107 protein-coding genes and 1 other annotated feature (1 of these 108 running past the window's edge) are annotated in these 115,343 nt (G+C 43.1%); of the genes, 98 read left to right on the top strand and 9 right to left on the bottom strand.

Features of this window, described 5'->3' with window-relative positions; genetic code table 11:
- From EDD59_RS03600 to EDD59_RS03545, 12 genes are all read left to right on the top strand, one after another.
- Positions 1-691 carry the final stretch of a phospho-sugar mutase gene (locus EDD59_RS03600; RefSeq protein ID WP_132378989.1) on the top strand. The gene continues 1,004 nt to the left of window position 1, outside the view, so the window shows 691 of its 1,695 coding nt (coding positions 1,005-1,695); the start codon falls outside the window, past its left edge; the stop codon is at positions 689-691.
- A 246-nt stretch (positions 692-937) separates the two neighbouring features.
- The gene (locus EDD59_RS03595) at positions 938-2,023 is read left to right on the top strand and encodes a galactose ABC transporter substrate-binding protein (RefSeq protein ID WP_207670369.1); all 1,086 of its coding nucleotides are present in this window, start codon (positions 938-940) and stop codon (positions 2,021-2,023) included.
- A gap of 71 nt (positions 2,024-2,094) precedes the next feature.
- Positions 2,095-3,594: a sugar ABC transporter ATP-binding protein gene (locus EDD59_RS03590; protein ID WP_132378987.1), complete on the top strand. Its 1,500-nt coding sequence runs from the start codon at positions 2,095-2,097 to the stop codon at positions 3,592-3,594.
- 27 nt (positions 3,595-3,621) lie between these two features.
- Positions 3,622-4,854 (top strand): galactose/methyl galactoside ABC transporter permease MglC, encoded by a 1,233-nt coding sequence (mglC, locus tag EDD59_RS03585; RefSeq protein ID WP_132378985.1) that lies wholly within the window; start codon positions 3,622-3,624, stop codon positions 4,852-4,854.
- 67 nt (positions 4,855-4,921) lie between these two features.
- Entirely contained in the window at positions 4,922-6,550 is a 1,629-nt protein-coding gene (locus EDD59_RS03580) for a response regulator (RefSeq protein ID WP_132378983.1), read from the top strand.
- A 19-nt stretch (positions 6,551-6,569) separates the two neighbouring features.
- Positions 6,570-8,378: a sensor histidine kinase gene (locus EDD59_RS03575; RefSeq protein ID WP_132378981.1), complete on the top strand. Its 1,809-nt coding sequence runs from the start codon at positions 6,570-6,572 to the stop codon at positions 8,376-8,378.
- Positions 8,375-9,346, top strand: coding sequence for a substrate-binding domain-containing protein (locus tag EDD59_RS03570; protein WP_132378979.1), 972 nt, complete (start codon positions 8,375-8,377; stop codon positions 9,344-9,346). The genes EDD59_RS03575 and EDD59_RS03570 overlap by 4 nt, the downstream gene beginning before the upstream one ends.
- Positions 9,347-9,399: 53 nt before the next feature.
- Entirely contained in the window at positions 9,400-10,464 is a 1,065-nt protein-coding gene (locus EDD59_RS03565; RefSeq protein WP_132378977.1) for a galactose ABC transporter substrate-binding protein, read from the top strand.
- A 115-nt stretch (positions 10,465-10,579) separates the two neighbouring features.
- Positions 10,580-11,203, top strand: coding sequence for a superoxide dismutase (locus tag EDD59_RS03560; protein WP_132378975.1), 624 nt, complete (start codon positions 10,580-10,582; stop codon positions 11,201-11,203).
- 440 nt (positions 11,204-11,643) lie between these two features.
- Positions 11,644-13,059, top strand: a complete 1,416-nt coding sequence (rhaB, locus tag EDD59_RS03555) for a rhamnulokinase (RefSeq protein ID WP_132378973.1) — start codon at positions 11,644-11,646, stop codon at positions 13,057-13,059.
- A gap of 50 nt (positions 13,060-13,109) precedes the next feature.
- Positions 13,110-14,363 (top strand): L-rhamnose isomerase, encoded by a 1,254-nt coding sequence (locus EDD59_RS03550; protein WP_132378971.1) that lies wholly within the window; start codon positions 13,110-13,112, stop codon positions 14,361-14,363.
- 223 nt (positions 14,364-14,586) lie between these two features.
- Complete coding sequence (locus EDD59_RS03545; protein ID WP_132378969.1) at positions 14,587-14,904, top strand: helix-turn-helix domain-containing protein; 318 nt, start codon at positions 14,587-14,589, stop codon at positions 14,902-14,904.
- A gap of 27 nt (positions 14,905-14,931) precedes the next feature.
- On the opposite strand, the gene EDD59_RS03540 is transcribed toward EDD59_RS03545, so the two are convergent.
- Positions 14,932-15,651, bottom strand: coding sequence for a phosphatase (locus tag EDD59_RS03540; RefSeq protein ID WP_132378967.1), 720 nt, complete (start codon positions 15,649-15,651; stop codon positions 14,932-14,934).
- Positions 15,652-15,940: 289 nt separating this feature from the next.
- Here EDD59_RS03540 and EDD59_RS03535 point away from each other — a divergent pair, with 289 nt between their 5' ends.
- The 17 genes from EDD59_RS03535 (at position 15,941) to EDD59_RS03455 (ending at position 29,455) form a co-directional block, all read left to right on the top strand.
- Positions 15,941-18,472, top strand: a complete 2,532-nt coding sequence (locus tag EDD59_RS03535) for a glycyl radical protein (RefSeq protein ID WP_132378965.1) — start codon at positions 15,941-15,943, stop codon at positions 18,470-18,472.
- A 49-nt stretch (positions 18,473-18,521) separates the two neighbouring features.
- Positions 18,522-19,316: a glycyl-radical enzyme activating protein gene (locus EDD59_RS03530; RefSeq protein WP_132378963.1), complete on the top strand. Its 795-nt coding sequence runs from the start codon at positions 18,522-18,524 to the stop codon at positions 19,314-19,316.
- A 5-nt stretch (positions 19,317-19,321) separates the two neighbouring features.
- Positions 19,322-19,684, top strand: a complete 363-nt coding sequence (locus EDD59_RS03525) for a BMC domain-containing protein (protein ID WP_132378961.1) — start codon at positions 19,322-19,324, stop codon at positions 19,682-19,684.
- Positions 19,685-19,691: 7 nt separating this feature from the next.
- On the top strand, positions 19,692-20,165 hold the full coding sequence (locus EDD59_RS03520) for a EutP/PduV family microcompartment system protein (RefSeq protein ID WP_132378959.1): 474 nt from the start codon (positions 19,692-19,694) through the stop codon (positions 20,163-20,165).
- 144 nt (positions 20,166-20,309) lie between these two features.
- A complete protein-coding gene (locus EDD59_RS03515) occupies positions 20,310-21,125 on the top strand; it encodes a class II aldolase/adducin family protein (protein ID WP_132378957.1) in 816 nt (271 codons plus the stop codon).
- Between the two features lie 22 nt (positions 21,126-21,147).
- Entirely contained in the window at positions 21,148-21,666 is a 519-nt protein-coding gene (locus tag EDD59_RS03510) for a GlcG/HbpS family heme-binding protein (RefSeq protein ID WP_132378955.1), read from the top strand.
- Positions 21,657-23,045: an aldehyde dehydrogenase family protein gene (locus EDD59_RS03505; protein ID WP_132378953.1), complete on the top strand. Its 1,389-nt coding sequence runs from the start codon at positions 21,657-21,659 to the stop codon at positions 23,043-23,045. The genes EDD59_RS03510 and EDD59_RS03505 overlap by 10 nt, the downstream gene beginning before the upstream one ends.
- A 16-nt stretch (positions 23,046-23,061) precedes the next feature.
- Positions 23,062-24,273 (top strand): zinc-dependent alcohol dehydrogenase, encoded by a 1,212-nt coding sequence (locus tag EDD59_RS03500; protein ID WP_132378951.1) that lies wholly within the window; start codon positions 23,062-23,064, stop codon positions 24,271-24,273.
- A 26-nt stretch (positions 24,274-24,299) separates the two neighbouring features.
- Complete coding sequence (locus EDD59_RS03495) at positions 24,300-24,644, top strand: BMC domain-containing protein (RefSeq protein WP_132378949.1); 345 nt, start codon at positions 24,300-24,302, stop codon at positions 24,642-24,644.
- A 12-nt stretch (positions 24,645-24,656) separates the two neighbouring features.
- A complete protein-coding gene (locus EDD59_RS03490; RefSeq protein WP_009003872.1) occupies positions 24,657-24,932 on the top strand; it encodes a BMC domain-containing protein in 276 nt (91 codons plus the stop codon).
- Positions 24,933-24,962: 30 nt separating this feature from the next.
- Positions 24,963-25,247, top strand: a complete 285-nt coding sequence (locus EDD59_RS03485; protein WP_132378947.1) for a BMC domain-containing protein — start codon at positions 24,963-24,965, stop codon at positions 25,245-25,247.
- A 179-nt stretch (positions 25,248-25,426) separates the two neighbouring features.
- On the top strand, positions 25,427-25,705 hold the full coding sequence (locus EDD59_RS03480; RefSeq protein WP_132379137.1) for a BMC domain-containing protein: 279 nt from the start codon (positions 25,427-25,429) through the stop codon (positions 25,703-25,705).
- A gap of 93 nt (positions 25,706-25,798) precedes the next feature.
- Entirely contained in the window at positions 25,799-26,446 is a 648-nt protein-coding gene (gene pduL / locus EDD59_RS03475) for a phosphate propanoyltransferase (protein ID WP_132378945.1), read from the top strand.
- Between the two features lie 32 nt (positions 26,447-26,478).
- Positions 26,479-26,748, top strand: a complete 270-nt coding sequence (locus tag EDD59_RS03470; RefSeq protein ID WP_132378943.1) for a EutN/CcmL family microcompartment protein — start codon at positions 26,479-26,481, stop codon at positions 26,746-26,748.
- Positions 26,749-26,752: 4 nt separating this feature from the next.
- The gene (locus EDD59_RS03465; RefSeq protein WP_132379135.1) at positions 26,753-28,102 is read left to right on the top strand and encodes a 4Fe-4S dicluster domain-containing protein; all 1,350 of its coding nucleotides are present in this window, start codon (positions 26,753-26,755) and stop codon (positions 28,100-28,102) included.
- A complete protein-coding gene (locus EDD59_RS03460) occupies positions 28,095-28,643 on the top strand; it encodes a BMC domain-containing protein (RefSeq protein WP_132378941.1) in 549 nt (182 codons plus the stop codon). Before EDD59_RS03465 ends, EDD59_RS03460 begins: the two co-directional genes overlap by 8 nt.
- 47 nt (positions 28,644-28,690) lie before the next feature.
- Positions 28,691-29,455 carry a DeoR/GlpR family DNA-binding transcription regulator gene (locus tag EDD59_RS03455; RefSeq protein ID WP_132378939.1) on the top strand — a complete coding sequence of 255 codons (765 nt, stop codon included), beginning with the start codon at positions 28,691-28,693 and terminating at the stop codon, positions 29,453-29,455.
- Positions 29,456-30,034: 579 nt separating this feature from the next.
- Here the strand turns inward: EDD59_RS03455 and EDD59_RS03450 are convergent.
- A complete protein-coding gene (locus tag EDD59_RS03450) occupies positions 30,035-30,247 on the bottom strand; it encodes a hypothetical protein (protein WP_330571868.1) in 213 nt (70 codons plus the stop codon).
- 234 nt (positions 30,248-30,481) lie between these two features.
- Between EDD59_RS03450 and EDD59_RS03445 the strand changes: the two genes are divergently transcribed.
- From EDD59_RS03445 to EDD59_RS03435, 3 genes are all read left to right on the top strand, one after another.
- Positions 30,482-31,090: a type IV toxin-antitoxin system AbiEi family antitoxin domain-containing protein gene (locus EDD59_RS03445; protein ID WP_132378937.1), complete on the top strand. Its 609-nt coding sequence runs from the start codon at positions 30,482-30,484 to the stop codon at positions 31,088-31,090.
- Positions 31,090-31,986, top strand: coding sequence for a nucleotidyl transferase AbiEii/AbiGii toxin family protein (locus tag EDD59_RS03440; RefSeq protein ID WP_132378935.1), 897 nt, complete (start codon positions 31,090-31,092; stop codon positions 31,984-31,986). The genes EDD59_RS03445 and EDD59_RS03440 overlap by 1 nt, the downstream gene beginning before the upstream one ends.
- 273 nt (positions 31,987-32,259) lie before the next feature.
- Positions 32,260-33,759, top strand: a complete 1,500-nt coding sequence (locus tag EDD59_RS03435) for an L-fucose/L-arabinose isomerase family protein (protein ID WP_243117339.1) — start codon at positions 32,260-32,262, stop codon at positions 33,757-33,759.
- Positions 33,760-33,827: 68 nt separating this feature from the next.
- Here EDD59_RS03435 and EDD59_RS03430 read toward each other — a convergent pair whose 3' ends face one another.
- Together EDD59_RS03430 and EDD59_RS03425 are read right to left on the bottom strand one after the other, a co-directional pair.
- Complete coding sequence (locus tag EDD59_RS03430) at positions 33,828-35,858, bottom strand: histidine kinase (protein ID WP_132378933.1); 2,031 nt, start codon at positions 35,856-35,858, stop codon at positions 33,828-33,830.
- On the bottom strand, positions 35,855-37,423 hold the full coding sequence (locus EDD59_RS03425; RefSeq protein ID WP_132378931.1) for a response regulator transcription factor: 1,569 nt from the start codon (positions 37,421-37,423) through the stop codon (positions 35,855-35,857). Before EDD59_RS03425 ends, EDD59_RS03430 begins: the two co-directional genes overlap by 4 nt.
- A 322-nt stretch (positions 37,424-37,745) precedes the next feature.
- Between EDD59_RS03425 and EDD59_RS03420 the strand changes: the two genes are divergently transcribed.
- From EDD59_RS03420 to rhaM, 5 genes are all read left to right on the top strand, one after another.
- Positions 37,746-39,236, top strand: a complete 1,491-nt coding sequence (locus tag EDD59_RS03420) for a sugar ABC transporter ATP-binding protein (protein ID WP_132378929.1) — start codon at positions 37,746-37,748, stop codon at positions 39,234-39,236.
- Between the two features lie 16 nt (positions 39,237-39,252).
- Complete coding sequence (locus tag EDD59_RS03415; protein WP_132378927.1) at positions 39,253-40,245, top strand: ABC transporter permease; 993 nt, start codon at positions 39,253-39,255, stop codon at positions 40,243-40,245.
- Between the two features lie 2 nt (positions 40,246-40,247).
- Positions 40,248-41,258, top strand: coding sequence for an ABC transporter permease (locus EDD59_RS03410; RefSeq protein WP_132378925.1), 1,011 nt, complete (start codon positions 40,248-40,250; stop codon positions 41,256-41,258).
- A 119-nt stretch (positions 41,259-41,377) separates the two neighbouring features.
- Entirely contained in the window at positions 41,378-42,445 is a 1,068-nt protein-coding gene (locus EDD59_RS03405; RefSeq protein WP_132378923.1) for a rhamnose ABC transporter substrate-binding protein, read from the top strand.
- Between the two features lie 86 nt (positions 42,446-42,531).
- Positions 42,532-42,846, top strand: coding sequence for an L-rhamnose mutarotase (gene rhaM / locus EDD59_RS03400; RefSeq protein WP_132378921.1), 315 nt, complete (start codon positions 42,532-42,534; stop codon positions 42,844-42,846).
- Positions 42,847-42,970: 124 nt separating this feature from the next.
- Here rhaM and EDD59_RS18040 read toward each other — a convergent pair whose 3' ends face one another.
- The gene (locus EDD59_RS18040) at positions 42,971-43,339 is read right to left on the bottom strand and encodes a helix-turn-helix domain-containing protein (protein ID WP_243117338.1); all 369 of its coding nucleotides are present in this window, start codon (positions 43,337-43,339) and stop codon (positions 42,971-42,973) included.
- 175 nt (positions 43,340-43,514) lie between these two features.
- Here EDD59_RS18040 and EDD59_RS03390 point away from each other — a divergent pair, with 175 nt between their 5' ends.
- The 11 genes from EDD59_RS03390 to EDD59_RS03340 all read left to right on the top strand — a co-directional run bounded on the left by EDD59_RS03390 (position 43,515) and on the right by EDD59_RS03340 (position 55,723).
- Positions 43,515-43,982 carry a type 1 periplasmic-binding domain-containing protein gene (locus EDD59_RS03390; protein WP_243117337.1) on the top strand — a complete coding sequence of 156 codons (468 nt, stop codon included), beginning with the start codon at positions 43,515-43,517 and terminating at the stop codon, positions 43,980-43,982.
- Between the two features lie 181 nt (positions 43,983-44,163).
- Positions 44,164-45,678 carry an FGGY-family carbohydrate kinase gene (locus EDD59_RS03385; protein WP_132378917.1) on the top strand — a complete coding sequence of 505 codons (1,515 nt, stop codon included), beginning with the start codon at positions 44,164-44,166 and terminating at the stop codon, positions 45,676-45,678.
- Positions 45,679-45,734: 56 nt separating this feature from the next.
- On the top strand, positions 45,735-46,574 hold the full coding sequence (locus EDD59_RS03380) for an L-ribulose-5-phosphate 3-epimerase (RefSeq protein ID WP_132378915.1): 840 nt from the start codon (positions 45,735-45,737) through the stop codon (positions 46,572-46,574).
- A gap of 19 nt (positions 46,575-46,593) precedes the next feature.
- Entirely contained in the window at positions 46,594-47,679 is a 1,086-nt protein-coding gene (locus EDD59_RS03375) for a LacI family DNA-binding transcriptional regulator (RefSeq protein WP_132378913.1), read from the top strand.
- 348 nt (positions 47,680-48,027) lie between these two features.
- Entirely contained in the window at positions 48,028-49,239 is a 1,212-nt protein-coding gene (locus EDD59_RS03370; protein ID WP_132378911.1) for a cupin domain-containing protein, read from the top strand.
- Positions 49,240-49,264: 25 nt separating this feature from the next.
- Complete coding sequence (locus EDD59_RS03365) at positions 49,265-50,782, top strand: sugar ABC transporter ATP-binding protein (protein WP_132378909.1); 1,518 nt, start codon at positions 49,265-49,267, stop codon at positions 50,780-50,782.
- Positions 50,779-51,726, top strand: a complete 948-nt coding sequence (locus EDD59_RS03360; RefSeq protein ID WP_132378907.1) for an ABC transporter permease — start codon at positions 50,779-50,781, stop codon at positions 51,724-51,726. The genes EDD59_RS03365 and EDD59_RS03360 overlap by 4 nt, the downstream gene beginning before the upstream one ends.
- Before the next feature lie 74 nt (positions 51,727-51,800).
- Positions 51,801-52,772, top strand: a complete 972-nt coding sequence (locus tag EDD59_RS03355; RefSeq protein WP_132378905.1) for a substrate-binding domain-containing protein — start codon at positions 51,801-51,803, stop codon at positions 52,770-52,772.
- 169 nt (positions 52,773-52,941) lie between these two features.
- Entirely contained in the window at positions 52,942-53,370 is a 429-nt protein-coding gene (locus tag EDD59_RS03350) for an RbsD/FucU family protein (RefSeq protein WP_132378903.1), read from the top strand.
- A gap of 5 nt (positions 53,371-53,375) precedes the next feature.
- Positions 53,376-54,419, top strand: coding sequence for an aldose 1-epimerase family protein (locus EDD59_RS03345; RefSeq protein WP_132378901.1), 1,044 nt, complete (start codon positions 53,376-53,378; stop codon positions 54,417-54,419).
- Complete coding sequence (locus tag EDD59_RS03340) at positions 54,416-55,723, top strand: cupin domain-containing protein (RefSeq protein WP_243117336.1); 1,308 nt, start codon at positions 54,416-54,418, stop codon at positions 55,721-55,723. The genes EDD59_RS03345 and EDD59_RS03340 overlap by 4 nt, the downstream gene beginning before the upstream one ends.
- Before the next feature lie 93 nt (positions 55,724-55,816).
- Here EDD59_RS03340 and EDD59_RS03335 read toward each other — a convergent pair whose 3' ends face one another.
- Positions 55,817-56,596 carry a DeoR/GlpR family DNA-binding transcription regulator gene (locus EDD59_RS03335; protein ID WP_132378899.1) on the bottom strand — a complete coding sequence of 260 codons (780 nt, stop codon included), beginning with the start codon at positions 56,594-56,596 and terminating at the stop codon, positions 55,817-55,819.
- Positions 56,597-56,772: 176 nt separating this feature from the next.
- On the opposite strand from EDD59_RS03335, the gene EDD59_RS03330 reads away from it, so the two are divergent.
- From EDD59_RS03330 to EDD59_RS03240, 19 genes are all read left to right on the top strand, one after another.
- A complete protein-coding gene (locus EDD59_RS03330) occupies positions 56,773-57,789 on the top strand; it encodes a substrate-binding domain-containing protein (protein ID WP_132378897.1) in 1,017 nt (338 codons plus the stop codon).
- 72 nt (positions 57,790-57,861) lie between these two features.
- Positions 57,862-59,451, top strand: coding sequence for a sugar ABC transporter ATP-binding protein (locus EDD59_RS03325; RefSeq protein WP_207670368.1), 1,590 nt, complete (start codon positions 57,862-57,864; stop codon positions 59,449-59,451).
- Between the two features lie 101 nt (positions 59,452-59,552).
- A complete protein-coding gene (locus EDD59_RS03320; RefSeq protein ID WP_132378895.1) occupies positions 59,553-60,533 on the top strand; it encodes an ABC transporter permease in 981 nt (326 codons plus the stop codon).
- A gap of 2 nt (positions 60,534-60,535) precedes the next feature.
- A complete protein-coding gene (locus tag EDD59_RS03315; protein ID WP_132378893.1) occupies positions 60,536-61,498 on the top strand; it encodes a dihydroxyacetone kinase subunit DhaK in 963 nt (320 codons plus the stop codon).
- Positions 61,499-61,530: 32 nt separating this feature from the next.
- Positions 61,531-62,154 carry a dihydroxyacetone kinase subunit DhaL gene (dhaL, locus tag EDD59_RS03310; RefSeq protein ID WP_165920851.1) on the top strand — a complete coding sequence of 208 codons (624 nt, stop codon included), beginning with the start codon at positions 61,531-61,533 and terminating at the stop codon, positions 62,152-62,154.
- A 40-nt stretch (positions 62,155-62,194) separates the two neighbouring features.
- Positions 62,195-63,049, top strand: coding sequence for a class II fructose-bisphosphate aldolase (locus tag EDD59_RS03305; protein WP_132378889.1), 855 nt, complete (start codon positions 62,195-62,197; stop codon positions 63,047-63,049).
- Between the two features lie 179 nt (positions 63,050-63,228).
- On the top strand, positions 63,229-64,080 hold the full coding sequence (locus EDD59_RS03300; protein WP_132378887.1) for a class II fructose-bisphosphate aldolase: 852 nt from the start codon (positions 63,229-63,231) through the stop codon (positions 64,078-64,080).
- 45 nt (positions 64,081-64,125) lie between these two features.
- Positions 64,126-65,160, top strand: a complete 1,035-nt coding sequence (locus tag EDD59_RS03295) for a LacI family DNA-binding transcriptional regulator (RefSeq protein WP_330571864.1) — start codon at positions 64,126-64,128, stop codon at positions 65,158-65,160.
- Positions 65,142-66,662 (top strand): xylulokinase, encoded by a 1,521-nt coding sequence (xylB, locus tag EDD59_RS03290; protein WP_132378885.1) that lies wholly within the window; start codon positions 65,142-65,144, stop codon positions 66,660-66,662. Before EDD59_RS03295 ends, xylB begins: the two co-directional genes overlap by 19 nt.
- 1 nt (position 66,663) lies before the next feature.
- The gene (locus EDD59_RS03285) at positions 66,664-67,725 is read left to right on the top strand and encodes a galactitol-1-phosphate 5-dehydrogenase (protein WP_132378883.1); all 1,062 of its coding nucleotides are present in this window, start codon (positions 66,664-66,666) and stop codon (positions 67,723-67,725) included.
- Between the two features lie 2 nt (positions 67,726-67,727).
- Positions 67,728-68,660, top strand: coding sequence for a 1-phosphofructokinase (pfkB, locus tag EDD59_RS03280; RefSeq protein WP_132378881.1), 933 nt, complete (start codon positions 67,728-67,730; stop codon positions 68,658-68,660).
- A 15-nt stretch (positions 68,661-68,675) separates the two neighbouring features.
- Positions 68,676-69,686 (top strand): aldo/keto reductase, encoded by a 1,011-nt coding sequence (locus tag EDD59_RS03275; RefSeq protein ID WP_132378879.1) that lies wholly within the window; start codon positions 68,676-68,678, stop codon positions 69,684-69,686.
- 155 nt (positions 69,687-69,841) lie between these two features.
- Positions 69,842-71,446 carry a helix-turn-helix domain-containing protein gene (locus EDD59_RS03270; protein WP_132378877.1) on the top strand — a complete coding sequence of 535 codons (1,605 nt, stop codon included), beginning with the start codon at positions 69,842-69,844 and terminating at the stop codon, positions 71,444-71,446.
- 3 nt (positions 71,447-71,449) lie between these two features.
- A complete protein-coding gene (locus EDD59_RS03265) occupies positions 71,450-73,255 on the top strand; it encodes a sensor histidine kinase (RefSeq protein ID WP_132378875.1) in 1,806 nt (601 codons plus the stop codon).
- Positions 73,248-74,234: a substrate-binding domain-containing protein gene (locus tag EDD59_RS03260; RefSeq protein ID WP_243117335.1), complete on the top strand. Its 987-nt coding sequence runs from the start codon at positions 73,248-73,250 to the stop codon at positions 74,232-74,234. Before EDD59_RS03265 ends, EDD59_RS03260 begins: the two co-directional genes overlap by 8 nt.
- A 126-nt stretch (positions 74,235-74,360) precedes the next feature.
- On the top strand, positions 74,361-75,347 hold the full coding sequence (locus tag EDD59_RS03255; RefSeq protein ID WP_132378871.1) for an ABC transporter permease: 987 nt from the start codon (positions 74,361-74,363) through the stop codon (positions 75,345-75,347).
- 36 nt (positions 75,348-75,383) lie between these two features.
- A complete protein-coding gene (locus EDD59_RS03250; RefSeq protein WP_132378869.1) occupies positions 75,384-76,877 on the top strand; it encodes a sugar ABC transporter ATP-binding protein in 1,494 nt (497 codons plus the stop codon).
- A gap of 14 nt (positions 76,878-76,891) precedes the next feature.
- Positions 76,892-77,896 (top strand): ABC transporter permease, encoded by a 1,005-nt coding sequence (locus EDD59_RS03245; RefSeq protein WP_132378867.1) that lies wholly within the window; start codon positions 76,892-76,894, stop codon positions 77,894-77,896.
- 97 nt (positions 77,897-77,993) lie between these two features.
- A complete protein-coding gene (locus EDD59_RS03240; protein ID WP_132378865.1) occupies positions 77,994-79,112 on the top strand; it encodes a substrate-binding domain-containing protein in 1,119 nt (372 codons plus the stop codon).
- Positions 79,113-79,190: 78 nt separating this feature from the next.
- Here the strand turns inward: EDD59_RS03240 and EDD59_RS03235 are convergent, their stop codons facing one another.
- On the bottom strand, positions 79,191-80,039 hold the full coding sequence (locus EDD59_RS03235; RefSeq protein ID WP_132378863.1) for an AraC family transcriptional regulator: 849 nt from the start codon (positions 80,037-80,039) through the stop codon (positions 79,191-79,193).
- A 96-nt stretch (positions 80,040-80,135) separates the two neighbouring features.
- Between EDD59_RS03235 and EDD59_RS03230 the strand changes: the two genes are divergently transcribed.
- The 20 genes from EDD59_RS03230 to EDD59_RS03145 all read left to right on the top strand — a co-directional run bounded on the left by EDD59_RS03230 (position 80,136) and on the right by EDD59_RS03145 (position 101,868).
- Entirely contained in the window at positions 80,136-81,635 is a 1,500-nt protein-coding gene (locus EDD59_RS03230) for a rhamnulokinase (protein ID WP_207670367.1), read from the top strand.
- Positions 81,636-81,649: 14 nt separating this feature from the next.
- Positions 81,650-83,452, top strand: a complete 1,803-nt coding sequence (locus tag EDD59_RS03225; protein WP_132378859.1) for an L-fucose isomerase — start codon at positions 81,650-81,652, stop codon at positions 83,450-83,452.
- A gap of 13 nt (positions 83,453-83,465) precedes the next feature.
- Positions 83,466-83,906 (top strand): RbsD/FucU family protein, encoded by a 441-nt coding sequence (locus EDD59_RS03220; protein ID WP_132378857.1) that lies wholly within the window; start codon positions 83,466-83,468, stop codon positions 83,904-83,906.
- Positions 83,907-84,264: 358 nt separating this feature from the next.
- Positions 84,265-85,056, top strand: coding sequence for a glucosaminidase domain-containing protein (locus tag EDD59_RS03215; protein ID WP_132378855.1), 792 nt, complete (start codon positions 84,265-84,267; stop codon positions 85,054-85,056).
- 64 nt (positions 85,057-85,120) lie between these two features.
- Complete coding sequence (locus EDD59_RS03210) at positions 85,121-85,477, top strand: hypothetical protein (protein ID WP_132378853.1); 357 nt, start codon at positions 85,121-85,123, stop codon at positions 85,475-85,477.
- Between the two features lie 137 nt (positions 85,478-85,614).
- Positions 85,615-85,942, top strand: a binding site (T-box leader).
- A gap of 73 nt (positions 85,943-86,015) precedes the next feature.
- Positions 86,016-88,667 (top strand): valine--tRNA ligase, encoded by a 2,652-nt coding sequence (locus tag EDD59_RS03205; RefSeq protein WP_132378851.1) that lies wholly within the window; start codon positions 86,016-86,018, stop codon positions 88,665-88,667.
- Between the two features lie 12 nt (positions 88,668-88,679).
- On the top strand, positions 88,680-90,899 hold the full coding sequence (locus EDD59_RS03200) for an LTA synthase family protein (protein ID WP_132378849.1): 2,220 nt from the start codon (positions 88,680-88,682) through the stop codon (positions 90,897-90,899).
- Entirely contained in the window at positions 90,896-92,206 is a 1,311-nt protein-coding gene (locus EDD59_RS03195) for a bifunctional folylpolyglutamate synthase/dihydrofolate synthase (protein WP_132378848.1), read from the top strand. Before EDD59_RS03200 ends, EDD59_RS03195 begins: the two co-directional genes overlap by 4 nt.
- A gap of 72 nt (positions 92,207-92,278) precedes the next feature.
- On the top strand, positions 92,279-92,413 hold the full coding sequence (locus EDD59_RS18270) for a hypothetical protein (RefSeq protein WP_279233324.1): 135 nt from the start codon (positions 92,279-92,281) through the stop codon (positions 92,411-92,413).
- 22 nt (positions 92,414-92,435) lie between these two features.
- On the top strand, positions 92,436-93,869 hold the full coding sequence (locus EDD59_RS03190; protein WP_132378846.1) for a tetratricopeptide repeat protein: 1,434 nt from the start codon (positions 92,436-92,438) through the stop codon (positions 93,867-93,869).
- A 153-nt stretch (positions 93,870-94,022) separates the two neighbouring features.
- A complete protein-coding gene (locus EDD59_RS03185; protein WP_132378844.1) occupies positions 94,023-94,337 on the top strand; it encodes an STAS domain-containing protein in 315 nt (104 codons plus the stop codon).
- The gene (gene spoIIAB / locus EDD59_RS03180) at positions 94,334-94,789 is read left to right on the top strand and encodes an anti-sigma F factor (protein WP_132378842.1); all 456 of its coding nucleotides are present in this window, start codon (positions 94,334-94,336) and stop codon (positions 94,787-94,789) included. The genes EDD59_RS03185 and spoIIAB overlap by 4 nt, the downstream gene beginning before the upstream one ends.
- Positions 94,768-95,487, top strand: a complete 720-nt coding sequence (gene sigF / locus EDD59_RS03175; RefSeq protein ID WP_132378840.1) for an RNA polymerase sporulation sigma factor SigF — start codon at positions 94,768-94,770, stop codon at positions 95,485-95,487. The genes spoIIAB and sigF overlap by 22 nt, the downstream gene beginning before the upstream one ends.
- A gap of 123 nt (positions 95,488-95,610) precedes the next feature.
- Entirely contained in the window at positions 95,611-95,772 is a 162-nt protein-coding gene (locus EDD59_RS17680) for a hypothetical protein (protein ID WP_165920850.1), read from the top strand.
- Positions 95,762-96,427, top strand: a complete 666-nt coding sequence (locus EDD59_RS03170) for a stage V sporulation protein AA (protein WP_132378838.1) — start codon at positions 95,762-95,764, stop codon at positions 96,425-96,427. The genes EDD59_RS17680 and EDD59_RS03170 overlap by 11 nt, the downstream gene beginning before the upstream one ends.
- A complete protein-coding gene (locus EDD59_RS03165; protein WP_132378836.1) occupies positions 96,387-96,803 on the top strand; it encodes a stage V sporulation protein AB in 417 nt (138 codons plus the stop codon). Before EDD59_RS03170 ends, EDD59_RS03165 begins: the two co-directional genes overlap by 41 nt.
- A 159-nt stretch (positions 96,804-96,962) precedes the next feature.
- A complete protein-coding gene (locus EDD59_RS03160) occupies positions 96,963-98,135 on the top strand; it encodes a BMP family ABC transporter substrate-binding protein (protein WP_132378834.1) in 1,173 nt (390 codons plus the stop codon).
- A gap of 130 nt (positions 98,136-98,265) precedes the next feature.
- Positions 98,266-99,795: an ABC transporter ATP-binding protein gene (locus EDD59_RS03155; RefSeq protein WP_207670371.1), complete on the top strand. Its 1,530-nt coding sequence runs from the start codon at positions 98,266-98,268 to the stop codon at positions 99,793-99,795.
- On the top strand, positions 99,786-100,883 hold the full coding sequence (locus tag EDD59_RS03150; protein WP_132378832.1) for an ABC transporter permease: 1,098 nt from the start codon (positions 99,786-99,788) through the stop codon (positions 100,881-100,883). Before EDD59_RS03155 ends, EDD59_RS03150 begins: the two co-directional genes overlap by 10 nt.
- Positions 100,876-101,868 carry an ABC transporter permease gene (locus EDD59_RS03145; protein WP_132378830.1) on the top strand — a complete coding sequence of 331 codons (993 nt, stop codon included), beginning with the start codon at positions 100,876-100,878 and terminating at the stop codon, positions 101,866-101,868. The genes EDD59_RS03150 and EDD59_RS03145 overlap by 8 nt, the downstream gene beginning before the upstream one ends.
- Positions 101,869-101,969: 101 nt before the next feature.
- On the opposite strand, the gene EDD59_RS03140 is transcribed toward EDD59_RS03145, so the two are convergent.
- Both EDD59_RS03140 and EDD59_RS03135 read right to left on the bottom strand, forming a co-directional pair.
- Positions 101,970-102,428, bottom strand: coding sequence for a SpoVA/SpoVAEb family sporulation membrane protein (locus tag EDD59_RS03140; RefSeq protein ID WP_132378828.1), 459 nt, complete (start codon positions 102,426-102,428; stop codon positions 101,970-101,972).
- 116 nt (positions 102,429-102,544) lie between these two features.
- A complete protein-coding gene (locus tag EDD59_RS03135) occupies positions 102,545-103,726 on the bottom strand; it encodes an iron-containing alcohol dehydrogenase (RefSeq protein ID WP_132378826.1) in 1,182 nt (393 codons plus the stop codon).
- Positions 103,727-104,095: 369 nt separating this feature from the next.
- Here EDD59_RS03135 and EDD59_RS03130 point away from each other — a divergent pair, with 369 nt between their 5' ends.
- The 11 genes from EDD59_RS03130 to EDD59_RS03080 all read left to right on the top strand — a co-directional run.
- On the top strand, positions 104,096-106,042 hold the full coding sequence (locus EDD59_RS03130; protein ID WP_132378824.1) for a BglG family transcription antiterminator: 1,947 nt from the start codon (positions 104,096-104,098) through the stop codon (positions 106,040-106,042).
- Between the two features lie 29 nt (positions 106,043-106,071).
- Positions 106,072-106,533: a PTS sugar transporter subunit IIA gene (locus tag EDD59_RS03125; protein WP_132378822.1), complete on the top strand. Its 462-nt coding sequence runs from the start codon at positions 106,072-106,074 to the stop codon at positions 106,531-106,533.
- A 1-nt stretch (position 106,534) separates the two neighbouring features.
- Complete coding sequence (locus tag EDD59_RS03120) at positions 106,535-106,843, top strand: PTS fructose transporter subunit IIB (protein ID WP_132378820.1); 309 nt, start codon at positions 106,535-106,537, stop codon at positions 106,841-106,843.
- 1 nt (position 106,844) lies between these two features.
- Entirely contained in the window at positions 106,845-107,930 is a 1,086-nt protein-coding gene (locus tag EDD59_RS03115) for a PTS fructose transporter subunit IIC (RefSeq protein ID WP_132378818.1), read from the top strand.
- A 25-nt stretch (positions 107,931-107,955) separates the two neighbouring features.
- Positions 107,956-108,840 (top strand): class II fructose-bisphosphate aldolase, encoded by an 885-nt coding sequence (locus EDD59_RS03110; protein WP_132378816.1) that lies wholly within the window; start codon positions 107,956-107,958, stop codon positions 108,838-108,840.
- 25 nt (positions 108,841-108,865) lie between these two features.
- The gene (locus EDD59_RS03105; RefSeq protein WP_132378814.1) at positions 108,866-110,479 is read left to right on the top strand and encodes a class I adenylate-forming enzyme family protein; all 1,614 of its coding nucleotides are present in this window, start codon (positions 108,866-108,868) and stop codon (positions 110,477-110,479) included.
- Between the two features lie 2 nt (positions 110,480-110,481).
- Positions 110,482-112,071, top strand: coding sequence for an acyl CoA:acetate/3-ketoacid CoA transferase (locus tag EDD59_RS03100; RefSeq protein WP_132378812.1), 1,590 nt, complete (start codon positions 110,482-110,484; stop codon positions 112,069-112,071).
- Between the two features lie 75 nt (positions 112,072-112,146).
- Positions 112,147-112,989: a 3-hydroxyacyl-CoA dehydrogenase family protein gene (locus EDD59_RS03095; RefSeq protein ID WP_132378810.1), complete on the top strand. Its 843-nt coding sequence runs from the start codon at positions 112,147-112,149 to the stop codon at positions 112,987-112,989.
- A gap of 102 nt (positions 112,990-113,091) precedes the next feature.
- The gene (locus EDD59_RS03090) at positions 113,092-114,270 is read left to right on the top strand and encodes a thiolase family protein (RefSeq protein WP_132378808.1); all 1,179 of its coding nucleotides are present in this window, start codon (positions 113,092-113,094) and stop codon (positions 114,268-114,270) included.
- A gap of 59 nt (positions 114,271-114,329) precedes the next feature.
- Complete coding sequence (locus tag EDD59_RS03085; protein WP_132378806.1) at positions 114,330-114,587, top strand: HPr family phosphocarrier protein; 258 nt, start codon at positions 114,330-114,332, stop codon at positions 114,585-114,587.
- 24 nt (positions 114,588-114,611) lie between these two features.
- On the top strand, positions 114,612-115,343 hold a 732-nt coding region (locus EDD59_RS03080), incomplete at its 3' end, for a phosphoenolpyruvate-utilizing N-terminal domain-containing protein (RefSeq protein ID WP_132378804.1).

Below are 115,343 nucleotides of genomic sequence, written 5' to 3'. Positions count from 1 at the left end.
TATACTGGAGGGGCTGGAAGCAGTCGGGAAGCTGCCGGAAAAGGGGGCTATGATTAAATCCATTGTGACTGGGGATATGGGAGCGGCAATAGGTAAGGCATATGGTGTCGAGATGTTTGAAACATTAACCGGCTTTAAAAATATCTGTGGAAAGATACCGGAAATTAAGAAAAATGGCTATCAATATGTATTTGGCTACGAAGAAAGCATAGGTTATGCAGTCAGTGAAGAAGTCAGAGACAAGGATGGGATTAGTGCGGCCATGTTTGTATGTGAGGCGGCGGCATTCTATAGGAAGCAGGGTAAGACCCTTCTTCAGGTGCTTCAAGAGCTGTACGAAAAGTATGGCTATTATAAAGAAGAGCAGGTTTCTATCGTATTAGAAGGGATTGCGGGCGCAAAGCGTATCGGGCGCATGTTGGAAGCATTCCGTACAGCCCCCTTGGCTGAATTTGGAGGCATGAAAGTAGAGGAAGTGATAGATTATCAGAACGGATATAAAGATATCAGCAAATCTAATGTCTTGAAGTTTGTGTTAGAAAATGAGACATGGTTTTCAGTACGTCCGTCGGGAACAGAGCCAAAAGTGAAATTGTATTTTTATACAAAGGGCGAAAGCGAAGGCACAGCATTGGCAGCAATCGAGAGAGTTAAAGAGGATGTTTTAAAGCAGTTAAATCACGTGCAGTAAAGTGGAAGTGAGAAAAAAAGGAAAAAGGGTCAGACCACATTTAAGAAGGGTCTGACCCTTTTGTGTACAAGGATAATATGCACAAAATATAAGACTACAATATGTGAAAAATATACAACAAGCCAAAAAAATCAAAGCAACACCAAAGAATTTCGTATGTACTTTGTAAAAGATTTTTTTTACACTGAATTCATGATAAGCAAATGAGTGCTTACGAAACAAGAAAAAAATCAGGAGGATTGTAGTATGAAGAGTAAAAAAGCAGCAAGAGTACTGGCATTTAGCTTGGCAGCGGTTATGACAGCGGGGATGGCAACCGGGTGCAGAAGGGGCGGCGGCAGTGCAGATACAAAAGAAGGCGGAGAGGGCTCAGCGAAAGAGAGTGTTATGATTGGCTCCGCAATCTACAAGTTTGATGATACTTTTATGACCGGTGTGCGTACAGCTATGACGGATCAGGCAAAGGCAGAAGAGGCTGAACTGGAGCTGGTGGATTCCCAGAACAAACAGGCTACTCAGAATGAGCAGGTGGACACATTTATCACAAAAGGTGTAAATGCCCTGGCAATTAATCCAGTAGACCGCACAGCGGCAGCGCCTATTATTGAAAAGGCGAAAGCGGCTGATCTGCCTATCGTATTTCTTAACCGTGAGCCTGAGGAAAATGATATGAAGAGTTACGATAAGGTTTGGTATGTAGGTGCGAAGGCAGAACAGTCAGGAACTCTTTCCGGAGAGATTATTGTTGACTTCTTTACAGAGCATCCGGAAGCTGACAAGAATGGAGACGGCGTGATTCAGTACATCATGATTCAGGGAGAACCGGGACATCAGGATGCAACACTTCGTACGGAATATTCCGTTAAAGCACTGGAAGAAGCCGGCTTCAAGACAGAGAAGCTTGCGGCAGATACGGCAATGTGGGATAAGGCGAAGGCTACAGACCTGATGAAAGCTTTCATTACAGCACAGGGACTGGATAAGATTGAAGCAGTGCTCTGCAATAATGATGATATGGCACTGGGTGCAATAGAGGCACTGAAAACAGAAGGATATAATACCAACAAAGATGACCTCACAAAATATATCCCTGTAGTAGGTGTTGATGCTACAGCACCGGCTCTGGAAGCTATGAAAGAGGGCTCTTTACTGGGGACAGTTCTTAACGATGCGGACAATCAGGGAAAAGCAACAATCAATGTGGCAGCTGCCGCAGTGGCAGGAAAAGAAATCAATGAAGAAAATGTCGGTTATCCGGTAACCGACGGCAAATATATCTGGATTGACTACGTAAAAGTAACAGACGAGAATTATCAGGATTATATGAAATAAAAACGCCGTAACAAAAAGCAGGCCGGAGGCAGGAGTACATTTGCCTCCGGCTGTGAAGGAGGAGCGATGATATGGGCGAATATATACTGGAAATGAACCATATAACCAAAGTTTTTCCAGGTGTAAAAGCACTCGATGATGTCAGTCTGAAAGTCAGGGCGGGTACTGTTCATGCGCTGATGGGCGAAAATGGAGCCGGAAAGTCTACTTTAATGAAATGTCTGTTTGGCATCTATCACGAGGACGGCGGAGAAATTATTCTGGATGGAAAAGAAGAAAAAATAATGACGTCAAAGCAGGCTCTTGACCTTGGTGTTTCCATGATCCATCAAGAGCTTCACCCTATTCGTTTCAGGCCTGTCATGGAAAATATCTGGCTTGGCAGGTTCCCTATGAAAGGTGTGGCGGTTGACAAAAAGGCAATGATACAAAAAACAAAGGAATTGTTTCAGGAAGTGGACTTGGATATAGATCCGGAAGTACTTGCCGGAGCGCTGTCTGCGTCCAATCTTCAGCTTGTAGAGATTGCAAGGGCGGTCAGCTACAACTCTAAGATTATTATTATGGATGAGCCAACCTCATCTTTGACTGAGAATGAAACGCAGCATCTGTTCAAGATTATAAAACAGCTGCAGGCAAAAGGATGCGCGATTATCTACATATCACACAAAATGGAAGAAATTCTGAAGATAGCGGACGAGGTCACGATCATGCGGGACGGGCAGTATGTAGGAACTTGGGATTCAAAGGATCTTACGACTGATTTAATCATAAGCAGGATGGTAGGGCGGGATATGACAAACCGCTTCCCACCAAAGGAATACGTCCCAGCAGAAGAGGTTGTACTGAAAGTAGAGGGACTTACGTCACCCCTTGAAAAGTCTTTTAAGGATGTCAGCTTTGAGCTGAAAAGGGGAGAAATACTCGGCATAGGCGGACTGGTAGGAACTCAGAGGACGGAACTGGTGGAAGCAATTTTTGGACTGCGTGAGATTGTGTCGGGGACGATTTTTAAAGAAGGAAAGCCGTTTCAGATAAAGTCACCGCGGGATGCCATAGGGGAAAACATTGCACTGCTCACGGAAGAGCGGCGTGCAACCGGAATTTTTGGCATTCTTTCGGTCCTCGACAATACGGTAATAGCAAGCCAGAAAAAATATGCCAAAAGTGGTGTACTGAATAATAAAAAGCGAATAGATGCGGCGGGAAAGTCCAATGCAGAACTAAGAACCAGAACACCAAATTTGGATGAACTGATGGAAAACCTTTCAGGAGGAAACCAGCAGAAGGTGCTTCTGGCAAGATGGCTTCTGACGGACCCCGACATATTAATCCTGGATGAGCCAACCCGGGGAATTGATGTCGGCGCCAAATATGAAATATACACAATTATGCATAGACTGGCAGCACAAGGCAAATCCATTATTATGATTTCCTCTGAGATGCCGGAACTTCTGGGAATGTCAGACAGAATCATGGTAATGTGCGAAGGACGTGTTACAGGATTTTTAAAGGGCGAAGAAGCAGATTCCGTGAAGGTTATGAACTATGCCACAAAGTTTATGCGATAGGAAATAAGTGAAAGTGAGGTAATACTTATGCAAAAAAAAGGAAAAATAATTGCCCGCCGGAAGTATGGTATGTCCTTTGCAATAGCCGGAGCTGCAATATTTGTGCTGGGATGGATTTTCTACTATTTTCTGGATCCAACGGTTTTTTATGATATGGGACTGTATGTTGCGCTGGTAGGAGCAGCCTTTGGGATTTATGGTCTTCGTCAGCTCAAAGGGAGGCAGTATCAGGGTGTCCCCGTAGAAATTTCATCTGCAACCGGAAAGCAATTTCTGACAAACAATGCGATTATGCTGGCTCTTTTGGTTATGGTGGTGGTTATCATGATTATGGAGCCGCGTTTTATGAAGCTTCAGGTTATGCTGGATATTCTGACACAGTCTTCTACAAAAATGATCGTAGCTCTTGGAATCAGCTTTACCCTGCTAATTGCAGGAACAGATCTCTCGGCAGGGCGTATGGTAGGCCTTGCAGCGGTTATTTCTACATCCATGCTGCAGACAGCGGATTATGCCAACAGATTTTTCCCGGACCTTCCGCATATGGCACTGATTGTTCCGATTGTACTTGCTGTACTGGCCTGTGCCGCTTTCGGTCTGCTCAATGGTTTTCTTGTAGCAAAATATGAGATGCACCCGTTTATTGCAACACTGGCTGTACAGGTAATGGTTTATGGCGTCACTTCGTTGTATTTTGATATGGAGCCAAATAAATCTCAGCCTATCGGGGGAGTCCGTCCGGATTTTGTTGCACTAGGACAGAAAAGAATCCTTACAATAGAAGGTGTGTTTCCGGGGATTTCTATTCTTGTACCTATTGCTATTTTCTTTGTGATACTGATATGGTTTATTCTTAACAAAACCGTGTTCGGAAAAAATGTATATGCTATCGGCGGCAATAGAGAGGCAGCAGTCGTGTCCGGTGTAAATGTATTTAAAACAATTATGGGAATCTTTGTTCTCGCATCTGTGCTCTACGGTATTGCCGGTGTGCTTGAAGCAGCGAGAACTGCCGGGGCAACGAACAATTACGGTAACGGTTATGAGTTGGATGCTATTGCGGCCTGCGTTGTGGGAGGGGTTTCCTTAAACGGAGGAATCGGAAAAGTCGGAGGTATTGTCAGCGGTGTACTTATTTTCACTGTCATTCAATATGGCCTCCAGTTTATAGCAGTCAGTCCAATGTGGCAGCAGGTAATTAAAGGCATCATCATTGCAGTGGCAGTTGCCATTGATTTGTCAAAATACAGGAAGAAATAGATAACAATAAATGCTATAATAGAGAGGTACATATCTATTATAGCATTTATTATAAACGGAGGTTTTTATGGGGATTTATAAGGTTTTGATAGCGGATGACGAGGCTGAAATCCGGGATGGTATGATACAAAGGCTGGATTGGGGATCCCTAGGATTTACTGTGGCGGCTTCTGCCGAGAATGGCGTGGAGGCACTGGAGCTGCTGGAACAGACCAAGCCCGATGTTATCATGACAGACATCAAGATGCCTTTTATGGATGGACTTGAATTTATAGAAAAAGCTGTGGAGATGCTCCCTACAGTGAAAATCATTGTGTTTTCAGGATTTGATGACTTTGAATATGCGCAGAAGGCAATCCGTCTGAACGTGGAAGAATATCTGCTGAAACCTATTTCATCCGTCCAGATGTCGCAGTCCCTTATAAAATTAAAAAAGAAAATGGATAAGGAACTGGAAGAACGCAGGGACATTGACTTATTGCGGAAAAACTATACAGAGAGTTATCCAATTATGAGGGAGCAGTTTCTTTCCGGAATTCTGGAGAGAGTGATACCTCAGCCGCAGATTTTCCAAAAGGCAGAGCAATATCAGATTGATTCGGAAAAAAGATTGCGGGCAGTAGTGCTGATAGCGGCAGACAGAGAGCCTATTGTAGAAGTAAAAGAACAGGCTTCCTTATTTTCGGGGCGGGAGGAACTTGTTCCTCTTGCCATACGGCAGATAACGGAGTCGGTGCTGGACAGATTTCACAAAGCAGATTATCTGCTGCACGGAGATTATGTAGTCGGAATTGTACAGCTGACCGTGGAAAGTCAAATATCTATATTAATAAATGAAGTCAATGAAATATGCCGGGAGAGCAGGTCGGTGACAGGAATGGATGTCGCTGCAGGCATCGGCAGTCCGGTGCAGAGTCTGGAGGAAATAAGCTATTCTTACCGGGAGGCGGAAAATGCAGTGGAGTATAGCATGCTGCGGGGGCGCCCGGAAGGTGGAAAAAGCGTTTACATCAAGGATGTGGAGCCGGAGGATTTATCCGGAAGGCTGCAGTTCAGTGAAGTGGAGGAACGGGCTTTTTTCAGGGCAGTGAAGTCGGGAGATGAAGAGAAAATACGGCAGCAGACAGAAAGCTTTTTTAATAAGCTGGAACAGTCTAGACTCCCTTATCACCGTTATCAGACACATGTTTTTGAACTTTTTACTCTTGTGATGCGTCTTGCAGATATGTATCAGCTGGATTTAAAGAAAGTATTCGGCGGGGAGACAAACTATATTTCTAAATTGTTCGGATTACATTCCCTCGGACAGATTAAAGAGTGGTTTATGAGGGGATGCTTAAAGCTGGGACATATGATACAAAAAGAGCAGGCAGACGCAGGTGAGACCCTGACATCCAGGGCAAAGGAGTTTGTGGAAGAGCACTTTCATGATACTTCCCTGTCAGTAGAGCGCCTGTGTGAAGAACTTCATGTAAGCCCGGCATATTTTTCCACTGTATTTAAAAGGCAAACGGGAAAAAGTTTTGTTTCTTATCTCACGGATGTCCGGTTGAACGAGGCAGTTCATCTGCTGGATACAACGGCCGATAAGACATATATAATCGCCGCCAAAGTCGGATATGCCGAGCCGAACTATTTCAGCTATGTGTTTAAGAAAAAATATGGTGTGGCTCCGTCCAGGTATAGAAAACAGTAGCGGGAGGTGAGAGAGGGGCATGAGGCTCTGGAAGAAAATCAAGAAATCCCTGCAGAGAAGAAGCCTGCAGTTTACGCTGTCACTTACATTTACTGCTGTGTCTGTTGTCGTTCTGATTGTGGTAGCTATGGGATATTCCGGGCGTTTTATAAATTCTGCGGAAAAAATGGCAATCAATAACAACAAAAATGTTCTAAATCAGATGAACCAGAACCTGGACAACTACCTGCACAATATGATGAACATTTCAAATGCTATGTATTATAGTATTATAAAGAATACAGATTTTGAAAAGGATGGAGCTTCAAAGGTTACAGAGCAGATGAAACTTCTGTATGATGAAAATGCCTCCTCTCTGGTAAGTATTTCTATTTTCAGCGATGATGGGAAAATTATTGCAGCCCAGCCCTTAAGCCGACTCAAACCCAGTGTGGAGCCGGCTGAAGAAGAGTGGTTCATCCGGGCAAATGAAAAGATTGAGAACCTGCATTTTTCCACCCCGCATGTGGAGAATCTATTTGTAAATTCGGATAATATTTATCATTGGGTAGTATCCTTAAGCCGTTCGGTAGAAATGACTAGGGCTGGGACGATTGTCCATGGTGTTGTACTGGTTGACATGAATTTCACGGGCATTGAACAGATATGTAAGAATGTGGATCTGGGAGAGTCGGGATATGTATATATTGTGGATTCCAATGGAGAACTGATCTATCACCCAAACCAGCAGTTAATATATGCGGGAGTATTCCATGAAAATCATAAGAAGGCAGCAGTCTATTCCGAAGGGAGCCATATGGAAACGTTTGAGGGACAGGAGCGCCAGATCACCGTAAAAACGGTAGGTTATACGGGCTGGAAACTGATTGGGGTATCTCCTACTTCGGATATTACTTCCGCATACACCCAGAACAGCCAATTCCTGTGGCTTGTTGCAATTTTTGCGATATTGACGCTAGTAACAGTGAATATGTTTGTATCCTCCAGAGTCGCGAATCCGATTAAACAGCTGGAGAGGTCTGTGAGAGAACTGGAGCGCAATAATCTTGATGCCAGGATTCCACAGAGCGGCACATATGAGATCCGTCATCTTGCAAAAACGCTGCAGTCAATGGCGGATAATATGCGCCAATTGATGGATGATATTGTCATAGAGCAGGAGAGTAAAAGAAAAAGTGAGATGGATGCTCTGCAATCTCAGATTAACCCCCATTTTTTGTACAACACCCTTGATTCCATTGTGTGGATGATTGAAAATGAACGTTATGACGGTGCAATCACAATGGTCACCGCCCTTGCGAGATTATTTAGAATCAGCCTGAGCAAAGGGAAAAATATTATTACAGTCGAACAGGAACTGCAACATGTAGAAAATTACCTGATCATTCAGAAGGTAAGATATAAGAACAAGTTCATTTATAATATAGAGGCAGAGAAATCTGTGCTGCACTGTGCGGTAATTAAGCTGAGTGTACAGCCACTGGTTGAAAATTCGATTTACCACGGTCTGGAGTTTATGGATGGGGACGGAGAAATTTCTATCCGTGCATATCAAAGAGATACTAATCTGGTGATTGAGGTGGAGGACAACGGACCCGGCATGACAAAGGAACAGATTAAGGCACTTGTAAACGGGAGCGGGGAACCGAAGCGTACACGAGGGTCGGGCATCGGCTTTCACAATGTGGAAGAGCGGATTCAGCTTTATTTTGGAAATGCCTATGGTCTTGAAGTAGAAAGTGAGCCGGATGAGGGCACGCTTGTGCGCGCCAGACTGCCGTTGATTTCTGTGGAAGAAGCAGAAAAGAAAGGAGAGGGCAGACTGTGACACGAAAAAGAAAGAGTATCATTCTTGCACTGGGAGTTTGTGCGGCGGCGGGGGTCATTGCCTTTACTGCTCTCCCGCACCGTCCGGAAACGGAGGAAGTGTATCAGATATCATATATCTACAGAGGGGAGATGCCGGAAGGTGTTCAACAGATCATTCTCCAGGGGATGGAACAGGCAGCAACATCATTCAATGTAGAACTAACGACAGTCAGTTCCGGGACCCCGGCGGATGCAAAGAAACAAGAAACACTTCTGAAAAAGGAAGTAGATAACGGGGCGGATGCGATTCTCATAGAAAGCGTAAACAGTGATGATGTGAGAAAAGAAATAGAGAAAATTAATTCGGAAATACCTGTGATCGAAGTAAATTCATGGACGCAGAAGGAGAAGACAGGCGAAATTCATAAGGTTCATGCAGATAATTATGCGTTGGGCCAAAAACTGGGAGAAAAAATTCTCGGACAGTCAGAATTGTCAGAGGGAGTGGTTCTAATAAAGAGCGGGACAGAGTATACAGATGTGGCACAGCAGTATAAGGGGACAAAGGACAAACTGGAGGCTTCAGGAATATCCATTGAAGAAGTAAAAGTGGGGGCAGATGAGGCAGCGCATTCGGCGGCGTTTTTGAAGCTGATGAGAAAACCGAAAACCCGGCATATTGTGGCATTTGGCAGTGCTGTACTGGAACAGCTCGGGAAGGTCAAACAGGAAGAACCTGATTTTAACAGCATTGCAATCTATGGGATCGGAAATACAAATCAAATTATTAATTACCTGGAAAATGGGATCATCCAGGTGATTGGAGTATCAAATGAATACAGTATAGGATATTTAAGTGTGAGAAATGCAGTTAAGGAATTGCGCGGTGAGGAACCAGAAAATAATGAGATCAGATATTCCATTATTGATGCCAGTCAAATGTATACTATGGAGAATCAGCGCCTTTTATTTCCATTTGTACAGTAGCTGGTTACAGTTCAGCCAATAAACTGAACCAAAAGATGCAAGGGGGAAGGGATATGAGGAGGATTTTGGGCAGACTGTGGAAGGTAACAGGAATGGTCGTTTTAATTGCAGGAATGGCGATGTCTTTTTCAGGGTGTATTGATACGGGAGATAAGGCGGAGGGAAAGAATCCGATAAAAATAGGGGTGGCCATTTACCGGGGTGATGATACGTTTATCTCTTCTGTAAGCAGCTATCTGACAAGCGGCGGGAAGGCTTTGGAGACAAAACTTGGGCGCAAGGTGATTATAAACATTGCCGATGCAAAGAATAACCAGGGAAGTCAGAATGATCAGGTGGATAATTTCATCAGCAGAGGTTATGATATTATTTGTGTGAATATGGTGGACAGGACAGCAGCAGCGGTAATTGCAGACAAGGCAAAGGAAGCGAATATTCCCATTATATTTTTTAACCGGGAGCCCGTGGAAGAGGACATGCAAATCTGGGATAAGGAATATTATGTCGGTACGGATGCCAGGGAAGCCGGGATACTGCAGGGGGAGCTTCTTATAAGTGAGTATGGGAGAAATCCTGAAAATATGGACAAGAACGGAGACGGTAAACTTCAGTATGTTATGCTGGAAGGAGAACAGGTGCATCAGGATGCACTAATCCGCACAGAATATTCAGTGAAAACAGTTCTGCAGGCGGGCATTGAGATGGATAAGCTGGGGAACGAGACGTGTAACTGGATGCGCTCGCTATCCTATGAGGCAATGCTGAAATGGCTGGAAAAGTATGGCAGTGCTATCGAAGTTGTTATGGCTAACAATGACGAAATGGCCCTCGGTGCAGTGCAGGCCCTGCGGGAAAAGAATATGCTGGAAAACGGGCCTGTTATTGTGGGAATAGATGGAATAAAAGAATGCCTGGAGTCCATATCTAAAGGTGATATATATGGGACCGTAAAAAATGACGCGAAAAAACAGGCAGAAGTCATACTTACTATCGGAGGTGCATGTGCAGAAGGAAAAGACCCTAAAAATTTGGTGCCGGAGCTGGACGGACACTATGTGAGGGTGCCCCATTACAAGGTGACAAAGGTGAACGCAGAGGTGCTTTTGAAAGAGGAATGAAACCGTGGGTTTTGAAACAGAAGATATAAGTTACTTGTATGAAATGCAAAAAAGCAATGGATATGAGAACCTGGAACTTGTCTGACTCATATACTAGAAAAAACAGGATTTTTACATGAACGAACATTATAAATTTTTCAATTTCCCCTTACCCTATGCTTATGATGCAATGGAGCCGTACATTGATGAAAAAACAATGTGGCTGCATCATGACAGGCATCTCCAGACATACATCGATGATTTGAATGCTGCTCTGTATGAGTATCCGCAATTTCAAAGCTGGTCACTGGAAACTCTTTTGGGAAATATTCCAAAGCTCCCACAAGATATCCAGACTGATGTAAAGAACAGCGGAGGGGGCGTCTTTAACCACCGGTTTTATTTTTCAAATCTTTTAAATCCGGCTCCTGCCCAACCGACGGGACAGTTGAAAGAAGCCATTAACAAAAAATACGGTAATTATCAACACTTCAAAGAACAGTTTAAAAAGGCTGCTTCTTCGGTATTTGGCTCCGGGTATGCCTGGCTTGTAGTCGATGATGCCGGACAACTCAAAATTATAACAACTAAGAATCAGGACACACCCATTCCTCTGGAAATGTGCCCTGTACTCAATATAGACGTATGGGAGCACGCATACTATTTGAAACACTATAATTTGCGGAATGACTATATTGATGATTGGTTTCAGGTAATTAACTGGGATAATGCTAATAAAAATTATATGAAATGCCTGTAAAGGAACGACATAAAATTGACCTAATTAACAGGTTAAACTTGTAAAGTTACAAAAATATTAAGCGGAATGGGAGATTTCCCATTCCTTTTTTGACACTTCTAGTTATAATCATGCCGATTTGGAGAGAACTTCAAAGGAAGTTGGACGTTTGGAACCCGCATTATTACTGGACTAAAGACACTTTAACCGTACACCAATTCGTACACCATTTGAAGGAAAGGTTATACCTAGATATGCCGAATTATAGCTGAAAAGAGCAATTATAAGGTGAGAATAATGCCGGAAATAAGGCAAATACCCCCTAAAAGCGTTGATTCATAGGTCTTCTGCTATTGGACTGCAAATAAGGACGTTTATTTTTGTAAATGCCGTCCTTTTTTTATTATCTTCCAACGATTATAATACAAGTATAATAGCAAAAACTACAAAGGAGGCACGAGATGGATAAGTATTATTTAGCCGTTGACATTGGGGCGTCCAGCGGGCGTCATATACTTGCTTCTATGGCGGGCGGTAAGATGCAGCTTGAGGAAATATACCGTTTCCCGAACGGCATGGATAATAAGGACGGCACACTGTGCTGGGATGCGAACCGTCTGTTCACTGAGATTAAGAATGGCCTGAAAAAGTGTAAAGAGCTCGGCAAGATTCCAGTTTCCATGGGGATTGACACCTGGGGTGTGGATTATGTGCTGCTTGACAAGGATGACAGGATTCTGGGGGATACAGTAGGCTACCGGGATGACCGTACAACAGGGATGGACAAAAAGGTATATGAGACTATTTCTCAGGATGACTTATATGCAAGAACGGGTATCCAAAAGCAGATTTTCAACACAATCTACCAGCTTATGGCGGTCAAAGAAACTCACCCCGAGTATCTTAAACAGGCAGAATCAATTCTGATGATACCGGATTATTTTCATTTCCTCCTCACCGGTGTGAAGAAAATGGAATATACAAATGCGACAACAGGACAGCTGATCAATCCGGTGACCAATGACTGGGATTATGAGTTGATGGACATGCTTGGTTATCCTTCCAGAATATTTAAACCAGTTTCTATGCCGGGGACTGTAGTAGGAAACTTTACCAAGGCAATACAGGAAGAGGTGGGATTTGACTGTAAAGTTGTGCTCCCGGCTACACATGACACTGGGTCAGCGGTACTGGCAGTTCCCACAAATAACGATAATGCAATTTATATCAGCTCCGGCACATGGTCATTGATGGGAATTGAGAGAAAGGAAGCCGACTGCTCTATGGAAAGCATGAAAGCTAACTTTACAAATGAAGGCGGCTATGATCACAGATTCCGTTACCTGAAAAATATAATGGGATTGTGGATGATTCAGTCGGTGAAGAAGGAATTTGAAAAGGATTTATCTTTTGCTGAAATTTGTGAAAGAGCGGCTAAGGAGACAATTCCCTCTATTGTAGACTGCAACGATGACAGCTTTCTGGCTCCAAAGAACATGATTCAGGCAGTGCAGGATTTCTGCAGAAAAACAGACCAGCAGGTGCCTGGGACAATAGCAGAAATAGCGGCGGTTATATACAACAGTCTCGCAAAATGTTACGGTGACACAGTTAAAGAAATTGAATCAATCACCGGCAATACATACGACACAATTTATGTAGTAGGAGGAGGAGCAAACGCCGGATATTTGAATGAATTAACTGCAAAATACACACAAAAGAAAGTTTCAGCAGGTCCTACAGAAGCCACTGCAATTGGCAACATAACTGTGCAGATGCTGCGCGATGGCGTATTTGCAAGCCTCCCGGAGGCAAGAACGTGCATCGGAGAGTCATTCGATATAAAACGATACAATGAAAAAGGAAAACAATTCTGAAAACGGAGCTCAAAGGGGACAGTCCCCTTTGAAAAAAAGGAGGATTTACTATGACAACGAAGGAAAGATATGAGTCAGCGAAGGAGATTTATGCAGGTGTCGGTGTTGACACGGATCAGGTGCTGGAGACTTTGAAGAGTGTACCGATTTCTATGCACTGCTGGCAGGGCGATGATGTAAATGGATTTGACCGGGAAGGTGCTCTTACAGGAGGAATTCAGGCTACAGGAAATTATCCGGGAAAGGCAAGAACACCGGAAGAACTGATGGCGGACATTGATGAGGCGCTGAGCTTGATTCCGGGAAAACACAGAATTAATGTACATGCAAGCTATGCTATTTTTGAGGAAGGTGAGTGGGCTGACCGGGACAAACTGGAGCCGAAGCACTTTAAGAAATGGGTAGAGTTTGCAAAAGAGAGAGGACTTGGACTTGATTTCAACCCGACGTTCTTCTCTCACCCGAAGGCAGATGACTACACTTTGACAAGTCCGGATGAAGAAATTCGTAAGTTCTGGATTGACCATGGGAAGGCTTGTGTACGTATTTCACAGTATTTTGCTGAGGAGCTGGGAACACCTTGCCTGATGAACATCTGGATTCCGGATGGCTTTAAGGATGTTCCGGCCGATAGATTAGGACCGAGAGCAAGGTATAAAGACTCTCTGGATCAGATTCTGGGAATTGACTATGACAAAGAAAAAGTTCTCGTATGCCTGGAGTCCAAAGTATTTGGTATTGGGCTGGAAGCCTATACGGCAGGTTCTGCAGAATTTACCATGAACTATGTGATGAATAAGGGCATTGTGCCGCTGATGGACAATGGCCACTATCACCCAACGGAAATGGTCTCTGACAAGATTCCTTCTATGCTGTTGTTTAACGATAAGATTGCACTTCATGTAACAAGGCCGGTGCGTTGGGACAGTGATCATGTAGTGCTGCTTGATGATGAGACGAAGGAAATTGCAAAAGAAATCGTGAGAAATGATGCTTTGAAGAGAGTAATTATCGGACTGGACTTCTTTGATGCAAGCATCAACAGGGTTTCCGCGTGGGTAGTCGGAATGAGAAATATGCAGAAAGCACTGATGCTGGCCATGTTAAGCCCGAACAAAAAACTTAAGGAACTGCAGGACACACAGCAGTTTACAGAACTGATGGCAATGCAGGAGGAACTGAAATGCTATCCGTTCGGGGATGTTTGGAATTACTTCTGTGAAGTTAACAATGTACCAGAAAAAGAAGACTGGTTCAAGGAAATAAAACGTTATGAAGCAGAGGAACTTTCTAAGAGAGCATAATAGGTTTTATAATGAAAGATGGCTTCAACCCATGTGGTTGGGCCATCTTTTTACAATGTGCAAGTATAAACTGCTTGACATACTAAACGGTAGATATCTAGTATGCTCTCATGTTATGATGTAGGGGGCAAAATACCTTTTGACCCCTACATCATCAGATGTGTATGGATATATGTTACAAGTTACTGCTGTCGGCTATGTAAAAATGAAAGGGATGAACTGTATGGAGAAGAAAATGTATTCCGGAATCAATATGGAAAGGACAGGAAAATGGCTGCGTTACATATGCAGGTTTAAGGGAATAACTGTAAAAAGTCTGTGTGAAAGTATGGGCATGGGTTCGGGACAGTCTGTTTATGCATGGTTCTGCGGAAGGACTCTTCCGTCCCTGGATAATTTTTATATTCTCTCCCAGATTATTTCCGTACCGCTTGATGCGTTGATTATTGGACAGGGGGAGTACCTTCCCGGCAGGTTCTGCAAAAGAGTGGGCAATGAAAATGTAAGGCTCATGATGTACAGTCTGCGCTTTGCGGATTGAGTGGGTACCCTGTGCAAGCCTAGACCTTTATTTTTCCTTCAGGAAATGTTTGAATGTTTTTGCAGAATAATTCATGATTAGGGATTGGGGCATTCCAGCGAGTTCTGCGAACGCCAGGGCAAAGGAAAAATCTCCTACGTGTTTTGTGCCATGGCTGTCACTTGCCAGTACTACAGGGTAATGGAAGTGCCGGCACAGGTTTAGTATCATCAGAACATTGAACCGGGTGTCCCCCCGATACCCGTCAGGGCTTAGGGAACTGTTGTTAATTTCCAGAAGCACATGATATTTCATAGCTGCCTTTACAAGAGCAAGGTGGTCCACGGGATATTTTACATCATCACAATGCCCGATGATGCGCACATTAGGGTTTTTCATGGCCGCGATGTAGGCCATGGTATTTTCCCCTTGTGTACCGGGTTTTTTAACTGGTTTATGGACACTTGCTATTGCATAATCCAGTTTTTCGAGAACAGAGTCCTCCAGATCCAGTTTTCCATTATTATCCAGAATGTTCACCTCGGCACCATAAAGCATTTCTACACCAAGACGTCGTTTCTGTGCATAGGCAAGGTTACGGAAATATGAGGTACGGCCCCCGCCAAAAGTAGCGGGTCCATGGTCCGATATCCCGAGCATTGTTAAATGCCTGGAGACCGCAGCCTTTGCCATATCTGTTATAGTTGCAGCGGAGCCATGTCCGCTGGCAATTGTGTGAGTATGTATATCAAATTCGAGAGAAGACATATTAAGCGCCTTTCTTTACTTATATTTCTTAGTGAGGTCTTTTCGAGTCTAGCAGCATGGTTGTTTCCTTAGTATAGTATGAAGTGTTTTCTCAAGTTTGTCAATAAAAGAACAAAATAAAAACCTGAAAAACCAATAAAAACAACTAATTATGAGCGGGCAATAAGTGGGTTTGTGAATGGTTCAGAGGAATATCATGTTGTTTCTGTTGACTTGTATATGGCATTGAAGTATAATAATGAAAAGTGGTTGCAGGCTATTTATGCACAGGAAAGGAGTAATAAGAACAATGGGATTATATAGTTATGACAGCTCAGATATTCCCAAATCGGACCGCATTCCTAAGCTTATCGAAGATTTGTATGCGGGTATGCCAAAGATTGAGTCGGCCAGGGCCGTACTGCTTACGGAATCCTATAGACAGACAGAGGATGAACCTGTGGTTATACGGCGGGCTAAGGCGTTCCAGCATATTTTGGAGAATATACCAATCGTAATCCGGGATCAGGAGTTGATTGTAGGCAGTACGACCACAGGCCCCAGGGGATGTCAGACATATCCTGAGTTTTCCTATGATTGGCTGGAAGAGGAATTTGATACGGTGGCAGCCAGGCCGGCGGATCCATTTTATATATCAGATAAAACAAAAGCCGAACTTAAAGAGGTAAATGCATACTGGAAAGGAAAGACAACAAGCGAGCTTGCCACCTATTACATGGAACCCGAAACCCTGCTTGCAATAGATCATGGTATTTTTACGCCGGGAAATTACTTTTATAATGGTGTTGGGCATGTTACAGTAAAATACGGTGAAGTTTTAGCGATTGGATTTTCAGGAATTAAGGAGAAGGCTGTACGGCAGAAGGCGAAGCTTAGTCTGACTGACGGAGATTACCAGAAAAGGTCCAGATTTCTGGAAGCAGTAATGATTAGCTGTGATGCCGCTGTTACATATGCAAAACGTTACGCAAAGCTTGCGCTGAAAGAAGCCGGGCAGTGTTCGGATGCGGTGCGGAAAAGAGAATTGCTCCAGATAGCACAGAATTGTGCAAATGTTCCTGAAAAAGGTGCCACAGGCTTTTATGAGGCATGCCAGTCTTTCTGGTTCGTCCAGCAGCTGCTTCAGATCGAATCCAGCGGACATTCCATTTCACCGGGAAGATTTGACCAGTATATGTATCCTTATTATAGGAAAGACATTGACGGCGGCAGAATAACAAGAGAATATGCCCAGGAACTAATAGACTGTATCTGGGTAAAGTTAAATGATTTGAATAAGTGCCGTGATGCTGTTTCGGCTCAGGGATTTGCGGGCTACAGCTTGTTTCAGAACCTGATTGCGGGAGGGCAGAATGAAGACGGGGTGGATGTCACAAATGATTTATCATTTATGAGTATTCAAGCATCGATGCATGTATTTCTCCCACAGCCATCCTTATCAGTCAGGGTATGGAATCAGACTCCTCATGAATTCTTGATAAAGGCTGCAGAGCTGACCCGTACGGGCATCGGACTTCCGGCATACTATAATGACGAGGTCATCATCCCTGCGCTGGTCAGCAGGGGACTTACCCTGCAGGATGCCAGAGACTACAATATTATCGGGTGCGTTGAGCCGCAGAAGTCGGGAAAGACAGAAGGCTGGCATGATGCGGCGTTTTTCAATATGTGCCGTCCGCTGGAACTGGTGTTTAACAACGGAATGGATAAAGGAGTTCAGCTGGGACCTAAAACGGGCAAAGTTGAAGACATGAAGACCTTTGAAGAATTTTACAATGCCTATAAGGCACAGATGGACTATGCAATTAAGCTGCTGGTCAATGCGGACAACTCCATTGATGTAGCCCACGCAGAAAGATGCCCGCTGCCCTTCCTTTCCTCCATGGTGGATGACTGCATGGAAAAGGGAAAAACAGTACAGGAAGGCGGAGCTGTATATAATTTTACCGGCCCCCAGGGTTTTGGAATCGCAAATATGGCAGATTCATTGTATGCAGTGAAGAAGCTGGTTTACGACGAGCAAAAAGTGACCATGAAAGAGATGAAGGAAGCTCTGGCAACGAATTATGGCAAAGGCCTAAGCGAGGAGGATGTTGCGTTTATGACGGCAGAAGCAGCCGGCAGTATGAAAGAAGCCGGGCAGACCGTTGGAGAGAAAGAGGTCTCTGCAATTCTGAAGATGGTAGTTGCGGCATTAAAATCTCCTGAGGTAAAGAAAAATGGTGACAGGATCCTAAAACTGATTGAAGAGGTGCCGAAGTTTGGAAATGACATTCCAGAGGTGGATGCGTTTGCAAGAGATGTAGCATACACCTATACAAAACCACTTCAAAATTATAAAAATCCAAGAGGGGGTATTTTCCAGGCCGGCCTGTATCCGGTATCTGCAAATGTACCTCTGGGTGCACAGACCGGGGCAACACCAGACGGGCGTTTGGCGTATACACCGGTTGCGGATGGGGTTTCACCGTCCGCAGGAAAAGATGTGAACGGTCCTACAGCAGCAGCGAACTCTGTGTCAAGACTGGATCACTATATTGCTTCTAACGGAACTTTGTTTAATCAAAAGTTTCACCCATCAGCTTTAAGCGGCAGGAGGGGGCTTGAAAACTTTGTGGGGTTGATTCAATCCTACTTTGATCAAAAAGGAAGCCATATGCAGTTTAACGTAGTGAGCCGTGAGACCCTGCGGGATGCACAGAAGCATCCAGAGCAGTACAAGCATCTGGTAGTCAGAGTTGCGGGGTACAGTGCATTATTTACCACTTTGTCCAAGTCACTGCAGGATGACATTATCCGCAGGACAGAACAGGGTTTTTAAGGCGGAAGATGATGAACAGCTATAATTTCCGCAAGAAAGGAAGCACAGCATGGATGACTATATGAGAACTAAAGGCCGCATTTTTGATATACAGCGATATTCTATCCATGATGGCAATGGAATCCGGACAATTGTATTCCTGAAAGGGTGTCTGCTGAGATGCAGGTGGTGCTGTAACCCGGAGTCTCAGCGTCATGAGATTGAGACAATGATGGTACAGGGTGAGCCAAAGGTAATAGGAAAAGATGTCACGGTGGAAGAAGTGATGGAAACTGTAGAAAAAGACCGCACGTACTACAGGCGGACCGGGGGAGGCCTGACGTTGTCAGGGGGTGAGTGTCTCTGTCAGCCAGAGTTTGCTACAGCACTTTTAAGAGCAGCAAATGAAGCAGGAATCCACACGGCTATAGAAAGTACTGCATGTGTGCCTTATGAGGTGATAGAGGGACTTCTGCCTTATCTGGATCAGTGTTTGCTGGATATTAAACATATGAATCCGGCAAAGCATAAAGAGTATATTGGACGTTCTAATGAGTTAATACTGGAAAATGCTATGAAAATTGCAGGCTCCGGGATGACAGAGCTAAGTGTAAGGATACCGGTGATTCCGGGCTTCAATGATACGATCCGGGAAATACATAATATAGCCGAGTATGCGAAGAAACTCGGCAACGTAAGGCGTTTGCATCTGCTCCCGTATCACAGGCTTGGACAGGACAAATATGAAGGACTTGGAAGAGCATACTTGATGGGAGGCGTAGAACCGCCGGTCAATAAAAAGATGGAGACGCTTCTGCAGGCTGCAGAGCAGACATCAGGCATTGAATGCCAAATAGGAGGATAAAGAGAATGAGTCATGAACAGATACCGGAGAGAATTGTGCAGGAATTGGTTCCCGGCAAAGAGATTACAATTGCACATCTGATTGCAAGCCCGGATATTACCCTGTATGAGAAGCTGGGGCTGGATCCCCGTTCAGAGTACAGCAAATCTGCTATTGGCGTGCTTACCATCAGCCCCGCAGAAACAGCGATTATTGCAGCGGATATTGCAATAAAGGCGGCAGGAATTGAACTGGGGTTTGTAGACCGTTTCAGCGGCACACTGATTGTGACAGGTACAATTTCCGAGACAGAGGCTGCAATCCGGGCAGTTCTGAAATATGTAAAAGATAAAATGGACTTTTCTGTATGTGAAATAACAAGGACTTGATTTTATTATGAAGAAAATTGTACTGATGGGCCGGAGTGAGTGTGGAAAAACAACATTAACCCAGGCACTGAGAGGTGAAAAAATACAGTATCACAAAACGCAGTATGTAAATAACTTTGATGTTATTATAGATACCCCGGGTGAATATGCCCAGACGAAAAACCTGGGTCATGCGCTTGCACTTTATTCATATGAGGCTGACGTTGTGGGGATGCTTTTGTCCGCCACGGAGTCCTATTCCCTGTATCCACCCTGCTGCACGGCTATGTGCAACCGGGAGGTGATTGGCATTGTGACAAAAATACACGATGAGAAGGCAAATGTGGAGCGCGCCGCAAAGTGGCTGCGGCTTGCCGGCTGCAAAAAAATTTTCTATGTAGATTCTAAAAATTATGAGGGAGTCCCTGAAATTCTGGAACATTTGAAAGAAAAGGGGGATGTGCTCCCCTGGGAAATTGATGAAAGTGAAGCTGCGGGTTGAACGGTTACACTTTACCTATGAGAACACAACAGAAACAACATAAAAACAAGTTGACTGATGTGGGATTATGTGATACTATCTAGGGAGAAACAACAAAAAACAAATATTTAGTTTTGTTTTAAGAGTCCAAGGAGGAAAAATAGGATGCAAAACGAATACGAAATTAAAAAACAAATGTGTGAAATCGGCAAGCGGGTTTATAACCGCGGAATGGTTGCCGCAAATGATGGTAATTTCTCTGTAAAATTAAATGATAATGAATTCTTATGCACACCTACAGGTGTCAGCAAAGGGTTTATGACACCGGAATATATTTGTAAAGTGGATGCAAATGGGAATGTACTTCAGGCGAACAAAGGATTTAAGCCCTCCTCAGAAATTAAGATGCACATGCGTGTATATAAAGAAAGACCGGATGTTAACGCAGTGGTACATGCTCACCCGCTGTATGCTACAACATTTGCTATCTGCGGCATTCCGCTGACACAACCAATCATGCCTGAGGCAGTGATCGCACTGGGATGTGTTCCGATTGCAAAATACGGTACTCCGTCTACAGAAGAAATTCCGGACGCGGTTGAAGAGTATGTACAGTCATTTGATGCAGTACTTCTTGAAAATCACGGGGCACTCACTTATTCAAACACACTGCTGAATGCATACCACAAGATGGAGTCTGTAGAATTCTATGCACGTCTTTTGTATCAGTCAAGAATGCTGGGCGAGCCACAGGAATTTAACCAGGCTCAGATAGACAGATTATACGAAATCAGAAGACAGATGGGACTTCCGGGAAAACATCCTGCAAACTTGTGCCCCAACGCTAAAGCAGGCAAGCAGAGCTGCCACAGCTGTGCCGGATCTTGCGGCACAGGCAAGGACGCAGCCGCAGGTTCCACATCAGATGCTGATTTAGTAGCATCCATTACAAAGAAGGTAATGGCTCAGCTTGGAATGTAATGATTAAGAAACGAGGACTGCTATGAACGAACAGGATATTACAAGTGCTGTGAAAGCAGTATTGGATCAGATGAAAGAGGGTTCTCATCCGGAAAAAGGACACGTATGCAGATGCAGCGGGCAGAAGATGACACTGAAGACAGCCAATGCCCTGATTGAAAGAGTGAAAGAAAGGGCTTCCCAGTTGGGTGTGAATGTAGTAATTGCCGTTTCAGACCAGGCAGGAAGACCTGTAGCCGTTCAGTGTATGGATGAGGCCTACATAGCAAGCTTTGATATTGCAGTTAACAAAACCTTTACTTCGGCGAGTCTTAAGATGTCTACGGAAGCGTTGAGTCATTTAAGCCAGCCGGGTCAGCCTTTGTATGGAATTCAGTTTACTAACGGAGGAAAGATCGTGATATTCGGCGGCGGAGAACCGCTGGAAGCAGAAGGTAAAATAATTGGAGCATTAGGAGTGAGCGGCGGGTCAGCTGAAGAAGATACGGCCATTGCTGCTTACGGCAGAGAAGTTTTCAAGGAGGTATTGAAGTGTCTGTAAGTGAACAGATGGTTCAGGACATTGTGCAGGAGGTCATGGCAAAGATGCAGGTTGCATCCGAAGTGTCAGGAAGCCATGGCGTATTTTCCGACATGAATGACGCAATCGAAGCTGCCAAAAAGGCGCAGAAGATTGTGGGAAGAATGTCCATGGATCAAAGAGAGAACATAATTTCCAACATCAGGAAAAAGACAATGGAAAATGCCGAGATTCTTGCACGTATGGGTGTGCATGAAACAGGCATGGGAAATGTAGGGCATAAAATTTTAAAGCATCAGTTGGTTGCAGAAAAGACACCGGGAACGGAAGATATTACGACAACTGCATGGTCAGGAGACAGAGGACTAACTCTGATAGAGATGGGACCCTTTGGAGTGATCGGGGCCATCACACCATGTACAAATCCGAGTGAAACGATACTTTGCAATACAATCGGTATGCTGGCAGGCGGAAACACAGTTGTGTTCAACCCACATCCGGCAGCAATCAAGACATCTATACATGCAATCAATCTGTTAAACGAAGCTTCCTTAGAAGCAGGCGGCCCGGATAACATTGCATGCACTGTTGAGAAGCCAACGATGGAAACCAGCAACATTATGATGAAGCACAAAGATATTCCTCTGATTGCGGCAACCGGAGGTCCGGGTGTTGTAACAGCCGTTCTTTCATCAGGGAAGAGAGGCATCGGTGCAGGAGCAGGCAACCCGCCGGCACTTGTAGACGAGACGGCAGACATCCGTAAAGCGGCGGAGGACATTGTAAATGGCTGTACATTCGACAACAATCTACCTTGTATTGCTGAAAAGGAAGTTGTAGCTGTAACTTCTGTTGTGGATGAGTTAATGCATTATATGGTAAATGAACAGGGCTGCTATTTGGCATCAAAAGAAGAGCAGGACGCACTGACGGCGGTTGTTATGAAAGACGGCAGGCTGAACAGGCACTGTGTGGGGAGAGACGCAAAGACTCTCCTGGGAATGATTGGTGTAAGTGTACCGGACAACATCAGGTGCATTGTATTTGAAGGATCAAAGGAACACCCTTTGATTACAACGGAGTTGATGATGCCGATTCTGGGAATTGTCAGAGCCAAAGATTTTGACGATGCTATAGAGCAGGCTGTTTGGCTGGAGCACGGAAATAGGCACTCCGCGCATATTCATTCTAAAAATGTTGATAATATCACAAAGTATGCGAAAGCTATTGACACAGCAATTCTTGTAAAGAACGGTCCGTCTTATGCTGCGTTGGGATTTGGCGGCGAAGGGTACTGTACATTTACCATCGCCAGCAGAACAGGCGAGGGACTTACAAGTGCAAGCACATTTACGAAGAGAAGGCGCTGTGTAATGACTGATAGTTTGTGTATTCGTTAAGACAGGAGGAAGTAAAATGGAAATGAGCTCTGCAAATGTAGAAGCAGTTGTAAAACAGGTGTTGGAAAGCATGCTGGATAAGCAGGGGATTCTGGCGGAAGGTGCAGCCACAAAAAGCGTATCCATTCCTAAAACCGCACATGTAGCTATGCTGACTGGCTTGGAGCATTATGATATTAAGGAATATCCAATCCCGGAAGTGGGAGACGGAGATATTCTTGTAAAAGTTGAGGGATGTGGTATCTGTGGTACGGATGCCCATGAGTTTAAGAGAGATCCATTTGGTCTGATCCCCGTTGTTCTCGGACATGAGGGAACAGGCGAGATCGTAAAAATGGGCAAGAATGTAAAAAAAGACAGTGCAGGAAAAGATTTAAAAATCGGTGATAAGGTTGTTACTTGTATGATTTTCGGAGATGACCCGGAGATTACAATGTTCGATATGAACAAACAAAACGTAGGGGCTTCTGATGTATACGGCCTGCTGCCGGACGATGACATTCATCTGAACGGATGGTTTTCAGATTACATATTGATTCGTGAAGGTTCCACATGTTTTAATGTAAGTGACCTTGATCTGAAATCCAGAATTCTTATTGAGCCATGTGCGGTTCTCGTTCACGCAGTAGAGAGAGCAAAAACTACAGGCATTTTAAGATTCAACAGCAGAGTTGTTGTGCAGGGATGTGGACCAATAGGCTTGATTTGTATCGCAGTTTTGCGTACAATGGGTATTGAAAATATTGTTGCTGTAGACGGAGAAAAGAAGAGACTTGACTTCGCCAAGAAAATGGGAGCTGAAACTTCTGTAAACTTTAAGGATTACAAAGGAATCGAAGCGCTTGCAGAGGGTGTAAAGGAAGCATTCGGCGGACACCTTGCAGATTTTGCATTCCAGTGCACAGGTTCACCGGCAGCACATTCTAACATTTACAAATTCATCCGCAACGGCGGCGGACTTTGTGAATTAGGATTCTTCATCAACGGCGGGGATGCTACAATCAATCCACACTTTGACCTGTGTTCTAAGGAAATCACACTTGTTGGTTCATGGGTATATACTTTGAGAGATTATGCTACAACATTTGATTTCTTGAAGAGAGCAAAGGGCATCGGCCTTCCAATGGATGAACTCATCACTCATGAGTTTACACTGGACAGAATTAATGAGGCTCATCAGACCAACCTGAAAATGGAAGGGCTGAAAATCGCTATTGTTAACAAATAGCGGCAATCCCTAAAAGGAGAGTTGATATGGGAGAAGCAGTAGGGATGTTGGAGGTATTTGGACTTGCTACAGCATTTGCAGCGGCAGACGCCGGATGCAAAGCTGGAAATGTACATCTGGAGACCTTTGATAAGAATAAACCGGCAAATGCAGATGAGTTACCTGTACCGCTGATTGTAATGATTAAGTTTCGAGGAAGCGTATCCGATGTTCGGGCGGCATTAGACGCAGCGAAGAGGAAGGCAGAAGAACTGGCGGGAATTGTAGCTGAATACGAAATCGCAAGACCAACAGAGGATACAGAGAAAATGCTGAAGCTGAGCGGTTTAGATAAAGGAAAACCCAATAAAATATATGTAGAAGAAGTTTAGGAGGAAACTAAAATGGCACAACTGGCATTAGGAATGGTAGAAACAAGAGGACTTACAGCAGCAATTGAGGCTGCGGATGCAATGACAAAGGCAGCAGAGGTTACATTGGTAGGAACAGAGAAAATCGGTTCCGGACTTGTAACAGTAATGGTGCGTGGAGATGTTGGAGCAGTAAAGGCAGCAGTTGAGACAGGGGCTGACGCAGCAGGAAGACTTGGAGAATTAGTTGCAACACACGTAATCCCAAGACCACACAACGATGTAGAGAAGATTCTTCCTACAGTATAAAAGTTATTGATTTAGTAAAGGAGTAGTCTCATGGGCCAGGCGTATGGATTTTTTGAAATACCGAGTGTGACAGCCGCAATTGTTGCCGTCGATATTATGTGTAAGACAGCAGACGTGCAGCTTGTCACTTGGGAAAAAAGATTAGGTGGAAGACTTGTAACAATTATTATCCGCGGAGATGTATCTGCTGTAACGCAAGCCATTGACACTGCCACAGCAAACGGAATTAAGAAACCCGTAGCACAGGTGGTAATTGCGAGTCCCCATGAAGAGATTATCAAAATCATCAACAGCAGCGCAAACCGAGTAAGTTAGGAGGCAGTCAGATGGCAGAAGAAAAGAAACCGACCGGGGAAGAACAAGCTCCGGATACTTCAAAACCAGGGGCGGCAGCCAGAAAAAAAACTACAGCGAAAGCTCCGGCTAAGACCGCAGAGAGAGTAAAACAGGCGACAAAGCAGGCAGAAGATATTCAAATAAAGGAGGAAAAAAGAATGTCACAGGAAGCATTAGGAATGGTTGAAACAAGAGGATTAGTAGCGTCAATCGAAGCAGCAGATACAATGTTAAAGGCTGCAAATGTAGTATTGGTAGGAACAGAGAAGATTGGTTCCGGGCTTGTAACAGTAATGGTACGCGGAGATGTTGGAGCAGTAAAGTCAGCAGTTGAATCAGGAGCAGAGGCAGCTGGAAGACTTGGAGAATTAGTTGCGACACATGTAATTCCAAGACCACACAATGATGTAGAGAAGATTCTTCCGGTAATGAAATAAATAATCATTTAGTTTCAGCCAGAGATTTACGGCCCTGCGGTCCGCCTACGGGGGGATTGTGGGGCTTGTAAATACTTAAAGAGGAGAATTGATATGGATAACAGCAATGTAGCATTGATTACAAAGATGGTATTGGAAACCGTTGAGAAGCAAAAAAGTACTGAAAATATTGGATACATAGTACCTGTAGGCGTGTCTGCACGGCATGTTCATCTGACACAGGAACATGTGGAGGTTCTGTTTGGACCAGGATATCAGCTCACGAAGAAAAAAGAGCTGATGGGAGGCCAGTATGCTTCAAACGAGCTGGTTACCATTGTAGGTCTGAAACTCAGAGCTATAGAAAATGTCAGGATTCTGGGACCTGTAAGACGTAAATCCCAGGTAGAAATTTCGGCAACAGATGCAATCCGCCTTGGCGTGAAAGCACCGATTAGAGAATCGGGCAATACTGCAGGCTCCGCTGCTATAGCAGTGGTAGGGCCGAAAGGTGCGCTTTATTTGGACGAGGGCTGCATTATAGCAAAGAGGCATATTCACATGTCACCTAAGGATGCAATGGCTGCAGGTGTACACGATGGAGATACAGTATCTGTGAAAGCAGACAATGAAAGAGGTACTGTTTTCAATCATGTACAGATCCGGGTGGACGACAGTTTTACACTGGAGATGCATATTGACACAGATGAAGCCAACGCAGCCAAGATTGCAACAGGAGATACAGTAAGAATTATCAGATAAAATTTGGAAAGTAGTCGCAAGAGGAGGATGTTATGCTGATAGGAAAAGTAAAAGGAAGCGTGGTTTCAACACGCAAATGCGAAAACTTAGTCGGCAATAAGTTTATGATTATAGATGTTTTGGAGCATATGCAGACCGGAGCAAAACAACTCATTGCGATTGATAAGATTGGCGCAGGTATAGGTGAATATGTGCTGGTGGCACAGGGCAGTGCAGCCAGAATCGGCTCCGGAATGCCGGACGCACCTGTTGATGCGGCAATTATAGGAATTATTGACGATGGAACAGGACTGGAGCAGTAGAGCAATGGATATCAAAGAATTGAGCGGCCTGCTTCAGCAAAATGGTATTGTCGGAGCAGGCGGTGCCGGATTTCCCACTTATGCGAAGTTGGATGAGCGTGCCGAGACAATTATCTTAGACTGTGCAGAATGTGAACCGTTGCTGAAACTGCACAGGCAGCTGCTGGAGAAATATGCGCAGGAAATCATTGAGACCTTACACATGATAGGTCAGGTTGTGAATGCAAAAGAACTGATTATCGGTATAAAAAGAACCTACACCGGGGCAATTGATGCCTTAAATGAGGTAATCGAAGACTACCCGGAGGTAAGACTTGGCCTGCTGGATGAGGTCTACCCGGCAGGCGACGAAGTCGTATTGATTTATGAAGTGATTGGAAAGAGAGTCAGGCCCGGCGGTCTTCCCATTGAGAGCGGGGTCACCGTATTTAATGTTGAAACTGTATATAATGTATATAGAGCACTCAATGAGAACACACCGGTTATAGATAAGCTGGTATCGGTTACGGCAGAGGTAGAACATCCGGTAACAGTCAGAGTGCCTATTGGAACAACGATAGAAGAAACTGTAAAAAGAGCCGGCAGTGTGACAACAAAGAATCCGGTATATTTTATCGGCGGGCCGATGATGGGATTCATCGGCAGAGGTTCACAGCCGGTTACTAAAACAACAAATGCTGTTCTGGTACTTCCCAGGGAGCATTTCATTATTCAGAAAAATAAAGGAAACTCGTCCATAGACTTAAAACGTGCGGCAGCAAGCTGCTGTCAGTGCAGCATGTGTACAGATTTATGTCCGAGATACCTTTTGGGACACCCCATAGAGCCGCATTTGTTTATGAGAGCGGCAACCTGTAAAGACATACAGAAACCGGATATATTTATTGATACCATGTTTTGCTCTTCCTGTGGACTTTGCGAGCTTTATTCCTGCATGCAGGGATTATCTCCCAGATCATTAATGACAAAATACAAGGCAGGCTTAAAGGAAAGTGGTGTCAGACCTCCTCAAGGCATAGCCGCGAAACCCATAGGAATAGAAAGAGAATACCGTAAGGTTCCGATGCAGCGCCTGATGGCGAGACTGGATTTAACCCGTTATGACAAGGAAGCTCCCCTTGATGAGTCGGAGGTTCCTGTCAGGAAGGTAAAAATATTATTGAGCCAGCATATCGGGACGCCTGCCACCGCGGTCGTAAAACCGGGGGAGAAGGTATCAAAAGGGCAGATGATTGCTGAGCCTGGCAAAGGATTAAGCGTGGGAATCCATGCAAGTATTGACGGTACGGTCTGTACAGTGAATAAAAAATATATAACCATAGAAACAAAGGAAGGACGTGCAGGCAATGAGTAAGGCAATCGGAATGGTAGAATATAAAACTGTTTCAGCAGGTGTGGTAGCGGCAGATGCCATGGTAAAGACTTCTGATGTGACTATCATTGAAGCTCAGACAGTATGTCCGGGGAAATATATTGTAATCATTTCAGGAGATTTAAGTGCGGTAAATGCAGCGATTGCGGCATCAAGGACACAGTATGAGAAGCATTTGATCAACAGCTTTATCCTCGGAAATCCCCATGAGTCGATTTTCCCGGCTATTTATGGAACTTCAAAGATTGAGGATGTGTCTGCTCTTGGAATTGTGGAAACCTATGATGCGACGTCTATCATCGTGGCGGCAGATGAGGCTGCAAAGACAGCCATTGTCGATTTAATTGAAATCAGAATTTCTAGAGGCATGTGCGGTAAATCTTATCTGATGCTGACAGGTGAGGTTGCTGCGGTGGAGGCTGCAATTGAAAAGGCCAGGGCTGTTGTGTCTGCAGATGGAATGTATCTGGATTCTTCCATCATTGCGCATCCGGATCCGCAGATACGAGATGCTATCCTATAATCAGTTCAGCCACAGAATATAAAGCACGAAACCGGGGAGGCAGGAATATGCTTGCAATAGAGAGACGTAATGAAATATTAGAAAAGCTTCAGGCTGAACGGCGTGTGGTGGTGAGCGAGCTCAGTCAGATTTATGATGTTTCGGAGGAAACCATCCGCAGAGATTTGGAGAAACTTGTGAATGACGGCTATGCCATTAAAAGCTATGGCGGGGCTGTAATTAATGAAAATATAAACATAGATTTGCCATTTAATATCAGAAAGAACCGCAATGTGGTCGGAAAGCAGCGTATTGCAGAACTGATAAGCAGACAGGTGAACGATAGTGACAGCATTATGCTGGATGCTAGTTCAACAGCGGTATATACTGCAAAAGCACTAAAAGATAAGAAAAACCTGACGGTGATTACAAGTTCGGTGGAAATTATTATTGAGCTGTTTGATGTACCGGACTGGCGTGTTTTGTCAACCGGCGGTATATCCAGAGAGGGCTCTTTTGCTCTTGTGGGGGCACAGACAGATCGAATGCTTCGGACTTATCATGTAGACAAGACGATTATTTCCTGTAAAGGGCTTGATCTTGCGGCAGGTATTACAGATTCAGATGAACTCCAGGCTAATAACAAGAAAACTATGCTGGAGGCTGGAAAAGAAAAAATCCTGGCAGTGGACAGCAGCAAGTTTGGGAAAACTGCATTTACAACGGTTGGGATGCTGGAAGATATTACAACGATTGTCACTGACGAGAAGCCAGGTTATGAATGGCTTCAGAGATTTGAAGAGCTGGGGATAATGTGCATCTATCCAGAGTAAGAGATTGTTTCTGAATTTAAAACAAAAGCCGCTGCGGGGATATTGCGCAGCTATATAAAAACTTTATGATAAAAACGGATTCGTGCCATAAATCATGAATCCGTTTTTTTACTCTATAAGGGACAAGGTTTTACCAAGTATCCATAAAATTAACAGGAAAATAGACAATTATGTTGACACTAGACAGTACTAAATATACAATAACAATAAATACATATATTGATATCAACAAATATATTTATGTTGTTGCGGACTACAAAACGATATGCGGAGTCATAGTATTGCTGTTATCTGAAGGAGGCTAGAAGGAGGGGCGGTATGAAAAAAATTGGGGGCTAGACGAAGATAATCTGCCGATGGATGTGGGGTACTCCATATATCTCTCTCCAAAGGCCGGAGACCTTTTGGGATATCCTTTTCCGCGTATATATCTTTATAATGATTTACCGGAGACTTTGTATGCATCATCATTTTTAATTATGCGGAATGCTTCAACAACAGAAAAGTTATCTCCACATTTTTTAAGCTGTTCGTCAGCCCTTTCAAATCTGTCATCACCAGATACGATATAAGGTTTGGTTATTTCGGGTTACCATTCACATAAAGCAGCGTACCAACATTTCCGCTCTTATTTATCCCATGAAAGGAGTGATAATTGCCATCGGACATTTTGATACCGATGTAAAACCTATCTTCTTCTCTGATAACGGTATGTGTCCAAATTGCAAGGTCTATATCAAAATTAAATCCTACGATGGTATCATTTCGGTTATGAACAAATCTCGTACACATAATTAAATCCCCCTAATTCGTTCAATATTTCCAGACTGTATCGCTAAATCATTGTATATATTTAATTTGCTTTTTGTGGTCAAACATATTCAGCGTCTTCTATTTAACTACCCACTTCAACAATTCAAAAGCGTTCAGTTTACTATTATTGACTTTGAGTAAAAAAATGGATATAATATAGTAAAGTACCCTATTGATGATAAAAAATCAGATCAGTTAAATAGAGGTGAAAGAATGCTTCGAAAAAAAGACATTGAGATGTTGAGAAAGCTGTTTAGCCGGCACAATTATATTATGACTACCGCTGAACTGACAGCTTCAAAGCTATATTACGCAGATATAAAACTGCTTATGGATGAAGGTTTGATTGAAAGAGTAAAGCGAGGCTACTATCATTGGATTGAGGACTTTGGAGAAAGCGAAATTGTAATTATCAATCGTCTGTTCCCCGATGCAGTCCTTTGTATGGAAACAGCTCTTTTCTACTACAGATACAGCGACCGAAATCCTGCCGAGTGGAATTTTGCAATTGATAAAAATGTTTCAAAATTGCGTACTAAAATTGATTATCCATTTATTAAGGCGTACCGTGTTGAGCCTGCATTGGTTACACTAGGAGAAACCAGTGGAAAAATTGATTCTATTGATGTCCGTATTTATGACCGTGACCGTACCATTTGTGATGTGCTGCGAAATATGAATAAAATGGATAAAGAAATTTTTAATAAAGCAATACAGGGGTATGTAAAAGATCCGAAGAAAAACATCCCTAACCTAATGAAGTATGCAAAAGTGCTACGGGTGCAAAAGAGAGTTAAAGAATTGATTGGAGTGTGGCTGTAATGGCAGATAAGGCGGCTTCTGTTCTTGCGAAGCTCAGAAACAAAGCAAAGGCGTCTGGCATCAGTTATCAGCAGTGCTTACAGCTTTTTGTGCAGGAGGAATTTCTGCGTAAGCTTTCAAAATCTGGATATGAAGATAATCTCATTCTCAAAGGCGGGCTGTTTATTTACACCCTTACCAATTTTGAAAGCCGAGCTACGATTGATGTGGACTTTCTTCTTCGGGCAGCTTCCAATTCGATTGAAGATGTAAAGGTGCTTATAGGAAAGATTATCAATACGCCTACGGGTAATGATTACATTTCTATGACTGCGAAAGGTTTTGAGGAAATCTCACTGCAGAGAAAATATCACGGTATCAGTGTACAGATTATCGCTCAGATAAAAAATGTCCGTGTACCTTTTAATGTGGATATGGGTGTGGGCGATGTTATCGTGCCTTGTGCGGAGGAACGGCTAATTAACACACAGCTTCCCGACTTTGAAGCACCAATTATCAATACCTACTCACTTGAAAGCACTATCGCAGAGAAATTTGACGCAATACTGCAACGGTTTGAATTGACAGGTAGAATGAAGGATTTTTACGACATCTATTATCTGGCAAGGACTTTCGATTTTGACGGAACAAAATTGCAGACGGCAATTTTTGAAACCTTACAGCGGCGTGGCACGCCTTATGACAGAGATAGTTTCAAACGGATTGTTGCACTTGCCGAAGATGAAGATATGCAGAAGCGGTGGAAATATTTCTTGAAGAATATTAAAGATGATACGCTTGAGTTTACTGTTGTGATTGATGAAATTCAAACTTTCCTTGAGCCTGTGTTTGAGGCGATAGTAAATGAGGATGAATGGCAAAACAGTTGGTACACTACAGTAATACGCTGGAGGTGAGGATATATGTTATCATTTATTGAAGTTAAATAAACCTCATATAGTTTTTGCTGCTCATTCATAATACCACCACAATATTCTGCTATTTTTAAGCAATTTGCTTGGATGCAATTCTTATATTACAAGATTATAATGATACCAGGGTCAAAAGGTCATGCGTTTCATGCTTGCATGAAAAAGCATGACCTTTTGACCCCAACATCATTATAATGTGTCTGTAAACATATAGGAACCGTTATAAAAATTTAGTAGGTGTATACGGAGGTTATAGTTGTGTATGAGAGAAAAGATTTAAAGAAACCCAGGATCGGAATTTATTCTATGGGGCTGAAAACGTACTGGGCGCAGTTTCCAGGACTCAAAGAAAGACTGATAGAATACGGCGAATTTATAGCCGGAAGAGTGGAAGCATTTGGTGCAGAAGTATATTATTACGGGTTGGTTGATTGTGAACAGGAAGGTAAAAAGGCAGGTGAATATTTTAATGAAATCCATGCAGATTTAATTCTGGCACATTCTGCCACTTATGTGACAAGCGCATCCATTTTGCCGATTCACCAGATTTGCAGTGCTCCTTCTGTTGTATTGAATCTTCAGCCCACAGCGAGGATAAATTATCAGAAGACAACTACAGGGGAATGGCTTGCACACTGTGGTGCCTGCCCGGTACCGGAGCTGTCGAATGCGTTCAACCGTGCAGGAATAAAATTCCGTGTGGTGAATGGACTTTTGGGGCTTAACCACACACCTGAAATCTCCATGACAGATGAGATAACCGCGGAGCGTCCGGAAGCCAGACGTGCATGGAAAAAGATAGAGGAGTGGATACTTGCTGCAAAAGTAAAGTGTAATCTGCAGGGTGCAAGATTTGGATTCCTAGGAAACACATACAGCGGTATGCTAGATATGTACAGTGATTTTACTATGTTCCAGGCTCAGACAGGTGCTCATCTGCAGATTCTGGAAATGTGCGATTTAGACAGGCATCTGCAGAGCGTAACAGGACAGGAAATTACAGAGAAGAGGAAAGAAATTAAGGAATTCTTTATCATCAGCGAGGATGCAGCGGCAGATCCCCTTGCACAGAAGCCTGCTGACGCGCAGCTGGAGTGGTCAGCCAAGGTTGCGGTGGCACAGGAAAAACTGGTAAAGGAATTTGATCTGGATGCATTGACATACTATTACCACGGAGCCCCGGGAAACTATTATGAAGATATACAAGGCGGCTTCATTGTGGGACATTCTCTTCTGACGGCAAAAGGGATTCCCTGTGCCGGGGAGGGGGATTTGAAAACCTGTTTGGCGATGAAAATATGTGATATTCTGGGATTAGGCGGAAGCTTCTGTGAGATTGTAACAGTGGATTATGATGACAATACAATCCTCCTCGGTCATGACGGGCCGTTCCATCTTGAGATTGCAAAAGGAAAGCCGATTTTACGAGGAATGGGTCTGTATCACGGCAAGCAGGGGACAGGTGTGTCTGTTGAGGCAAAAGTGCGTACGGGGGCGATTACCAATCTGGGATGTACACAGACCATAGACGGAAGGCTGAAGTTTATTATATCGGAGGCTGAATCTACAGACGGAGAGATTATGACAATCGGTAATACACAGACGCCGGTCAGATTTAAGAAGGATCCGGATTTCTATATGGATGAGTGGTTTGCAGAATCACCGACACACCACTTTGCCATGAGTATCGGGCATCAGGGATCATTATATGAAAAAGTGGCAGATTTATTGGAGGTACAGTCGGTTACGTTGGGGTAAGCCGGTGGGAAAACAATTTGCAAAAGGAAGAGGACACCAGGCGATAATGCTGTGATGACCTCTGCTTTCTAAAGTACATGGCGCCTGTATTCTTCGGGAGAGTAGCCAAAGTGCTCTTTAAACTCTGTGAAGAACTGCTGCAGATCCTTATAACCACATTCCTCTGCAATTTCATAAAGGTTAATTTCAGGGCGGGACAAGAGATTCAGTGCCTGGACCAGGTGGCTTTCTCTCAGTGAATTCTCCGCATCATTCTCCTTTGCAGTCTTGTCGGTATATTTGGAGGGGGTGGAGGCAGGAAGACGGATTTCTACCTCTGTGCCTCTGCCGGGTACACTGTTGTACGTAAGCCCGTATTGTAGGCCGTACATGAGCTGAAGCCTCCGGTGTGTATTGTAAATTCCAATATTGGAGCCGGAAACGGAGGATGTACCCCGACCATTTAGCATATCTTCTATTTTCTCTCTGGACATCCCTATTCCGTCGTCAGAAATTAATATGACAACTGTATTCTCCTCCAGCCATCCGGTGAGGACAATTGTTCCTTGCTTGGATTCCTTTTCCAGAATGCCGTGAAGAATACAGTTTTCAATCACCGGCTGGAAAGTCAGCTTCGGAATGGCATGTTCCATCAAGTAATCGGGGACATCGATTAAGAAATCTATTTTGTCATGGAAACGCATATTCTGCAGCTGTACATAAATTGACACATGTTCTATTTCATTGGCGATGGTGCTCAGACTCTTTTTCCTGCTCAAAGTGAGCTTATAAAAGCGCGACAGTTTCTGGATGGCGGAAGTTACTTCTTGAGACCGCCCCTGCTGGGACAGCCAGTTAATCATATCCATTGTATTATACAAAAAGTGAGGGTTAATCTGAGACTGCAATGAATTAAACTCAGCTATACGCAGATCCTCCGCAGATTTTGCCTGCTCTTCCATCAGCTGATTGATGACCCGGGTCATATAATTGTAAGTAGAGATCAAATCTCCGATTTCATCCTGTGTATCTGGTGCCGGAAGTGCTACGGGTGGACCGGTTCTGGCCTTTGCCATCTGATTAATGACTGCCGACAATTGCTTGGTGATGGAACTGGACAACAATGTGGCAATCAAAAAGGCGACGACAATACATGCAATGTATACAAAAATAAAGGCAATTGTGATTTCTATACTTTTGTTAATAATAGGCTGGGATGGCATAGCAACAACCATATACCAGTCTGTGTTCTTAATATTATAAAAACCAGCATATACATCTTCTCCCAGTACATTTTTTAATATGAAGTTATTGGAGGACCTGAAATATTCCTGGATTTCATCATAACTAAAATGATAAGTACCGGACAGGGCAGAATCTGTGGTAGCAACAAGGTTGTCCCGGGCATTAACCATATAAGCCACGCTGCTCCCGGATGCCATATTATCTTTTAAAAGAGCATTAAAATGCTCCTGGGAAAAGTAAATTGCAAGAAAACAAGGAACGTGTTCACCATTGTACAGCATGCTGGATTTTGTGAGATATGCCATATCACCATTATGCTTAATTTCATAGGAACTAAGATAAAATGGGGGACAGAACATTTTGGTTAAAGTGGGATCGCCTTTAAAAATTCCGTACCAGTAAGTTCCGTATGCCTGCTTTATGGGCAGAAGTGTATCAGAGACAGGATACTCAGAAAAAGCAGGGTCATCTTGCGGAACATCCATGTATATCTTTACATCTGTCACCAGGCTCCCATCTGTGACGCGCTCTACTTTTTTCTGAAAATCATCTGCACTCCGGGAAGCGGCCAGAAAACTTAAGGGTTCCGTTCTGTCCGCACTGAGAGTCAGCTTATAGAAATCCTGACCGGTAATTTGGGTTTGGACATTCAAAATCTGGGAAATGGTGTCTTCAATTAATGGGACAGTCTGTGCAGATGCACCTTGCTCTGTGCGGATACTATCTGCAACGATCATGTCATAAAGCTTTGTAGAGAAGAAGGCTGCCAGAACAATCATGGGAATTGTCGCAATTACGAGATGGGTAATAGTAAGTTTGGTCTGAAGCTTCAGGCTTTTGTAGAACCGGTCTATGGATTGGAATGTAGTTTTCATTTTAATATTTTCTCCCTGTATTTTGACGGAGATAATCCCGTAAACTTTTTGAAACTCTTACTGAAATAGTTTCCATTGCTGTAGCCTACCTTTGATGAAATGTCTGCAATCTGATAGCGGCCGTCCGAAAGCAGCTGCATGGCTTTTTCCATTCGGTATTCTGTCAGATATTGATTCAGAGTACTTCCGGTTTGATTTTTAAAATATGTGCACATGTAGGATGCGGAAAGAAATACATGATCGCTGATTTCTTTAATAGATAGAGTATCCTTTGCATAGTTCTTGCTGATATAATCTTTAATCAAAAATATGGTGGTATCTTCCGGTACGTAGGAATCAATACTCTGGAAGAACTGCTCTGTCCTGGAGACAAGCATCTGATGAAGCTCCTGATAGGTAAAGCAGCTTTCCAGGTGTTCCATAATACTCTCTTGCGTGTTGTTTTCTCCGGGCTCCCAGTTTAGCTTTAACTTTACACGGCTATCACTGATACTCATGAAAAGTTTATAATAAAGATCTTTTATCTGATTGGGAAACAGTGTACAATTTTGGAAATAAGTGGAGTATAGATTCTGCAGTATGGCTGTGCAGGAACCCCGGTCTCCCGCAAGCAGCGCATCTGTGAAGGCAGGGGCGGCATCATCTGCAGCTTCCCTGACATCGGTGCCTGCAGGGGGAGTCTTTATATCAGCCGCATAAAGAATGGCTCCAGGTTCAAAAAAGAAGCTGCTCTGCAATGTCACTACAGCAGTTGTATAAGAGTGATAAACTTTTCCGACACCTGTCACTGTTTCACCTCGGCCGACAAAAAAATCCCCGAAGGTATGAAACTGTTTTTCCAAATATTGCTCAATGGCGCTAAGAGCAGTCGAAGATGGAGCGCAGCTTCCCATAATGTGAAACACATGGTAGATTGCGTGAAGCTGAATGTAAAATACCTGAAGGTGATAATGTGTGAGAAAATCAGAAAAATCATTGCGGAGATTATTGAGTAGAGAATTGTCAGGTTCATTTGTCCTCAGCTTTACAATATATGTTGTGAAGCTGCTTCCAGATGTTAGGCCGAGGGAAAGCTCGTCAGCCAGTTGTGTAACTTTCTCAACATTTTCCTTATAAGGCTTAGTGAAAAGGAGGGCCAGATGAGAGGTCTTTTCCATAGAGTAAAGATTTTCACTCAGCCGTGTACGTATTTTCTGCTGATGTCTTTCTTTTGCCTCCAGAACTGCTTCTTTGATTTCCTGTGGATCCAACGGTTTTTCCACATAATTTATAGCTTTTAGCTTAATAGCTGCTTTTAAATATTCCTTGTCTGAATAACCGCTCATAAATATCACACTGGTATCGGGCAGAAATTCTTCCAGCCGCTCTACCATCTGAATTCCATCCATACGCGGCATACGGACATCGCATAGTATGATGTCGGGTTTTTGTGAGTGGGCGATGTCAAGAGCATGTATTCCGTCATCAGCCTGGAAAATCTGTGTAATGCCCAGAGATTCCCAGTCCAGAGAGGCAATAAGACCTTCCCGTGTCAATTCCTCATCATCCGCAATTAATAATTTCATAATACAAAATTCTCCTTCTATGCAGCCTTTTAGTTATCTTTATTCGTAACTATTCAGGAGGCCAAGCTCGATTCTGCGCTGCTTCATCTCGCTTCGGCTAAGCGCCGAATAGAAATATCCACAAATACCCCTCAGCGAACGAGCTCGCTGAGGGTCATTTGTGAACATTTCTGCCCTCCTTGATAGTTACTTATATTCTAACAAAATTCACATAAAAATCAACACAAAAATAATTTACCCAGAATCAAAATATTTTGCTGTTTCATAAAAATTTCATAATTGTTACACTTATTAAAGAAAGGAAAGTAAGGAGGAAAACACGGTGTCTGAATATGTTTTGGAATTAAAAGGTATTACGAAGATATTTCCTGGTGTAAAAGCATTGGACAATGTGCATTTCCAGCTCAAGAAAGGTGAGGTCCATGCACTGATGGGTGAGAACGGAGCGGGGAAATCCACTTTTATAAAAGTAATAACCGGCGTACATAAAGCAGAGGAAGGCGAGATGTTTCTGGATGGAAACAAAGTAACCTTTAAAGGTCCCAGGGACGCACAGGCAGCAGGGATTGCCGCTGTTTATCAGCATCCTACATCGTACCCGGATCTAACAGTGGCAGAGAATATTTTTATGGGACATGAGATTATAAAAAGCGGTATGATTCAGTGGAAGAAAATGAATGAAGAAGCTGCGAAATTACTGTCTCAGCTGGATGCAGACTTTAAGTCTACGGATGAGATGGGGACCTTAAGTGTTGCACAGCAGCAGATGGTTGAAATTGCAAAAGCACTTTCTACAAATGCTCAGATTATTATTCTGGATGAGCCCACAGCATCACTGACAAACAGTGAATCTGAAAAATTGTACAGGATTGTTGATAAACTCAGGGAAAACGGTGTTTCTGTTATATTTATTTCTCATCGTTTTGAGGATATGTACCGTTTGGCAAGCAGAGTTACTGTATTGCGTGATTCAAAGTATATAGGGACTTATGATGTGAATGAAATTACGAATACAGACTTGATTAAGGCTATGGTAGGCCGCGAGATCAGCGATTTATTTCCGAAGCCGGAGGTTCAGCTTGGGCCGGAGGTGTTGAGAGTTGAGGGACTTTCTAGAGTCGGATATTTTAAGGATATTTCTTTCAGTGTCCGGGCAGGAGAGATTGTAGGGCTTACCGGTCTGGTTGGTGCAGGACGTACTGAAGTGGTCGAGAGTATTTGTGGAATTACGAAACCAGATGAAGGCAAGGTGTTTCTGGAAGGAAAAGCACTGCATATTAAAAACCCGTCAGATGCCATGAAGCATGGAATCATTCTTTTGCCGGAAGACAGACAGAAGGATGGACTGATTATGAGCTGGGGACTTGGCAGAAATGTAACACTGCCAACAATGGGCAAGTATGCGAAAAAAGGCTTTAATGATGAAAAGAAAGAAAGGGAGGTAGCAAAAAAACTCCTGGAGGATGTAGATACAAAAGCTATCACTATTTTTGATCCGGCATCTTCACTTTCCGGAGGTAATCAGCAGAAGGTGATAGTTGCCAAAGCCCTGGGACAGAAAATGAAGGTTGTCATCATGGATGAACCTACGAAGGGTGTCGATGTCGGAGCAAAGGCTGAGATATATCAGATCATGGGAGACCTTGCAAAGCAGGGCTATGCGATTGTCCTGATATCCTCAGAAATGCCGGAGATCCTTGGCATGAGTGATAGAGTTGTGGCAATGTGCAACGGCAAAGTAACCGGTGAACTCAACCGTGACGAAGCAACTCAGGAGAGAATTCTTGAGATGTCGATGGAAAAATCAAAGTAAGGAGGAAATGGGAAAGATGAAAGAAAAGAAATCTATCTGGAAAACAATTACCGGTTCCCGTGAAGCAAGCCTGTTGATTGTCCTGATCATCCTTTGCGTGGTTATTTCGTTTAGAAGTCCTTCATTTTTGACTTTGAAGTCTATTTCAGATATGTTGAAGAATAATGCAGTGATTATGATTATGACACTTGGTATGCTGGGAGTACTGCTGATTGGCGGAATTGATATTTCTGTTGCTTCCACGCTTGCCTTTTCAGGCATGACAGTCGGGATGCTGCTTAAATATCAAAAGGTTGAAAATACATTTTTACTGTTCTTGATTGCGATAGGAATCGGTGCGGCATGCGGACTGATTATCGGTCTTGTAATTGCAAAGGGGAAGGTACTTCCTATTATTGCCACCATGGGCTTTATGTACATATACAGAGGTATGGCATATATGATAGGAAATAGTCAGTGGGCAAGTGCCGAGAACCTTGGAAATTTCAAAAACTTTGCTCTCGGAAAGGTTCTTGGGATTAACAACGTAGTATTGATTATGATTATCTGCTATATCATTTTCTTTGTGGTGATGAAGTGGACAAAGACTGGACGAAAAATATACGCTGTGGGAAGTAACCGTGAGGCAGCCTCCATTTCCGGTATCAATACTTCCAACGTAGAGCTTATGGTATACACTGTAATGGGAACTTTGGCAGGACTATGCGGAGCCCTGGCAGTTGCGGTTTATTCTTCTGCACAGCCGAACATGCTGTACGGAAAAGAGATGGATGTTATTGCCGCATGTGTAATTGGCGGTGTCAGCATGACAGGCGGACGTGGAAGCGTCGTCGGGGCATTTTTGGGCTCCCTGATTCTGGCAATTATTGCAAAAGCACTGCCCCTCGTAGGAATTGACGCTATTGCACAGAATACTGTAAAAGGTGTTATCATATTAGTTGTAGTTATTCTGAATGTTATAACACAGCGTGTAATGGACAAGAATAATCTTAAAGGAAGGGAGATGTAATCATGGCAGGAAAATCAGGAAGAACGATTGTCAATGTACCCGACAAGTCATGGAAGAAGACTTTGCTCTGCTGGGAAAGTATGTTGGTCGTAGTCTTTATCCTAATCAATATTTTTTGTGCAAGTATCTCCTCAAGTTATCAGTTCTCCAGCGTTTTGAGAGAAATGCCAAAATATCTGACAGAGATGTTTTTGCTGTTTCCGATGGCATATATCCTGATACTTGGTGAAATTGATATTTCAGTAGGCGCTATTGTATGTCTGTCAGCTACTATGACATGCATGGCCAGCAATAAGGAGTGGCCGTTTATAGTAGTGGTTCTTGTATCATTGTTGGTTGGTACAATCTGTGGATTTGTTAACGGACTGATTCTTACAAAGTTTACAGAGCTGCCCCCTATGATTGTAACTCTGGGTACCCAGATTGTTTTCAGAGGTATTGCGGAGATTTCGCTGGGAAGCGGCGGATCGGTTTCCCTGAGCAATACAGAAGGTTTTCGTATGATTGCAGGCAAGGTTGGCACAATACCATATATTCTATTTGTCGTAGCAATATTTGCTGTTATTTTTACTGTAGTGCTGAGTAAAACTACATTTGGAAGAAGCGTCTATGCCATAGGCTCTAATAGCCGGGCTGCTTATTATTCAGGGATCCATGTGCAGAGGATACGTCTGATTATTTACACAGCAATGGGATTCATGGCAGGGCTCGCTGCATTATTCCTTACATCAGTACTTTACGGAGCAAATACTACCACAGGAAATGGTTTTGAAATGGATGCAATCGCAATGGCGGTATTTGGCGGAATTTCTACGGCAGGCGGAAAAGGAAAGCTTCAGGGCGGTATTATTTCCGGTCTTATCATTATCTGTCTGAGAATCGGTCTTGGACAAATTAACATGAATCCGCAGCTGATTCTTATTATATTGGGTGCGCTCCTGATTTTGGCGGTACTTCTGCCAAACATCGGCGGGGAAGTGAAATTAAAGAAAAAGACGGCAGCGGCAAAATAATTCATTCCCGCGGGCAACGAGCCCGCAGCTTGCTGCAGGGTATTTGACTTAAAGTGATACAAAGCGCCAAAAAGGCGTTTCGTATAAAACAAATTCCAAAAAGGGAGGAAAAAGAAAGCATGAAGAAAAAAGTTTTAAGCGTACTGTTATGCGTGGCAATGGCAGCGACTTTGGCTGTTGGCTGCGGAGGAAAAGATTCCGGAAGTTCAGACTCAGATTCAAAATCAAGTGACACATCCAAAGACTCCGGAAAGAAAACTTATGCCATCGTAACAAAATCAGCAGGAAATCCTTTTAATGAGAAAGAGGCAGAAGGTTTCCAGAAAGTAATTGAGGCAGAAGGCGGAGAGTGTATCGTAAAACATCCTGAGGCTGCAACAGCGGATGCACAGGTATCTGTCATTCAGTCACTGATTTCTCAGGGAGTTGATTCAATAGCAATCGCAGCAAATGACGAAAATGCTCTGCAGGCATCACTGGAAGAAGCTATGGATGCAGGTATTAAAGTATCCTGTCTGGACTCCAAAACAAATACTGACAGCCGTCAGACATTTGTAAATCAGGCTGGTACTAAAGAAATTGGTCAAGTTTTGATGGATGCTGTTTTAGATATTACAGGCGGAGAAGGCCAGTGGGCAATCCTTTCTGCTACTTCTCAGGCAACAAACCAGAATGCATGGATTGATGCTATGAAAGAAGTTATGAAAGATGACAAGTATTCTAAACTGGAACTTGTAGAGGTTGCTTACGGTGATGACGAGCCACAGAAATCTACAGATCAGACACAGGCTTTGTTATCAAAATACCCAGATCTGAAAGTTATCTGTGCTCCTACAACAGTAGGTATCAATGCAGCAGCTAAAGTTCTTCAGGATGAGAAATCTTCTGTAAAACTGACAGGACTTGGCCTCCCTTCAGAGATGGCAGAGTACATCGGCGACGATGATGCTCACTCCTGCCCGTATATGTTCCTGTGGAATCCAAGCGATCTTGGAAGCCTCAGCGCTTACACATCAATCGCACTTGTTGACGGAACAATTACAGGAAAGGCTGGAGACAAGTTTACTGCCGGAGACATGGGTGACTATGAAATAGTAGATGCGGATGATGGCGGTACAGAAATCATCTTAGGCGATCCTTTCAAATTCGATCCCTCTAACATTGACGAGTGGAAAGACGTATATTAAAATGATACCAGGGTCAAAAAGTCATGCGTTTCATGCTTGCATGAAAAAGCACGGCTTTGAGATCCGTAGATATCATGGAGGTAGAAATGATCAGAAAAAGTTTTAAAATGAAGCTTTATCCGGGAATGGAGGAGGAATATGCTAAGAGGCATAATGCCCTCTGGCCGGAGATGAAAGATATGATTCATGAGTACGGAGGCTCTAACTATTCTATATTCTTCGACAGAGAAACAAATATTCTCTATGGCTACATTGAACTGGAGGATGAAGGAAAGTGGGCAAAAAGCGCTGATACAGAAATTAATCGTAAATGGTGGGATTATATGGCAGACATTATGGAGACAAACCCCGATAACAGTCCGGTATCCATAGATCTTGTGCCTGTATTTCATCTGGATTAAAAGAAAATCCTATATCATGCTTATATTAGAATGACACATATCAGTGCAAAAAATGCACACAAAATAAACGGAGAACCTTTTTGTGGGGAAAGGTTTTCCGTTTATTTTGTGTGCCTGAATTAATTTAATAATAATGCCGGTATTCGCTGGGGGTCATGTGCGTAGAGCGTTCAAAAGCCCGTATAAATGTAAGTGTTGTTTTGAATCCCACCTTGCTGGCAATAGAGCTGATAGAAAGCTTGGAATAAGCAAGCAGCTCCTTTGCCTTATTTATTCTATATTCGTTCACATATTGATGAATGGTTGTGCCCATTTGCTGCTTGAATATTTTACAAAAATAATATTTTGAAAATCCTACCTTATTAGAGATGTTCTCAATGTTTAAATCTTCTTTATAATTCGACGAGATATATTTCAAGGCTGCGTTGATGCTGCTTTCCTGAGCGGGAGTCAGCTCTTTAATTTCGTGCAAATTATATACAATATCATACATGGAAGTAAAAATGGTGTGTACCAGCAAAGAAGTATGCGTATATTTCCAGGCATCATTTCCATTTTCGGTTGTCTCACATAATATGTCAAAAAGCTCCATAAATGAATCCAGTATATTTGTAAATGGGTTGCATAGTACGATGTTGTCATGCGTGCGAATTAGGTTATAAAATAATTTGGATGGCAATGATGATCTTACAGAGTCTACAACACAGGCGCAGGCATTCATCGCAGAAAATTCTGTAGACTGCATTATTTCGCCTACAACAGTAGGAATTGCAGCGGCTGGACAGGCTTTGAAATCCGCAAACAGTGATATCAGACTTACAGGTTTGGGGCTTCCTTCTGAGATGCAGTCCTTCATGCCTGCATCAGCAGATGATGATGCATTTAAGTCAGTGTGCCCGTACATGATGTTGTGGGATGTTATTCATTTGGGAGCAGTAGCAGGGGCAGCAGTAGATGCAACCTTGAATGCAGATTTTGATGGAAGCGTTGGCTCTTCTTTCAAGATGGATGCCTTCCGCGATTATGGCGCTGAAACATATGAAGCATATCAAAGTGGAGAGGGAACAGCGGTTCTTGCCGGTACGCCATTTATCTTTGACAAGAACAACATGAGTGAGTGGGTTGACCTTCTGTAAAGCACTGTTTAAGCAGAACTCAGAAGCAATTTAGACATAGATTTATGTCGGCGTGAATAAATAGTAAAAGAGGAGGGGAATTCAGCAAGACGAATTTCCTTCCTCTTTACTTTTACCTAAGTGTGTGGTACATTAAAATATATAGGGGAAAACGTTTTTCCTCAGTGAGGAGGCAGAGAGAATGAATTATTTGGTTGGAATCGATAATGGCGGTACTTTTTCTAAGGCTGCAATTTTTGATGAGGAGGGCAGGCAGATTTCTGTTGCCAGTGTACCAACTGTGACCATTACTCCTAAGTCGGGTTATACGGAACGCGATATGGATGAGTTGTGGAAAGTAAATGCAGAAGCAGTCAGAAAATCAATTGAAAAAAGTGAGATAAATCCGGCAGATATTGCAGGAGTATCTTTCTCCGGACATGGAAAAGGTTTATATATGGTCGGAAAAGACAAAAAACCTTCTTATCACGGGATTATTTCCACGGATGCACGCGCATGGGAGTATGTAGAGAGATGGGAAAAGGACGGGACGAAGGAAAAAGTATACCAGAAATCTTTTCAGGATATTCTTGCATGTCAGCCGGTGAGTATCCTGGCATGGTTTAAAGATAATGAACCGGAAGTATTGGAGAATACAAAGTATATTTTTGCTGTCAAGGATTACATCCGCTATATGATGACAGGAGAAGCGTATGCTGAATATACAGACTTTTCAGGTGCAAATCTTGTCAATTTGACAACACACACTTATGACAAGGAATTACTTGGATACTTTGGACTGGAAGACATTTATGAGAAACTACCTCCTTTGAGAAATTCTTCTGACATATGTGGCTATGTCACGAGAGAGGCTGCCGAAGAAACGAAGCTGCCGGAAGGTATTCCTGTTGCAGCAGGAATGTTCGATGTAAATGCCTGTGGAATTGCCTCGGGGCTGTCGGATGAAGAGCAGATGTGTATGGTTGCAGGAACGTGGAGCATTAATGAGTTTATTAGGCGGACTCCGGTTACGAATGGCACAGTTGCACTGAATTCTATGTTTTGCATTCCGGGGTACTATCTTGTAGAAGAAAGCAGTCCTACCTCTGCAGGAAACATGGAATGGTTCATCCGTAATCTAATGTCCTATGAAAAGGCAAAAGAGAAAGAAAAGGGCGGATTAATCTATGATATTACAAATAAATGGGTGGAGGAAATTGAACCTCAGGATAATAATATTATTTTTCTGCCTTTTCTAAACGGCTCCAATGAAGATGCACTGGCCAAGGGGTCATTTGTTGGTTTGACAGCCTATCACAATAAACATCATATGCTGCGTGCGGTGTATGAAGGAATTGTATTTTCACACTATACCCATGTAAAAAAACTGCTTGTGAACCGTGAAAAGCCGAAATCAATCCGGCTTTCCGGCGGTGCGGTGAATTCAGCTGTCTGGGTACAGATTTTCGCGGATGTGCTTCAGATTCCTGTGGATGTGATTGAGGATAAGGAATTAGGTGCGCAAGGGGCAGCGATGGCGGCGGGAATTAGTGCAGGAATTTATTCTGATTATAAAGCCGCAGTTGAAAGAACTGTAAAAATCAGCAGGACTGTCTATCCTAGAAAAGAATATGCAGGAATTTATGAAGAAAAGTATAAACGCTATAGAGCAGTAATAGACAGCCTGAGCTCTGTGTGGAAATATTTTAAAAATTAGGGTTTGCTTAGTAAAAACAGGTGAACTGTTACATACCCTGAAGGGAGAAAAAATTTGTGAAAAGATATACGATAGGTCTTTATGAAAAAGCAATGCCCTCTTCATTGACCTGGAAAGAAAAAATGGAGGCGGCTAAAAAGGCAGGATATGATTTTATTGAAATCAGCATTGACGAGACAGATGAAAAGCTGGCACGACTTGACTGGTCAAAAGAAGAACGCCTGGAGTTAATAAAAATGATGTATGAAACTGGAATTCCAATTCGTACAATGTGTTTAAGCGGACATAGAAAATATCCTTTGGGTAGTAATGATGAACAGAAAATTGGCCGCGGAATGGAGATTATGGAAAAAGCTCTGCAGTTTGCAGATGATCTGGGAATCCGTATTATCCAGCTTGCGGGATATGATGTGTATTACGAAAAAGGAAGCAAAGAGACAAGAGAACGGTTCCGCAGGAATCTTAACAGAGCAGTACATATGGCCTCCAGTCTGGGAATTGTGATGGGATTCGAAACTATGGAAACAAAATTTATGAATACAGTAGAGAAAGCAATGACTTATGTAAAAGAAAATGAGTCACCATATTTGAATGTATATCCCGATTGTGGAAATATTACAAATGCAGCAGTGGAATCCGGAAAAGATGTGTTGGATGATATTGAAATAGGCAGAGGTCATATGGTTGCGATGCATTTAAAAGAGACAAATCCTGGGATTTTCAGAAATATGATGTATGGACAGGGGCATGTGCAGTTTGATACAATCATAAACAAGGCATGGAAAATGGGAATCCGCAAATATGTGACCGAATTCTGGTATTTGGGGGATGAGAACTGGGAAAATGATTTGATGGAGTCTAATAGTAAAATGAGGTCGATCTTAGACAAACAGTAAATGATAACAGGTGGAATGAATGAGCAATATTAAAGATGTGGCAAGGCATGCGGGGGTTTCGATATCAACTGTATCCCATGTACTGAATAAGACGAAATATGTAAGTCCCGGACTTGTGAGAAGAGTAGAGGCAGCAATTGAAGAGCTGGGGTATGAGGTGGATCCAATTGCACGCAGTATGAAGAGCAATAAATCAGGCATTATAGGAATTATCACTGAAGACATGTGCGGTGTGTTTTATCCTTACATCATTAAAGGGGTGTCTTCTGTCTTGGAAGCCGCCGGATATCAGATGCTGGTATGTGATGTGGCTGGGGAATACGGGGATACTCAGGCTCTGGACCGGGAAAAGAAAGCTTTTAAAAACTTACTTTCAAGCCGTGTGGACGGTGTTATTTTTGTAACACTCGTGCCCACGGAGATGAGAAAAAGATATTGTAGTATGTTGCTCAATATGGCTCAGGAATCAAAGAGGATTCCGCTCGTGAGCGTGGAGCGAAATTTAAGTGAATTTGGGATAGACTCGGTTTACTTTAGCAGTTACGAAAATGCCCGCAGAGCAGTTCTCCATTTGATAGATTGCGGATGCAGAAAAATTGGCCATATTAAAGGACCTGCTAACTTAGAGATAGCATTAGAACGTGTGGACGGTTACCGCGATGTTTTAAAAGAAAAAGGGTTGGATGACAATATTGAAGAAATGATTATACAGGGAGATTACTCTCACCGCAGCGGCTATAAGGCTATGAAACAGCTGCTGGATAATGTTCCGGATTTGGATGGGGTGTTCTGTGCTAATGATCAGATGGCTGTCGGGGCATTGAAGCTTTTGAAAGAGTATGGGAAAAAGGTACCAGAGGAAATAAAGGTCATAGGATATGATGACGTTTTCATATCAAGTGTAGTTGAACCCGCGATATCTACAATTCATATCCGAAAATATCATGCCGGCAAAAAGGCAGCGGAGTTGTTGCTGGAACAAATCGAGAATGTTGAGCTCGAAAATGGGAGGAAACCTGTAGGGATCAAAATGGAAAGTCGTCTGGTTATTCGAAAATCGACAGTAATGGATGCACCGGAAGACTGGATACTGTCTGACTGGTAGGCATATTTTACGAAAATTGAATACACTGGAATAATCATATATGATGACACTGTACTTCTGATGAGGGACAGTGTTTTTTTACTGTAAACAAAATCCTTTAACTATAATTCTAAGAGGATAAAAACGTTTTTCTGATATTGGGAAAAATAAGGAAAAAAGATGATTGTTAATAATGCACAAAAAAGCAAAGTATTATATTATATATTTTACAAAAATAAAAAATATATAATAAAATTATTGACAAATTCTGATATGAAGAATAAGATACAGTGCATAGGGAAAACACAACAAAATAAAAACGTTTTTTTTTAGCTTTATAGAAAAACGTTTTTCCAAGGAGGACATGAAATGGAAAAGAAAAACCTTGCAGAAAAAGCAATGACAGAAGGAAAGGGTATTTTAAGGCTGGCACCAACATGGGTTCCCCGTTCTTTTTGCCGTCCTGGTAAAAGAATTAAACTTCATCCAGATGACTATTTTATCCTGGGTAAACGGGGAGGAATTGATGAGAGATGGTTCTCTTCAACCACATGGGCAGAAAACGGAGCAGATACACCGGAGGATGAAGGATTGAGCTATGTGGTGGTGGATGAGGAAGGAAAAGAAAAGCTCCTGCTAAGAGATGCGGTTGATGAACTGGGGGCGGAAGTGATTGGGGAAACATTGTGGAACAAATATCACCGCTGGGCAATGTTTTCAAAATTTTTTGATAACGCAGGCCCTCTTCCTCATCATATCCATCACCGTGATGAACATGCCGGGCGTATTGGAGAGGCAGGAAAACCAGAAATGTATTTCTTCCCCTCACAGCTAAATAATCATGGAGGAGAGTTTCCGTTTACTTTTTTCGGCTTTAACCCAGAGACAACCAAGGAAGAGGTATTAAAGGCATTAAAAAACTTTCCAAAAGGCGATAATAATATTCTTGGACTTTCAATGGCATATAAATTACAGCTCGATACAGGATTCGATGTACCGCCTGGAGTTATGCATGCACCTGGGAGCCTTTGTACATACGAACCACAGTTTGCCTCCGATGTTTATGCAATGTATCAGTCTGTTTTATTAAATGGACAGATTGTGGAAACAGATTTATTGTGGAAGAACTGTCCGAAGGAAGAAGTAGGAAATTATGAATATCTTTTGGATGTAATAGACTGGGAGAAAAACATAGATCCAAATTTCCACAAAAAGCACTTTATGAAGCCGGTCCCGGTAAGACCCGTCGAAGACATGATCACCGATGGGTATCTTGAGGAATGGATTTGCTATAAGAGTTCTGCTGTATGTGCGAAGCGTCTGACGATTCTTCCGGGAAGGAATGTTACAATTAAGGATGCAGCACCCTATGGCTTGATTTGTCTGGAAGGACATGGGACATTTGGAAAGTGGCAGATTGAATCCCCGGCATTAATTCACTATGGCGAACTGACACATGATGAATATTTTGTGACCGAAGATGCGGCAAAAGCTGGCGTTAAGATTACAAATCCATCATCAACAGATCCAATTGTGATTCTGAAGCATTTTTCAGAGAACCCGGAGCTGAAAATTCAATAATACGTGGTAAGGGAGGAGAAGACACTTGGCAGAGGAAAAACATATTTTATGGACAAGTGGCATAAGCAAATCATTTGCAGGGGTAAAGGTTCTGGATGGTGTGGAGCTTAATATTATTCCCGGAGAAGTGCATGCACTGATGGGAGAAAACGGTGCAGGAAAATCTACACTGATGAAGATTATCATGGGGATTTACACAAAAGATAGTGGACAGATTTATTTTGAAGGGAAAGATTGTGATTTTAAGAGTCCCAAGGATGCACTGGAGGCTGGAATTTCCATGATACATCAGGAGTTAAGCCCAATTCCGGAAATGACGGTGTCAGAGAATGTGTTTCTTGGAAGAGAACAGAAGAAAGTTAAAGGGCTTCCGTTCGTAGATAAAAAAGAGCTAAATAAAAGAACCCAGATACTGCTTGAAGAATATGAGCTGACACAATATATAACACCGAACATGAAGATGAAGGATCTTAATATTGCGCAGATACAGATGGTAGAAATCATTAAGGCCATTTCCTACCATTCAAAAGTCATCATTATGGACGAACCTACTTCTTCGCTGTCAGAGAAGGAAACCGTAATTCTGTATAGAATCATTGATACATTGAAGAAGAATCAGGTGGGAATCATTTACATATCTCATAGAATGGAAGAGGTATTCGAGCTGGCGGACAGAGTTTCGGTCCTGCGTGATGGCAAATTCATTGGGTGTGAGACAGTTGCAAATACATCACGGGAGATCCTGATTAATATGATGGTCGGGCGTGAGTTGGGAAGCGGATACCCTAAGAATAGTGCCGAAGTTGGAGAAGTTCTTCTTGAAGTGAAAGACTTTAATCGGAAAGGTGTGTTTGAAGATATAAATTTAAAAGTACGTTCAGGGGAAATTGTTGGAATGGCAGGACTTGTGGGCGCAGGCAGAAGTGAAGTAATGAGAGCTCTTGTCGGATATGATAAATTGGATTCTGGAAAAGTCTTCATGCAAGGTAAGGAAATTATAATTAAACATCCAAAAGATGCAAAGCAAAATCATATTATTATGGCACCTGAAGATAGAAAAGAGATGGGACTTTTATTATGCAGAAGCATTAAGGAAAATGTTTCTATTCAAAACATGGATAGAATAAGCCGTGCATCTTTTGTTAATAAAGCAAAAGAAAAAAAGATATGTAGTGATATAACGAAACAGATGAATACAAAGATGAACAGTATTAATGATTCCGTATCAAGCCTATCCGGAGGTAACCAACAGAAAGTTGTACTGTCGAAATGCCTTTTATCTGAGCCAAAAGTGCTGATTCTGGATGAACCGACCAGAGGTATTGATGTCGGCGCAAAAGCAGCGATTTACGACATCATGGTGAAACTTACAGAACAGGGAATAGGGATTATTATGATTTCCTCAGAAATGCCGGAATTAATTGGCATGAGCAATCGTGTGGTTGTTATGTCAGGAGGGCACATTACAGGGGAAATTGAGGGAGAAGAGGCAGCTTCTCAGCAGACGATCTTGAAATTAGCACTGGGAGGAAAAGAAAAATGACACAGAAAAAAGATATTGGAAAAATAGTCAGAGATTTTGGGCTGGCGGCAGTTGTACTGCTGATTATCATTGTTATGAGTTTTTTGTCAGAATCATTCCTGACGACAAATAATATTACAAATATTTTGAGACAAATTTCTATTAATGGAGTTTTGGCAGTGGGGATGACTTTCGTTGTTTTAACAGGGGGAATTGATCTCTCTGTAGGATCCTTAGTTGCAGTTACGAGTGTTATATGTGGTTCGCTGCTAGAGGGTGAAATGAATACTTTTCTGGTATGCATCATTGGTGTTGCCGCAGCTATGGCTTTTGGTCTGCTTAATGGATATTTGGTTTCTTATGTAGGGTTTCAGCCTTTCATAGCCACGCTGGCAACAATGACTATAGGACGTGGGTTTGCAATGGTGTATGCGGATGGTAAACCATATATTATTAAAGATCCGTCTTTCATCTTTATCGGACAGGGAAAGATTGCCGGGATTCCAACACTGGTTGTAATTCTTTTAGTCATTTGCATGCTGGGAATCATTATCTTAAACACAACGACTTTTGGAAGATATATATTTGCAATTGGAGGAAATAAAAATGCGGCCCGCCTTTCCGGGGTTAAGACAAAGAAGATAGAAATGCTTGTTTATCTGTTATCAGGCTTCTGCTGTGGCATTGTCGGCCTTATGCTCTCTGCACGTATAAGCTCAGGGCAGCCGACAGCCGGTGAAGGTTACGAATTGGATGCAATTGCTGCAGTTGCAATTGGCGGGACAAGTATGAACGGAGGAATAGGTTCTCTGAGGGGCACAATTCTTGGGTTCTTGATTTTAGGTCTTTTAAGTAACTCTATGAATTTGATGAATATTGATTCTTTCTATCAGAATATTGTGAAAGGAATCATTATTATCCTTGCAGTATTTTTGGATATGAAGACAAAAGGTAAGCAGGATTAATTATAAGGAGCTAAATGAGAGAAGTTTAATACCAAAAGGTATTAAAAATAAAAAGTAAAAAAGGAGAAAAAGGTATGAAAAAAAGAATGGTTGGGACGATATTTGCAGTGCTGCTGGCAGCAGCAATGACCGTAGGATGCAGTGGAGGAGCAGACGGAAAAGACAGTAAGACTGAAAAGAAAAGTGACAGCGGTTCTGGGAAAGATAAGATTACGGTCGGGGTCACAATGAAAGATAACTCTGATGAATTCGTAAAAAGAATTGCTAACGCCATTGAGGCAGAGGGGAAGAAAGAAGATGTTAAGATTCTTATGAATGATGCACAGGGCGATGTCAATAAACAAGTAAGTGATGTAGAAAATATGATTGCCCAGGGAGTAGATGTAATTATTTTAAATGCTCAGGATATGGAAGGAAGTTCTCCTTGTGTGACCCAGGCAAAGGAAGCAGGAATTCCGCTGATTGTCTGCAACACAGATGTATCTAATACAGACTATACGGGTTTTGTAGGCTGTACGGATCAGGAGTCCGGTGAAATGCTTGCAAAGTGGTTCATGGATAACCTGCCGAAGGGCTCTAATGTGTGTATCATTGAAGGACCTATGGGACAGGCAGGTCAGGTAGGACGCATGGAAGGTTTCAAGAGTGCGGGAATGCTTGATTATTTCAATGTATTAGCTACACAGACAGCAAACTGGAAACGTGATGAAGCAATGACACTTGCCGAAGATTGGGTTACAACATATGGTGATAAACTGAATGCTATTATCTGCGAAAACGATGATATGGCAATGGGAGCTCTTTCTGCTTGCAAAGCAGCAGGACGAGATGATATTGTAATTGGCGGCGTCGATGGCATTGATGATGCACTTGAGGCGGTAAAGAATGGAGAAACAGGGGTTTCTATTGTACAGGATGCTGAAGGCCAGGGAACAACGGCAGTAGAAATGGCAGTAAAGGCTGCAAAGGGAGAAGAAATTCCGTATGATACACGTATCCCGTTTAAAGAATGCACATCTGACAATGTAGATGAATTTCTGAAATAGTCAAATCCCCCACAGCAAGCTGCGGGGAATTTGACACTCGCGGCAGTCACCAAATGGAAATGCTTACATTTCCGCTTGGCCCGTTGTTCGCGGAAATAAAAAAGAAGCACTCTCGATAGAGAAAACAAGCACTTTATCGGGGTGCTTTTTCAAAGAAAAGGTGATTAAGATGCTAAAAAATATTCCTAAAATTATTCCCCCTGAATTAATGAAAGATATGATGGATATGGGACATTCAGATGTCATGATTCTGGCAGATGCCAATTTTCCAGGGACTTCTCATGCCAGGAAAATTATCCGCATGGATACCGTAGAAATACCGGAGCTCCTGGAAGCGGTGATGCAGTTCTTTCCACTGGATTTTTTTGTGGAGGAACCGGTCAAATTGATGAGGAATCTTCCTGAAGAGCCTGTTCCTGCAATTTGGGACACATACAACGAAATATTGAAAAAATATGACCAGGATAATGCGTTCTGCCAGTTTGGCTTCATCGACCGGCTGCCTTTTTATGAGGAGGCGGAAAAGGCCTATGTGATTGTACAGACGGGGACAACTGCAAGATATGCGAATATTGTTCTGCAAAAAGGAGTGGTATAACCAAAATGAACTATTGGAAAGAAAAAAAATACATAGGAAATTCAGAGCAGCTTTTTCGTGTAAATAGAGTTAAATTTCAAGATGGAAAAGCGGATGGTGTTTCAATGATTGAGGTGCAGAATCGTTCAGGAATGCAGTTTTCAGTTAACGTAAGCAGAGGGATGGATATACCTTATCTAAATTTTTGTGGAGAAAATATTGGATACATTTCCCCGTGTGGTATAGTGGGACCACAGTATTTTGATGATAAAGGACTTGGATTCCTGAAAAGTTTTACAGCTGGGTTTTTGACTACATGTGGATTGAAGTTGGCCGGGGCCCCGTGTAAATATGGGGGAAAAGAGTATGGACTTCACGGAAATGTCTCACACACTCCGGCGGAACATGTGAAGTATGGTATTATTGAAGAAAATGACGGGGCATATGCTGAAATCTTTGGAACGGTAAAAGATGCAGTTATTTTTGGGGAGAAGATAAGACTGGATAGGAAAATAAGATGTAATTATAAAGAAAAGAAATTTACAATTCATGATAAAGTTACAAATGAAGGTTATAAAAGAGTACACCATATGATTTTATATCATTGTAATATAGGATATCCGATTTTGTCACCTTATAGTGAAGTATATATTCCGTCCAGCGAGATTATCCCGAGAAATGACCATTCCAAACAAGGAATAGCAAACTGCAGAAAAGTGGAGGAGACGGATCCTGATTATGAGGAGATGTGTTTCTACCATAAACTAATTCCAGATAATGAGAACTGTGCATCAGTTGCTGTATATAACCCGAAGTTGGATTTGGGAGTCGCATTAAAGGTGCATTTGGATACTTTGGATCATTTTGTACAATGGAAGATGATGGGGGCAGGCGATTATGTTATGGGATTGGAACCTGGGAATACAACGATAGATGGGATTGAGGATGCAATAAAGAACGGATCAATGAAATATCTGGAGCCGGAGGAGTCTGTAAATCATGAAATAGAGGTGCAAATGATACAAGGGAAAGAGGCATTTTATAAATTAAAAGGAGGCAGTCAGGGATGACAGAGAAGGATTTAATTATCAAAAATGGAGAAATGCTGGATCAGCAGCTTGCTGCGGCAAAGAAAACGGGCAATCTTGTTGTAAAAGATGCGACTTCGGATGAGGATGTTATCCGCAAAACCTTTGAGGTGGGAAAAGGAATATTTCGTTTATTTCCTGCGTTTGTACCTAGAAGGTTCGGAAAAGCCGGGCATCGTTTAAAACTGCACCCGGATGACTATTTTGCATTTGGGATGGACCGAGGCTCTATAACGGAGAGATGGTTTGCGTCCACAATTGCAGCACAGAATGGAGAAACGGCAAAAGCAGACGAAGGTATGGCTTATGTATGTGTAGATTACAACTCAGACGAAAAATTTTCTTTGAGAACTGCTGTTAAAGTTCTCAGAGAAGAACTGGTTGGGGCAGAACTCATGGATAGATATAACGGGTGGCCCATGTACTCGAAGTTTTTCGACAATGAAAATCCCCTTTTTCACCATCTCCATTTGACATTCGAGGCAGCAGCGAGGGTTGGCAAACTGGGAAAACCGGAATGTTATTATTTCCCAAAACAACTGAATAATTATTTTGGGGAGGCAAATTATACTTATTTCGGATTTGACCCCGATGTAGAACCGGAGGAAATTAAAGAAAGAATCCGCAAGTTTGCGGATGACGATACAAGAATTACAGAGTTGTCCAGAGCATACAGAGTAGAGTTGGGAACAGGCTGGTATACACCGGCAGGAGTTATCCATGCCCCGGCATCTGTCCTTACATATGAGCCACAATGGAATTCGGATGTAAATTCCGTGTATGAAAATATTGTTTCCGGTGAAGTGTATCCACCGGAAATGCTGGATGAGGAGTGTCCTCCGGATAAAAAGGGAGATATTGATTACATCTTCGGCCTTCTGGACTGGGAGAAGAATGTAGATCCACATTACAGGAAACATTACTTTAGGCCTCCGATAACAGCAAGTGAGTCTGAAAGCTATATTGAAAAATGGATTACATACGCAAATGAACATATAGCAGCAAAGGAATTGACCATCTACCCGGGGCAGACAGTTATAATTAAAGATGACACAGCCTACGGGTGCATCTTTATACAGGGTCATGGGAAGTTTGGCATTTATGACTGCGAAGCTGCAACGCTTCTTCGTTTTGGACAGCAGAGTACAGATGAGTTTTTTGTATCTGAGAAAGCCGCGAGAACTGGTGTGACAATCACAAATCTGAGCCGGGTTGAGCCCTTGGTTGTCCTTAAACATTTCGGGCCAAACTGCCCAAACGTTGCAGAGAAGGCGTCAGACAATTAAACTAGTCAAGCGGAAATAAAAAAAATCTAGTATAAACAAAGTGTGCAGGCTGGCAAATACAGCAGTTAAAGGCCTGTGCACTTTTTTTAAGTTTTAATCTAACTCGTCAATTATAATAAAATTGACACATGCATCATACAGTCCGCGATCAATGTTGTGGGGCAAAGTATCCGTTATGAGATAATCTACGCATCCTGTAAAATCGGCAGCCTTGCCTATATAAGATTCATTAAATTTTGTATGGTCCGCAAGAACGAATTTCTGTTTCGAGGCACGAAACATAGAACTTTTTAAGTCACAGTCACTTAAATTAGGATCTGAATATCCGTAAGAAGAGTCAATGCCTGAAATACCAATAAAACATTTGTCTCCCCGGATATCATGCAGCATTTTGTTTGCAAGGGGACCACAGGTGCGGTTCATGGAATTTATAATCTGTCCTCCAATTAAAATCAGCTGCGTGTCTTTTCTTGCTTTTAAAAGAGAAACTAAGCGCAATGAGTTAGTGATAACCGTAAGGTTTTGAAGAGGTCCTTTTAATATTAATTTAGCCAATTCATAAACTGTTGTAGAATTGTCAAGTATGAGGGCATCATTATTGTCAATAAACTTGTAAGCATAATTTGCTATAGCTTTCTTTTCTTCAATGCATGAGGTTATTAATTGGGTATCAGAGACCTCCTTATTTACCGGTGCAACAGAAATCGCACCTCCGTGAATGCGGCGAAGCTTTTTTTGTACCTGCAATTCTTCAAGGTCTTTGCGGATTGTCACTTCGGTGGCATTCAGGAGTTGGCTCAACTCACTTACTTTCATTATTTTATTTTTATTTATCAAATCAATAATTTCATTCTTTCGCTCTTCTGCTAACATCCGCAATACCCCTACATCATAAGATATAAAAAAATAAATACACCTTTTAAATCGTAAATTAACGAAAAAAAGAATTAAATATAAAACAGCATCACAAGAATAAACAAAAAAATATATTAATACTATATAGTATGAACAAAAATAAACAAATAGAAACGAAAGGATGATGAAAAATTATGAAGGGAAAATTGTTGAGTTTGCTTTTATGTGCAGTAATGTCAGGAATCATGCTGGCAGGATGCGGTTCAGGGGACTCTGGAGCAAAAGAATCTTCTGCCGGTACAGATAAGAAAAATGTATCTGCTGAGGAAGACGGGGAGTCCTATCGGGTTGGGTTTATAGTGGGGTCCAGAGAGCATGTGTTCTACAATTTAATCGAAGATGCTATTAAAGAGAAGTGTGATGAAATTGGAATTGAAGCTTTATGTTATGACGGAGAATTGGATGCAAATGTGCAGTCTAATCACATCGAAAATCTTGTTGCCCAGGATGTGGATGCGATTGCATTGGCAACAGTAGATGCAGCAGGAGTAGGTCCGGCAATTGAGGCAGCCGATGCCGCAGGAATTCCGGTATTTACGTTTGATTCTCCTTGTACAACAGTGGATTGCATTGTATGTCATGTCGGAACAGATAATGTAAAGGGCGGAGAATTAGGTGCGCAAGAGTGTATCAGGTTACTGGGGGATAAAGGCGGCACGGCTGGAATTATCGGAAATCCGGCATCTTCCTCCTGTCTGGACAGGGAGAATGGATTTTTGGATATTATGGAAAAGGAAGCACCTGATAATGTAGAGGTATCATTTAACGGAAACTATCAGGGGGACGCAAATATTGCAGCTTCACTCGTCCAGGATTGGCTGACAGCAGATCCTGATCTGGGAGTCATTTTTGCAACAGGTGATCCTGCCTGCACAGGAGCCTTGGCTTCTATTAAAGCAGCTGGTGCAGATACACTGATTGTTGGATATGATGGTAATCCGGAGGCTATTAAAGCAATCTATGCGCAAGATGAGGACGGAAAATGGTGGGTATCCGAAATCTCTCAAAATCCTCCTCTGATTGGTTCGACAATTGTGGAACAGGTTTATAAATATTTGAAAACAGGTAAAGTTGATGCCAAAAACATACCGATTGAGCCATATATTATTACATATGAATATATCGTAGATAATAATTTAATGTCTGAGTAAAAAAGATAGGGGGGGGTGGCTTTTGCAGGCCCCCTTAAAATTAATGGGGTATAGAAAGTTGGGCGGTAAAATATGGAAACAAAGGGAGTAATGGAAAAACCTATTTTGCAAGTAAAAGAAATCACAAAGACCTTTCCCGGTGTTAAAGCGCTGACTGATGTATCAATTGATTTTTATCCGGGAGAGGTTCATGCTCTGCTTGGGGAAAATGGTGCGGGAAAATCTACACTTATTAAAATTATTTCGGGTGTTTACATACCTACAAAAGGAACACTTATTTTTGAGCAGAAAGAGCGGGCCTATAAAAATCCGGGAGAGGCACTAAACCTTGGTATTTCTGTCATTCACCAGGAATTAAGTATTGCGAATGAATTGTCTGTAGCAGAAAACATCTTTATAGGACGAGAACCAGGAAAAGGAAAACAAAGATTTCTGCTGGACCGAAGGAAAATGGAGAGGGATGCCCAGAAAGCATTAAGCTTAATGGGAGTAAATTTTAAGGCCACAGATATTGCGGGTGATCTTTCGGCTGCACAGCAGCAGATGATAGAAATTGCAAAAGTAATTACGAGAAATTCTAAACTCGTTATTATGGATGAACCCACCTCATCTTTATCGGACAGTGAAATTGAAGCGCTGTTCAAACAGATAGAGATGCTGAAAAAAAATAATGTAGCTATCATTTACATTACCCATAGATTAAAGGAACTGAAGGTAGTTGCAGATAGGATAACGGTTCTCAGAGACGGAATTGTTGTTAAAAAATCATTGTATGAAGATATTACAGAATCTGAAATTGTTGCAAGCATGGTAGGACGTAAAATATCAGACTATTATAATAAACAACAGCATATAAGAAAAGAAGAAATGTTGAGAGTTGAAGGATTAACGGTAAAGGGAGTTTTCGAGGATGTTTCTTTTGCAGCCTATAAAGGAGAAATATTAGGGGTTGCCGGACTAGTCGGGGCGGGCAGAACAGAAGTTATGGAAACTATTTTTGCAGATAAGAAAAAAGCATCAGGTAAGGTCTTTATTAAAGGAAAAGAAATTGAATTAAAAAATTCAAGAGAGGCGATTGCGAATAAAATTGGATTTGCGACAGAAGACAGGCGAAGAACAGGCCTGATGCTGGAAGCATCTGTGAAAAACAATATAGTACTTCCGAGCCTCAGAAGAAAGGCTATGAAAAAAGCATTCGTAAATCCGAAATGGGAAAAGAAAGTCTGTGATGAATATTTTGGGAAACTGGACATCAAGACACCTGGCAGAGAAACAATTATTAAAAACCTATCAGGAGGAAACCAGCAAAAAGTTATTCTGGCAAAATGGCTGGTGGCAGAATCTGAAATTTTAATTTTGGATGAGCCCACAAGAGGGATTGATGTAAATGCAAAGTCTGAATTCTATAATTTGATGAATGAATTTGTGGATGCAGGTGGCTGTATTATTATGGTGTCATCAGAACTTCCGGAAATATTGGGAGTGGCAGACCGGGTTATTGTTATGAGAGAGGGACACTTAAGTGGGGAATTGAACAGAGCTGAAATGTCAGAACTAAATATCATGCAGCTTGCAAGCATTCAAAGTGAGGCCGAGTCAAATACCCCGCGGCAAGCTGACGGGGCATCAAACTTGCAGAGCAGCAAGCTGCGGGGTATTTGACCCTCCCGGCAGTCGCCAAATGGAAATGCAAGCATTTCCGCTTGGCTCGTTGCTTGCGGGAATAAAAGAGAATTCAGAAATAAAATAGGAAGGGAACTATTATGGGAAAAGCTAAAGAATGGTCTGAGAAAAATGCGGTGGTAATTGTATTAATTGTACTTATCATATTTTTTGGCATTGCAAACTCAACTTTTCTGACACCTGCCAATATTATTAATATTACCGCGCAGATGTCCATCAATGCCATGCTGACAATTGGCATTACATTTGTTATTATTACCGGTGGTATTGATATCAGTGTCGGATCGGTGGCTGCATTTGCGGGTATTTTTTCAGCATATATAGGATTAAAATTTCCCAAGGCTCCATTAATTGGAATTCTGGGAATACAGCTCGGAAGCGCTATTTTTATAGGAACAATCTGCGGAGCCTTCATTGGCATTGCAATTGCCAAGTTTAAAGTGGTACCCATGATTGCCACGCTGGCAATGATGACAAGTGCCCGGGGGCTTGCCTACGTGGTTACGGATGGGCAGCCTGTTTATGGGTTGCCGAACAAATTTGCCTGGCTGGGGGCCGGCCGCCTGATTACAACAGAAAAGATGAAAAATGGTGTAATTCCGATTATTACTATCTTTTTAGTTATCATTCTGATTTTAATGCACATTTTGCTTTCAAGAACGATTTTTGGACGTCATGTATATGCGGTGGGAAGTAATGAAAAGGTATCTCATTTAAGTGGAATTAATGTAGATGCGGTTAAGATAAAAGTACATATTTTATGCTCCATTATGGCAGCTCTTGGCGGTGTATGTGTGACTTCTAAATTAAACAATGGACAGCCGGCGGCCTGTGATACTTATGAAATGTATGCAATTGCGGCAACAGTATTAGGCGGGACCAGTCTTCTTGGAGGCATAGGATCTGTATTAAGGGCAATGTTTGGCTGTGCCATTATTGCAATTATCAATAATGGCATGAATTTGATGCAAATTTCTTCGTACTGGCAAAAGGTAATCATGGGAATGATAATTTTGGTTGCAGTTATTATTGATATGGCTCAAAAGAAAGAAAAAAAATAATTATGAAGGAACTTATATTTATCAATAAAAACAAACAGCATCTGGATGAAGTAATCCAGGGGATCATGGCGGCACGGCCAGAAGCATTAAGAAGAATAGAAAATGAATATAGTTATGTTTTAACAAAAAAAGAGCTGTTCGCTGACAAGGTGCAGGTTATTGTTAATGGCGGTGGCGGCAGAGGCCCGTTTTTTGAGGGTGTTGTAGGGGAGGGCATGGCAGATGCAATGGTAAGCGGTGATTTTAACTGCGCCCCAAATGCTTATATGCTTTATCAGACTGCGAAGGAGATAGAGCAGAATAAAGGAATTCTATTTATTGCAAATAACTTTATGGGAGATTATCTGAATAACGATATGGCAAAGGAACTGCTGGAGGGTGACGGGATAGAGACAAAAGTATGTTATGCGAGTGACGACATTTACAGCTCTAGAGGAGAAAACAAAGAAAACAGAGGGGGCTTGAGTGGAATTGGTTTTATTATGAAAGTTGCCGCTGCAGCCTCAGAGAGTGGAGAAAATTTAAAAGAAGTACACCGGGTTTCTGAAAAAGTCAACGAAAGAACCCGTTCCCTGTCACTTTGCTACAATGTAGGAAAAAATGCCATAGAATTTGGCAATGGTTTTTCCGGGGAAAAACCTACAGAAATAGTACCGTACGAAGATGTTAATAGAGTTGCAGAAAAGGTGGTCGGTGTACTTATGAATGAATTGGGCAGGTACAGATCCGGCAGAATACATATTATGGTGAATCGGATGTTATATACCTCTTATGCAGAAGGCTATATTATGTTAGGAGCTTTAAAAAAGAAATTGGAAGGCCGGGGGATTAAAACCGGTATTTGCACCGCAGGGAATTATTTCGATGCATACGATTACAATGGTTTTATTATCAGTTTCATGGCAGCGGATGACGAAATTGAAAATTATACAAAGCGTGTAAATGGCTTTGATTTTACGGTTTGAGGTGGCTTATGAAAACAATTCATGTAAAAAATATGAAGGCATTACTTGTTCATGCATCAGAAACAATCATAGAAAATGAGCCTTTGTTAACAAAAATTGATACAGTGATCGGAGACGGAGATCACGGAATCGGAATGAAGAGAGGTTTTATGGCGGTAAAGAAAATGTTAGAGAAAAAAGAGTTTCTGGAAATGGATACTCTATGCAAGTCAACTGGCATTGAATTATTGAAAAGCATGGGTGGCGCATCCGGAGTTATTTTTGGAACAATGTTTCTGGGCGGTATTAGTCATATGCCACATGAAAACTTTGCCGACCTTAATCAAATTGCTTCCTATTTTGCAGACGGAGAAGCTGCAATTGAGAGAAGAGGAAAAACAAAACCGGGACAGAAAACTATGCTTGATGCTTTAATGCCTGCTATTTCTGCAATGAAACAGGTAGCTGAAAATTCAGGAGAAATAAGAACACTTTTTGAGGAAGGATATAAAGGGGCCCTTCAGGGGATGGAAGCTAGCAAAACTATGCAATCCAGGGTTGGCCGCAGTAAAAACTTTCATGAATCTACAATAGGTCTGCCAGATCCGGGAGCTGTGTCCACAAGTTTGATTTTTAAAGCATTTGCTGAGGAAATTGTGAAATGTGAAGAGTGTTGATTTTTAGGGCATTAAAGTTGATAAAGAAAGGAAGTAAGTTATGGCACTGGAAAGAGTAAGTAAAATTTTAAAAATGGCAGACGAAGCGAATACTTCAGTAATTGCATTTAATTGCATTAATTATGACATGGCATATTCTGCAATTGCTGTGGCAGAACAGCTCCAAAAACCTGTTTTGATTATGTTATATCCTGAGCATAATTATGCATTCAATAATGCGGATATAAAAGGTTTCGCAGAGATGGTAAAAGCTTTGGCAGCTAAAGTAAAAATCCCAATTGGCTTGCATCTGGATCACAGCAGTGATTTTAATTATATTATGAGAGCCGTTAAGGACGGATTTACCTCGGTCATGTTTGACGGTTCTATGATGCCCTTAGAAGAGAACATCAGGCTTTCCAGAAAAATAGTAGAGGTGGCGCGTAATTTTGATGTTGATGTGGAAGCCGAACTTGGGCATGTAGGATTTGCAAAAGAATCTGATGAAGAAAATCTTGATATGTATACAAAGCCTGATGTGGCGGCAGAGTTCTGTGAGGCGACAGGGGTTTCTTCTGTGGCAGTTGCCATTGGAAGTGCCCATGGAGTGTACCTTGAAGCTCCAAAGCTCGATTTACTGCGTCTTAACGAAATTAATGAGGCAACAGATGTTCCTCTTGTTCTTCATGGCGGAAGTGGTATTCCAAATGATCAACTGGAAATTGCCTTCACAAAAGGAATTAATAAGTTTAATGTGGGAACGGAATATTTCCAGTTATACTATGATTCTATGCATGAATACATAGAAACCCATAAAGAAGAAAGAAATGTAAATTTACTATTTGAAATGTCAAAGTATGTACAGGGCAAATTGAAGGATTATCTGCGGGAGAAAATGAAATTATCAAAATTCTAAGCTTCTAAATAACGTAAAATAATGAGAATAACTTGGGGTGCATGTAATATAGTGCACCCCAAGTTACTGACTTTCAGCAAAATAGCGCACTAGTCATTGACAAGTTAAGAAAACAAGATTATTATATAAATACAAACAAACCGAAACGTTTCGGTTTTACTCAAAGGAGGATAATATATATGCCATTAGTTACATCAGAACAAATGTTAGAGGATGCCCGGAAGGGCGGTTATGCAGTAGGGGCTTTTAATGTAGAAAATATGGAGATGGTAAAGGCGGTCATTGGCGCTGCTCAGGAACTGCGTGCACCGGTGATGCTGCAGACGACAGGGTCTACAATAAAATACGGCTCTATGGAAACGTATGCTGCAATTGTGGCTGCGGAGGCGAAGAAAGCTACAGTTCCGGTGTGTCTGCATCTTGACCATGGAAGCAGCTTTGAACTGGCGGTTCAGGCAATCAAGGCAGGGTACACTTCTGTGATGATTGATGGTTCCCATGAAAATTTCGAGGACAATATAGCCGTCACCAAAAAGGTAGTGGATGTAGCAAAGGCATGCGGTATCCCGGTTGAGGCTGAACTTGGCAAGGTAGGCGGAAAGGAAGATGATACAGAGGCGGAGGCAGATACGAACACTGACCCGGAAGAGGCGAAAGAATTTGTAGAGAGAACAGGCGTATCCTCGCTTGCCATTGCAATTGGAACGGCTCACGGATTCTATGTAGGCACCCCGGTATTGGACAAGGAGAGAGTATCCGCTGTGAAGAAGCTGGTATCTGTTCCATTGGTTCTTCACGGAGGTTCCGGTTTAAGTGATGAAGACGTGAGAGATTGTATTCGGAGGGGTATGTGTAAGGCAAACTTTGCAACAGAACTACGAGCAGCCTATACGGATGCTGTCAAGAAGCTTCTGGCTGAGCACCCGGAAACCTTTGATCCGAAAAAACTTGGAGTTGTAGGTATGGAGGCAGTTAAAAATCTGGTTATGGATCGCATGAAGGTATGCGGATGCGATGGTAAGGCAAACTAAATCTCTTATATAAAGGTCGAATATGGATAATAGCAAGGAGGACCAATGATGGCGGCAACAATGAAGGACATCGCGAAGAAGACGGGTCTTGGACTTGCAACGATTTCTTCCTATTTAAATGGGGGGAATGTAAGAGAGAAGAACCGGATTAAGATAGAAGCAGCAATAGAGGAACTTCATTTTGAGGTTAATGAAGTGGCACGGGGACTGAAGACCAACCGGACAAAGACCATAGGGGTTATTCTCCCGGAATTAAATATTGCATTTTGTACCCAGATCATCACAGAGGTTGAAGATTTACTTAGAAACCAGGGATATGCTACAATTATATGTGATTGCCGCAGCAATGAAAAGAGAGAGGAAGAGGCAGTGGAATTCCTGCTTCACAGGCGTGTGGACGGTCTGATTATCATGCCCTCCGGGAAACACGGAAGTTATCTGAAGAAGTTTATCAGTGCGGGAAAACCTGTTGTGCTGATTGACAGGGAGCTGGAGGAAATAGAATGTGACTGCGTTCTTGTGGATAATGAAAGTGCAGTCAAGGATGCCGTGGAAAAGTTGATTCTGGCAGGGCACACGCGAATTGGAATAATTATAGGTCCAAGCGACATTTATACAGCAAAAAGACGGTATACCGGGTATTGCATGGCAATGGAACAGGCCGGACTGGCCGTGGAAGAAAGGCTGATTGTCCGGGGAGATTACACAATTGAAGGTGGTGCGGCGGCCATGAAGAAGCTTGTAAATAAGAATCCTGATATGACGGCCGTTTTTGTATCAAATTGTGAAATGACCATGGGGGCAATTATTGAAATTAATGAACTGGGTATCAAGATTCCCGAACAGTTGTCTTTTGTCGGGTTTGACAATCTTGAATTTGCAAAAGCAAATATTCCAAAATTAAGTATTGTAACCCAGCCAACTAAAGAGATAGCAGGCCAGGTGTTTGAACTGCTGCTGGAGAGGTTGGAGGGAACTGACAAGCAGAAAAAGAGTCAGACAGTGAAGCTAAAAACCGGATTTATAGAAGGAAAATCTGTAAACGTTTCGGGGAGGAAAGAATGGAGCAGTATTTATTAGGAATTGATATAGGAACAAGTGCGTGCAAGATTGCCGTGTTTAATAGGGAAGGCAAGGTAATTGCAGCGGCAAACGGGGATTACCCCGTGTACTATCCCCATCCGGGTTGGGCAGAACAGAATCCGGAGGAGTGGTGGAGTGCAGTGTGCGGTGCCATAAAGGAGATATTTGACAAAGGAAAGGTTTTGCCGGAGCAGATTAAAGGAGTCGGGATAGACGGACAGAGTTGGTCGGCGATTCCGGTGGACAGGGAAGGCAACGTGCTGACGAATACTCCTATCTGGATGGATACAAGAGCTGCAGATATCTGTGAAGAGATGAATGAGAAAATCGGCGCAGATGAGATATTTCAGCTTTCCGGCAACTCTCTGCAGCCGTCTTATTCTACAGCGAAGGTCATCTGGTATCAGAGAAATTTGCCCAGGGTATATGAGAGGATATACAAGATTCTGCAGTCCAACAGTTACATTGCGTTAAAACTGACAGGTGAGTTTACACAGGAGTTATCTCAGGGATATGGATTACACTGCTTTGATATGCATACAGGGACATGGGACAAGGAGATGTGCCGGAGATTAGGGATTCCTCCGGAATTTTTGCCGGACATTCATCCCTGTCATGAGGTCATTGGTACGGTGACAGCCAAAGCCTCGGGCGAAAGTGGACTGGCAGAAGGGACACCGGTGGTTGCAGGAGGACTGGATGCCGCCTGCGGCACTCTGGGAGCGGGGGTTCTTCATCCCGGAGAAACCCAGGAACAGGGCGGCCAGGCAGGAGGGATGAGTATCTGCACCGATACCTACAAGGCAGATCCAAGGCTGATTTTAAGCTATCATGTGATTCCGGGGCACTGGCTTCTTCAAGGCGGAACAGTTGGAGGCGGCGGTGTGATGCGATGGCTGGAGAAGCAATTCGGGGATTATGAGAGGGAAGAAGGAAAAAGACAGGGTAAAAATTCCCTGACTCTGTTCAATGAGATGGCAGAAAAAATAGCACCGGGAAGTGATGGCGTAGTATTTTTGCCCTATATGTCGGGCGAGCGCTCCCCAATCTGGGATCCCAATGCAAAAGGAGTATTTTACGGACTAGATTTCAGCAAGACGAAAGCCCACTTTATAAGGTCCGCAATGGAGGGAGTCGCATACTCCCTGAAGCACAATCTGGATGTGGCACAAGAAGCCGGTGCAAAGGTCAGTGTGCTGCGCTCCATGGGAGGATCAGCAAATTCCCTTTTATGGACTCAGATAAAAGCTGACATTACCGGGAAGCCTATTATTGTGCCCTCGTCGGACACGGCCACCACACTTGGGGCAGTGATTCTGGCAGGTGTAGGTGTGGGAATGTATAAGGACTTTGATGAGGCTGTGGCTTTGACTGTAGAGAATAAGCGGTCCCATGAACCGAATTTGCAGAACGCCGAAGTATATAAAGCAAACTATCAGGTTTATTTGGAGATTTATTGCAATCTAAAAGAAACAATGAAAAGAACAGGAGGCAGATAAAATGAAGGCAGCAGTTGTATGTGCGAACGAGGACGTGCAGTATCTGGATTATGAGGAACCGAAGGCAGAAGCAGGAAAAGTCAAGATTAAGGTAAAAGCATCGGGAATCTGCGGATCGGATATTCCCAGAGTTCTGCATAATGGTGTACATTTCTATCCCATTGTACTGGGACATGAGTTTTCGGGGGATGTGGTAGAAGTCGGAGAAGGTGTCACAAAAGTAAAAGTGGGAGACAGAGTGTCGGGGGCACCATTGGTTCCCTGTATGAAATGTGATGACTGCCAGAACGGAAATTTCTCTCTCTGTAAACATTACAGCTTTATCGGCTCCAGAGAGCAGGGAAGCAATGCGGACTATGTAGTTATTCCTGAGCAGAATGCAGTGGTATTTGATAAAAGCATTCCTTACGAGCAGGGGGCAATGTTTGAGCCTTCTACCGTAGCACTTCATGGCCTCCTTCAAAATGATTATCAGGGAGGACAGTGCGTTGCTATCTTAGGCGGCGGAACTATTGGAATGTTTACCATGCAGTGGGCAAAAATTTTCGGCTCCAAAAAGGTTGTTGTATTTGATATCAGCGAGGAGCGTCTGGAGCTGGCGAAACGTCTTGGTGCAGATGAAGTGGTGAATACAACAAAAGAAGACTTTATGGAAGAGGCCATGGCAATGACCGGCGGGAAAGGCTATAGCTATGTATATGAAACAGCGGGACAGGCTCCGACTATGTATATGGCATTTGAGCTGGCTGCCAATAAGGCACATGTGTGTTTCATAGGTACTCCTCATGTAGATCTGACGTTTACGCCGGCGATGTGGGAGAACATGAACCGGAAGGAATTTAAATTGACAGGGTCCTGGATGTCTTACAGTTCTCCATTCCCCGGCAAGGAGTGGGAGTTGACAGCCCATTATTTTGCTACAGGGCAATTAAAATTTGATCCGGGCTTCATCTATAAGAAGATGCCTATGAGCCAGGCTCAGGAAGCCTTCCAGATGTTTAAGACACCGGGACTGGTAAAAGGGAAAATACTGCTGATGAATGAAGACCAGGAGGAAGCTTAAGAATGATATTGACAGTAACTCTTAACGCTGCCATTGATAAGCGCTATGTGGTGGAAGGCTTTCAAATCGGAGAAGTAAACCGTGTGAAAGAATGTGCCTATACGCCGGGAGGCAAAGGCTTAAATGTATCCAAACCTGCTGCTATCGCCGGGGCGGAGGTAGTGGCGACAGGATTTGTAGGTGGACATGCAGGGGATTATATAGAAGATTCCCTGAGCCCCTTTCATGTGAAAAGTGCCTTTTATCATCTTGAGGCGGAAAGCCGTTCCTGCATCAACATATGGGATGAGGTCAATAAGGTGCAGACGGAATTTCTGGAGCCCGGCTTTACAGTGACTAAAGAGGACTTCTGGGGGTTTCAGGAAAAATTTGAAAAGCTGGTGCAGAATGCTGATGTTGTGACCATGTCCGGCAGTGTCCCGAAAGGGTTGGATGGAAATGCATACCAGGAGTTGGTGGGGATTGTAAAAAATGCCGGAAAGAAAGTAATTCTGGATACCAGCGGGAACCTTTTGGAGATGGGAATAGAAGCATGCCCTACTATGATTAAGCCAAATATTGATGAAATCCGCATGCTGACAGGGAAGACCTGTGACAATATGGAGGATATGATTGAAGCGGCAAAGGAAATACACAGGCGCGGCGTGGAGGTTGTAGCAGTGTCTCTGGGCGGAGAAGGCTCATTTCTGGTGTGTGATGAAGGTATTTACCAGGCAAAAGTGCCCAAAATAAATGCGGTGAATACAGTGGGGTGCGGTGACTCTATGATAGCGGGATTTGCCATAGGATTCAGTGAGGGACTGCCTATAGAAGAAGTACTGCGTAAAGCCAGCGCAATTTCCGCAGCTGCGGCACTCAGAGAGGAAACAGGATTTTTTGTAAAACAGGATATGGAAAGTATTCTGCCTGATGTGCAGATTATAAAGCTTAGATAAAGAGGAGATGAAACAATGGGAGAATTTATTAACCTGGCAGATGTGCCTAAAGTAAAGATATATACAGGGGAAGAAATCCCCGGTGTGGGAATGGGAACCTTCGGTTCAGACAGGTTTGGCTCCGAAGAAGTATCGAATGCGGTGGCAGGAGCAATCCGCTGCGGATATCAAATGTTTGATTGTGCCGCATGCTATGGCAATGAAAAAGAGATAGGAGAGGTATTCAAAACTGCTTTTGACGAAGGGGTTGTGGAGAGAAAAGACCTTTATATTACAACAAAAGTATGGAATGATATGCATGAAAGAGTTGAAGAGTCCTGCAGAAAGAGTATTGCCGATCTGCAGTGTGATTACATCGACTTATTTTTCATCCACTGGCCCTTTCCGAATTACCATGCACCGGGATGTGACGGAGACGCGCGCAACCCGGAATCTAAGCCTTTCAGCGTGGAAGAGTTTATGAATACCTACAGACAGTGTGAAGATTTGGTAAAGAAAGGCTTGATCCGCCATATTGGAATTTCCAACATGACAATCCCTAAAATGGAAGCTGTGCTGCCGCTTATGGAAATTATGCCTGTGGCATGCGAACTTGAGATGCATGTAAGCTTTCAGCAACAGGAGTTGTTTGACTATCTGAAAGCCCATAATATTGCTCCAATCGGGTACATGCCCTTGGGTTCACCTCAGAGACCGGAAAGAGATATATTCCCGGATGACGTGGCGGACTTGGAAATGCCCGAAATGAAGAAGATTGCAAAAGCACACGGTGTACATCCAGCCTTGATTGCATTGAAATGGGCACAGCAGAGAGGACAGATTCCGATTCCCTTTTCTGTAAAGGAAAGAAATTATGTGAGCAACTTAAAGTGTCTCACAGAGGATCCACTTACAGAGGAAGAGATGGCCGAGATAGCAACTCTGGAAAAAAATAACAGACTGGTAAAAGGACAAGTATTCCTATGGGAAGGCGCCAAAGACTGGCACGACCTGTGGGATGAAGACGGAGTGATTGTAACGCTGTAGTAAGTTTTAAAAGGGTCAGACCCCATCTTAAAAGGGTCAGACCCTTTTGTGCAATATGAGTAACAGTTTCACAAATGTCTTTTACAATTCTCTATCTTGATGTATAATATCCGCAGATATGTTAATCGAAAGAAGGACACAAGGAGGCACTAATAGTGTATAAAGTTTTACTGGTGGATGATGAAATTTTAGTCCGTGAGGCAATCAGCGCGAAAATTCAGTGGCAGCAGCTTGGTTTTGAGCTGGCGGGAGATTGTGAGAATGGGAAAGATGCAATTGAATTTTTGGAGGAGACACCGGTTGATGTAGTATTGACGGATATCTGTATGCCATATGTTGATGGAATGGCTTTAAGTAAATATATTTATGAAAATATGCCCCAGACAACAACTATTATTTTTAGCGGATATGGCGACTTTGACTATGCCAAACAGGCAATACAATATAAAGTGGCTGAATATATTTTGAAACCTGTGACGGCAAAGGAACTGTCCGAGGTGCTGAGTCGGATTAAGGGAAAACTCGACGGTGAGCGCAGGCAGGAGGAGAAGCTGGATGAACTTACGAAGGTGTACCACAATTACACGAAAAATGAGGCTCTGATTGTTTCCAGAATCCTTTCCCGTCTGGTTATGGGAACCCAGGCGGTGGAAACCAGCCTTCAGGAGCTGGAAGAGTTTGGAGTATCCGTGGTGGGGCTTGTTTATCGGGTGGTAACCATAGACATTGACGTATATTCCGGCCTTTATGAGATTGATGATGAGTTGAAGAAGGAGAGTGCGTTGATGTCCTTCGTTGTGGAGAACATCAGCAGTGAAATTGTAGATAACCACAAAGCAGGACTGGCATATCGTGACTCGGACAATCGTGTCTGCATTTTATTTTTTACAAATAAGCCAAAAGAATTTGCAACGGAGGTAAGCTCCATATGCAGGGAGATTAAAGATACGGTCTATCAGGCTATGAAACTGAGCGTATCTATGGGAATCGGGATTTCTGTGAATAAATTGGAGAACCTTTCCAAATCCTATGATTCTGCTGCGAAAATTTTAAAATATAGGTATACTAAAGGAAGCGGGGTTATCTTTGACTGTGAGAAGCTCCGGCCGGTGGAAAATCCTATGGAACTGGAAAGAAATCTTAAGGATATAGCTTCTGCTGTAAGAGGGAGAGACAAAGAACTTTTAGAAGATATCCTGAATCATATTGAAGAACGGATAAAAGCAGGGTATGTAACACGGAACAGAACGGTGGCATATCTGCAGCAGGTACTTCGTATTTTGCATGAAATAGTGTATGAAACGAATGAGAACTTCAAACTGCAGGATTCGGATGTTTCCGGTATCACAGAAGCCAGGAGCCTAACGGAAGCCATGAAGCTGATCAGGAACTATGCAAAGGCCGGGATGGAGGCAGTATCTGAGGCAGGCTATTCCAGCGGCGAACTGCAGGCAATTATGGCTATGGACTATATCAAAGAAAATTACAATAATCCAGATTTGAGCCTGAATCAGATTTGTAGTTATCTGAGTATTAGTACAAGCCGCTTCAGCAGTATATTTAAGGAGGCAACAGGAAAAACTTTTATGGAGGTTCTGACGAATGTCCGTATGGAGAGAGCCAAACAGCTGCTCCGTCAGACAAGCCTTAAGAATTATGAGATTGCGGAGAGGGTTGGTTTCAGTGATCCTCATTATTTTAGCATTGCATTTAAAAAGATGACTGGAAAAACACCGAAAGAGTATGCCAGGGAGATTTAAGGCATGAAGGATAAAAAAGGATACAGAACTATATTTGGCAGATTTAAAAGTATTCAGAGTACAATCATGGTTTCGTTTTCGGTTCTGATGGTGATTGCAATGTTGATATTCCTATTTATTGCACTGCATTTTACAAAAAACACCATTTATGAGAACTCAGTGAATTATTCCTCCCAGATTATCGAACAAGTGAATTATGACATTGATTCTTATATGGAGTATCTGATAAATATCTCATCTATTGTCTCCAAGAGCAGTGATGTCTCTCAATATTTGTATAATGAAGATCAGACGGAAGAAGAGACAGGAGAGGAGCGGGAACGTATACTGTCTCAGTTTGTCACAATACGTGACAGCCGCAATGACATCTACAATATAGCGGCGGTGGCGAACAATGGACGCAGCGTGCTGAATGACGGGAGTGATCATTTCACAGAATATATTAATATCAAGGATGAAAGCTGGTATAGGGCGGCCTTGTCTTCTTCCCGAGGAATTGCAATTTCTTCTTCCCATGTCCAGAATGCTATACAGGAAAGTTATAAGTGGGTAATTACGCTGAGCAGGGCATTGGTTAACTATAGGACAGGGAAAAATGATGGAGTATTTTTCGTAGATTTGAATTACAGCGCTATCAGTGAACTATGCAATAATAATAGTCTGGGGGATAAAGGATATATCTTCATTTTGGATGAGAACGGAAATATTGTCTATCATCCGAAACAGCAGCTGATGTATGGGGGACTCATGACAGAGAACATTGACCAGATTATGTCAAGCAAATCTAACCATTTTCTCACAAAAACCGGAGATAAGCTTTATACAATTTCTAAATCTGATATAACAGGGTGGACGGTGGTCGGGGCTATTTATACCTCGGAACTGATGAAAAATAACAAACAGGCACAGATGCTGTATTTTTTGGTCGCAGCAGTACTTTTGCTGGGAGTTACCGTGGTTTCCAGCATCATATCCAGGGAAATTACCAAACCGATACGGCAGCTTCGTGATTCCATGAGCCTGGTGGAAAAAGGAAGATTTGATAAAGCAAATGTGGATGTTACGGCGGAAAATGAAGTCGGCAGCTTAAGCAAGTCCTTTAATGTTATGACAGAGCGTATTCATACACTGATGGAGCAGAATGTGTATGAGCAAAAGCAAAAAAGAAAGAGTGAACTCAAAGCGCTGCAGGCCCAGATAAATCCACATTTTCTTTATAATACGCTGGATTCTATTATCTGGATGTCTGAGGCCGGGAAAAGTGAGGAAGTGGTTCTTATGACCTCAGCCCTTGCAAGGCTTCTGCGCCAGAGTATCAGCAACGCCAAAGAGGAGGTGTCCATCGGAGAAGAGATCGATTATGTGCGCAGTTATCTGACAATACAGAAAATGCGCTATAAAGACAAGCTGGAATATTCTATAGAAATGTCTCCGGAAATCAACCATGTCAGGATTATTAAGCTGGCACTGCAGCCTATAGTGGAAAATGCTATTTACCATGGCCTAAAATATAAGGAAACAAAGGGAAACATAAATATTGACGGCTATAAGCTTGGCAGAAAAGCATATATTACAATTTCGGATGACGGAGTGGGGATGGATGAAGAAACCTTAGCTCATATCTTTGACGAAAAGCAAAAAGAACATAAGGCAAATGGGGTAGGCGTGCCCAATGTACAAAAACGACTGCAGCTTTATTATGGGGAAGAGTACGGGATTTCCTATATAAGCAGGAAGGGGGCAGGAACAGTGGCAACGATTACAGTGCCGCTGGATGGTGGAACGAATGATGAAAAAAAGGATGAATAAAGAAATAAGAACCGGAGTGCTTATTTCAGGAATAGTTGCTGTAGTTTTCCTGACTGCATTAGTTCTGTTGAATCCACAAAACCAAGAGAAGAAAGTGTATAAAATAATTCTCATACCAAAAATCATCGACAGTACAAACGGATTTTGGTCCTCATTGACGGCGGGAGCCGAGCTTGGAGCGGAGGAATTCAATGTAGACCTGGAGGTCATGGGGGCAAATTCCGAGGAAGATGTGAAAGGGCAGATCCGGTATATCGAAGAAAGCATTCGAAAAAAGCCAGATGCCATCATAGTTGCACCCGGCAGCTATTCCGGGACCTCAGATGCCCTTCAGGATGTTGTGGATAGTGGCATTAAGCTTATATTGATTGATTCTATAATAGACAGGGATATTGCTGAAGCAACCGTTGCGACAGATAATTATCTGGCCGGGAGAGAACTGGGTGAATTTACAAAATCACTCCTAACAAAAGATGCGGAAATTGGGATCGTGGCACATGTCAAAGGTGCGTCTACGGCTATAGAGCGGGAGAAGGGAATGAGGGAAGGACTGGGGCAATATGAGGACCAGGTTGTGGATATTGTATTCAACGGCTCTTCCTATGATAAGGCATACGCCCTGACAGAAGATATGCTGAAAAAACATCCGAAGCTAAAGGTCATCATGGGGACAAATGAATACTCTGCGGTGGGGGCAGCCAGGGCAATAGGGGATTTAGGCCTGGCCGGTAAGGTTAAGGTTGTAGGCTTTGATAATTCCATTGAAGAGATCCAGATGCTGGAGGCAGGAGTGTTTCAGGGGATTATTATACAAAAGCCCTTTAATATGGGATATCTTGGCGTACAGCAGACAGTGAATATCCTGGAGGGGCAGCCTGTAGAGAAGAGCCTGGATTCCGGCTGTAAGATGATAACAAGGGAAAATATGTACGAGGAAGAAAACCAAAGGCTTCTCTATCCATTTACAGGACAGCAGTAAAAAATTTACTGCTGTAATTTTTTAACCTTTTTCAGTAAGATTTTCAATTTCAAAAAAAACGGAAGTAGTATATTATTGATATGCGTGAGAAAGGTGTTATACACTTTAGAATTGGAGGAATGGGAAGTGGAAAAGATTAAAAATAACGCACTGGTTAAAAAAGTTGGTTTTAACAGAGTTGTCCTATTCTGTGTACTCATACTGATGTACATAGTATTCGCTATTCTAAGCCCGACATTTCTTAGCTACAACAGAATCCTGAGTGCATTGAATTATGCTTACTTTTTAGGATTCCTTGCATTGGGAGTTACATTTGTTATTGCAACAGGAGGAATTGATTTTTCTATCGGGCCGGTTATGTTCTGTGCTGCTTTGATTAGTGGGTCCTTGCTTACAAAGTCAGGGGTTCCGCTTGCAGTATGTCTGATTATTTCAATTTTGGTCGGCACGGTATTTGGCGTTATAAACGGATATTTGGTTGCTTACTGGAACATGCCTTCTTTTATTACCTCTATGGCAAGTATGATGCTTGCAAAGGGCGTGGGCTCTGCATTCACAAAGACCCAGTCTGTAAGCTGGCCTCAGTCCAGCCAGGAAAACGGCGGATTCAGAGTGCTGGTCAAGGTCATGACGGGCAGTGGCACCCAGATCCCTACGGGTCTGATTTTCCTGTTGGTTGTCGCAGTAATCTGTGCAATTATTCTGAATAAAACAAAAATCGGAAGATATATCTTATGTCTGGGAAGCAATAAAGAAGCTGTCCGTCTTTCTGGTGTCAACGTGAAAAAGTGGGAGATGCTGGCATATGTTATCTGTGGAACTCTGGCAGGTGTTGCTTCTATCGTTTATGTAGGCGCCTATACAACTGTACAGCCGGGACTTGGGGATACATTCAACAATGATGCGATTGCCGGTTGTGTTATGGGAGGAACCTCAATGGCAGGAGGCGTTGCTTCAATCAGCGGTACAGTTATTGGGGTTATGATTATTGCTCTTCTGCAGGAAGGCATCCTTGCTATGGGATTCCAGAAAGACTGGCAGTACGTGATTACCGGACTGATTGTGCTTGCAGCAGTATATGCCGACGTCCGCAGCCGTAAGAGAAAGAACTAATCAGATTTGGAATATAAAGAATAGGAAGGTGAGAACGTGGGAGAAGTAATTTTAACAATGAATGGTATTGATAAGTCTTTCCCCGGAGTACATGCACTCGACCATGTGAATCTGGAAGTGAGAAAAGGTGAGGTCCATGCCCTGATGGGAGAGAACGGAGCCGGAAAGTCTACACTTATGAAAGTTTTAACAGGAATTTATACAAAAGATGAGGGAACCATAACCTATGAGGGAAAAGAGGTAGAATTTGCCAATCCGAGAGAGGCCCAGGCAGCAGGTATCGTGATTGTACATCAGGAACTGAACATGCTGAACCACCTTACGGTAGCGCAGAATATTTTTATCGGCCGGGAGATGATGTCAGGTAAGCTTATTAATGATAAAAAAATGAATGAAGAAGCAAAGAAGCTGTTCCATAAGCTGAACATTGATATTGATCCAACTGAGAAGATGGGTAAGCTGACGGTCGGCAAACAGCAGATGTGTGAAATTGCAAAGGCTATTTCACATGACGCAAAGGTTATAATTTTTGATGAGCCCTCTGCCGCTTTGACAGAGGCTGAGATTGATGAATTGTTCAAGATTATCCGCGACTTGAGAGAAAAGCAATTGGGTATTGTGTACATTTCTCATAGGATGGATGAAATTAAAGTAATTACAGACCGTGTAACCGTCATGAGGGACGGCGGTTATGTAGGAACTCTGATTACGGAGGACTCTACAAAAGACGATATCATCAATATGATGGTAGGACGTGTTATTTATGAGGAGCCAAAGACTAAGAGCAATGTTGCACCGGATGCGCCGGTCATTCTAAAAGTAGAGAATTTGAATGCAGGGAAGATGGTGCAGGATGTCAGTTTCGAGCTGCACAAGGGAGAAATCCTGGGCTTTTCAGGCCTGATGGGTGCAGGGCGCACTGAGACGGCAAGAGCGCTGTTTGGCGCGGATCCCAAGGAAAGCGGGGATATCTATGTCAATGGGAAAAAGGTTGACATTAAAAACCCGATGGATGCCGTTAAACACGGTATCGGATATCTGTCAGAAGACAGAAAACAGTTTGGTATAGTTGTGCAGAAGTCGGTTGCAGAGAATTCTACTATGGCTTCTCTGGACAATTATATGAATGGGATTTTCATAAACAAGAAAAAAGAAGCTGAGGTTGCTAAGAAGTATGTAGAGTCCCTAAGCACCAAGACGCCTTCTGTAGATCAGCTGGTTGTAAATCTCTCAGGTGGTAACCAGCAGAAAGTGGTTATCGCAAAATGGCTGGTAAGGGACTGTGATATTCTGATATTTGATGAACCTACCAGAGGGATTGATGTCGGAGCAAAGAGTGAGATTTATCACCTGATGAACGAACTGGTAGCGGAAGGAAAGTCAATTATTATGATTTCCTCTGAAATGTCAGAGATTCTTAGGATGAGTGACCGCATCGTAGTTATGTGTGAAGGCAAGAAGACCGGTGAGATGTCTATTTCAGAGGCAACTCAGGAAAACATTATGCATGCTGCGACACTGAGAAATTAGGAGGAGATGAGAAAATGGGAAAGAACGAGAAAAAGGGGAATGTGTTTACCAATAATCCATTGGTAAGAGCAATAGGAACCCAGAAAATAGTAGTAGTCCTGGTTATTATCCTGCTGGCTCTTCTCTTTAGTATTATGAGTCCGTCATTCCGCAAGTATGCCACAGTTGTCAGCATTTTTGACTATTCATATTATATCAGTTTTATGGCAATTGGTGTTACGTTTGCACTGATTACCGGAGGAGTAGACCTTTCCATAGGAACAGGCATGATTGCCAGCGGCCTGGTGGGAGGATATTTGATCACACATCAGGGAATGCCGGTTATAGTGGGTATGCTGGCATCTATAGTATTGGGACTTTTGTTTGGATTGTTTAATGCCCTGTTGATTGCAGTGTTGGATCTGCCCCCGTTTATCGGGACGCTGGGCACTATGATGGTGGCAAGGGGGCTTGGCTCCATTCTGACAGGCGGAATGAGTATCACATGGCCTGCTGCAAGCGTTCCCCAGGGCTGGTTTAGAAGCATCTTTAAATTAACCATAGGAAATGTAAAGTTTCCGCTGGGATTTATAATTGTAATTTTAGTTGTCATTATTATGTCTACATTCCTGAACAGGTCAAGACCGGGACGCTACATTATCGCTATAGGGAGCAACAAGGAAGCAACCAGACTCTCCGGTATCAATGTTGTGAAATGGCAGTCACTGGCATATATTATTTCCGGTCTCTTTACAGGGATTGCAGGTATTGCATACGCAGCTACTTTTCAGGCAGTTGCACCCGGTACAGGCGCAGGTCTTGAGCTGGATGCCATTGCGGGAGCAATCATCGGCGGAACCTCTATGACTGGCGGTTATGGTACGATTGCAGGAACTCTGCTCGGTGTATTCGTTATGTCACTTTTAAAGACCGGTCTGCCGTTCATAGGACTGCAGGCAAATTGGCAGCAGATCATCACAGGTCTTGTACTTATTATAGCAGTACTGATTGACGTATTAAAAAACAGTAAACGTGCTTAACGTGCGGGAAGCTTATGAATGTTTCGAACAACTTGATATTAAATTCGCCCAAAGCGGCGGTTTTAATAAAAATTCTAATTCCAAGGGAGGAAAAGAAATGAAGAAAAAAGTAATTAGCGCATTATTATGCGCTGCAATGATTGGAACCATGGTAATCGGCTGCGGCTCAAAGGGAGACAGCTCCGCATCCGATAAAGGAGGAGATGATTCCTCATCAAAGGCTAAAGAGGACCTAAGTATTGAAATTGTATCAAAAGGTTTCCAGCACCAGTATTGGCAGGCAGTTCTCAAGGGATCCACACAAAAAGCAGATGAACTGGGTGTTAAGATTAATTTTGTAGGGCCGAACTCGGAGTCTGATATTGCTGACCAGGTACAGATGCTCCAGAGTGCAATCAATGCACAGCCAGATGCGATCGCACTGGCAGCTCTTGATACAGAGGCTTGTATGGATGCAATTTCTCAGGCACAGTCATCCAATATTCCAATCGTTGGATTTGACTCCGGTGTTCCGGGAGCTCCGGAGGGTGCGATTGTAGCAAATGCTTCTACAGATAACTATAATGCAGGCGAACTAGCAGCAGAAGAAGGCTATAAGGCAGCTCTCAAGGATAGAATTGCAAAGGCATCAGGTCCAGTAAGAATCGGTGTTATGGCTCAGGATGCAACATCTGAATCTATTATCAACCGTGGACTTGGATTTATCGACAAGATTGCAGAACTGTGTGATGCTGACGGAAAGACAGTTTCTATTGAAGGAAATGATAAGTATGTTTCTGATGCTAAAGTAGAGAAAACAGATGGTGCCGATGTAATCATTGATGTAGCAGTACCTGCACAGGTGACGTCTGAACTTTCTTCTCTGGACTGCCAGACATTGCTCAACAAAAAGGATACCATTGCTATCTATGGCTCTAACCAGCACTCCGGCGAGGCTATGGTGACAGGCAATGAGAACCTGAATAAGTTTGGCTCAGGTGATGATCAGGTTATTGGTATTGCATTTGACTCCGGTGAAGTTATTAAGAATGCAGTTAAGACAGGTGAGTTTATCGGTGCTATCACACAGGCTCCTGTAAAGATGGGTGAGACAGTTGTTGACCTTTGTGTGAAAGCTGCCAAGGGTGAGGATGTATCAGATGTTGATACAGGCTGCCAGTGGTTTACAGCAGACAACATGGACGATGAGGAAATCGCACAGAACCTGTATGACTAAATCCAATACTAAAAAAGAGATGAGGGGAGCTTTTTAAGGCTCTCCTTTTCTTAATTAGAAAAACTATTTCTTTAAGCATTAGGATTTAAGATATTGTTTTGGAGTGATTCCTTTATATTTTTTAAAAGTCTTTATAAAATAGCTCAGATCATTGAAACCAGAATTATAGGCTACTTCGGTGATGGACTGGTCTGTTGTCAAAAGTTGGTAGCATGCACGCTCAATCCGATAGTAATTCAGATAATCCACAGGCGTGCGGTGGGTCATTTCTTGAAAGAAGCGGCAAAAATATTTGGGAGACATGTGAACACTGTCTGCCATCTCCTTTAGCGAAAGCTGCATGTGAAAAGAAGACTCTATAAATTCCAGTGCAGTTTTAAGCTGAACAATACGGCGGTGGTTCCTTGGAGGATTCTCAGGAACAGGGTTATAGTAGTTTTTAGAAAAAATCAATCCTGTTGTCTGATACAGGGCACCGAGGACAGCCAGCTGGTACCCTTTTTTTCTGGAGGAAACGGCATCAAATAAGGACCAGACAGCCTGGTGGATATCGTTATAGGTTTTTGGGTAGACATATATAGGCTCAACCTCATGGTCAATAATTTGGCGGATGAGTTTGCAGCAGGAATCATTTTTATTCATCAACATATTCATGTCGAAGACGACACACTCATAAGTGCAGTTATCAGGAGTCCCGGCATGAAGGGCACCGGCGGGAATAATGATAGAAGAATTCTCTTTGACATTAAATTCTTGTTCGTCTATGAACAAGTGAAACGAACCTTTTATAATACGGATGATTTCAAACTCCACATGCCAGTGAAGTGCCATAACATACTGTGGATGCGTAGGGGAAATATGATGATACTCTAATGGGAAGTCTGCTGTCCCACGCTGCCAGCTTTCCCGGTAATTGATGTATTGCATAAATCTCCTTTATGTGAATATTGTTATATTTTTTACCATTATAACACAAGTATCTTTGGGGGAACAATGATAGAATATAAGAAAATGTAAGAAACTATGCAGAAAGGAGGAAGACAAGTGAATAATACGAAGAAGCAGGTGCTTGCATTTGACTTTGGAGCTTCCAGTGGCCGTGCCATTTTAGGAACCCTGGAGGACGGTAAAATATGTATGGAAGAAGTATACCGCTTTTCCAATGATCCGGTTATCGTCTGTGGGGCCATGTACTGGGATACATTAAGGCAGTTCTTTGAGATAAAGCAGGGCATTGTCAAGGCGAAGCAGAAAGGCGGTTTTGAGAGTCTTGGAATTGATACCTGGGGTGTTGACTTTGGCCTTTTGGATGAACACGGGGTACTGCTGGAGAATGCAGTACACTATCGGGACGACAGAACAGTGGGAATGCAGGAAGAAGCATTTAAAAAGATTTCCAGGGATGAGCTTTATGATATGACGGGAAATCAGTTTGAAAACTTTAATACAGTATTCCAGCTTTATTCCCTGGTTCAGAAGAGACCCTGGCTTTTGGAGAGGGCGGACAAGCTGTTGCTGACGCCGGATTTGTTTAACTATTTTCTGACAGGTGAGCAGAAGGCTGAGTACACAATGGCCACCACTACACAACTCATGGATGCAAGGAATAAAGTCTGGTCTGATAGAGTTTTACAGGCGCTGGAGATTCCAGAGAGGATTTTCCCGGAGATTGTGCCAAGCGGTACTGTGGTGGGAACTTTAAGTGATGACATTTGTGCAGAGCTGGGTATACAGCCGGCGAAGGTAATTGCGGTTGCAAGTCATGACACACAGAGTGCTGTGGCAGCTGTACCTACCCGTGAGAAAGATTTCATATTTATAAGCTGCGGGACATGGAGCCTGTTCGGAACCGAATTGAAAGCTCCGATTATCGGGGAGAAATCCCTGGAGTGCAATGTAAGCAATGAGGGCGGCTATGGTGACACGACCACATTGCTGAAAAATATCAGTGGCTTATGGCTTGCTCAGGAGAGCAGAAGACAGTGGATCCGGGGGGGACAGGAATATTCTTTCGGGGAGCTGGAGAAGATGGCAATGAAGGCAGAACCGTTTCAGAGCTTTGTAGATCCTGATGCGCCGGAGTTTGTACCGGCTGGGAACATACCGGAGCGTATCCGTGAATTCTGCCGCAGGACAGGTCAGAAGGCTCCGGAGACAATCGGTGAAATTATGTGCTGTATCAATCAGAGCCTTGCACTGAAGTACAGGTATGCATTGGAGCAGATAGAAAGCTGTACGGGAAGGCATTATCCTATTATCCATATGATCGGCGGGGGCATTCAGAGCAGACTGTTGTGTCAGATGACCGCCGGTGCAGCGGGCCGCAAAGTCATGGCAGGGCCGGTTGAGGCTACAGCCCTTGGTAATATAGCTATACAGTTTATGTCCTTGGGAGAAATCAAGGATATGACCGAGGCAAGACAAATTATTGCAAATTCAGAAAAAACATATGAATACATTCCGCAGGATGAAGAAAAGTGGAATGCGGCATATGAAAGGTTTAAAACAATTATTCAAAAATAAGGAGGAAACAAACTATGGCAGAATCAAGACTTATCGGAAGTTATCCGGCGATTGGCATCAGACCTACTATTGACGGGAGAAGAGGGCCTCTTAAGGTACGTGAATCTCTGGAGGAGCAGACCATGAATATGGCAAAATCTGCTGCAAAATTATTTCGGGAGAATCTAAAGTATTCAAATGGTGAGCCTGTGAAGGTTGTAATTGCTGACACAACAATCGGGCGTGTGGGAGAAGCCGCTGCGTGTGCAGATAAATTCAGAAAAGAGGGTGTAGATATTACACTGTCTGTAACTCCCTGCTGGTGTTACGGTGCAGAGACAATGGATATGGATCCACAGACAATCAAGGGTGTATGGGGATTTAACGGAACTGAGAGACCTGGTGCTGTTTATCTCGCATCCGTACTGGCTTCATACTCACAGAAGGGTCTTCCGGCATTTGGCATCTATGGCCACGATGTGCAGGAAGCTGACGATACAGAAATCCCCTGTGATGTAAAGGAAAAATTATTAAGATTCGGCCGCGCCGCTGTTGCTGCAGCAACGATGAGAGGCAAATCTTATCTGCAGATTGGCTCTATCTGCATGGGAATAGGTGGATCTATTATTGATCCTGCGTTTATTGAAGAATACCTTGGTATGCGTGTAGAGTCTGTAGATGAGGTGGAAATCATCCGCCGTATGACGGAAGGTATCTATGATGAAGCAGAATATCAGAAGGCGCTTGCATGGACTAAGGAAAAATGCAAGGAAGGCTTTGATAAGAACCCTGAAAACCTGCAGAAATCCCGTGAAGCGAAAGATTCTGACTGGGAGTTCGTAGTAAAGATGATGTGCATCATCAAAGATTTGATGAATGGAAATAAAAATCTTCCGGAAGGCTCAGAGGAAGAGATGGTTGGACACAATGCACTTGCGGCCGGCTTCCAGGGACAGAGACAGTGGACAGACTTTTATCCAAACTGCGACTATGCAGAGGCTATGCTCAACACATCCTTTGACTGGAACGGGGCAAGAGAGCCATACATTTTGGCGACAGAAAATGATGTTCTGAATGGATTGGGAATGCTGTTTGGAAAACTGCTTACAAACTCTGCGTCTATTTTTGCAGATGTACGTACTTACTGGAGCCCGGAGGCCGTAAAGAAGGCAACAGGATACGAAGTAGAAGGCCACGCAAAAGAGTCCGGCGGATTTATTCATCTGATTAATTCAGGCGCAGCATGCCTGGATGCAAACGGACAGGCCCAAGATGCGGATGGAAATGGCTGTATGAAGCCATGGTATGATGTGACAGAGGCAGACCAGGAAGCAATTATGAATGCTACAACATGGAACTACGCAGACCTTGGATATTTCAGAGGCGGCGGCTATTCTTCCAGATTTGTAACAGAGGCTGAGATGCCTGTAACAATGATTCGTCTGAATCTTGTTAAGAATTTAGGGCCAATGCTTCAGATAGCAGAGGGCTGGACAGTGAAACTCCCGGAAGGTGTAACAGATACACTCTGGAAGAGAACAGACTATACATGGCCATGTACATGGTTTACACCAAGAACTACAGGCGAGGGAGCATTTGCAACCGCTTATGATGTTATGAACAACTGGGGGGCTAACCACGGTGCGATTATGTATGGCCATATCGGAGCTGATTTAATTACACTTTGCTCTATGTTAAGAATCCCGGTAGCTATGCATAATGTTCCTGAGGAGAAGATATTCAGACCTACAGCATGGAATGCATTTGGACAGGACAAAGAGGGACAGGACTTCAGAGCATGCCAGGCATACGGACCGCTGTACAAGACTATTCGATAAGCAGGAGGCAGACATGTTAAAAGGAATTCCACAGATTTTATCACCTGAATTATTAAAAGTGTTATGTGAGATGGGGCACAGTGACAGACTTGTTATTTCTGACGGGAATTTTCCGGCAGAGTCTATGGGCAAAGATGCAATTGTAATCCGATGTGACGGACACGGTGTACCTGAGATACTTGACGCAATCCTCAAAGTATTTCCGTTGGATACTTATGTTGAAAAACCCATGAATTTAATGGAAGTAATGCCGGGAGATAATGTAGAGACACCTATTTGGGACACTTATAAAGAGATTGTTTCTAAATATGATGAAAGAGGAGCAGAAGCTGTAGGGAATATTGAACGCTTTAAATTCTATGATGAATCCAAGACAGCTTATGCAATTATTGCCACAAGCGAAAAGGCACTTTATGCAAATATAATGCTGCAGAAGGGCGTAGTTACAGAATAAAAACAGTTACAGAGCAAAATTATAGGTTACAGTTCGGCTATGCGGATATTTGATTAAATATGCATGTCGAACTGTAACTTTTATTATATATAAGGGAACAACCATGCTGCTAAGTTCGAAAGGACCTCACTAAGCCAGCAGGTTGTACTTTGCGGCTAAGGCTTGAAAAGACCAAGCCTAAGCAGCATAAGCAGGGAACAACCATGCTGCTAAGTTCGAAAGGACCTCATTAAGCCAGCAGGTTGTACTTTGCGGCTAAGGCTTGAAAAGACCAAGCCTAAGCAGCATAAGCAAAGAGTCTTCTGCATATATTGTAAAGGATAAGTGTGATATAGAAATTTGGGACAAGGGTGCAAGTATGGGATTGAAAAAAAACAAGCTTAAGATCTGGCTTGAACTGGGGCTGGCAATTCTTTTAGTTACTGTTATCGGGATCGGCTCAAATAGCGGAGTATTTGACAGGAAAATTGAAAAAAAGAAGACGGAGCAAGCGTCCTCAAAAGAAGCTCTCAAAAAAGCAGAACAAGAAAATTCAGCGGCAAAGACAGGAAATGACAGCAAAACAGAGGAGGACAAAAGTAAAGAAGAACAGACTGAAGAAGTAATTGCCCAGGGACAGTATCCAATTATGGGGAAAAGCCCTGTGACAGTGGAGCAGTTGGTAACATATTTTAAATCCAGCGGTGAAACATATCCATCAAAGGAACTGCAGAAGGGTGGTGCGGGCAGCATTGAGACTTTTTGCCAGATGTACTATGATGAAGCCGTAGCAGAGGAGGTTCGTCCGGAGGTTGCTTTTGTGCAGACTATGAAGGAGACAGGATGGCTGCAGTATGGCGGAGATGCATCTATTGAGCAGTTTAATTTTGCAGGGCTTGGCACTACAGGGGGCGGTGTGGCGGGAGAATCCTTTGCGGATGTCAGGACAGGAATACGTGCCCAGATACAGCATCTGAAAGCTTATGCCACCGGAGATGCCCTAAATCAAGAATGCGTAGATGACCGGTATGAATATGTGACAAAAGGATGCGCTCCCTATGTGGAGTGGCTTGGACAGAGGGAAAATCCGGGGGGCTACGGCTGGGCTACGGCGGAACGCTACGGATATTCTATTGTAGATATGATCTCAAAGCTAAAGGCATCAAGATGACCAATGTAACATAATTTATGCCCGAGAACATATATTAATATAAAAGAAACAGATATGGTGAACTATGGTTACAGAACGTTATACAATCACATTTTTTGATCTTGACTGCGAGAGGTATACAGCAGATTTAATTGCTGCTTTGTGGGATGTAAGTGCAGAGAAGATATATGAGGAAAATAATATATATGTTTCAGGAGATATATACATCGGGTATTCTGCCAGACAAGTGAATGAAAAAGAGACTCCAATCAGTATAGCATTTTCAATTGTCAGTACCAGAAGCCCTGTTGAGGTGCAAAGCGAAGTGGATTTTTGGAATGCCTATCAGCTGGTCACACAAGGAATTAGAAGCAGATTAGGAAACCCCTGTATGTCTTTGTCAAAACAAGAGGTGGATTTCTTCTATTTCCAAAAACTTTGAATCTTAAGATTTATTAAAAACCTTGACAAATCAGCATCTGAAAGATATGATAGACCTTAATTCATACCTTATTGAACATTAGTAGTTCAATAAGTATATATAGTTAACATTTTCGTAACTATCCAGAAGGATAAAGTATAAAGGTGCTGAGGAAGAGGAGTACATAATTACTCTTGACAGAGAGAACTGCCCATTGGCTGGAAGGCAGTTTCAGAAGAGAATTGTGGAAGGTAGCTTCTGAACCGGAGGTCTGAACATAGCAGTAAGACATCCCGTAGTTGTCCGCGTTACAGGGCTAGTGTGCTGTCTCATTGACTTTCAGAAAATTGGGCAAGCTATTTTGCGAAGTGTTAATGCTGCAGTGCACTAAAAAGATGCCTGCTGGAAAAGGTAAGATTAAATTTGGCCTTTGAGAGTAAGCTGGGCATAAAATTAAGGTGGTACCGCGTAGATTACGCCCTTTACAACAAGTAAAGGGCGTTTTAAGTTTTTGAAAATGTGAAAATTTCGTGAAAGGACAGGGAATAAGGAGGAAACAATGGGAAAGGAACTGGCGAAAACTTATAATCCGAAGGAAATTGAGGGAAAATTGTATGAAAGATGGTGTGAAAACAAGTATTTTCATGCAGAGGTTGACAGAAGCAGAAAGCCATTTACAACTGTAATGCCTCCGCCAAATATTACGGGAAAACTGCACATGGGACATGCTCTGGACAATACACTGCAGGATATCCTGATCCGCTATAAAAGAATGGAGGGATACAATGCCCTGTGGATACCGGGGACAGATCACGCTGCAATTTCCACAGAGGTCAAGGTTACAAATCAATTAAAAGAAGAGGGGATTGACAAGAAGGAACTAGGACGTGAAGGCTTTCTGAAAAGAACATGGCAGTGGAAAGAAGAATACGCCGGGACCATTGAGAACCAATTGAAGAAGCTAGGTATTTCCTGCGACTGGGACAGAGAACGCTTTACAATGGATGAAGGCTGCTCTAGGGCGGTAGAGGAAGTATTTATCCGTCTGTATGAAAAAGGATACATCTATAAAGGCTCCAGAATTATTAACTGGTGCCCGGCTTGCAAATCGTCTCTTTCCGATGCGGAGGTGGAGCATGAAGAGCAGGACGGTTTTTTCTGGCATATCAAATATCCAATAGCAGGTACAGAGCGTTTCCTTGAGATTGCCACTACACGTCCGGAAACTATGCTGGGAGATACTGCAATAGCAGTACACCCGGATGATGAGCGATATAAGGACATTGTGGGTAAGAATGCAATATTGCCGCTGGTAAACCGGGAAATTCCTATTGTAGCTGATTATTATGTTGACAAAGAGTTTGGCACAGGTGCTGTAAAGATTACTCCTGCTCATGACCCCAATGATTTTGAAGTGGGAAAGCGTCATAACCTGGAGGAAGTCAATATTATGAATGATGATGCCACCATAAATGAGAAGGGCGGCAAATATGCGGGCCTGGAGCGTTATGAGGCGAGAAAAGCAATTGTAGAGGATTTGAAAAGTCAGGGTTATCTTGTAAAGATAGAGCCTCACTCTCACAGTGTGGGCACTCATGACAGGTGTTCGACAGTCGTAGAACCGCTGATTAAACAGCAGTGGTTTGTGAAGATGGAAGAATTGGCAAAGCCTGCAATCAACGCATTGAAGACCGGCGAATTGAAGTTTGTGCCGGAACGCTTTGGTAAGAATTATTTGCATTGGCTGGAAAACATTAAAGACTGGTGTATTTCCAGACAAATTTGGTGGGGACACAGAATTCCTGCATATTATTGTGATGAGTGCGGAGAATTTGTAGTGGCGAAAGAGGTACCTTCAGTATGCCCACATTGTGGGGGGACTCACTTTACTCAGGATGAAGATACCTTGGACACATGGTTCAGCTCAGCACTGTGGCCCTTCTCTACACTGGGGTGGCCGGAACAAACAGATGACTTAGACTATTTCTATCCTACAGATGTGCTGGTAACTGGATATGATATTATTATTTTCTGGGTCATCCGGATGGTGTTCTCGGGATATGAGCATACTGGAAAAGCACCCTTTAATACGGTATTAATTCATGGTCTTGTGAGAGATTCACAAGGGCGTAAGATGAGTAAGTCTCTTGGAAATGGAATCGATCCGTTAGATATCATCAACCAGTATGGTGCGGATGCACTTCGTCTCACACTGGTGACAGGAAATGCTCCCGGAAACGACATGCGTTTTTATCCGGAAAGGGTAGAGGCAAGCAGGAACTTTGCAAATAAGGTATGGAATGCGTCACGCTTTATCCTCATGAACATTGAAAATGAGGAACTGACACAGCCCGGCATTTCTGAACTGGCGGAAACTGATAAGTGGATTCTATCTAAAGTGAATACTCTGGCAAAAGATGTGACGGAGAATATGGATAAATTTGAGCTGGGTATCGCAGTACAAAAAGTGTACGATTTTATCTGGGACGAATTCTGTGATTGGTATATAGAAATTGCAAAGTATCGTATTTACCATAAAGATGAAGACTCAAAGGCGGCTAACTGTGCTCTGTGGACGCTGAAAACTGTCCTGGGGCAGGCACTGAAAATGCTCCATCCATTTATGCCATTTGTAACAGAGGAAATCTACAATGTCCTTGTTCCGGAAGAGGAGTCACTGATGATTTCTAAGTGGCCGGTATACAAAGAAGAATGGAGCTTTGCCGTATCGGAAAATATTGTAGAGCACATGAAAGAAGTAATCCGAGGTATCCGCAACATCCGCTCCGAGATGAATGTTGCAAACAGCCGTAAAACCAAAGTGTTTATTGTAAGTGAAGATGAAACACTTGTAGCTGGTTTTAAAGTTTTGTCTGCTTCTGTGAAGCCTCTTATGGGTGCAACGGAGATATTTATTGGCACAAGAAAAGAGGGAGTCTCAGAGGATGCAGTTTCCATTGTTGTGCCGGATGCAGTTATTTATCTTCCCATGGAGGAGCTGGTTGATTTCGAACAGGAACTAAAGCGTCTGACAAAGGAAGAAGAAAAGCTGAAAAAGGAAATTGCAAGAGCAGAAGGTATGCTGGCAAATGAAAGATTCATCAGCAAAGCCCCAGAGACAAAGATACAGGAAGAAAGAGAAAAACTGGAAAAATATACACAAATGTTAGAGCAGGTGCAGGAGAGAATGGCAGGCTTGAGGAAATCATAGGAGTGGTTATACATGAAACACATTCAAATCAGAAAACCTGATATAAAAGGCTTTTTCCGTAAAATAAAAAATCTTAACAAAGAGGATATAAAAGCGTACAGAGCAGCAAGGAAGGAGCGGAAACGGCATGCACTTGAGCAGCGCCGCAACAGTGCTTTTGCCAACAAAATGAAACCTGTATACAGCTTCATGAACAAGACAGCACTTATTTTCCATTATCTGCTTGCAGCTGTGTTGAACTTTTTAATAGAAGTGATATCAAGACATTCTCTGTTTGCGGCATGGGATTATATGGTGGGAACGCCGAAAGTGTTTTTATTTAATACATTTTTGATATTTGCAACCTTTTCCATTGTATTTCTGGTCCGCCGGAGGGTGTTTGCCAGAATTTTGCTGAGTGTATTCTGGTTGTTTATCGGCATATGTAACGGTTATTTGCTTCTAAAAAGGGTCACACCCTTCAATGCCCAGGACCTGAAGGTACTTTCAGATGCCTTGGAACTGACGGGTAATTATTTTAGTCCTTTTGAACTCATTTTATTGGCTATAGGAGTGGCGGCAGTGGTGCTTTGGGTTTTTTCCATGTGGCGCAGAGGGGGACAGTATACAGGAAAAATGCATCGCATTATTTCTTTACTCGGGGTAGTATTCTGGATTGGTGCGTATGTTGTACTTACGAATGTGGCAATCGATAATCGTGTGGTTTCCAATTATTTTGGAAATATCGCTTTTGCCTATGAAGATTATGGTTTTCCCTACTGCTTTACAGCCAGTATTTTTGACACCGGTATATCAGAACCTGCAGGCTACAGCAAAGATACCATGCGGAAAATCAGCAATAACGGTGATATTACAAAGAGTGAGACGGAGATGTCCGAAGATGAGCTCCCGAATATCATTTTTGTACAGCTGGAATCTTACTTTGACCCTACAGAAGTAGAATGGCTGCACTTTTCAGAAGATCCGACTCCAAACTTAAGGAAGATGTGTCAGGAATTTTCCAGCGGATACTTTAAAGTTCCGTCTGTAGGTGCCGGAACTGCAAATACTGAGTTTGAAGTGCTGACGGGGATGAACATGCGTTACTTCGGACCGGGGGAATACCCATATAAGACCTACGTAAAGACTAACACAATGGAAAGTGCCGCCACGGCGCTGGAAAGCCTTGGCTACGGTGCGGAGGCAATTCATAATAACGGGGGTAACTTCTACAGCCGGGCCCAAGTTTTTAATCATATGGGATTTGACCATTTTACAAGTAAGGAGTTCATGAATATCCTACAGACTACACCGAAGGGCTGGGCAACGGATGACATTCTGATTCCAAATATTCTGGAATCTATGGATACTACCACACAGCAGGACTTTGTGTTTACCGTCAGTGTGCAGGGGCATGGGGACTATCCTACAGAGAAGATGATTGAAAACCCGGAGATTGTGGTGAGCGGTGTGGAAGATGAGGGAAAGCGCAATTCATGGGAATACTATGTCAATGAAGTTCACGAGATGGATAAATTTGCAGGGAATCTTATTAAGGAAATTCAGAAGCGGGGTGAGCCCACGGTTGTTGTATTTTATGGGGATCATCTGCCCACTATGGGGCTGGAAGCCAAGGATATGAAGAGCCGATACCTTTATAATACCAACTATGTAATCTGGGACAATATCGGACTCAAACAAGAAGACAGAAATGTTCCCTCTTATCAGATTATGGCAGATGTATTTGAAAGGCTGGATATCCATTCTGGTACTGTATTTAATTATCATCAGCAGAGGAGGCAGACGAAGAACTATTTATCGGACCTGGAACTTCTGCAGTACGATATTTTGTACGGGAAGCAGTATGTCTATGAGGGCAGCGGGAAACCAATCACTGAGGGACACATGGTAATGGGCGTCAAGGACACATCCATTACAGATCTGGTATCCCAGATGGACGGAACTTACAGTGTTTACGGCGAAAATTTTACAAAGCAGAGTAAAATATATATAAACGGGGAGAAACAAACCAGTACTTTTTTGAATAATACAAGGATTGACCTGAAAGAGTCAAAGTTGGAAAACGGAGATATTATACAGGTAGACCAGGTTGGCTCCAATAACACAGTTTTCCGCGCATCTGGGGAATATGAGTATCAGGATGGGAAGCTGACAGAAGTTCCCCTCACGGGCGATGAAGAAGAACCCGGGAGGAATGCATTTGTAGATGCGGACACGGGGGATGCAAAGTGACATACGAAGAAGCAACGAGATACATTCTGAACATCCCGAAGTTTACAAAAAAAAATAAACCGGAACATATCAGCAGGTTTTTGGAATATCTCGGAAATCCACAGAAAGAGCGCAAGATTCTCCATGTAGCAGGGACCAATGGCAAAGGGTCTGTGTGTGTCTATTTAAGTACTATGTTGTTGGCTCAGAAAAAGACGGTGGGATTATTTGTTTCGCCCCATCTGATAAAAATGAATGAGAGAATTGTTATAAACGGAAAACAGGTTTCGGATGAGACGTTTCTCCAATTGTTCGAATATGTACTTGATATAACTGAAAAAATGCAGGAAGCAGGACTTCCTCATCCCACCTTTTTTGAGTTCCTGTTTGGAATGGCAATGACGGCATTTGCAAGGACAGGTGTGGAGTATATTGTGCTGGAGACCGGGCTTGGAGGGCGCCTGGATGCCACTAATTCCATTGAAAAACCTCTGGCGACAGCGATTACTTCCATAGGCCTGGATCACACGGAAATACTAGGAGATACTGTAGAAAAGATTGCGTTTGAAAAGGCGGGAATCATAAAGCCGGGTGTACCGGTTTTCTACTCTGACACCTGCGAAAAAAGTAACCGGGTAATTGAAAATGAGGCAGATATGCGGGGAGCGCCATGTAAAAAAATAGGGAAAGACGCGTACGAAATTCTGGGAATCAGGGATAAACATATTGCATTTTCCTGCGCAAATGCGTATTATGGAAATACAGCATGGACATTAAACAATATAGGGACTTATCAGCCGGGCAATGCGATGCTGGCCATGGAGATTATGCGTTTTATCTTTGGCAGTGACGGTAAGACAGATGCCTGGAGAGAAGTGCTTAGCCAGGTAAAGTGGGCAGGACGTATGGAAGAAATTCTTCCGGGTGTCTATGTGGATGGTGCACATAATGTCAGCGCAGTGGAAAATTTCGTCAGGAGTGTGCAGATGCAGAAGAAGGAAAATATTGTATTGTTTTCTGTAGTACGCGATAAAAATTATGAAGAAATGATTGCCTGTCTGTGCAAGGAATTAAAGACGGATTTTTATGTGCTTACCCGGATTGAGAATGAGCGCGGAGCGTCTATGGACGAACTGCAGAACATTTTCAACAGACATACAGATAAGCCTGTTATTATAAAGGAGTCTGCCAGGGAAGCACTTCAATATGTACTAGAACGTCAGAGGGACAGGGAAATATACTGCCTGGGCTCCCTCTACCTGGCGGGAGAGTTGGAACTGATAATTAGCGAAACAACCATGCTGCTAAGTTCGAAAGGACCTCACTAAGCCAGCAGGTTGTACTTTGCGGCTAAGGCTTGAAAAGACCAAGCCTAAGCAGCATAAGCAGGAGATATGAATATGTTGGATTACGAAGAGGAACTTAAGAAGTTCAAACCAAGTCTGGAAGTAGAAGACATTGAGAATGCAGTGTATCAGGAAGATTTGTCGGATATGACTGACCTCCTGAGAGAAGTTATGGATCAGACGAAATAAGGAAAGACAATGGTGACCATAGATGGACTATGCGAAGAAAATCTTATATCAGTCTAATCACTGGTATAATGATGGCCTGAGGAAAGCACAGATAAAGGATATGTCCGGTGCAATTGTTTCCCTTAGGCGGAGTTTACAATATAATAGAGAAAATATTGCCGCCAGAAATCTTTTGGGCCTTGTTTATTATGGGCGGGGGGAGGTTACAGAAGGTCTGGTCGAATGGATTATCAGCAAGAACTTAAGGCCAAGAGATAATATAGCTGACTACTTTATAAATAAAGTCCAGAAATCAGCCGTTGAACTGGAGACCATTAATCAGGCTGTAAAAAGATATAATCAGTGTCTTGTGTATTGCAGCCAGAACGGAGAAGATCTGGCGATTATTCAGCTGAAGAAGGTTGTGGCAGCCCACCCTTCATTTTTAAAGGCATATCAGCTGCTTGCATTGCTTTACCTGCATACGGAACAATATGCCAAGGCAAGACAGGTACTGCGGATTGCCAGAAAAATGGATACAACCAACGATATGACTCTTCGTTATATGCATGAGATGGCAAATCTCCGAGGGAAAAAGGCAAATGCTGAAAGACCCGGGAAGGAAGAGGCAGTGGAATACAGCCTGGGAAACGAGACGATTATTCAGCCCAGGAACGGGGGAATTAAGGCACTGACTGCGAAATTTACTGTGATGAATATTATAGTAGGTGCTGTAATCGGAGCTGCAATTGTATGGTTTCTTATAGCACCGGCGGTGAGTAGGTCAAAGGCGGACAGTGTGAATAAGCAGGTTGTTGAGTACAGTGAGCGTATTAATGCGTTGGAAGCACAGGTCAGTGCCCAGACAAGGACGCTGGATCAGTACCGTCAGAATGACGCAGACGCAGCAGCCAATGCTAAGAATGCGGCGAGTACATCTGAAAGTTATGAAAATTTGATGGCAGTATCCAGTCAGTACAATTCAGGAAGCTACACCTATGATGTAATGGCGGATGCGCTTTTGAATGTAAATAGAGATGCTCTGGGAGAAGGCGGACAACAAATGTATGATGAACTTTCCGCAAGTATTTTCCCTTCTGCGTGTGATATCCTATATTCTGGGGGAGTGGAATCTTTAAATGTTGCAAATTACGATACCGCCATATCTTCTCTGGGAAAGGTTGTAAAGATGGATGAAAATTATGACGACGGAGGAGCGCTGCTGAATCTGGGACTCGCATATCAGCGAAATGGGGATAATGACAATGCTTTAACTTATCTGAAACGTGTTGTTGAATTATTTCCGGATACAGAGAATGCACAGGAAGCACAGAATGCTTTAAATACAATTTCACAGGGCACAGATACGCAGACAGACAATACGTCAGAGGACGACGGCACAGCCACGGAAGATGACGGCACAGCTGCAGCAGGTGATGGCACAGCTGCAGCAGATGAAAGTACAGACGGTCAGTAGAAGACTTCTGCTGATATACGCAAGATGAGGATATGTAAGAGTTTACATATCCTTTTCTGATATTAAAAAGAGTACGGAAAGAACAGGACAGACGGACGGGGAGCGTTTCACATGTCCTAAACAGAAACTGTAAAAGCATGGAGGAGGAGTAATATGAAGTATCAGGTGCAGGAAAACTGCCTGACTATTTATCTGCCCAGGGAGGTGGATCATCACAACGCAGAAGATATGAGAAAAAATGCAGACACATTAATTGAACGCAATCATATTAAGTTTGTGATTTTTGATTTTGAGATGACGGATTTTATGGACAGCTCGGGAATCGGAGTGATTATGGGAAGATATCGGATTGTCCGTCTGCTGGGTGGAGAAATCTGGGCAGTGCATGCGAATGCAAGAATTAAAAAAATTCTGACTATGTCAGGAATGACAAAAATAATGCAGATATATGAGGAGGACGAAGTATGAAAAACACAAATGAAATGGAGATTATTTTTGACAGCTTTTCATCCAATGAGGGATTTGCAAGAGTGGCTGTAGCATCCTTTATGACTCAATTAAATCCCACAGTAGAAGAGGTGTCGGATGTGAAGACAGCAGTGTCTGAGGCAGTAACAAATTCTGTCATTCACGGGTATGAAAATGAGATACATAAGGTTTCCATCCGCTGCAGGATAGAAGGGCAGCAATTTACGGTGGAAGTAAGAGACAGTGGTGTAGGGATAGAGGACGTGGAACAGGCTATGACGCCCTTGTATACCAGTAAGCCTGAACTGGAGCGTTCCGGGATGGGATTCGCCTTTATGGAGGCCTTTATGGACCAGGTGGAAGTTGAGTCAGAGCTGGGGAAAGGAACCACAGTAAGGATGAAAAAAACCATCGGAAAAGGAAGGGAGCTATGGACCACACAATCGCTTTAATTAAGAAATCACACGATGGGGATAAAGAAGCGAGAGAACAATTAGTAGAAGAAAATGTAGGGCTGGTATGGTGTGTAGTGAAAAGGTTTTATGGAAGAGGGACTGAAGCGGAGGATTTATTTCAGATTGGAAGTATCGGCCTGCTTAAGGCCATTGATAAATTTGATCTGTCTTATGAGGTGAAATTTTCCACATACGCAGTACCCATGATATCAGGAGAGATTAAACGTTTTTTGAGGGATGACGGAATGATAAAAGTGAGCCGGTCCTTGAAAGAACTTTCTTATAAAATCTTTCAAACGAGAGAAGAGCTGGTAGGCAGGCTAGGAAGAGAACCAACCCTAGATGAACTGGCAGAAATTATGGGGGTGGATCGAGAAGAAATTGTCCAGGCAATGGAAGCAGGAGGCGAAGTAGATTCTTTGTACAAGCCAATCCATCAGAAAGAGGGAAATGAAATTTGCCTTGTGGACAAGCTGGAGGAAAAAGAGAGAAAAGAAGAGAAGATACTGGACCGTATGCTGCTTGCACAACTGCTGGAAAGCCTGGACAAGGAAGAACGTCAGCTGATTTACCTTCGGTATTTTGCAGAAGAGACGCAGTCTCAAGTCGGGAAAAGGATGGGAATTTCTCAGGTGCAGGTATCCAGAATGGAAAAAAGGATTATTGAGAGTATGCGGAAAACCTGTAATTGTTAAGGGCTGTTTGTAAATAATTCTGTCCTCCTGAATAGTTACGCATAATTTATAAAAAAGTTCAAATACTAACCTTGAGATGGAGCAGCAATTCCATCATTATGCGAGGAAAGGTTAGGTACAGTCATGGAAGATGGAAAAAGAAAAATCCGCATTTGTCTGTTTAGCATTGTACTGGCGGCAGTTGTAATTGGTATTCTTTATTACTATTTCAATGGGAGTACACCTGTCAGAAATAGTGAAGGTACTTTGATCCGGGGGCCGAGGGTGGAATATTATGGCTGTTAGTCACGATACGGTGTATTTAAAAGGTGACAGGGATGTTGAGGTACAAAAAACGGATATTACCCTGAGTGATATTGTATCGCTTGAGTGCAGCAACAAAGATATTGTTCCCAAATTAAAGGCACTAAAAATAATGAAAATACCGGATAAGGGAAAACAGCGGTTTGTTATTTCCATACTAAAAATTATTGCCTGTATTCATGCAGAGTATCCGGGCCTGGAGATCCAAAATATGGGTGAACAGGATATTATTGTAACTTATGAGGAGCAGAAGACTCCAGGTATGCTCTGGCATATTATAAAAACTGCCTTTGTAGCTTTGATTACGTTCTGTGGATCTGCTTTTGCCATTATGACATTTAATAACGATGTGTCTGTGCCAAAGCTCTTTTCACAGATTTATAAATATGTGACCGGAAGTACATCTGATGGTTTTACTATATTGGAGGTTACTTATTCCATAGGACTTACCATAGGAATTCTTGTATTTTTTAATCATTTCGGGAAAAAGCGTTTTACGGTGGATCCAACGCCCATGGAAGTGCAGATGCGGCTATATGAAAACGACATACAGACTACTTTAGTGGAAGATGCATCAAGAAGGGAGCAGGAACTGGATGTGGGTAAATCAAATCATACTGGCAGTCATCGGAATTAGCGGCGGATTGATCGTTGCAGGGGGATTATTTTCATTTATCATAGAGCTTGGAATAGCTGCTGACTTTGCGGACCGCACTCACACGGCGGATAAGATACTGCTGTATGAAGACTGTGTGGCGCTGGGCGGCATTGTGGGAAATCTGATTTCCATATTTCAGATACACATTTCCCATGGGAGTTGGATACTCCCCATATTTGGTCTTGTGAGCGGTATTTTTGTCGGATGCTGGGCTATGGCTCTGGCCGAAATACTAAATTTGTTCCCGATTTTTGTACGGAGGCTGAAGATGGTCCGGTATATCTCAGCGTTTATATTAAGTATTGCAGTAGGAAAGGGCGTGGGGGCTCTTATCTATTTTTATAAGGGGTGGTAAATATTATTAAGAAGCAAAAATAAATAAAGTTTGTCAAAAACAAGCCGGGAGGTATTGACTTATTTATTATCCCAGTGTAATATTTAAATATAGACGGGCTATCCAATGACGGAATGTATTTCTGATATGGGTAGCCAATTTTTTTGGGAGGGCAAGATTATGAAGAAGAAGATTTTAAGCACATTGCTGTGTGCAGCCATGGCTGTCAGTATGCTGGCCGGCTGCGGAAAACCGGCTGCAGAGACAGGCAGCGCTGATTCCGGTGACAAGAAGAAAGAAGCATCGGCAGGCATCGCAAAAGAAGACATCAAGATTGGATTTGTACATGTATCCGATGCAAGTGACATGGGTTATACATACAATCACGATCTGGGCACCAAAGAAATGCAGAAGACCTTAGGAATAAGCGACGATCAGATTATCAATAAGTTTAACGTACCTGAAGGTGCAGAGTGTGACACGGCTTTAAGAGAACTCGTAGATGCAGGATGCAATATTATATTTGCAACAAGCTTCGGTTTTGAAGATTATGTAAAAGAGGTTGCATCAGAGTATCCGGATATACAGTTCTGCCATGCTACAGGCTATCAGGCAAAGGACTCCGGGCTGGACAATATGCATAACTATTTTGCGTCTATCTATGAAGCACGTTATCTTGCAGGTATTGCTGCCGGTCTGAAGACGGAAAGTAATCACCTCGGTTACGTTGCAGCGTTCCCGTTTGCAGAGGTTATCAGCGGATATACTTCTTTTTACCTGGGAGCCAAAAGTGTAAATCCAGATGTGACAATGGATATTATGTATACAAACTCATGGAATGACCCGACGATAGAGTCTCAGGTTGCAAAGGCTCTGATAGAGCGCGGATGTGATGTGATCTCACAGCACTCTGATTCCACAGCTCCTGCAACGACGGCGGAAGAGTACGGTGCGTATCAGGTTGGATATAACAATGATATGATTGAGGCAGCACCAAAGGCTTCCCTAATTTCAGCCCGTATCGACTGGGGTATTTATGTGACAGAAGCAGTAAAGGATGTAATAGATGGCAAGGAGATTCCGGTCGACTGGTGTAAAGGTCTGGCCGACAATGCGGTTTATCTGTCACCCTTAAATACAGACATTGCTGCAGAGGGAACCCAGGAAGCAATTGACAAAGCGGCAGAAGAAATTAAATCAGGAAAACTTCAGGTGTTTGCAGGTCCTCTGACAGGAACAAATCCGGACGGTGAGAAAATTGAAGTTGCTGAAGGTGATTACTATAAAGAACAGGTTGATCAATCCGCCCCGTCCTGGAATTATATTATTGATGGATGTAATGTGATTGAATAGTTAGATTCATACCGGTATAAGTTCATTACAGAGCCGTTGCATGACGGCTCTGTTTTTGGAAGTATATAAAACGGTCGGTAAGAGAAAGGAGGAGGAAGGCTTGGGCGAGGCTACAGATTATGCTGTGAGGATGCATCATGTCACAAAAACCTTCGGGAAGGTTGTTGCCAACAAGAATGTTGATCTGGAACTCAAAAATGGGGAAATACTGGCACTTCTTGGAGAGAATGGAAGTGGGAAGACTACGTTGATGAACATGCTCTCCGGCATCTATTTTCCGGATCACGGTGAAATAGAAATTCATGGAACACCGGTAACTATCCGGTCTCCGAGAGATGCGTTTGATTTAGGAATAGGGATGATTCATCAGCATTTTAAGCTGGTGGATGTTATGACGGCAGCAGAAAATATTATTCTGGGACTTGACGGAAAGACTACGGTGAACCGCAAGGAAATTAATAAAAAGGTTGGGGAATTGGCTTCCCGATATGGGTTTGAAACAGATCCCGCTAAGAAAATCTATAATATGGCAGTATCTGAGAAGCAGACCGTGGAAATATTGAAGGTACTGTTCAGGGGGGCCGATATCCTAATACTGGACGAACCCACTGCAGTGCTGACACCTCAAGAGACTAAGAAGTTGTTTGCCGTGCTCCGTAATATGAAAGCAGACGGAAAATCAATTATCATTATTACACATAAGCTCAATGAAGTAATGGCTATTTCAGACAGAGTGGCAATTCTGAGAAAGGGCGAGTACATAGGTGTTGTGGAGACTGCCGCAACGAATCAGGCGCAGCTTACGGAGATGATGGTAGGACGGCCGATCAGTCTTGCAATTGACAGACCTAAAAGGGAGTGTGGGGAGGAGAGACTCGAAGTCATCGGGCTGACCTGCCTCAACGGAGAAGGAGTCAAAACACTTGATAATGTCTCTTTTACAACATACAGCGGTGAGATTCTGGGAGTTGCCGGGATTGCAGGCAGCGGTCAAAAAGAACTCTGTGAGGCAATTGCGGGACTGTGTCCTACAATAGCTGGCTCTGTACTTTATTCAGGAGAGTGCGAAGGCGAAAACTGTGTGTCGAGAGAGCGTATTCTAGGCCTGAAACCTGACGAAATTGTAAAAAAAGGCATTTCCATGGCATTTGTCCCGGAGGACAGACTGGGAATGGGGCTTGTGGCAGGCATGGATATGACGGACAACGTAATGCTGAGAAGCTACAAAAACAAGAAGGGCTTTTTGGTAGACAGGAAGACACCTAAAAATGTGGCAGAAAAGCTGATTGAAGAACTGGAGATTGTCACCCCGGGAGTCGAGACACCGGTAGGAAGAATGTCAGGCGGAAATGTTCAGAAGGTTTTGTTGGGGCGGGAAATTGCACTTAGTCCTTCTGTACTGATTGTAGCATATCCTGTGCGGGGCCTTGATATTAACTCTTCATATAGAATCTATGATTTGCTCAATGAGCAGAAGAAAAAAGGTGTATCTGTTATTTTTATAGGGGAGGATCTGGATGTGCTGATGGAACTGTCTGACCGAATTATGGTCTTGTGCGGCGGGAAGGTCAGTGGAATTGTAGATCCGAGAGAAGTAACTAAAGAGGATATTGGGCTGATGATGATACATGTGGAAGAGGAGGTACCGGTATGCAAGTAAAGTCAACACAGGTGAAAGAACCTCTGCTCCGTATGGTAAAGCGGGACACGCTTTCACCCAGGAAGGCCTGGGGAATCCGCGGGATTGCCTTTCTTCTTTCTCTCATAACAGGAGGGGTGTTAATTCTGATTCTGGGACATAACCCTTTTTTGGTATATAAGGCTATGGTAGTCGGCTCATGGGGTTCCTCCACAGTGATTCATGAGACAGTAAAACTTGCGGTTCCTCTTTTGATTACTGCAATCGGTATTTCTTTTGCGTTTAAAATGAAGTTTTGGAATATCGGGGCGGAGGGACAGATACTCGTAGGGGCTGTGGCAGCAGGAGCCTTTGGTCTGTTTACTGCACATATTTTTCCAAAGCTTCCTCTGGTAATTCTGATGCTTTTTGCCGGAATGACAGCAGGAGGGTTATACGGTCTCCTTCCGGCAGTGTGTAAAGCAAAATGGGGAACAAATGAGACTTTGTTCACTCTGATGCTCAATTACATCGCTCTGGCTTTTGTCAAGTACCTGATGAATGGGCCGTGGAAGGCTCCGGGAAGCAGCTTCCCGAAGATTGCCATGCTGGTGCCGGGAGCCAGACTGTCAAAGGTGCTGGGCGTGCATTGGGGTTGGATACTGGCACTGATCCTGGTCGTGGCTGCCTATATTTATTTTAATAAGACAAAACAGGGATATGAAATTGCTGTGGTTGGTGAAAGCAATAATACGGCCCGCTACGCAGGGATCAATGTGAGCAGGGTATTTACCCGTACCATGTTTTTATCGGGTGCTTTGTGCGGCCTTGTGGGAATGCTTCAGTTCGCGGGAGCAGATTATACCATTACAGAAGGAACGGCCGGGGGAGTCGGGTTTACCGCTATTACCGTTGCATGGCTTGCGAAGATGAATCCTATAGGGATGCTGGGAGTCTCCGTGTTTATTGCTATGTTGGAGAGAGGGGCAAATACTATTCAGACGAACTTTAAAATACCGGCATCTGCATCAGATCTGTTGATAGGGATTATTCTCTTTTTCATGCTGGGATGTGAGTTCTTTGTTACATACCGTCTGATTTTCAGAGGGAAGGAGGAGCAGCATGCTTAATACATTAAATAGCTTATTTATAGCGGCAGTGCTTGCAGGAACTCCGTTGCTGCTGGGTGCACTGGGAGAAATCCTGACAGAGAAATCGGGGAATATGAATCTTGGTGTGGAAGGCATGATGTTCATGGGAGCAATTACCGGACTGGCAGGCTCCTACTATTATGAGCAGACTGTAACAAAATCAGGCGGTGCGCCAAATGGTATTCTGTCAGCCCTTATTGCACTCCTTGTATCGTTCCTGGCAGGAGCTTTTGGAGCCTTGATATACAGTTTCCTTACGATATCACTGCGTGCGAATCAGAATGTAACCGGTCTGACCTTGACTATATTCGGTACCGGATTCGGCAACTTTTTCGGCGAATATATTGGACAGAAAGCAGGAGGATATGTTGCGGTAAGCGGTACGACAAAAGCTGCATTTTCCAAACTACATATTCCGGTACTATCAGATATTCCGGTCCTGGGAAAGCTTCTATTTCAATATAACTGGCTGGTATATCTTGCGATTTCTATTGCCATAATTATGGCGTGGTTTTTTAACAAGTCCCGTATAGGTCTGAATTTAAGAGCAGTGGGGGAGGATCCGGCGACAGCAGACGCTGCAGGAATTAATATTACAAGATATAAATATATTGCAACCATTATAGGCGGCGGCATCTGCGGTATCGGCGGCATGTATATGAGTATGGTTACAACTTCCGGTGTGTGGGTGCACGGATGTGTCAGCGGATATGGATGGCTTGCAGTTGCACTGGTTATCTTTGCGACATGGAGTCCGGCAAAGGGCATTCTGGTAGCCTTGATATTCGGGGGATTAACAATTATGCGTATGTATGTGAATATACCGGGACTTCCCGCGCAGATCTATGATATGCTTCCCTATGTGGCTACAATCGTAGTACTCGTTGTGACAAGCATGAGGCAGAGCAAAGAGCATGCACAGCCAAAGAGCTGCGGACTGAATTACTTCAGAGAAGAAAGATAGCAGGAGTACAAAGTGGGGAGCAATCCGCAGGTATCATGGGGGCAAAATACTTTTTAGCGAACACTGATGAATATTACTCAGTGCTCGCTATTTTTTCGTGGTTATAAAACTTTCATCAACCAATATACCAGCCCCAGAACCCAGCTGGTGAATATTCCATACAATATAACCGGCCCTGCGATTGTAAATATTTTACATCCGATTCCGAATACCTGCCCCTCTTTCTTATATTCAATGGCAGGAGCTGCCACGGAGTTGGCAAACCCGGTGATTGGCACCAGAGCGCCCGCCCCTCCCCATTTTGCTATCTTGGGGTATATATTCATCCCCGTAAGGATAATACTGATTAGTATTAAGAGGAGAGAGGTCCAGCCGCTGCATTCATCTTTTGACATGCCCTGAAGTTCACAATAATTATAAATAAATTGTCCCAAGGTACAGATTATACCGCCTGTGATAAACGCTTTCCCCATATTTGAATAAACATTATGAACAGGAGTTTTACGCTTTACATAATCCTGATATTGCTTTTCCTGCTTTACTTTTTCAATCTTATCCATACTCATTCTCCTTCACCGGCTAAATTACAATTAGTATGTGGAAAATCAGGGGAAATATACGAAAAATCGATTATAATATTAGAGCACAGATTTAACAATAGCTAAATGGCTTTATTTTACTTTCGTGCCATTTCATAAATCTTTATCACATCATCTTTATATAATGTCTGGAAAAATCCTACGTGTCCGCCGCCGGTGGCCACGCATTTTCTTGCCATTTCTTCAATTTGCGCATCTGTAGGTTCCACACCAAGCTCCTTTAAGTTTGTCGGCATGCCAATTTTGCGGCACCAGTCTTCCCATGCTTCGATACCCTTCAATGCGGTTACCTCCATATTGTAGAAGTTTTCCGGTACATTAAATACATTGACAGCAAACTGTGCAAATCTTGTAGGGTTGGTTTTCAAGACATATCTTGCCCAGCTTCCCCATATGGCGCACAATCCCGCACCATGAGCCACATCAAACATTCCGCCCAGCTCATGTTCAATCTTATGGGAAGCAAAGTCTGATACACGCCCTGTTCCGGTCAAGCCGTTATGTGAAAGGCTGCCTGCCCACATTAAAGTAGCCCTGGCCTCATAATTTTGCGGCTCTTTTACGGCAACTTTTACAGCTTCGCGGACAGAGACAAGGAGACCTTCTGCCATACGGTCAATTAAGTCCACATCCTTGGTATTGGTAAAATACCGCTCCATTGTATGCATCATAATATCAGAGCCGCCGCTGGCTGTCTGATAAACTGGAAGTGTATAGGTAAGCTCTGGATTCATAATAGCAAATTTCGGACGCGCACAGTCATGGTTATAGGACCGTTTCAGCATACCGTCTTCAATCGTAATAACCATGGAATTACTTGTTTCAGATCCGGTGGCTGCGATAGTAGATATGCATCCGATGGGAGCAATTTTGTCAGTTGTAACCTTGCCGAGCAACAAATCTTCCAGTGAAAAATCGTTGACAAGTCCATACCCAATGCCCTTTGCAGAGTCAATGGCGCTTCCTCCTCCGATTGGAAGAAGAAAATCAACTCCTTCGTCTTTGCAAAGCTGTATCCCTTCTTTTACAAGACCAAGCCGTGGATTTGGAACTACTCCTCCCAGATCAATATAATCGAGTCCGGCATCCTCAAGACCTTTATGAACTCGATCCAGAGTTCCATTTTCCTGAAGAAATGTACCGCCATAATGAACCAGGACCTTGTGACCGCCCAGTGCCTTTATTTCCTTTCCGGCTTCTGCTTCCACACCTTTCCCAAAAATGACTTTAGTAGGATTGTAAAATTCAAAATTAATCATGTAAAAACCTCCTTAAATAGTGCAGTATATAAAATGCTGCGAATAAATCCTTTCCTTTTACTGTGTCTCATTATAAATATTTTTGGAGAAAATGAATAATTGAAAAATTGCACTAAGTAAGTGAAACAATATGATAAGAAAAGTGAAATTTTTGTGGACAGAACAGTATGCACAAAAAAGGGCATGATTTTTTGACAAAAGGTCTTATAAAACATGCAAAATAGACAAGGTATCATAGGAAATTAAAAAAAGTGTGATATATTTAATACTAGTTGCACCAAGTTTTTGTTTGCAGGTGAAATTATATGATTTGTAAAACGAGCTGCCGGGCAGATATAATATGCTCGAACAGCGGGGAAGGTGGGTCAAATGTTTTTACCAAGAGAAAAGAAAATATTGAATTTACTTTTAAAGAGTGAGAAAAAATTAACCACATCTCAGGTTGCTGCGGAGTTAAAGGTCAGTCCCAGGACAATCAAAACAGATGTTAAAAAAATCAATACAGAGTTAGAAAGACACTCCTGTTTTATCAGAACCAGGCAGGGCGTGGGCCTCTGGCTGGATTTCGATGAAAATGGGAAACGTTATCTGAAAACGGCTATTTACGAAGAGTCAGATTTATATATGTCGGCGGAGGCCAGAAAGTATTATATTGCGGTGGCCCTTTTAAATAGCAAGGAATACACTTCGATGGAGTCCCTGGCTGGCAGGTTTTATGTAAGTAAGGGGACTGTTGTGAATGATGTCAATGAACTGGAGCCGTTTTGGAGGAAGTTCGATATTGCGTTTTCAAAAAAAGTAAAATATGGAATCAAGGCAGAAGGAATGGAATCACAGACGAGGCTTGCTCTGATTGATGCTCTAAAAAAAGTAGCAGGAGCTCCAGGAAAGGCTGCTGCTGAAAAGATACAGCCAATGTTTGAAAATGTAGATCTAAATCAGTTAAAAGACATTATAAAGGGAACAGAAAAAAGATTCCACTTTATTTTGACGGATATATCTTTCGATGAGTTTCTTATACAGCTTGCTGTCATGCTGCAGCGTCTGGAAATGGGCCATGGCATGGATGACAAGGCTAAAGATGTTGCCCTTCATATAGAGAGAAAGGAATGGTTCATCAGCCAGTTTTTGAAGGAACAGATTGCAGAGTATACCAGGATAGAAGTGCCTGAAAAAGAAATGGAGTATTTGATTTGCTGTCTCAGAGGGATGCGCTTTCAGGTTCCTATGGTCAAGGAAAAAAACCTGAAAAAGATGCGCAGCCGGGCACCGGAAATGTTTGACTATATGATGAAGATATTGGAGGAAATAGATGAGAAATATCATCTGAATCTGGAAGAAGATGACGAACTGTCCTATGCCATGTTTGATCATCTGGAGTGTATGGTTCACCGGATCCAGAGCAAGATGTATCTGACAAATCCAATTCTGGAGTCGGTAAAGAAAGAGATGTTTTATGAGTATGAAATTGCTTCTTATCTCATTGCAAAGTTCAGTGCTAAATATGAGGTTGAGACAACAGAAGACGAAATCGGATATATCACCTTCCATATTGGGGCTTCCATAGAACGCATGACCCAGAAGAAAAAGAAAAGTTTTACTGTAACAATTGTATGTATGACAGGTATTGGTACGTCACAGTTTATATCAATGAAACTGAAAAGACTTTTCCCCAATATTGAGGTTTCAAAAATTATCTCTGCGAATATGGCAGAGGGTCTGGATGAGAGGGGGCAGGATTTTGTGATTTCCACGATTCCCCTCTATTTGGAGAAGATTGAAGTAATACAGGTATCCCCGGTACTCAATGAAGAAGACGTAAGGCGTATTCAAAAACATATCCATAAACAGGAAAATAAGCAGACGGAAGAAAAATTTACCTACTTTTATCTAAAGAATTTGTTGCATGAAGAGATTACAATATTAAACTGCGACTTGAAATCAAAGGAAGAAGTTATGGAATTGCTGGGGAAAAGGATGATAAGGGAAGGGTACGTGGATGCTGGATATGTAGATTCCATATTTGAAAGGGAAAGGCTTTCCGACACTTGTATAGGCAGTCTGATTGCCATACCTCATGCGTTTGACGGACATATCCTGAGGCAGGGAATTGGACTTTTGACCTTAAAGAAGCCTGTAGCCTGGGGGAATGAAAAAGTACAGATTGTATTTATGCTTGCGCTGAATACAAAAGCTGAAAATCATTTCCAGGGAATTTTTGGAGAAATGCTGGATCTGACAAAGAATTCAAAAGATGTGGCACAGATGTTAAAAGCCAGAAAATTTAATGAGATAGAGATTTTTAAGAGGGGATAGCGCTTAAAAAGAAAGGAATTTAGTTGTATATGAATATTGCAGAAATGATTGATGAGAAACTGGTGAATTTTGATTTTGAGGCTGGGACCAAAGATGATGTATTAAAGGGTCTTGGAAAAATGATGTATGACGCAGGTAAAGTAAGTGACCTGAAGCAATATATAGATGGACTTTATGAAAGGGAAACTGAGTTCTCAACAGGGGTAGGGAACGGTGTTGCAATTCCCCATTGCAAATCCGGCTGCGTCAGAGAGGCAGCATTCACATTGGTAAAACTAAAGAATCCGGTGGAATGGGAAACACTGGATGGACGTCCGGTTGATTATGTGATTATGCTTGCCGCCCCAAACACATCAGATAATGTACATTTAAAAATGCTTTCTAGACTGGCGGCAAATCTGGTGGACGATGATTTTCGAGAGGCACTTAAAAGTGCGTCATCTGTGAAGGAAATCAAAGATTTATTTTCATCAAAAAAGGAGGAGGAATAAGATGTATATTCTGGGAGTAACAAGCTGTCCGGTGGGAATCGCACATACCTATATGGCAGCATCTAATCTGGAAAAATGTGCTAAGAAAAAGGGCCTGGAGGTGAAGATCGAAACTCAGGGAGCTACAGGCGTGGAAAATGAAATAACAAAAGAGGATGTTAAGAGGGCAGATGCTGTAATCATTGCCAGCGATGTGAGAATCAAGAACGGTAGTAGATTTGATGATCTGCCTACATTGACAGTAGGAGTCAGTGAGGCAATCAAGGATGCAGACGGAATAATTAACGAATTGTTGGAGGCATTGAAATAAAATGGCGGAGATAAAGAGAAAAACGAAAAAGAAAAGCCAGGGAGCATTTCTGAGAGATTCTATTATGACAGGTATATCTTATATGATTCCTGTTATTGTAGGCGCCGGTGTTATTCAGGCAATTGCAAAAGCAATGGGCGGATATGATATCGCAAACCATATGGAAGAGATTGACACACTGGCAAAAGCAATTATGCTTCTTGGTCAGAACATGATGAACTTTGTAGTACCGGTTATCGCAGCATTTATCGCATATGCCATGGCGGACAAGCCCGGGCTTGCTCCTGGGTTTGTAATGGGTGCCCTTGCAGGTGCGATTAATACTGGATTTGTGGGGGGCCTTGTAGGCGGTATCATGGTTGGATACTTTATTCTTGCACTGAAGAAAATTAAAGTACCCAAGTCATTACAGGGCGTTATGCCGATTTTGATTATACCTGTCGTTACTACACTGGTCTGCGGCTTGCTGATGTACTATGTTGTAGGTGTGCCGATCCGGCTGTTTATGGAGTGGGTAACGCTTGGACTGACTTCCTTAAGTGGTGGTTCAAAGTTCCTCTTAGGTGCAGTGATCGGAGCTATGATTTGCTTTGATCAGGGGGGCCCGATTAATAAGACAGCAGCTCTGTTTGTAAATGGGCTGAATGCTGATGGGTTCTTAATACCCACAGCCGCAAAGATGTGTGCCGGTATGACGGCCCCACTGGGAATCGGCCTTGCATGCTTTATCGGCGGGAAAAAGAAATTTACACACAGTGAAAGAGAACAGGCAAAGTCTTTGTTTATTCTATCCTGCTGCTATGTTCAAGAAGGTGTTATCCCGTTTCTGATGAAAGATCCGGTCCGCGTCGTGATTTCCACTATGACGGGAGGTGCCATAACCGGAGGGCTTTGTATGATTTCTGCATTGGAGTCCCCGGCTGTCCACGGTGGTGCATTTGTCATCGCAATGACATCCAATCCACTGATGTTTGTCGGATACTGGCTGCTGGGCGGATGCATCACAGGCGTATTGTATGCAATCCTGAGGAGACCACTTCCGGAGGGATATGTTGAAAGTGAAGACGATTCTGTTTCTATTATTTAGTGAATTGTTGGAATAGGAGAAAAATATGTATGTATCAATGAAAGACATGCTCTGGCATGCACACAAAAATCAATATGCAGTTATGGCAATTAACTGTGTAAACATGGAACAGGCAAAAGCAATTATCCAGTCTGCCGAGGAGGAGAAATCTGCAGTTATTATTAATATTTCTCCTCGTCAGATGAAAGCACACGGGCACGCAGATATCTTGGCGCCGATGATAAAAGGAATGGCAAAAAAGGTGTCTGTTCCGGTGGCCTTCAATCTAGATCATGGTGCTGATTTTGAGGATATTACATATGCAATGCAATGTGGGTTTTCCAGTGTCATGATCGACTCTTCTAGTTACGAGTTTGAGGAGAATGTAAGAAGAACGCAAATGATTGCATCACTGGCCCATGGTATGGGACTTTCCTGTGAGGCTGAACTTGGTCACGTAGGTGCGGCAAAGGAAGCGGATAATGAAAAGGAAGACTTATACACGAATCCTCAGCAGGCAAAAGAGTTTGTGGAGAGGACCGGATGTGACTGTCTGGCAGTGGCCATAGGAACAGCACATGGGAGCTATCCGAAAGGATTTATTCCCAGGTTGGATTTTGAAAGATTAAAATTACTGAAGGAAACACTGCAGATACCGCTTGTACTTCACGGAGGCTCCGGAGCAGGTGAAAAAAATATAAAAAAGGCAGTTGCCTGCGGAATTAACAAGATTAATGTATGCACTGACTTATTTAAACATGCAAGAATAGCAACAGCAAGAGCTCTGGAAGAAAATCCGGAAATCGACTATATGGATTTATGCATTGAGGCACAGAATGCTATGAAGGACTTCATTAAGAATTACATGAGAATGATTGGTTCAAGCAGACGTTATGATTTTGAAAAGCATCAGGGTCCGGAGTTTGATTAGTACACAGGGAAAATGAGGTGCCGTCATGTTAGAAGGGAAAGATGTATGGAATCCATGGTTTCAGACAGATATGGAAGATATAAAAATAGGAGACCGGACTGTCTATACATTTTCAAAGATGAAAAAAAGTTTTTATGAGATGCTGGAAGATACGGCTGAAAGGTATCCCGATAAACCAGGATTGTGTGACAATTGGAACAGAAGCTACACTTATCGGGAGTTTTTACATATGGTGGATAGTCTGGCAGCATATCTGAAAAATGTGCTGCATGTTAAGAAAAAAAGTCATGTGGGCCTGCTGCTGAATAATGGAATTGAGTTTGCCACAGCCTTTTATGCAGTATGTAAGCTGGGGGCGGTTGCAGTGCCGCTCCCCACGAAATACAGGGAACCGGAGATCCAGTCATTGACAGATAAGGCAGATTTGTACTGTGTTCTTGTCAGTGAGGACTACGGGAGCTTGATACGGGATTATGAGGATGCTGGGATAATTGTTTTATGCACACGGGATGAAGAAAACGGATATGGGTTTTGTTATCTGAATCTGCCGGGGGGCGGGACTGAATTGTCCGCCCCAGGGTGTGGTGAATTGGAAGATGAAATGATTCTCATGTTTACTTCGGGGACGACTTCGGAAAGCAAGGGAGTTATTTTGAAAAACTATAATATCAATCACGCTGTGATGATATATCAGAGACTTTTAGAACTGGGACCGGAGGATAAAACAATCATACCCGTTCCCATTTATCATATTACAGGGCTTGTGGCGCTGTTGGGGTTATTTGTCTATATGGGAGGCACGGTTTATCTGTATAAGCGGTATGATGCCAGAAGGATTCTGGAGGGTATAAATAATCATGGAATAACCTTTATGCATGGTTCCCCCACGGTATTTGGGTTACTTTTGGATTACCAGAAAGAATTCCCTGAACTGAAAAGCGTGCGGAAGCTTGCCTGCGGCAGCAGCTATATACCGGTGGAAACAATGAAAAAGCTTCACAGGTGGATGCCCGGAATGGAGTTTCAAAATGTATATGGGATGACGGAGACTTCTTCACCGGGGACAATTTTTCCCTATGACGCGGCAATCAGTATTTATCCCAAGTCGCAGGGAAAGCCGATTCCGGGAATGCATCTGAAAATCGTGGATGATGGAAGAGAAGTGGCCGATGGGATTGTTGGGAGCATATACCTGAAGGGCGCTAATATCTGTGAGTACTATTACAATATCGACTCGCCCCTGATTACGCCGGATGGATGGCTTGACACCGGAGATATGGGATATATTAATGAAGATTCCTATGTGTTTATCGTAGACCGAAAAAAAGATATGATTAACCGCGGGGGAGAGAAGATTTGGTGTACGGATGTGGAAAATGAGCTGCTCTCTTTGGAGGGGATTAAGGATACAGCTGTGGTCGGGATTCCCAATGGAGTATACGGGGAAGTTGCCGCTGCTGTGGTTGTTTTGGAAAAAGGCAGCAGGCTGACGGAAGAAGAGATTAAAATCGGGCTGAAGAACCGGCTGGCAAAGTTTAAAATTCCGGAGAAGGTGATTTTTGTGGATGAGGTGCCGAAAACACCTGGGCTCAAGACAGATAAGAACTACATCAGGACATTATTTGAGAAAGGAAACTAGTTATGCTGAAAGCAAATTTTATCAGTGCGAAGGAAGCTGCTTCCAGGGTAAAGGATGGAAGCACCATTTGCCCGGTCGCCATGACCCTTGTCAGTGCAAGTGAGTCAATTTTAAAAGAATTGGAAACAAGTTTTGTGAAGACAGGGCATCCGTTCGGACTGACTTTGCTTCATTCCTGTGGACAGAGCGACCGAAAAGACGGTATACAACATCTTGCTCACGAGGGGATGGTGAAGCGGATCATCGGTTCTCACTGGGGGCTTCAGCCCAGATGGATGGAGATGATTGCGAACAGTAAGGTGGAGGCATACTGCCTGCCACAGGGGCAGATTGCCCAGCTGTACAGAAGCATGGCCTGTGGTCTGCCGGGAAAAATGTCCAAGGTGGGACTGGGAACATTTATCGATCCCCGGGTGGAAGGCGGCAAGATGAACGAGCGCACAAAGCCCCTGCCGGATATTGTAGATATTATTTCCTATAACAACCAAGAGTATATGTTTTATAAAGAAGTTCCCATTGATGTCTGTCTGATCCGTGGGACTCTCTGTGACGAGATGGGAAATCTGACAACGACGGAGGAAGCAATGAAGCTGGAAGTACTGCCGGCGGTACTGGCGGCCAAGCGTTACGGCGGTAGAGTCATTGCCCAGGTAAAGCAGGTCATTCAGACAGGGAGTATCAATCCCAAGGATGTAACTGTCCCGGGGGTATTTATTGATGATGTTGTTGTGTGCGAGAATCCAATGGAAGATCACCGGCAGACCTCCTCCTGGTATTTCGACCCATCCTACTGCGGCCAGGTCAGGGTCCCTCAGGGAAATATCCAGCCTGCGCCATTTAATGAGAGAAAGTTTATTGCAAGGCGTGGGACTTTGGAGCTGTATCATGGAGCAGTGGTGAACCTTGGTACAGGAATCCCCAATGATATGGTAGGAAAAATCTGTAATGAAGAAGGTGTGTCGGATGACATTATGATTACAGTGGAATCCGGAATATACGGCGGAGTACAGGCGGGGGGCATAGACTTTGGAATCGGACAGAACCTGTATGCCATGATCGGGCATCATGAGCAGATGGATTATTATAACGGCGCCGGTGTGGATATTACATACATGGGGCTTGGCGAGCTGGGGGAGGACGGCAGTGTAAACTCCACTAAAATGGGCTCCCGGTGCACCGGTGCCGGCGGGTTCATTGATATCACCCAGAACGCTAAAAAGATAGTATTTCTGGGGACCTTTACAGCCGGCGGGGCTAAATATGAGTTTGCTGACGGGAAGCTGACCATTTTACAGGAAGGAAAAATATGTAAAATGGTGAAGCGGGTGGCACAGCTGTCCTTTAACGGACCAATGGCCAGAGAAAAGGGACAGGAGGTTCTAATCGTCACAGAACGGGCGGTATTCAGGCTTTGTAAAGAAGGAGTAGAGTTAATGGAGATTGCTCCCGGAATAAATTTGCAGACACAGGTGCTGGATCAGATGGACTTTCAGCCAATTGTAAGTCCTAAACTGAAACTGATGGATAAAAAATTATTTATCCGGGACGGGGCATTTGGTTTGGAATTGAAGGAAAAACCAGAGAGAAAGTAGCAAGGGCGGATTACAGGCAATGTATATTTGGCAGCATGTAGATTTTATATATTTCATAGAAAGAGGTGTTTGACAATGAAAGTAGCAGTAATCGGAGCAGGACTAATGGGAAGTGGTATTGCCCAGACTTGTGCGCAGGCGGGATATGAGGTAAAGAACATCGATGTATTCGAGCCTGCCATTGAAAAAGCAAAGGTGAATATTGAAAAATTATTTGCAAAAAAAGTTGCAAAAGGCAGTATGACAGAGGCACAAAAGAATGAAATTTTTGAAAGAATGACATATAGCAGCAACATGGAGGATGTCAGAGGTGCAGGAATAATTATAGAAGCAGTGCCGGAAAAAATAGAATTAAAAAAATCTGTATTCAAGCAGCTGGACAAAGCTGCAGATCCGGAGACAATCATCGTCTCCAATACCTCCGGATTAAGCATCTCCGAGATGGCGGCAGCTACCATGCGGCCTCATAAAGTAATGGGGGTACATTTCTTCTACCCTGCACCTGTGATGAAGCTGGCAGAACTAATCCGCGGCATTGCAACCGATGACGATACTTACAGCAAAGTGAGGGGATTTGTCATCAGTATCAAAAAAACCGTAGTAGATGCACCGGAATACCCCGGCTTCATCGTAAACCGTATTCTGGTTCCTATGCAGAACGAAGCCGCATTCATGGTCATGGAGGGATGCAAACCGGAAGACGTGGACAATGCCATGAAGCTGGGAGCAAACCACCCAATGGGGCCGCTGGAGCTGACAGATTTTGTGGGGATCGATGTAATGCTGGCCACAATGACCGGACTTTACAATGGCTTTCATGACAGCAAATACAGACCGTGCCCTCTGCTTGAAACAATGGTAAAAGCAGGCCACTTAGGACGCAAGACAGGACAGGGATTCTATAAATACGACAAATAGCTCAAAGGGGTCAGTCCCTTTTGCAGCCGGAAGTCAGAATATTCTGAATATGGAGGACAAAAGGGACTGACCCCTTTGCGGATACTTTGAAAGGAGAACGAAATGAGAGATGTAGTAGTTGTTAGCGGAGTGAGACTTCCGGTAGGCAGTTTTGGAGGCAGTCTGAAGGATGTTTCGGCGATTGATATGGGTGCAATGGTTGTAAAGGAAGCGGTGAACCGGGCGGAAATCCAGCCTTCTGATGTAGATGAGGTTATCATAGGACAGGTAGGTGAGGTTGCGGAAAATGGATTCGTGGCAAGGGCTGTCAGTTTGAAAGCAGGTATGCCCAAAGAGACAACGGCGTATTCTGTAAACCGTCAGTGTGGGTCAAGCCTGCAGTCCATCGCAGATGCAGTGCTGGAGATCCAGACAGGACAGGCCGATGTAGTTGTGGCCGGTGGTGTGGAAAATATCTCACAGCTGCCTTATTATGTGAAGGATGCACGCTGGGGAGCCAGAATGGGACATAAGACGTTTGAGGACGGTGTAATTGATATTCTTACATGGCCGCTGGATGGGAATCATAATGGTGTGACTGCAGAAAATGTAGCAACAAAGTATCATGTATCTAGAGAAGATCAGGATCAATTTGCACTGCAGAGCCATCAGCGGGCATGTGCCGCTATTAAGGCTGGCAAGTTCAAGGATGAGATTCTCCCGGTGGAGCTTAAAGACAGAAAGGGAAATGTAACGGTCTTTGATACAGATGAGGGCCCAAGAGATGGACAGACAATTGAGAAGCTTGCAAAACTGCGTCCTTGCTTTGTAAAGGGAGGAACTGTCACGGCAGGAAATTCTTCCAGTTTAAATGACGGTGCAGCTGCAGTGGTTATTATGGCAAGGGAGAAGGCCGAGGCACTGGGAGTTATACCGAAACTCAAAATCGAAGGCTATGCAGTGGCTGGGTTTGATGCGGAGCTTATGGGCTATTCGCCTAAATTCTCCAGTGAAAAACTGGCTGCGAAATTGGGACTTAACCTGAAGAAAATCGACATGTTTGAGATCAATGAGGCATTTGCAAGCCAGGCTTATGCTGTGAGCCGGGACTTGGGGCTGGATCCGGAGAAAGTAAATATTTATGGAGGAGGCATCTCCATCGGACATCCCATCGGCGCCACAGGTACAGTGCTGACAGTAAAAGTACTGTATGAACTGATGCGCTCTGAGAAAAAGGATGCCATGATCAGTATGTGTATCGGTGGCGGACAAGGCATATCTATGTATTTTACCAAATGCTAAAAGCCTTGAGTTTCCGTATACAAGGGTTAAGAAAAGGAAAATAAGAGGAGGATTTTACCATGATGGAGTTTAAGTATACCATTACAGATTCTGAGGGAATCCATGCGAGACCGGCGGGAATGTTGGTAAAGCAGGCTGCAGGCTATAAGTCCGATATCAAGATTACAAAGGGTGAAAAGAGTGCTGATGCAAAGAGAATTTTCGGTGTTATGGGACTGGGTACTAAAGCAGGTGAAGAAATCACTGTGACTGCAGATGGAGAAGATGAAGAAACTGCCGTCTCAGAGCTGGAAGTATTTTTTAAAGAAAACTTATAATTCAGGAATGTCAGAGGAAATAGTATGATTACAATAACAGGTAAAAGTGTATTTGGCGGTGTTTCCATCGGAAGGCTTTCTTTTTATAAAAGGAAGCAGAGAGTGATTAAGCGCACACATGTCGATGCTGTGGAGGCTGAATGCGCCCGGTTTCAGGAAGCTAAGACAACAGCCGCCGGGCAGCTGAAGGAGCTTTATGAAAAGGCCCTGGCAGATGTGGGTGAAGCGAATGCAATGATTTTTGAAATCCACCAGATGATGCTAGAGGATCTGGATTATATTGAATCTGTTGAAAATATCATCCGTACCCAGGAAGTGAACGCGGAATTCGCGGTGGCGGCAACGGCGGACAATTTTGCGCAGATGTTTACTGCTATGGATGATGCATACATGCAGGGACGTGCTGCAGATGTGAAGGATGTATCGGAGCGTGTTCTGAATATTCTCTGCGGAGTAGATGAGGGGATAAAGCAGACGGAGGAGCCCAGTATTATTGCAGCCGATGATCTGGCGCCCAGTGAGACTGTACAGCTGGACAAAAGCAAGGTCCTTGGTTTTGCTACCATGTATGGGTCTGCCAATTCTCATACGGCAATTCTGGCAAGAACGATGAACATTCCGGCTATTATCGGGCTGGGTGAGGAATTAAGTGACAAGCTTGACGGACAGATGGCTGTGATTGACGGTTTTACCGGCAGTCTGTACATAGACCCGGATGAGGAGACTCTTGCCCTGATGCAGGAAAAGCGCAGGGAG

This window comes from Muricomes intestini, from assembly GCF_004346165.1.
GTDB classification, from domain to species: Bacteria; Bacillota; Clostridia; order Lachnospirales; family Lachnospiraceae; genus Muricomes; species Muricomes intestini.
Note: the sequence above shows the minus strand (reverse complement) of the source record. Positions and strands in the feature narration are given on the sequence as shown.

What these genes read in the sequence shown, in the direction of transcription:
- EDD59_RS03105 (WP_132378814.1), top strand. Translation starts at nt 108,866, where the DNA reads ATGTTAGAAGGGAAAGATGTATGGAATCCATGGTTTCAGACAGATATG.
- EDD59_RS17680 (WP_165920850.1), top strand. Translation starts at nt 95,611, where the DNA reads ATGGAAGATGGAAAAAGAAAAATCCGCATTTGTCTGTTTAGCATTGTA.
- EDD59_RS03190 (WP_132378846.1), top strand. Translation starts at nt 92,436, where the DNA reads ATGGACTATGCGAAGAAAATCTTATATCAGTCTAATCACTGGTATAAT.
- EDD59_RS03315 (WP_132378893.1), top strand. Translation starts at nt 60,536, where the DNA reads ATGAAGGAACTTATATTTATCAATAAAAACAAACAGCATCTGGATGAA.
- sigF (WP_132378840.1), top strand. Translation starts at nt 94,768, where the DNA reads ATGGACCACACAATCGCTTTAATTAAGAAATCACACGATGGGGATAAA.
- EDD59_RS03155 (WP_207670371.1), top strand. Translation starts at nt 98,266, where the DNA reads ATGCATCATGTCACAAAAACCTTCGGGAAGGTTGTTGCCAACAAGAAT.
- EDD59_RS03525 (WP_132378961.1), top strand. Translation starts at nt 19,322, where the DNA reads ATGAGTCATGAACAGATACCGGAGAGAATTGTGCAGGAATTGGTTCCC.
- EDD59_RS03520 (WP_132378959.1), top strand. Translation starts at nt 19,692, where the DNA reads ATGAAGAAAATTGTACTGATGGGCCGGAGTGAGTGTGGAAAAACAACA.
- rhaM (WP_132378921.1), top strand. Translation starts at nt 42,532, where the DNA reads ATGATCAGAAAAAGTTTTAAAATGAAGCTTTATCCGGGAATGGAGGAG.
- xylB (WP_132378885.1), top strand. Translation starts at nt 65,142, where the DNA reads ATGGAGCAGTATTTATTAGGAATTGATATAGGAACAAGTGCGTGCAAG.
- pduL (WP_132378945.1), top strand. Translation starts at nt 25,799, where the DNA reads ATGGATAACAGCAATGTAGCATTGATTACAAAGATGGTATTGGAAACC.
- EDD59_RS03085 (WP_132378806.1), top strand. Translation starts at nt 114,330, where the DNA reads ATGATGGAGTTTAAGTATACCATTACAGATTCTGAGGGAATCCATGCG.
- EDD59_RS03445 (WP_132378937.1), top strand. Translation starts at nt 30,482, where the DNA reads ATGCTTCGAAAAAAAGACATTGAGATGTTGAGAAAGCTGTTTAGCCGG.
- EDD59_RS03245 (WP_132378867.1), top strand. Translation starts at nt 76,892, where the DNA reads ATGGGAAAGAACGAGAAAAAGGGGAATGTGTTTACCAATAATCCATTG.
- EDD59_RS03450 (WP_330571868.1), bottom strand. Translation starts at nt 30,247, where the DNA reads ATGTGTACGAGATTTGTTCATAACCGAAATGATACCATCGTAGGATTT.
- EDD59_RS03260 (WP_243117335.1), top strand. Translation starts at nt 73,248, where the DNA reads ATGAATAAAGAAATAAGAACCGGAGTGCTTATTTCAGGAATAGTTGCT.
- EDD59_RS03110 (WP_132378816.1), top strand. Translation starts at nt 107,956, where the DNA reads ATGTATGTATCAATGAAAGACATGCTCTGGCATGCACACAAAAATCAA.
- dhaL (WP_165920851.1), top strand. Translation starts at nt 61,531, where the DNA reads ATGAAGGCATTACTTGTTCATGCATCAGAAACAATCATAGAAAATGAG.
- EDD59_RS03560 (WP_132378975.1), top strand. Translation starts at nt 10,580, where the DNA reads ATGAACGAACATTATAAATTTTTCAATTTCCCCTTACCCTATGCTTAT.
- EDD59_RS03165 (WP_132378836.1), top strand. Translation starts at nt 96,387, where the DNA reads ATGTGGGTAAATCAAATCATACTGGCAGTCATCGGAATTAGCGGCGGA.
- pfkB (WP_132378881.1), top strand. Translation starts at nt 67,728, where the DNA reads ATGATATTGACAGTAACTCTTAACGCTGCCATTGATAAGCGCTATGTG.
- EDD59_RS03140 (WP_132378828.1), bottom strand. Translation starts at nt 102,428, where the DNA reads ATGGATAAGATTGAAAAAGTAAAGCAGGAAAAGCAATATCAGGATTAT.
- EDD59_RS03285 (WP_132378883.1), top strand. Translation starts at nt 66,664, where the DNA reads ATGAAGGCAGCAGTTGTATGTGCGAACGAGGACGTGCAGTATCTGGAT.
- EDD59_RS03115 (WP_132378818.1), top strand. Translation starts at nt 106,845, where the DNA reads ATGGCGGAGATAAAGAGAAAAACGAAAAAGAAAAGCCAGGGAGCATTT.
- EDD59_RS03130 (WP_132378824.1), top strand. Translation starts at nt 104,096, where the DNA reads ATGTTTTTACCAAGAGAAAAGAAAATATTGAATTTACTTTTAAAGAGT.
- EDD59_RS03330 (WP_132378897.1), top strand. Translation starts at nt 56,773, where the DNA reads ATGAAGGGAAAATTGTTGAGTTTGCTTTTATGTGCAGTAATGTCAGGA.
- EDD59_RS03385 (WP_132378917.1), top strand. Translation starts at nt 44,164, where the DNA reads ATGAATTATTTGGTTGGAATCGATAATGGCGGTACTTTTTCTAAGGCT.
- EDD59_RS03235 (WP_132378863.1), bottom strand. Translation starts at nt 80,039, where the DNA reads ATGCAATACATCAATTACCGGGAAAGCTGGCAGCGTGGGACAGCAGAC.
- EDD59_RS03300 (WP_132378887.1), top strand. Translation starts at nt 63,229, where the DNA reads ATGCCATTAGTTACATCAGAACAAATGTTAGAGGATGCCCGGAAGGGC.
- EDD59_RS03185 (WP_132378844.1), top strand. Translation starts at nt 94,023, where the DNA reads ATGAAGTATCAGGTGCAGGAAAACTGCCTGACTATTTATCTGCCCAGG.
- EDD59_RS03485 (WP_132378947.1), top strand. Translation starts at nt 24,963, where the DNA reads ATGGGCCAGGCGTATGGATTTTTTGAAATACCGAGTGTGACAGCCGCA.
- EDD59_RS03465 (WP_132379135.1), top strand. Translation starts at nt 26,753, where the DNA reads ATGGATATCAAAGAATTGAGCGGCCTGCTTCAGCAAAATGGTATTGTC.
- EDD59_RS03200 (WP_132378849.1), top strand. Translation starts at nt 88,680, where the DNA reads ATGAAACACATTCAAATCAGAAAACCTGATATAAAAGGCTTTTTCCGT.
- EDD59_RS03535 (WP_132378965.1), top strand. Translation starts at nt 15,941, where the DNA reads ATGGGATTATATAGTTATGACAGCTCAGATATTCCCAAATCGGACCGC.
- EDD59_RS03425 (WP_132378931.1), bottom strand. Translation starts at nt 37,423, where the DNA reads ATGAAATTATTAATTGCGGATGATGAGGAATTGACACGGGAAGGTCTT.
- EDD59_RS03215 (WP_132378855.1), top strand. Translation starts at nt 84,265, where the DNA reads ATGGGATTGAAAAAAAACAAGCTTAAGATCTGGCTTGAACTGGGGCTG.
- EDD59_RS03120 (WP_132378820.1), top strand. Translation starts at nt 106,535, where the DNA reads ATGTATATTCTGGGAGTAACAAGCTGTCCGGTGGGAATCGCACATACC.
- EDD59_RS03090 (WP_132378808.1), top strand. Translation starts at nt 113,092, where the DNA reads ATGAGAGATGTAGTAGTTGTTAGCGGAGTGAGACTTCCGGTAGGCAGT.
- EDD59_RS03415 (WP_132378927.1), top strand. Translation starts at nt 39,253, where the DNA reads ATGAAAGAAAAGAAATCTATCTGGAAAACAATTACCGGTTCCCGTGAA.
- EDD59_RS03495 (WP_132378949.1), top strand. Translation starts at nt 24,300, where the DNA reads ATGGGAGAAGCAGTAGGGATGTTGGAGGTATTTGGACTTGCTACAGCA.
- EDD59_RS03375 (WP_132378913.1), top strand. Translation starts at nt 46,594, where the DNA reads ATGAGCAATATTAAAGATGTGGCAAGGCATGCGGGGGTTTCGATATCA.
- EDD59_RS03095 (WP_132378810.1), top strand. Translation starts at nt 112,147, where the DNA reads ATGAAAGTAGCAGTAATCGGAGCAGGACTAATGGGAAGTGGTATTGCC.
- EDD59_RS03470 (WP_132378943.1), top strand. Translation starts at nt 26,479, where the DNA reads ATGCTGATAGGAAAAGTAAAAGGAAGCGTGGTTTCAACACGCAAATGC.
- rhaB (WP_132378973.1), top strand. Translation starts at nt 11,644, where the DNA reads ATGGATAAGTATTATTTAGCCGTTGACATTGGGGCGTCCAGCGGGCGT.
- EDD59_RS03360 (WP_132378907.1), top strand. Translation starts at nt 50,779, where the DNA reads ATGACACAGAAAAAAGATATTGGAAAAATAGTCAGAGATTTTGGGCTG.
- EDD59_RS03205 (WP_132378851.1), top strand. Translation starts at nt 86,016, where the DNA reads ATGGGAAAGGAACTGGCGAAAACTTATAATCCGAAGGAAATTGAGGGA.
- EDD59_RS03150 (WP_132378832.1), top strand. Translation starts at nt 99,786, where the DNA reads ATGCAAGTAAAGTCAACACAGGTGAAAGAACCTCTGCTCCGTATGGTA.
- EDD59_RS03230 (WP_207670367.1), top strand. Translation starts at nt 80,136, where the DNA reads ATGCAGAAAGGAGGAAGACAAGTGAATAATACGAAGAAGCAGGTGCTT.
- EDD59_RS03340 (WP_243117336.1), top strand. Translation starts at nt 54,416, where the DNA reads ATGACAGAGAAGGATTTAATTATCAAAAATGGAGAAATGCTGGATCAG.
- EDD59_RS03370 (WP_132378911.1), top strand. Translation starts at nt 48,028, where the DNA reads ATGGAAAAGAAAAACCTTGCAGAAAAAGCAATGACAGAAGGAAAGGGT.
- EDD59_RS03100 (WP_132378812.1), top strand. Translation starts at nt 110,482, where the DNA reads ATGCTGAAAGCAAATTTTATCAGTGCGAAGGAAGCTGCTTCCAGGGTA.
- EDD59_RS03295 (WP_330571864.1), top strand. Translation starts at nt 64,126, where the DNA reads ATGATGGCGGCAACAATGAAGGACATCGCGAAGAAGACGGGTCTTGGA.
- EDD59_RS03355 (WP_132378905.1), top strand. Translation starts at nt 51,801, where the DNA reads ATGAAAAAAAGAATGGTTGGGACGATATTTGCAGTGCTGCTGGCAGCA.
- spoIIAB (WP_132378842.1), top strand. Translation starts at nt 94,334, where the DNA reads ATGAAAAACACAAATGAAATGGAGATTATTTTTGACAGCTTTTCATCC.
- EDD59_RS03145 (WP_132378830.1), top strand. Translation starts at nt 100,876, where the DNA reads ATGCTTAATACATTAAATAGCTTATTTATAGCGGCAGTGCTTGCAGGA.
- EDD59_RS03335 (WP_132378899.1), bottom strand. Translation starts at nt 56,596, where the DNA reads ATGTTAGCAGAAGAGCGAAAGAATGAAATTATTGATTTGATAAATAAA.
- EDD59_RS18270 (WP_279233324.1), top strand. Translation starts at nt 92,279, where the DNA reads ATGTTGGATTACGAAGAGGAACTTAAGAAGTTCAAACCAAGTCTGGAA.
- EDD59_RS03460 (WP_132378941.1), top strand. Translation starts at nt 28,095, where the DNA reads ATGAGTAAGGCAATCGGAATGGTAGAATATAAAACTGTTTCAGCAGGT.
- EDD59_RS03440 (WP_132378935.1), top strand. Translation starts at nt 31,090, where the DNA reads ATGGCAGATAAGGCGGCTTCTGTTCTTGCGAAGCTCAGAAACAAAGCA.
- EDD59_RS03430 (WP_132378933.1), bottom strand. Translation starts at nt 35,858, where the DNA reads ATGAAAACTACATTCCAATCCATAGACCGGTTCTACAAAAGCCTGAAG.
- EDD59_RS03225 (WP_132378859.1), top strand. Translation starts at nt 81,650, where the DNA reads ATGGCAGAATCAAGACTTATCGGAAGTTATCCGGCGATTGGCATCAGA.
- EDD59_RS03580 (WP_132378983.1), top strand. Translation starts at nt 4,922, where the DNA reads ATGGGGATTTATAAGGTTTTGATAGCGGATGACGAGGCTGAAATCCGG.
- EDD59_RS03305 (WP_132378889.1), top strand. Translation starts at nt 62,195, where the DNA reads ATGGCACTGGAAAGAGTAAGTAAAATTTTAAAAATGGCAGACGAAGCG.
- EDD59_RS03320 (WP_132378895.1), top strand. Translation starts at nt 59,553, where the DNA reads ATGGGAAAAGCTAAAGAATGGTCTGAGAAAAATGCGGTGGTAATTGTA.
- EDD59_RS03515 (WP_132378957.1), top strand. Translation starts at nt 20,310, where the DNA reads ATGCAAAACGAATACGAAATTAAAAAACAAATGTGTGAAATCGGCAAG.
- EDD59_RS03265 (WP_132378875.1), top strand. Translation starts at nt 71,450, where the DNA reads ATGAAGGATAAAAAAGGATACAGAACTATATTTGGCAGATTTAAAAGT.
- EDD59_RS03500 (WP_132378951.1), top strand. Translation starts at nt 23,062, where the DNA reads ATGGAAATGAGCTCTGCAAATGTAGAAGCAGTTGTAAAACAGGTGTTG.
- EDD59_RS03590 (WP_132378987.1), top strand. Translation starts at nt 2,095, where the DNA reads ATGGGCGAATATATACTGGAAATGAACCATATAACCAAAGTTTTTCCA.
- EDD59_RS03170 (WP_132378838.1), top strand. Translation starts at nt 95,762, where the DNA reads ATGGCTGTTAGTCACGATACGGTGTATTTAAAAGGTGACAGGGATGTT.
- EDD59_RS03325 (WP_207670368.1), top strand. Translation starts at nt 57,862, where the DNA reads ATGGAAACAAAGGGAGTAATGGAAAAACCTATTTTGCAAGTAAAAGAA.
- EDD59_RS03490 (WP_009003872.1), top strand. Translation starts at nt 24,657, where the DNA reads ATGGCACAACTGGCATTAGGAATGGTAGAAACAAGAGGACTTACAGCA.
- EDD59_RS03545 (WP_132378969.1), top strand. Translation starts at nt 14,587, where the DNA reads ATGGAGAAGAAAATGTATTCCGGAATCAATATGGAAAGGACAGGAAAA.
- EDD59_RS03510 (WP_132378955.1), top strand. Translation starts at nt 21,148, where the DNA reads ATGAACGAACAGGATATTACAAGTGCTGTGAAAGCAGTATTGGATCAG.
- EDD59_RS03455 (WP_132378939.1), top strand. Translation starts at nt 28,691, where the DNA reads ATGCTTGCAATAGAGAGACGTAATGAAATATTAGAAAAGCTTCAGGCT.
- EDD59_RS03220 (WP_132378857.1), top strand. Translation starts at nt 83,466, where the DNA reads ATGTTAAAAGGAATTCCACAGATTTTATCACCTGAATTATTAAAAGTG.
- EDD59_RS03540 (WP_132378967.1), bottom strand. Translation starts at nt 15,651, where the DNA reads ATGTCTTCTCTCGAATTTGATATACATACTCACACAATTGCCAGCGGA.
- EDD59_RS03160 (WP_132378834.1), top strand. Translation starts at nt 96,963, where the DNA reads ATGAAGAAGAAGATTTTAAGCACATTGCTGTGTGCAGCCATGGCTGTC.
- EDD59_RS03575 (WP_132378981.1), top strand. Translation starts at nt 6,570, where the DNA reads ATGAGGCTCTGGAAGAAAATCAAGAAATCCCTGCAGAGAAGAAGCCTG.
- EDD59_RS03240 (WP_132378865.1), top strand. Translation starts at nt 77,994, where the DNA reads ATGAAGAAAAAAGTAATTAGCGCATTATTATGCGCTGCAATGATTGGA.
- EDD59_RS18040 (WP_243117338.1), bottom strand. Translation starts at nt 43,339, where the DNA reads ATGTATGATATTGTATATAATTTGCACGAAATTAAAGAGCTGACTCCC.
- EDD59_RS03125 (WP_132378822.1), top strand. Translation starts at nt 106,072, where the DNA reads ATGAATATTGCAGAAATGATTGATGAGAAACTGGTGAATTTTGATTTT.
- EDD59_RS03210 (WP_132378853.1), top strand. Translation starts at nt 85,121, where the DNA reads ATGGTTACAGAACGTTATACAATCACATTTTTTGATCTTGACTGCGAG.
- EDD59_RS03350 (WP_132378903.1), top strand. Translation starts at nt 52,942, where the DNA reads ATGCTAAAAAATATTCCTAAAATTATTCCCCCTGAATTAATGAAAGAT.
- EDD59_RS03345 (WP_132378901.1), top strand. Translation starts at nt 53,376, where the DNA reads ATGAACTATTGGAAAGAAAAAAAATACATAGGAAATTCAGAGCAGCTT.
- EDD59_RS03595 (WP_207670369.1), top strand. Translation starts at nt 938, where the DNA reads ATGAAGAGTAAAAAAGCAGCAAGAGTACTGGCATTTAGCTTGGCAGCG.
- EDD59_RS03550 (WP_132378971.1), top strand. Translation starts at nt 13,110, where the DNA reads ATGACAACGAAGGAAAGATATGAGTCAGCGAAGGAGATTTATGCAGGT.
- EDD59_RS03135 (WP_132378826.1), bottom strand. Translation starts at nt 103,726, where the DNA reads ATGATTAATTTTGAATTTTACAATCCTACTAAAGTCATTTTTGGGAAA.
- EDD59_RS03565 (WP_132378977.1), top strand. Translation starts at nt 9,400, where the DNA reads ATGAGGAGGATTTTGGGCAGACTGTGGAAGGTAACAGGAATGGTCGTT.
- EDD59_RS03530 (WP_132378963.1), top strand. Translation starts at nt 18,522, where the DNA reads ATGGATGACTATATGAGAACTAAAGGCCGCATTTTTGATATACAGCGA.
- mglC (WP_132378985.1), top strand. Translation starts at nt 3,622, where the DNA reads ATGCAAAAAAAAGGAAAAATAATTGCCCGCCGGAAGTATGGTATGTCC.
- EDD59_RS03480 (WP_132379137.1), top strand. Translation starts at nt 25,427, where the DNA reads ATGTCACAGGAAGCATTAGGAATGGTTGAAACAAGAGGATTAGTAGCG.
- EDD59_RS03405 (WP_132378923.1), top strand. Translation starts at nt 41,378, where the DNA reads ATGAAGAAAAAAGTTTTAAGCGTACTGTTATGCGTGGCAATGGCAGCG.
- EDD59_RS03275 (WP_132378879.1), top strand. Translation starts at nt 68,676, where the DNA reads ATGGGAGAATTTATTAACCTGGCAGATGTGCCTAAAGTAAAGATATAT.
- EDD59_RS03410 (WP_132378925.1), top strand. Translation starts at nt 40,248, where the DNA reads ATGGCAGGAAAATCAGGAAGAACGATTGTCAATGTACCCGACAAGTCA.